Origin of the sequence: Terriglobus albidus (genome assembly GCF_008000815.1) — a bacterium.
GTDB lineage: Bacteria > Acidobacteriota > Terriglobia > Terriglobales > Acidobacteriaceae > Terriglobus > Terriglobus albidus_A.
In genome coordinates, this window is record NZ_CP042806.1 from 5,815,502 (window position 1) to 5,930,844 (window position 115,343).

Genomic DNA, 115,343 nt, shown 5'->3' on the forward strand with positions numbered 1-115,343 from the left:
GTAGGCCCGCAGGTGCGGTTTGCCCATAACAAAAGGACTCGCACTAAACCTTTCGTCTGCCGTGAGATCGGGCACAACCAGAGGAACGGTCTGCCGGATGGTATAGGTGCACATGGATCCGTCGCGCACCGTCTGCCGGCATGCCAGTCCCTGCACCGATTTGAACCATTGGCGATCGGTATCTACCAGAGAAACAAGAGCGATGGGCACTTCGCAGAACCGGGTCACCAGCGCGGTAATGTCATCAAATGACTCTTCCGGATCGCTATCCAGCAGTCCACTGGCATGCAGGGCCGCCAACCGCGCTGATTCCAACAACTGAGCCGCCAATGTTCCATCGAGATCGAGAATCTTCGGCATTTTTCAACTCTGAAAGAGCTTTTCGGCAAAACCAGGTGAATCTTTAGCGGTATCGCAAAAAAAATTGGAAAAATGACTTCTCTTCCCGCTGGCAAAGCAATCTGTAGCGGCCCGTGGATGAAATCACCTAGGGTACTGAATCTAAAATTCGCGACATAACTCCTGAAGAGCTCTGGTGTTTCCGCGAGAGCTCTTCGCACCGCAGTTGCGAAGAACTTGCTTAAGGGAACGGCTTTTACAGGCCGCGGAAAAGTGGCGGAGAGGTGCTTTTTCCGCAGCCTGTTTTAGCCCGCGGTTTGTTTTGCTTAAGGGCACGGCTTTTAGCTGTCTAGTCTCCAGAGATGGTTTACAGTTTGTCTCCACACATCCTTTACAGATTGAGTGAGTTTGCGGGGCAGGGTTCCACGATCGTGGAACCCTGCCCCGTGAGGTCGAGTTCCCGGATGGGCGTGTCACCGTAGAAGATCAGGATGCGTTGATCGATGCGAGCGAGACGGACAGGCTGATGAGCCAGGGCTCCGGCTACCTGCCAGCTGCGTCCGTCCAGCCAGAGCGCTCCGTTGCTGTTGAGCTCGCGCACTTCGGCATCCGGGGCATACGCGGGGTTACGTGGTTCGGTGTACTCTCGCTGGCTGGGGTGCCAGTGGTCTGCTGGCGTTTCCATGTCCAGCGCTTCATGGGGACGAACATGGTTGTACTCTTCCCGGAAGCGGTCCAGCCATGACTGGCCAGGCGGCGTATCCATCGGCCCGCACCTTCTCCGTGCCCGCTCCAGGGCACCGTGGAAGCGTTCCACCTTACCCTGGGTCTGCGGGTGGCGGACTCCGGAGAAGTACAGCCGGATGCCCAGCCGCATCAGCCACACGGATAGCTGCGTCCATCCTCCTGGTGACTGCGCGTTCCACCAGGGCTGGCCGTGATCCATCAGCATGGCCTCGGGCAACCCACAGTCAGAGAACGCCTTATCCAGCCTCTGTTGGACGACGAGACCTTCACCCGAGGACAGTTGCTCCAACACCAAGGCATAGCGGCTGTGGTCATCCAACACGGATAAGGGGCCAAGATGCGCGTTCCATCCCTTAGGGCTTTTGAAATCCATCTGCCAGAGCTGATTAGGCGCCTCGCGACAGAAGCTGCCAGTGGCCTGTGGATGGCTGTCCAGCCGGTGGATCAGACCGTGCCGACGCAACACTCGATGTACGGTCGACGATGGCACCTTCACCCCAGATCGGCCGAGCAGAACGCGAAGCTTACGTGCACCCCAGTCAGGATGCTGGCGCCGTAAAGACACGATCTGCTCTTCCAACTCGGCAGGGCTCTGACGGGGACTCAGCAGAGGCCTGCGGCTGGCTTCCTGCATGCCGGCCGCTCCATGCTCACGGTATCGCTTCAGCCACAGATAACCCGTCGGACGGCTAATCTCGTACTCCACACACAGAGACGAAAACGATCGCTCTCCAATCATCGCCGCCTCCACAAACCGCAATCGCTGCGCTTCCACTTCCACCTTCCTCCATGCCATCCAAAAACACCCCTAAACAGGCATAAACCTGTAAAGGATGTCTGGAGACAAGGTGTAAAGGATGTCATGGAACTGAACAGCTTCAGCCGTGCCCTTAAGCAAGACATTCGCACCTGCCGTGCGAAATGGTTGCGCTATGCGCAACGGCCTGTAAAGTCATGCCCTTAAGCAAAACAAAGCGCCTTTGGCGCTCATCGTCCATCCAGCTAAGCTTCCAAATTCATAGACAGTCGCCCCGGAGGCGAGGAAAATACTATGTTTTGTTCAATTTTGAGGCTAACGTGCAACGGCGTTATACGGCGAGCGGATGCAGGAACGCCCCTCCCGATGCAGGCCTTATAGTTGGCCTTATAGTTTGTCAGCTATCATGGCTCTTCCGGGCCAGCTTCGATGAGTTACGGTACAAGCCTGTTGCGAGGTGAATCTCATGCCATTCCAGCTCACTATCAATCGGAAGCCCAGATCGGTCGACGCACCGGCCGATATGCCGTTGCTCTGGGTTCTGCGCGACGTCCTTGACCTGAAGGGCGCCAAATATGGCTGCGGGATCGGGGCGTGCGGCGCCTGCACGGTCCTGATGAACGGAGAGGCGGTGCGTTCCTGCCAGATCCCGGTCTCCGCAGTGAAAGGCAATATCACCACCATTGAGGGCCTGGCGGAGGACGGCAAGCTGCATCCGCTGCAAAAGGCGTGGATCGACCTGGATGTAGCCCAGTGCGGCTACTGCCAGGGCGGACAGATTCTGAGCGCGGCGTCCCTGCTGGCGAAGAACCCGCACCCCAGCGACGCCGACATCAGCTCGGCGATGACCGGCAATATCTGCCGCTGCGCCACTTACAACCGTATCCGTGCGGCGATTCATCAGGCCGCCGGAGACTCCGCCACCAAGGAAGGAGGCAGCCATGCCGGTGCTTGAGAAGTTCGCGCAATACGACGCTGAGATGCAGGCTCTGATCACTGAGGTCGAGACCATCTCGCCCTCCGTAGTTACCACGATAGGCCGGCGTTCTTTCCTGAAGCTGGCCGGACTGGCCGGCGGCGGTCTGGTGCTCGCCTTCAACCTCGATACTCGCTCCGCCAAAGCCGAGATGGCAGCAACGCCAGACGCGGCCACCACGGAGATGAATGCGTTTGTCCGCATCGCTCCGGACAACACCGTAACCGTCTACTCCAAGGGACCGGAGATCGGCCAGGGGATTAAGACAGCCTTCGGCCTGATTATCGCCGAAGAGCTCGACGCCGACTGGAAGACGGTGAAGGTCGACCAGGCTGCGATCAATCCCAAGGTCTACGGCTATCAGGGTGCGGGTGGGTCCACCTCGATTCCGCGCGGATGGGACCAGTTGCGCCAGGCCGGAGCGACGGCGCGCGCCATGCTGATTGCCGCTGCCGCGAAACAGTGGAACGTTCCGGTAAGCGAGTGCACCGCCTCAGAGAGCACGGTCATCCATGCTCCTTCAAAACGCAAGCTGACCTATGGTGAGCTGGCAAAGGCCGCAGCGGCACAGCCGGTTCCCGATGTTGCGAAGGTTCCGCTGAAGACCCGCGCCGACTACAAGCTGCTGGGCAAGCGCTACACCGGAGTCGACAACCTTAAAGTAGTGACCGGCCAGCCGCTCTTCGGCATCGATGTCACTATGCCGGGCATGGTGTATGCCAACTACACCAAGTGCCCCGCAGTCGGCGGCAAGGTAAAGTCCGCCAACCTGGATGAGATCAAGAAGCTGCCGGGTGTGCTCGACGCCTTCGTGCTGGAGGGTACCGGAAGCCCCGCCGAGGTGATGCCCGGCGTCGCCATCATCGCCAAGACCACCTGGGAGGCTTTCAAAGCCAAGGCTGCCCTCAAGGTCGAGTGGGATGAGAGCTCGGCCTCGAAGGATTCTTTGACGCAGGCTGCGGCCAAGGCCAAAGAGCTTGGGCCGAACTTGCCAACACCTGCGACGAATGTCGGCGACGTCGATGCTGCCTTTGCCGCAGGCAAGGTGGTGGAGGCTGCCTACGACTACGCCATGGTCTCGCACCAGCAGCTTGAGCCGGAGGTCACCACCGGCTGGTGGCATGACGGAACCATGGAGCTGTGGACACCCAGCCAGCAATCCGACCGCGGTCTCAGCCAGGTCATCAAGATGTTGAACCTGCCGGAAGACAAGGTAGTCGTGCACCAGACCCGCGCCGGTGGCGGCTTTGGCCGCAGGCTGGCCAATGACTACATGTGCGAGGCTGCGGCCATCGCCATGAAGGTCAACGCTCCGGTCAAGCTGCAGTGGAAGCGCGAAGATGACTTTGCTCACGACATGTTCCGCGTGGGCGGCTACCACTTCCTGAAGGGAGCGGTGAAGGACGGCAAGCTTACTGCCTTCCAGCAGCATCTCGTTACCTTCTCTGCTGATGGCAGCCGTCCGGTCTCCGGCGGTGCGCGCAGCAATAACAGCTTCCCCACCGATATCGCTCCGAATGTTCGTTATGCCGTCAGCCTGATGCCGCTGCAGATTCCCTGCGGCCCGTGGCGCGCGCCTACGGACAACACGCAGATGTTCGTAATCGGCAGCTTCCTGCATGAGCTTTCAGTCGCTGCCAATTGCGACCACGTCACCTTCCTTCTCGACTGGCTGGCGCGTCCGCTGGCTGCTCCGCCGAGCAGTGGTCCGCCGCCGGATCTGAGCCGCACCTTCAATCCCACGCGTGCCGCGGGTGTGGTGAAGCTCGCCGCGGAGAAATCCGGTTGGGGCAAGCCGCTGCCTGCCGGTCATGGTCTGGGCCTGGCGTTTGGCTTCTCCTACGGCGGACACATCGCCGAAGCGGTGGAGCTGAGCGTCGATGCCAAGAAACACATCACCGTACACAAGATCACGGTGGCCGCGGATATCGGTCCGGTCATCAACTTGAGCAGCGCCGAGAACCAGGCACAAGGTGGCGCTATCGATGGTCTGTCGACCGCGATGGGCCTGGAGATCGGTGTAGAACAGGGCCGTATTCAACAGACAAACTTCGGCGATTACCCGATCCTGCGTATGCGCAGTGCTCCACCGGTGGAAGCTCACTTTATCCAGTCGGACTTCCGTCCTTCTGGTCTGGGTGAGCCGTGCCTGCCGCCGCTTGCGGCCGCGCTCGGCAATGCGCTGTTTGCTGCGACAGGCGAACGTGTGCGGACGATGCCTTTCAAACGGGCTGGGTATACGATCTGATGTCTTATCTGGATTGACAGAAAAGCCGCCCGTGAGGCGGCTTTTCTGTTTGTGTACCTCAGCGGCTAAAGCCGCGCTTCCTTTCAGCTTTGTACGGCACGGCTGAAGCTGTTAAGTCTCCAGACATCCTTTACAGTCGATTTGCTCGCAATTCCCTATAAAGAGCGGTCGTAGTGGCTAGGGAAAGTGGGAAAAGGCCTTTCTTTTTCCAAGGTTGCGCAGCAACCGCCTTTTCCTGGCCTCTGTTGACCTCACAGGACTTCCGGCACAAAAGTGTAAAGGATGTCATGGAACTGAACAGCTGAAGCCGTGCCCTTAAGCAAGGCATTCGCGCTGCGCGCGAAACGAGAGACAAACTACGGGTAGAGCCTGTATCTGGAACCCTATATCCCGATTTGCTCAAGCGCATCAGATACCGTGAAATTCATAAGGACGCTGGCGGATAGAGCGCTTTGCTGCGTTGCGCTTCGCGCAACATTTCGCACCGCAGGTGCGAATGCCTTGCTTAAGGGCATGGCTTTAGCCATGCCGTATGAAGCTTCAAAAGGACGAGCGGCTTTAGCCGCTGAGGTACCGTGTCGACTACCCGACTCGAATGTCCCACTCATCGCGAACGCGATGAGTGGAACACCCAAGCGATTGCATCTATTACTCACTTGCCAGTGTCCAACGCATACCGAATGAAACCGTTGGACGATAGTACTCGCGCTGTACCGGATAGATGGTGCTTCCGTTGTAGAAGCCGAAGACCTCATTGCTGAGATTCAATCCCGAGGCGACTATCTGCCATCCTTTGTGAACGCGATAACTTCCCTGCACATCGAACTGTGTGTGTGCGTAGAAGTAGTTGTCTCCGGTGGGTCCTTTCAATCCGAGGATCGGATCGTTGGCCGCTCCTGTGCCCGCGTTCCACTGATAGGCTGCGATGCTCGCATCGTTATGACTGATCGCAAAGCGGCCTGAAAAGCGGCTCTTATCGTAGGTGAGATTGAAGTTGTAGTTGTTGGGTGAGGTGCGGTCCAGCGCAGGATGATCGCCGCGGTCGCCGTCGAAGCCCGTCGGGAAGGTTACCTGCGAGGTTGCATAGCTATAGTTCGCATTGACACCGAGGCCATTCAACATGCCGGGGAGGAAGGAGAAGCGCTGCTGCCATTGCAGCTCGACTCCCTGCAGATGCGCATTCGGGCCGTTGATCGAGAGCGTTTCCTGATAGGTTCTGCCGGTGCCGTTGTAGTTGTTGATCAGATTGGCGACTGGATAGATAGGGTTATGCAGCTCCTTGAAGAAGTAACCGGCCTGCACGATACCCAAGGGCTGGAAGTAGTGCTCGGCAAGGATGTCGAAGTTGTCCGACAAGGTAGGCACCAGGTTTGGGTTGCCGGTTGATACGGTTGGATATGGCGTCTGATTGGGATCGACGACCGTCGCCGGCACAAGATCGCCGATGTTTGGCCGCGCCAATCCGCGGCTATAGACGAAGCGCAGGTTGCTGTCTTTCTGGAACTGCCACTGCAGTGCCGCACTGGGAAGCGGATTGAAGTAACTGGCATCCTGCCGGGTTGGTGTTACACCGGGGCACACCTGCGTCGGATCCTTGAAGCATGGGCCTGTGGTCGCATTGTTGATGGTGTTGGCAAGGAAGTGCGTGCTGCCCGCATCGAAGCGAAGGCCGCCTTCCAGGCGCAGATTGCCGATGAAGATTACATCCTGCAGATACCCCGCAGTAATACGCTCATCGGCATTGAAGAAGGCCTGCGCGTATGTGACAGAATCGCCCACAACATCTTCGGTAAAGCCACCGGCATTGGCTGCCACCGCGCGCAGAATGCCGCCATAGGAGGACGCAGGGCCATACGCCTGTCCGTTGATCGCGAAGCTGTTGTTGTAATACGTCGGATTGGTGTAGCTGCCCACGACGCTGGCAAGCGTAAACGGCGTGGCGCCAGTGTATGCAAGGTGATTGTCGTTCTCCCGCTGGGTCGAGTACGAGTTGCGTATCTTGACACCGAAGGAGAAGGTACTGGGATGACCGCCCGCGTTGTAGTTGTGCGCATAGGATGCGGCGCCCTGAATATTGAGCTGCGTCGCGTGATAGCTGCCTCCGTCGGACTCGTTGACGGTGTACTGCGTCGCATCAAAGCCGTTGGTACCATCAGTCGCAGAAAACTTCGGCCGGTTCGGATTGCTCAGATCCTCAGTAAAAGCGACATTGCTGGGGCCGCTGAAATAGGTGCTGGGAAAGACCTGTCCGCCGATGTTATGGCCACGCGAAGCAGCGAAGTCATACGTCAGCACATCTTTGGAGATACCATGACTTGCACCCACCAGCATACTGAAGACCTGCTGGTCAGGGCGGCGGATGTAGTGGCGATACTGCCATGAGCCCGTATTGTCGAAGACGACCTGGGAGCCGCTTCCACCAACGATGTTTCCCGCATTGGGGGTATAGACACGCGTCTCGCCGAAGTCATGGAAGTCGGCGTAGAGTCCCTTGAAGTATACGGAGGTGTTGGGGTTGACCTTGTAGTCGATGCCGGTCACAAAGCCGTAGCGAGTGCGGTAGTACTCGTAGGAACGCATGTCTTCGCTGTTGACATAAGCGATGTTGGTCCCGTTGGGAAGCACTCCAACTCCCTGGCTGGGTTCAAGGTCGTCGATGCCACGATTGGTGCGGTCCCAGTTTCCCCCCAGCAGAAACCCGAACTTCTTTCCCGGGCCAAAGCGCTTGCCGAAGGTCCCATCAAATCCCCCGCGCCAGAAGCCATTCTGCAGAGGGTTGTAGCCCGCGGTTCCGTTAAGCGAATAGGTTGGCTTATCCTGCGCCGTGGGTGTTACCAGATTCACAGTTCCGCCTACGCCATCAGCATCCTGATCGGCAGCGAGAGTTTTGTAGACCTCGATGCGGTCGATCCCGTTGGATGGAATCGCATCCATCTTGACGTTGCGTACCGTCACTTCCACCGATGGAACATTGACACCGTTGATGGTCAGGTTGGAAAGCCGCGGCTCCGTTCCACGGATCTGCACGTACTTCCCTTCGCCCTCATCTCGTTCCAGCGACACACTGGGCAAACGGCCGATAGCATCGGCGATATTCGTATTAGGGAGACTGGTGATCACACCCGCCGGAGCAACCTGAACGATCTCGGCCGACATACGCTCAATGTTGATGGCTTCGGCATCGCCGCGCAGGCGAGGCGCTGTAACGATCACCGTATCGCTATCGGACGCGACCTCCAGCATTGCCGCAACATTCTGTGTCTGATTCGAGACGACATTGACGGTCGTGACGAACTGTTTAAAACCTACATACGACGCGGTAAGTGTGTATGTCCCCGGAGCGAGGTTGGGGAAACGAAACTCTCCATGGTTGTCGGTCGCTACCTGACGTTGCGATGGCTCAAGAACCACCTTTGCACTGACGAGAACAGCTCCTGCGGCATCGCGCACGTTTCCTGCGATTCCACCGGAGACTGTTTGTGCAACGAGAGATCTATCCGCCCATAGACAGACAAATAGAAGAACAAAACTTTGCCAGAAAAGCTTGCGCATACGCTCTTATCCCTTTGAAAGACCCGGGTTGGAGTGAATGGATTCCCAACATCGCCGGCCTCTTTACATGCAAGGGGGAGAGGTCTCTACGATGTGGTGAGTCGTTGGGGGCACTAACTTAGTTTCAGCGTAGGCGGGCGCTACTTAACTCAAACTTAAGAGGAGATGGGAGCTCCCGTGATTTCACGTGAAATTCACTGAAGGATGCGTCTATGCAGTGCGCATAAGACGAGACCACGCAAGCAGCTTTGATGCATCGAGGGCTGAAAGAGCCCATGCACCGGGTGCCCCTTGCTTACGGTACTATCTGACGCCGCGATACCGCTGTAAACCACAACGCGCGTCCGCAGTCGCTTCCGTAGACGATGTGTCTGGAGTCCTGTTCCCACGAGGGCTGGATCTGGTTACATGGAAGCTCTGTGATTCGCTGCGTTGCACCGCTCGACAGGTCGCGCAGCCACAGGTTCCAGAATCCGTCTTCAAAGCGGCTATAGGCAAGCCACTTCCCATCGGGCGAGATTGCAGGATAACGAGCTTCTCCAACGGGCAGCATCTTAAGCGCGCTATCAGCAGATCGTAGATAGAGTGCAGGCGCTCCTCCATTGAGAGACGCGGAAACGGCATACAGATCGCGTGAGTGAAATGCGGCCTCGTAGATGTTGAGCGAATCCGGGGTAAGAGGTTGCGATGAACCTGCAAGCCATAGTTGTCCACAACCAAGATGATCGCGCAGGTAGACCGCTCCGGAGGTCGTGGAGAAAGCCGGATCGTGTGCGCCGGTAACCAGCGGGCGCACATCGGACTGCCTCACAATCACAGACTGCCGCGCCTGCGCCCGTTCCACCCAGACATCGTTTCCATTCACCGCGAACGAGAGGTCATCGATCCCTGCTTCATCCCGAGTGCGCGTAGTGCCATCTTCGGTCACCAGACGATAGCCCATCGGCATCATCGCGATGTATCGAAGTTTGCCATCTGAACTCTGCGGTGAAGAACGCAGATAGCTCATCGCATGATCGGCCGGTAGACGGTATGCCATCTCCGTGCGGGTGAGCGTCTCCAGCTTGAGAGTACGCATCATGGTCAATCCGGCGCTGAGCAGGAAGAGCCCTGCGAAGGCGCGGTTCTCCAGTGTCCAGCGGCGGCTGGAGGGTTCTCTTTCCCGCCATAACAGAAATGCAATCGCCATAGTGGCCGCCATCATCATGGGAAGGCGCGGCATGAAGAACAGGATCGAGAGCCCACGCCCCGGCCCGGCTGACGGAAAGGGCGCTCCGATCACAGCAAAGGCCAGCAGCAAGACGAACAGCCATCTGCACCGTTGCTGTACCAGGGTGCGTGCAGCCAAGACGCAGAGCGGCAACACGATCAGGACGAAGTTGTACGAAGCCGGAATAGTTGAGACGGTCAGTGCGGCCGTCAGCAGAGCGCACCACTCCAGAACGACGGCCTCTCTGCTCTCTCTGCGGGATGCCAGCAGCAGAACGACAGGAGCCATGATTAACATCTGCAGCAGCGGCAGCAGGACAGCGTATGCCGTGACTGATGCGTGCCACGGATGTGGGTTCCACTCCGGCTCGGCGAGAAAGAGATAGTGCAGCAGTGACGTGATCGATCCGCTTGCCGTGGCATACGGCGGCAGTGCGTCACCGCGAAGCGTTGCCGGCAGCACCTCACGCAGATAGACGTGGTGAATCTGTGTGCCGAAGACCGCGACAGCAAAGGCGACACAGACGGCAGAAGTAAGCAAGCCGGAAGCGAGCGCCTTCCAGGCACGCCGTTTCCAGAAGAAGATGAACAGGACAGCTGGAAAGATCTTGCATGCTGCCGCCAGGCCAACCAGGGCTCCTGCTGCGGCGTCGTTGCCTTCCACATACGACCAGAGCGCAGCCACGATCAGCAGGAGAAGCAGGATATAGAACTGGCCATCGAGCAGATTGCGATGCAGCGGCAGTGACAGTGCGAACGCCAGCGCTATGCGTCTGTACGAAAGCTGAGTCAGACGTCGCAGAAACCAGGCGATGGGGATGAGCAGCAGCAGATTACAGACGATCCAGACATGCTTCGCCGCAAGCGGCTCGAGGCCGGTGAACGGATACAGAATGAGCGTGGAGAAGGGCGTGATGGGCACAAGCGCAATCAGCGCGTTGGGGATGGCGTGAAGATCCTTCTGCCGCTGCAGCCATACCCATTCCTGCGCGCGCGCCATGTCGGTATGCTCGCCGACTAGTTTTGCCGTGAGGTAGTAGTTTGGAAAGTCGGTATTGAGCTGCTTCCAGGCGTGCGGCAGTGTGTGGAGTGAGAAGTACAGCAAGGCGAGCAGGAGGATGCTGCGTTCTATCCAGACAGAGTACGGCGCTGTTCTCGCTATGCGCACGTCCCATGATGGATGACGAAGGCGTGATGAGTTGTCACGGGTTTGTCAGGGGTGTCTTTTTCGTCATTTCGCAGCAAGGCGGAGGAAGCTGCTTCTCCGAAACATTGACCTCAGCGGCTAAAGCCGCCTCCTCGCGGGCTCTGTACGGCACGGCTGAAGCTGTTCAGTTCCATGACATCCTTTACACCTTGTCTCCAGACATCCTTTACAGGTTTATGCCTGTTTAGGGGTGTTTTTGGATGGCATGGAGGAAGGTGGAAGTGGAAGCGCAGCGATTGCGGTTTGTGGAGGCGGCGATGATTGGAGAGCGATCGTTTTCGTCTCTGTGTATGGAGTACGAGATTAGCCGTCCGACGGGTTATCTGTGGCTGAAGCGATACCGTGAGCATGGAGCGGCCGGCATGCAGGAAGCCAGCCGCAGGCCTCTGCTGAGTCCCCGTCAGAGCCCTGCCGAGTTGGAAGAGCAGATCGTGTCTTTACGGCGCCAGCATCCTGACTGGGGTGCACGTAAGCTTCGCGTTCTGCTCGGCCGATCTGGGGTGAAGGTGCCATCGTCGACCGTACATCGAGTGTTGCGTCGGCACGGTCTGATCCACCGGCTGGACAGCCATCCACAGGCCACTGGCAGCTTCTGTCGCGAGGCGCCTAATCAGCTCTGGCAGATGGATTTCAAAAGCCCTAAGGGATGGAACGCGCATCTTGGCCCCTTATCCGTGTTGGATGACCACAGCCGCTATGCCTTGGTGTTGGAGCAACTGTCCTCGGGTGAAGGTCTCGTCGTCCAACAGAGGCTGGATAAGGCGTTCTCTGACTGTGGGTTGCCCGAGGCCATGCTGATGGATCACGGCCAGCCCTGGTGGAACGCGCAGTCACCAGGAGGATGGACGCAGCTATCCGTGTGGCTGATGCGGCTGGGCATCCGGCTGTACTTCTCCGGAGTCCGCCACCCGCAGACCCAGGGTAAGGTGGAACGCTTCCACGGTGCCCTGGAGCGGGCACGGAGAAGGTGCGGGCCGATGGATACGCCGCCTGGCCAGTCATGGCTGGACCGCTTCCGGGAAGAGTACAACCATGTTCGTCCCCATGAAGCGCTGGACATGGAAACGCCAGCAGACCACTGGCACCCCAGCCAGCGAGAGTACACCGAACCACGTAACCCCGCGTATGCCCCGGATGCCGAAGTGCGCGAGCTCAACAGCAACGGAGCGCTCTGGCTGGACGGACGCAGCTGGCAGGTAGCCGGAGCCCTGGCTCATCAGCCTGTCCGTCTCGCTCGCATCGATCAACGCATCCTGATCTTCTACGGTGACACGCCCATCCGGGAACTCGACCTCACGGGGCAGGGTTCCACGATCGTGGAACCCTGCCCCGCAAACTCACTCAATCTGTAAAGGATGTGTGGAGACAAACTGTAAACCATCTCTGGAGACTAGACAGCTTCAGCCGTGCCGTACAGAGCCCGAGAAGGACTCGGCTTTAGCCGCTGAGGGCCATGTTTCGGGTCGTTCGATAAAATTTCTCCCGACCTGTACTATCGATACGCTCTGCACGCCTCGAATTACGGAGTAGGCAATGAATATCTATTGGGTTGAATCCGCCGTACCGAAATCGATGGCCATCGTTGCGCGTCCCCGGGGAAATGGCTCGTTGGAAGACGAGTTGCTCGCCATGCGCCGCGAGGGGATCGATGTCCTGGTCTCTCTGCTGACAACGACGGAGCAGCAGGATCTCGGTCTCTCGCTCGAGGGCGAAACGTGTGAGAAGGTCGGTATCGAATATATGAACTTCCCGATCACGGATCATGGGCTTCCAGCATCGCACCAGGAATTTGCTCTCCTTGTCGAACAGCTTCAGAAGAAGCTCGATGACGGCAAGCATATTGGAGCTCACTGTTTTGCCTGCATCGGCAGATCGTCTGTTCTCATGGCTTCCCTCATGTGTGCGCAGGGTACTACCCCACATGACGCATTCCTGCGTCTGGGAACGGCTCGCGGATTTCCTGTACCCGAGACGCTGCAACAGATGAAGTGGGTGGAGCAGTTCGCTAGATCGCTCGGGATATAGAAGCGATACTCAGTATGTCGATATGTTCAGGTTTCCTTCATTGTCTTGCTTAAGGGCACGGCTTTAGCCGTGCCGCACAAAGCCCGCGAGGAGGCGGCTTTAGCCGCTGAGGGCAATGTGTCTGAGAAACAGGTTTCTCCGCTGTTACGGCGTGACAGGTTGAACTCTTGACCTCAGCGGCTAAAGCCGCCGTCTGTGTAGCATTTGTACGGGACGGCTAAAAGCCGTCCCCTTAAGCAAGGCATTCGCACCTGCAGTGCGAAACAGTTGCGCCAGGCGCAACGAAATCTCTAAAAGATACAAAATCGAATTTGTCGATCTGTACTCGTTTCCGTTTCTGAAATTTCCCGGAACTTTTACCCAACAACCCTCGTAGTTGCTCTTCAGACGGACGCTGCCGGTCACGCTGCGAGCGTGGCCGTAAGTCTGCACCGACGCGCCCATACAACCCGCAACCATCGAGGTGTCCTATGAAGTTTCTGGCTGCCGCAGCCTTTGCTGCGCTTGCGCTCCCGCATGTTTTGGCACAGACCGCATGCACGGGAACGCCGCTCACCGGCGTGGTCCATGACAGCACACAGGCCATCATTCCCGGAGCATTGCTGACGCTCGACAGCGGACCTGCCGCCACCAGCAGCTCCGATGGACACTTCCGCTTTGCCTGCGTTCCCGAAGGCTCCCATCGTCTCGTTGTCGCCGCACCGGGCTTCGCCACGCAGACCGTAACGCTGCGGTCCCCGCACCCCGCCTCACTCGATCTGTTGCTGAAGGTAGAAGAGGTGGAGACCAATGTGGACGTCAGTGGAGACGACGACACTCCCGCCACCAGTACAACCTCGAGCGGGCCTACGCAGACCATCTCCGGCGACCGGCTGCATGCGCTCGCCGACGATCCCGATGACCTCACGCGCCAGCTTCAGCAACTCGCCGCCGCAGCGGGTGGAAGCCCCGCAAACACCGTAATCGCTGTCGATGGCTTTCAGGATGGCAGCAAGCTTCCGCCTAAAAGCACCATCGCCTATATCAAGGTGAACCCCGATCTCTTCTCGGCGGAGTATCGCGAGCCTCCCTTCGGCGGCGGCCGCGTCGAGGTCTACACCAAACCCGGTCAGAGCGCCTATCACGGAGCGCTGTTCGCGACCAACGGCAGCCCGTGGATGAACGCGCGCGATCCCTTCTCGACGAGCAAGGCTTCTCTCGGAAAGCAGCGCTACGGCTTTGAGCTGACAGGGCCGATCCGCCAGAAGGGCAGCGACTTTGTACTCGCGCTGGAGCATCGCAGCATTGACAACTTCGCCGTCGTGAACGCCGTGACGCTCGACAGTACAGGCAGCCCGGTCAGGACGGTAGGCAACGTCGCCACACCGCAACGTCTGTGGATTGGTAGCGCCAAGGTCGACTGGCAGCTCGGACCGAAGAACACCTTCATCGCCAGCTACAACGCCAACGTCAATCATCTGCAGAACCTGGGCGCCGGCGGAACCTCACTGGCCGAGGTTGGCTACGACAGCCAGCAGTCTGAACACATGCTGCGCTTCAGCAATATCACCACTGCTTCGGTTCATCTGATGCACGAGGCCCGTGTGAGCCTGCGTTGGAACGGCGAGAACGACACGCCCGCCTCCAATGCAGTTGCCGTGCAGGTAGCAGGCGCATTTACCGGTGGAGGCAACACGCTGGGCCCGCAGCATCGGCGCGAGCTCAATATGGAGATCCTCGACGATGCCATCCTCACGACGAAGAATCACACCCTGAAGATGGGCACGCAGTTGATGATCTATCGCGAGCGTCAGCGGCTGACAACCAACTTCAACGGTACCTACACCTTCGGCGGCGGCAGCGCTCCGGTGCTGAGTGCCGGCGGCAGTGCCGTACCGGGACAGACCACGACCATCACCGGTTTGGAGCAGTACCGGCGCGCGCTACTTGGCCTGCCGGGAGGAACGCCCACCGCATACAGCAATGTTGCCGGTTCGCCCGTGGTGAACTTCACGCTCGTGCAGGACGCGCTATTTATTCAGGATGACTGGAACGTCGGCCACGGAGTTCACATCGCATCCGGCGTGCGCTACTATCTGCAGAACAATCCCGATACCTTCAGCTCCATCACACCGCGAATCGGCATCCTGTGGTCTCCGAATGCGAAGGGCACCTGGACGCTGCATGGGCACTTCGGTATGTTCGCGGGCCGCTTCAACAAGGGCGATCAGTCCGAGGTGCAGCGCATGAACGGCATCGACCGTATCACCAGCACCATCTATAGCCCGGTCTACGGCAATCCGTTCAGTGGCGCAACGCCGATCCACAGCATCCGCAGCTATAACCCGCATCTCTCTAACCTGACCTGGGCGGCGGAGAACATCGGCGGAACCCGCACGCTGCCGCATGGATGGAATCTCTCCATCGACTACTTCCTCGCGCGCATCTGGAACTACACACGCTCGCTCAACATCAACTCGCCGCTCAACAACCAGCCCACTGGACCGCGTCCCGGTCCTGCCAACCTGAACATCTTCGAGATGCAGGCCAGCGGACAGGGCAGAGCCAATGTTGTCTTCATCGGCGTCGACCAGCACTCGTATAAAAAGGTGCAGTTCTCCTTCGGCGGTGTGCGCGTCAATCTCGTCGACGATACTGACGATAACGAGTTCTCCAGCCCGCAGAGCTCGCGCACCAATGCGGGTGAGCTGGCGCGGCGCACTGGCCAGCCGCTATGGAACGTCTTCGCCAACGGCACACTCAAGCTGCCCGAGAAGCTTGAGCTGAGCAGCACCTTCAACGGCCACGGCGGCAGCCACTACAACGTCACCACCGGCTTCGATAACAACGGCGACGGCAACTTCAACGACCGCCCGCAGTACGCCACTGCAGGTACGCCGGGCGCAGTCTCCACGCAATGGGGCTGGCTCGTTGCCTCGGGAGGAACCGGTGCCTTCCAGCGCAACGCAGGCACCTTGCCCTGGACGCTGTATCTCGACACCAACCTGCAGCGCGCCTTCAAACTGACACACAACGCCAAGGCAGAGCACCCGCAGACGCTGACACTCAACGTGCGTTCGGCCAACATGATCAACCACAGGAACGTCACCTCGGTCGGCGGCGTGCTGGGCTCGCCGCTGTTTGGGGTGCCTTACGCCGCGGATAACGGCCGTCGTGTGGAGGCGGGGCTGAGGTATGCGTTCTAAATATGTACAGCTTTGGGTGGGAGATTCAGGGTGAGCGATTCGATCGACACCGTACCTCAGCGGCTAAAGCCGCGTGTCCTCTCTGCTTCGATGCGGCATGGCTAAAGCTGTCTAGTCTCCAGAGATGGTTTACAGTTTGTCTCCACACATCCTTTACAGATTGAGTGAGTTTGCGGGGCAGGGTTCCACGATCGTGGAACCCTGCCCCGTGAGGTCGAGTTCCCGGATGGGCGTGTCACCGTAGAAGATCAGGATGCGTTGATCGATGCGAGCGAGACGGACAGGCTGATGAGCCAGGGCTCCGGCTACCTGCCAGCTGCGTCCGTCCAGCCAGAGCGCTCCGTTGCTGTTGAGCTCGCGCACTTCGGCATCCGGGGCATACGCGGGGTTACGTGGTTCGGTGTACTCTCGCTGGCTGGGGTGCCAGTGGTCTGCTGGCGTTTCCATGTCCAGCGCTTCATGGGGACGAACATGGTTGTACTCTTCCCGGAAGCGGTCCAGCCATGACTGGCCAGGCGGCGTATCCATCGGCCCGCACCTTCTCCGTGCCCGCTCCAGGGCACCGTGGAAGCGTTCCACCTTACCCTGGGTCTGCGGGTGGCGGACTCCGGAGAAGTACAGCCGGATGCCCAGCCGCATCAGCCACACGGATAGCTGCGTCCATCCTCCTGGTGACTGCGCGTTCCACCAGGGCTGGCCGTGATCCATCAGCATGGCCTCGGGCAACCCACAGTCAGAGAACGCCTTATCCAGCCTCTGTTGGACGACGAGACCTTCACCCGAGGACAGTTGCTCCAACACCAAGGCATAGCGGCTGTGGTCATCCAACACGGATAAGGGGCCAAGATGCGCGTTCCATCCCTTAGGGCTTTTGAAATCCATCTGCCAGAGCTGATTAGGCGCCTCGCGACAGAAGCTGCCAGTGGCCTGTGGATGGCTGTCCAGCCGGTGGATCAGACCGTGCCGACGCAACACTCGATGTACGGTCGACGATGGCACCTTCACCCCAGATCGGCCGAGCAGAACGCGAAGCTTACGTGCACCCCAGTCAGGATGCTGGCGCCGTAAAGACACGATCTGCTCTTCCAACTCGGCAGGGCTCTGACGGGGACTCAGCAGAGGCCTGCGGCTGGCTTCCTGCATGCCGGCCGCTCCATGCTCACGGTATCGCTTCAGCCACAGATAACCCGTCGGACGGCTAATCTCGTACTCCACACACAGAGACGAAAACGATCGCTCTCCAATCATCGCCGCCTCCACAAACCGCAATCGCTGCGCTTCCACTTCCACCTTCCTCCATGCCATCCAAAAACACCCCTAAACAGGCATAAACCTGTAAAGGATGTCTGGAGACAAGGTGTAAAGGATGTCATGGAACTGAACAGCTGAAGCCGTGCCCTTAAGCAAAACGAAGCGCCTTCGGCGCTTGCCAGAACATCGCGACACTTAGCCTCACGCGTCGATCTCTACGGCACAACCTGACCGAGATAAAGGATACCGCCGAAGAGTCAACCCGCCGTTGCGCGTAGCGCAACCAGTTCGCACCGCAAGGTGCGAATGCCTTGCTTAAGGGCATGGCTTTAGCCATGCCGCACAGAAACTGAACGGCACGCGGCTTTAGCCGCTGAGGTCGAAATCCCAGAGCCCTCTGATACATCGCCCTCATCACCTTAAGCTCCGCTTAAGCAAAACCATCCGTTTATCGTCTCATTGCACGCGGGTGCTATATTGCGCCACAGAATTGGTGTCCGAAGAGTTCGCTGCGGGCACACCCAATCAACCGTACAACTGAACGATCGGGGAATCAGATGCCTACCAGATTTAAGTCTTCGCCATTTGCCGTATGCGCATGTCTGTTTGCGTTGTCCACAAGCGGCACCGCCTCCAGCCAGACGCCGTCCGTACACGATCATCCTCTGGGGGAACAGACGAAACGGCTGCCGACCAACTTCTCCGATGGTTCCGATCTTCCCAACGGGTGGCGCATTACCCCTGCGGGCAAGGCGATCGGCGAGATGGGCGATCTGGTGATGAACCTCACCTCCGCGCCGGACGGCAAGGCGGTGATCTCCATCAACTCGGGCTTTCTGCCGCACGGCCTCGATGTCTTCGACACCAAGGCACAGAAGAAGGTTCAGCATATCGAGCTGCCATCGGCGTGACTGGGGATGACCTGGTCCTCCGACGGTCATACGCTCTACGTCGCAGGCGGCAACGCATCGGGACCGAAGAACAAGGAGAACCCCATCGCTCCGGTCTATGAGTTCACCTATAAGGATGGCCGGTTGAGCGAGCAGCCCACGGGCAAGTTGATAGAAAGCATCGATCCCAAGCTGGTGTGGTGGTCTGGCGTTGCCTATCTGCCGAGCAAGCATCAGCTCTATGCGGTGAATCGCGGTACCGGCTCCGGCCCCGGCGACGTCGTCGTCTTCGACGCGAAGACACGCGGGATCGTCACCCGTATTGCGGTTGAAACCACTCCCTACCAGGCTGCACTGACCTCGGACGGCAAGCTGCTTTTCGTCTCCAACTGGTCGAGTGAGTCGGTCAGCGTGATCGACACCGCGAGCAACAAGGTCGTTCGCACTGTGCGTGTCGGCATGAACCCGAACGACATGAAGCTCTCCGCCGACGGACGGCTCTTCGTCGCCTGCTCGAATGACAACACCGTCTACGTGATCGATACGCGCTCGTTGCAGGTGCTGGAACGGCTTTCGACGACACAGACTCCGCTTGCTCCGGAGGGCTCGACGCCCGATGCCCTGGCTATCGACGATGAGCGCAAGCTGCTCTACATCGCCAACGCCGACAACAACTCCATTGCGGTCGCACATATTGAGAACCGCGAACACAGCACGGTCGTCGGCTTTGTTCCTACCGGCTGGTACCCCTCGGCTCTGCTGCTCACCGACAAGAATCAGACCCTCTATATCGGCAACGCCAAGGGCGAGGGTGGCCATCCTGATCCGGACGGCCCGCACTTCGGCAAGGAGAGTGACAAGACACTCCAGAAGAGCAGCCTTGAGGTTCTGCCGGTCACGAACCTGAAGGACAATCTCGTGAAGTGGACGCGCCAGGTCTCAGAGAACACGCCCTATCGCGACTCCATGCTTTCGGAGGCGCGCACGCCGCAGGAGCCGAGCGTGATTCCGCAGCACGTGGGCGAAGCCAGCCCCATCAAGCACGTGATCTACATCATCAAAGAGAACCGTACCTACGATCAGGAGTTTGGCGATATTCCGAATGCCAACGGTGATCCCAAGCTGGTGCTCTTCGGCGCCCAGGTCACACCCAACCAGCACGCGCTGGCGAAGCAGTATGTAGTTCTCGATAACCTGTACTGCGATGGCGAGGTCAGCGTCGATGGGCACTCGTGGTCGAACTCCTCCTACGCAACGGACTTCAATGAGAAGCAGTGGCCGGCTGAGTACGGTTCACATAGCGCCGCCGCATATAGCGTGCGCGCCATGGTTCCTTCCGCAGGACATCTCTGGGATCTCGCCCGGCGCAAGGGCCTGACCTATCGCTCGTATGGTGAGAACGCCGCGCGCGCCAGCACCGGTACCAGTATGGAAGCGGCTCCCGGAGCTGACGGCCTGGTCGGCCATGTATCCAAGGAGTACGGTCTTGGGCTCAACGTCCGCGATACGGATAAGGTCGCGGTCTTCCTGAAGGACTTCAAAGAGTTCGAAGCCAACTACGACAGCAACGATCCTGAAAAGCGCATGCCCAACTACATCGTGATGAGCATGCCGGAAGACCACACCCGCGGCACCACGCCGGGAGCGTTCACACCGCAGGCCATGGTCGCCAACAACGACTACGCCATCGGCCAGCTTGTCGATGCCGTCAGCCACAGCAGCTACTGGTCCAGCACCGCCATCTTCATCATCGAAGACGATGCCCAGGACGGCGCCGACCACGTCGATGGCCGCCGCACGGTGGGCCTGGTGATTAGCCCGTACGTAAAGCGTGGCATCGTTGACAGCACGCTCTACACGACCAGTTCTATGGTGCGGTCGATGGAGCTGCTGCTGGGCCTGCCGCCGATGAGCCAGTACGATGCCGCGGCGATGCCAATGTATGCCGCGTTCGGTGCGACGGCGGAGGATACGCCCTTCGATGTCATCCAACCGATGATCGATGTCAACGTAAAGAACACGAAGGACTCCTACGGCGCGAAGCAGAGCAGCAGGATGAACTTCAAAGATGTCGATCTCGCTCCGATGTATGCGCTGAATGAAATTCTGTGGAAGAGCATTCGCGGAGCTGATTCGGCGATGCCGGCTCCGGTCCATCGCTTCCGTCCGCTGGCCGATGCGAGTGAGTCGCCGAAGCATGGGAAGGATGCTGATGACTAGCGTGTTGGCTAAGTACGCGTTGGATAGAGGATCGAGCTATGCTCGATCCTTCTTTTTGTTTGTCATTTCGTTGCGCTGCGAAGAAAATCTGCTTCTCATACATCGCCCTCAGCGGCTAAAGCCGCGTTCCTTGCGGGGCTTTGTGCAGCACGGCTGAAGCCGTGCCCTTAAGCAAGGCATTCGCGCTATGCGCGAAACAAAAGACAGGCTAAAGACATAGTCCCGTATCTGGAACGCTATTTCCCCTCTTGCCTGACTATCCCATCCCACGAAGTCGATGACGAATACTGGCGGTAGAGCCGCTAGATCGCTCAGTTGCGCGTCGCGCAACCAGTTCGCACCGAAGGTGCGAATGTTGTGCTTAAGGGGACGGCTTCACAGGCTGCGGAAAAACTCGATTTTCGAGAAGCGCAAAAAAACGATCGCGTCAGAATGACCTATAAGCGATCCGGGGACATTGGGTGATGATTTTCTATCCCCAAATTTGACCCGATTATCCCCTCATATAGAGTTTTTCCGCAGCCTGTGAAGCCCATGGCTCCCACCGGTCTTACCCCTTCTCTGGCTCTACCTGAAACCTGAAACGGAGTGAGTTCGAACGCGCTAACTGGCTTTCCGCCAGATCATCTCGCCTTCCTGCTCGAACTCGTCGTAGGCCTTTCGCAGACCGAGAAGGATTTCAGCGGTTGTTTTCAATAGCGCGCGAGCCCTGGGATCGTTGACCTTGCCGACGTCATGCCAGGCATAGTCGGCAACACCAGACAACATTGCTTTCAGCTTCGCAGTGTGGCGGCGCGGATCATCTTCGCCGTAGGTGACGCGGTGGCTCATGAAAACCTCCGTGAAGTTATCAGATGATGGACTCGCCCCAAAACGATGCCCGGTGTGTGCGATTTCATACGCATTGCCTAAGCTTGCGCTACGCTGGGTGAGTGCCGAAGACATATCGCGATATCTACTCAGGTCTGGTCCGGCTGCATGTGCTTCATCATGCAAGCCGTGAACCGATCTATGGTCTGGAGATGATGCGCGAGCTTCGTCATCACGGCTACGGTCTCGGCCCAGGTACGCTCTATCCTCTGCTGCACGGCATGGAAGCGAGTGGGCTTCTGCGATCGAAGATGACGAATGGTTCCGGCCGGCTGCGGCGTGTCTACACTGCTACTGCTGCAGGTAGAAGGGCTTTGCAAGAGGGACACGAGAAGGTCCGGGAGTTACTGCGGGAGATGGATGAGGATTAGGAGCTCAGTTGCGGAGCCTTTGTCAGAAGCAGATTTCTCCGCTTGCGCTACGAAATGACAAACAAAGTGCAATTGAGCTTTCGTATCCAGCGAACGCGTTCGCTGGTAATTCGAGCAAAGCTCGAATTTGTCGTGCTTAAGGGGACGGCTTCAGCCGTCCCGTACAGAACCCGAAGGATATGCGGCTTTAGCCGCTGAGGTCATAGCTCTTGGTACCTCAGCGGCTAAAGCCGCATATTTGCAGGGCTTTTACGGCACGGCTGAAGCCATGCCCTTAAGCAAAACAAGTCCGTGGTCTTTCAACCACGGACTCCAACCACACAGATATAGTGTCCACTGCGTCTCTGATCCTCCGCACACCACCAACACATTAAGCCCCCATTAAGATCATCAGAACTGTGCGATGAAATGCGGCCGATAGTTGCCTAAGTATCGAAATTCGATATAGCGTCTTCATAGGAAAAGACAAGGACGTCTTATCGATGAACCTGATTCGGATCTCCTGCTTCGCGTCCCTGGGAATGCTTGTCTCTGTTGCGTCCTCTGGTGTGCGCGCCCAGGAGGCCGCCTCTCCGCTCACCCTGGCTGCCGTCGTTGACGATGCCGCGAAGAACTATCCCGCCATCCGCATCTCGCAGGAAGAGCTGAACGCCTCCGTCGCCCGCATTCAGCTGGCCCGCACCGCCTATCTTCCTCGTCTCGACGCCACCGCCCAGTTCAATCGCGGAACCCGCAATAACGTCTTCGGAAGTCTGCTGCCGCAGAGCATCATCCCTCCCATGTCGGGACCGGTGATCGGCACCAACAACGGGGGTTCGGTGTGGGGCAGTGCGGCTGGAGTGCTCATCAACTGGCAGCCCTTCGACTTCGGTACACGCAGCGCCAATGTTCACGCCGCAGAAGCCGCGCGCGATCGTGCCGCAGCCGCCAATCTTCGCACTCAGCTCGAGGTGGAAACAGCATCCGCCGACGCCTATCTCTCCGTGCTCGCCTCCACGCAGGCGATGAAAGCGGCGCAAACAGCAGTCGACAACTGGGAGACGCTACGGCAGAGCATCCATGCCCTGGCCTCCGCTGAGCTTCGGCCCGGGGCCGACGAGTCGCGCGTCAACGCCGAGAAGGCCGCCGCCGCCAATCAGCTTGCGCTGGCGCAGCAAGCGGCCGACATGTCGGTCGCAACGCTTCACAAGTTCCAGAGCGCGCCTGTTGCCGGCGTGACACCGCAGACAAAGCTGCTGAGCAGCGTGCCCACGGCTAACGGGGCGGAGAATCCGCTCGCCGTCTCAGAAAACCCCATCATGGCCGAGCGTAAGGCAACGACTGCCGAGAACGCGGCGCAGCTCCATGCCATCGAACGAAGCTGGGCGCCGCAGTTCAACCTCGAAGGCGCCGCCTATGGCCGTGGCACCGGAGCGGAGACCGACGGTCGCCGTTTGACCGGAACCAACGGTCTGGCGCCGAACATCGGCAACTACGTCGCCGGTGTCAACATCACGTTCCCAGTGCTGGACTTTGCCAGCATGCATGCGAAGGCCGCCGCGCAATCGGCTACGCTGCGAGCCGCCCGCGCGAATGAAGATCTAACCGCACGCAACCTGCAGGAACAGTTTGCCCAGGCGCAGGCCGAGCTTCGCGCCTCCGAGACCATCGCACAGAACACACCCACTCAGCTTGAGGCCGCGCAGACAGCATTGAATCAAGCCACTGCCCGTTATAAGGCCGGCCTTGTTCCGGTGGATGATGTCGCCCAGGCGCAGCGGCTGCAGGTGCAGGCAGAGATCGACAACGCCATCGCCCGGCTGAACGTCTGGCGCGCCTTTCTGAAATTGCAGTATCTCCGGGGCGATCTGCAGCCCTTTCTGCAGGAAGCGAACCGCTAAAGGAACCGACTCGTCATGCGCCTTGTCCTCGCAGCACTCAGCCGTCCGCTCACCGTGATCGTCGCGCTGCTCGCGATCGTCGCCGGCTTCTTTATGGCCGTCGGACGCATGCGGATGGATATCTTCCCGCAGGTCGGTAATCCGGTCATCTACGTTGCCCAGCCCTACGGCGGTATGAACCCCGCGCAGATGGAGGGCTACCTCACCTACTACTACGAGTACCACTTCCTCTATATCACTGGCATTCAATCGGTCGACAGTAAGAGCGTCCAGGGTGCAGCCCTGATGAAGCTGACCTTCCGCGAAGGCACCGATATGCAGCAGGCGATGGCGGAGACCGTCGGCTATGTCAATCGTGCCCGCGCCTTCATGCCGCCGGGAACGGTGCCACCCTTCATCACGCGTTTCGACCCAGGCAGCGTCGCCGTCGGCCTGCTGCTCTTCTCCAGCAATACCCACTCGCAGGGCGAGTTGCAGAACTTCGCGCTCAATCAGGTGCGTCCGCTCTTCGCTACGCTTCCCGGCGTCTCCGCGCCGCCGCCGTTCGGCGGCAACCAGCGCACCATCGTGGTCACGCTCGATCCGGACAAACTGAAGCAGTACGGAGTCTCGCCGGAACAGGCTATCTCCGCCGTCAGTAACGGATCGGTTGTTGCCCCCACCGGCAATCTCTACGACGGCACGCTCAACCGCATCGTCCGCACCAACTCCGCCCTGGGGCCCGATCTTGCGGAGCTGATGAGCGCGCCCATCCATCCGCGCTCCGGAGCCAACATCTATCTGCGCGATATCGGCACCGTCGAGAATGGGACCGATATCGTCACGGCGTATGCCCACGTCGACGGCAAGCGCACGGTCTATATTCCGGTCACCAAACGTTCCGACGCCTCGACGCTGGCTGTGATCGCCGCCGTCAAAGCCGCCATCCCCAGCTTCAAGAAGGCCATTCCCGACGACGTCGATGTGAAGCTCGCCTTCGACCAGTCCGGTTATGTCTCCAACGCCATCAGCGGGCTGGTCCGCGAGGCCCTGCTGGGTGCGGTGCTGACCGGCCTTGTCGTCTTGCTCTTCCTGCGCGACTGGCGTGGAGCGCTGATTGTCGTCGCCAATATTCCCTTTGCGCTCTTTACTGCGGTCGTCGCGCTGTGGGCCACGGGACAGACCATCAACATCATGACGCTGGGCGGCCTGGCCTTGGCCGTCGGTGTGCTGGTCGATGAAGCCACGGTCGAGATCGAGAACATCCACACGCAACTGATGCCTGGGGTCTCGCGCGCGAAGGCAGTGCTGGAGGCCTGCCGCCGCACCATCATCGCGCGGTTGCTCTCGATGCTCTGTGTGCTCGCCGTCTTTGTTCCCTCGTTCTTCATGCAGGGTGTCGGCCGCCAGCTCTTTACGCCGCTCTCGCTGGCTGTGGGCTTTGCGATGATTGCGTCGTACCTGCTCTCCAGCACGCTGGTGCCGGTCTTCGCCGTATGGATCATGTCGGAGACGCATCGCGGCGAAGAACATGAAGGACGCTTCGGCCGGCTGCGCACCTGGTACGAAGGCTACCTGCAGCGCATCCTCAAGCGCGGACGGCTGATCTATCTTGGCTACTTCGGTGTCTGCGCACTGCTGCTCTTCCTGCTGGCGCCAACGCTGGGCACAGAGATCTTTCCTGACGCCAACGGCCCGGTGCTGCGCCTGCGCATCAAGGCGCCTGTCGGGACACGGATTGAAGAGACCGAGCCCCAGGTTCTGCAGGCGCTTGATCTCATCCGCAAGACCGCGGGCGAGCACAACGTTGCCATCACCTCGGACTACGTCGGCGTGCAGCCCTCCAGCTATCCGGTCAACCTGATCCACCTGTTCACCGCCGGGCCGGAAGAGGCGATCGTGCAGGTGCAGCTCGCGCCCGGCCATCCGCAGGATGAGAAGCTGCGCGAAGAGCTCCGTGCAGCCTTCCAGAAGCAGATGCCCAACCTGAACGTTGCGTTCGAAGGCGGAGACATCGTCTCGCAGGTGATGAGCTTCGGCTCGCCCACGCCGATCCAGATCGATGTGCAAGGTGTCGACCTCGATCAGGACTACGCCTACCTGGCAAAGATCGAAGCCGAGATGAAGAAGCTGAGCTTCCTGCGGGATATCTCCATTCCGCAGGAACAGCAGTATCCCACGGCTGAGATCAAGATCGACCGCGACTACGCCGGGCAGTTCGGCCTGACCATGGCCGACGTCACCACCTCGCTGATACCGGCGACCGGATCGTCGCGCTTTATCGCACCGAACTACTGGCGCGATCCGCGGACCGGCAATGCCTTCCAGATCCAGGTGCAGCTCCCTTCCAACCGCGTGCAGGGACTGGGAGCGCTGTCGACCCTTCCCCTGATGCGCGAAGGCCAGGCGCAGCCGCAGCTCGATCAGGTGGCAAGCCTGAAGTACGGCACCATGCCGGAGATGATTGAGCGCTTCAGCGGACAGCGGATCGTCAGCGTCACTGCCAATCTTCACGGCATTGCGCTCGGCGACGCGCGCGGAAAGATCAACAACGTCTTACAGCATCTCGCTGCGCCTCCCAAAGGAGTGACCGTCGTCGTGCGCGGCCAGGTTCCGGCGCTCGAAGAAACCATCTCCGGTTTGCGCATCGGTCTGCTAATTGCCATCGCAGCCATCTTCCTGCTGTTGATGGCTAACTTCCAGTCGCTTCGTCTGCCGCTGGCGGTGCTCTCGACCATCCCCGGTGTGCTGGTGGGTGTGGTGTTGATGCTGCTGATCACGCGCACTACGCTGAACATTCAGTCCTTCATGGGAGCCATCATGGCGGTCGGCATCTCGGTAGCGAACTCCATCCTGCTGATCAGCTTTGCAGAGCACGCCAGACGCGAGAACAAGGATGTCGAAGCCGCGGCCTTTGAAGGCGCTACCGGCCGGATGCGGGCCATCCTGATGACAGCCACGGCGATGATCTGCGGCATGATTCCTATGGCCATCGGTCTGGGCGAGAGTGGCGCGCAGACTGCTCCGCTGGGACGCGCCGTGGTCGGCGGCCTGATCTTCTCCACGCTGACGACTCTGACCGTTCTGCCCACCATCTATGCCGCGTTGCAGCGCAAAGCCAAACACGAGTCCAACTCACTTAATCCGGAAGATCCTACGAGCCGCTACTATGAACACGTTTAGACACGCCGCCGTCCTTCTGCCGTTCGTCAGCATCTCTCTTGCCGTGGCGCAGAGCGCGCCGAAGACCGCATTGGTGAAGGTGGAAAGCCGTAGCCTCTCCCGCACCGTGCCGCTGACAGCGGAGCTGACACCCTATCTGCAGACCGACATCGAAGCCCGCGTTCCCGGCTATGTGGAGAAGGTTCTCGTCGATCGCGGAAGCAAGGTACGTCGCGGCCAGTTGCTCGTCGTTCTCTCTGCTCCGGAGATGGGCTCGCAGACTTCGGCCTCCGAGGGCGGCCTGCATCAGGCCGAAGCTGAAGCGGCGCAGGCTAAAGCATCCGCAGCAGCGGCAGCCAGTACCTATGAACGCCTGCTGGAGGCAGCGAAGACTCCCGGCGCTGTTGCCGGCAATGAACTGATCCAGGCACAGAAGCAGAAAGAGGCCGCCGAGGCCATCGTGCAGGCCCGCGAAGCTTCGGTGAAGTCGGCAGGGAGCCAGCTGACCTCCACGAAGGAGATGGAGGGATATCTTCGTGTGACCGCTCCCTTCGACGGCATCGTCACCGAGAGACTTGTCCACCCCGGCATGATGGTCGCAGCAGGGAGTCATCAGGCGCTGTTGCGACTGCAGCAGGTCTCCCACCTTCGCCTGGTAGTGCCTGTGCCTGAGAACTACTCCGGCAACATCGCCCAGGGTAAACAGGTCATCTTTCACGTGCCGGCGCATCCAGGCAAGAACTATACCGGCAAGGTCGCGCGCATTCCCAACTCGCTCGACCCGCAGAGCCGCGCCATGATGGTGGAGCTTGATGTCGCCAATGCCGACGCATCGCTCTCGCCCGGCATGTATCCCACGGTGGATTGGCCGGTGGCTTCCAGTGACAACCTGTTGTTCGTTCCTGCGACCAGCGTCGTGACCACGACGCAGCGGACATTTGTCATCGCGGCACGCGGCGGACATGCCCACTGGGTAGATGTTCGCAAAGGCCCTGCCTCAGGCGATCAGGTCTCCATCCGGGGGGAGCTGAAACCGGGGGATGTCGTCGTAAAGCAAGCTACGGACGAGATCCGGGAAGGCGCACCGTTGCCTTAGGGCATTTTCCCTGAGGGTGTAACGTAGGGCTTTCGCATCTATGGGCGGCGTTTTCCGCACTGAAAACGCCGCTGCACACTATTTCCGGGATACCAGCAACAGGGAAAACGCTCTAAGCACGTACCTCAGCGGCTAAAGCCGCATTCGTTCTTGCTCTGATACGGCACGGCTAAAAGCCGTGCCCTTAACCACCCCAGCCAGCGAAGCTGGCCGGGGACCCCGGAGCAAGGCATTCGCACTTTCGGTGCGAAATGGTTGCGCTACGCGCAACGGAAGAATGGAGCTGAGCACGATCCGTCGTGTATCCGGTCGCGCGAAGCGCGATGTCCTGCTTAAGGGCACGGCTTTTAGCCGTGCCGTATTTAGGAGCAAGCAGTTTTGCTAAGACCGGAGATCTGATCACGGCAAAACCTCGCGTTCCTTTGCGTCTTCATCACCCGCACAAATAAGTCTGGCGTTTTTTGCCCCCTGACTCTACGATTACGTCGGCTGCATTACTTTCGTTACCTTCTTTTTTGCGGTACTTTCCCTGCCGGAGGAATCATGCGCGTTCGTCGATACGAGCGTGGGCATTCCCACGTGTTTTACACACTCTTTCTGAGCACGATCGCCCTCACCTCAACCGCGTTTCTTCCCGCCTTCCGTACCGCCGTCGCACAAAGCACGCCCGGCAACCGCGTCTCTCCTGAATTTCGCGAACCGGTCACCCTCGCCACCAAAGACGGTGTGCTGGAGGTCCGCCTGACCGCGCGCCAGGGTGCGGCAACGCTCGATACCTCGGCCAAACCGGTAGAGAACTTTCTTCTCTTTGACTACGAGCTCCTCCGCGGTACCGCCTCTAACGGCAAGACGACCGGACGCGGCCTGTATCCCGCGCCGACGCTGCAGGTCTATCCCGGTGAGAAGCTAATCGTCCATCTCGACAACGCTCTGACCGGCCTCGCGATCGATGACTACTTCAGCCCCCAGTACACAAAGACCGGCGGAGAAATCCCTCTCTATCCCATTCAGATGAAGTCGTCGCCCCTGAACCTGCACGTACATGGCGTACATGTCAGCCCAAAGGGCAATGCAGACAACGTCATGGTCCATATCCCCGCCGGCATGTCGAACACCTATACCTACGAGATTCCCAGGAATATGCCACAGGGAGCGTACTGGTATCACTCGCATCTGCACACGCTGACCGGGCCGCAGACCTATGCCGGACTCGCCGGACTGCTTTCCATCGGCCGAACCGATGGAGGCCTGCAACTTGTGACCGAAAAGAAGATCCCCGTTCGCAACATGCTGCTGCAGTACAACGGCGTCTTCGACCGCTCCAATGGAGCTGCCGTTCTGAACAATGTGAACTGGGCGCAGTATGTCAATACGGCTACACCGCCGAAAGGCGACGAGCTCGCCAAAGGCACCTATCGTCCCTTGCTCACACCGACCAACTTCACCAGATCGAAACCGGGAACTACCTATTTCACCGTCTGGTATGCAGGCCCGCTCTCTGTCCGCAACGATCGTGGCCTGTTGCAAACCATCCCAAGTAGCCTGCAGACATTCATCCCAGCCGATCCGAAAACCGGCAAAACGATACCGGCCGACCCATCGCTGCCCGATGACAAGCGCGATGTGCAGTTCACCGTAAACGGCCAGTTCGAACCCACGCTCAAGAGCAAGGCAGGACAGACAGAGATCTGGGTCCTGGCTAATATCAGTGACTTCGCCTACATCAATCTTCAGCTCACAGAGACCGCGACCGGCCGCCACCCGAAGATCGCCATCATCGGTGAAGATGGGAATCCTTTTCCCGCCGTTCATTATCCGGTCACCGACGAGGGCACACGCCTGTTGATTCCACCTGCCAGCCGCGCCGCCATCGCTGTCACCATGCCGGAGAAGGGCGACCTCATCCTCGAGATGCCTCCCCGCGGCAGCGGCACAAAGACCATCAATGTCCCCGGTGTTCTGTATACCAGCAACGGCACCGAGAATCCGCCTGCTGTCCTTGGCAGCCTCAGTGTAGGGCCTTCGGCCGTAAGCTACGTCGATGGTTTCTTTGCCTTTCCCACCCAGGTGCTGCTGAAGGCCGTTCCCTCGGAAGGCAAGGGAGAGACCACGGCCTTTGTCGAAGGACAGAAGCTCGGCGGCTATAACTCCTTCGTCGATCTCACCGATGCCAGGCCTGATTTCAAACGTGAGATTGTCATCTCCGGCGGCTTCCTGGATACTCTTGCGAGCAACGCCGATCCCAAAGCCTTCACCTACGTCTTCGATGGCGCGGCATTTCCCAACATGCCGCTGATTCAACCCCGTCTGAACTCAGTGGAAGAGTGGAAGTTCATCAATAACAACAACGACGAACATCCCATTCACATCCACGTCAACGACTTCCAGGTGATGGAGTACTACGATCCGACAACCGGCCTGCGCACCGGCCCACAGCCCTGGGGCCTGGATAACGTCAACGTCCCAGCGCCGACCATGCAGGTTGACGAGACCGTCATTCAACCCGGCATTCTCTCTTTCCGCACGCGCTTTGACGACTACGCCGGCCTCTTCGTCATGCACTGTCACCGCCTCAATCACGAAGATAACGGCCTGATGGCCCTCGTGAATGTCATTCCCGCAGTCTCCACCTACGCGGTCGCCATTCCCGGAACAGGAGGCGCGCCGACCGAAGTACGCATCTTCGACGCCAAAGACGACAAGCAGATCTCCACCGTCATTCCCTTCCCCGGCTACCAGGAGAGCGTCAGTGTAGCGATGGGTGACGTCGATGGAGACGGTGTTCTCGACCTGATCGTAGGCTCCGGCAGAAATCACGTACCCGAAGTCGTCGCCTACGCGGGCGGCAACCTGGCCAGGGGACCGTTCGGCACAGAGCTGGCGCGATTTCAGCCCTTCGCCTCCAATGCGGGCAATGGTGTCACCGTCGCCGCGGCGCAGATCGACGGAACCACCGCCGACAACATCATCGTCGGCTCCGGCCCCGGCATGCCGAGCGAGGTCAAAGTCTTCAGCACCAGGCTTCCCTCTTCACACGGTACGGCCCCCACACTCTTCTCCAGCTTCAAACCCTATGGAGACGACACCTCCGGCGTCACGCTCGCAGCGGGCATCGTCGACTTCACGACCGGCCGCAACAGCATCGTCACCGCTCCCGGAGCCGGCAAGACAGCCGAGGTCAAGGTCTTCGTCTTCTCGCTGCTGTCGCCGATCGCCGGCGGAAGCCACGCGGGGATGAAGATGCCTGCCATGGATCAGCCCGCGCAGACCGCAGCCTTTTTCCCCTTCGGCAAGAACTACACGGGAGGCGTCTCCCTTGGCGCCGGATGGCTCGCCGGTTCACTCGGCGGAGCCCAGCGCATCATCGTCAGTCAGCTTACAGACAAGGGCACCGTCAAAGTCTTCTCCAATGGATCGGCGCTGGACGGCGGTCCCGAGATGTATCTCCACAACCCGGAAGAGCATATTCACGGCGCCACCTTCCGTGAGATTGCGAGCTTCAATCCATTTCCCGGTTCCGGAGCTCAGGTAGCAACCACCAGCACCACCACAGGCGCTAACCTTCTGGTCAGCGGCGCCACATCACAGGGAACACGCGTTCTGAAGTTTGACTTTGAACGTGCGGACGCAAAAGCAAATACGCTGAAGCCGCTTCCGCTTGGCGAAATTGCTCCCACAGCAGGAACACGACCGATTGTTCTGGCCGGCGACTGACGCGCATCAAGAGACACATCAAAAACAGAGACCTCAGTTCGACCAACACACTGAGAAGGACGAAACGAATGAAGGCAACTCGACGGGAATTCGTGGAGTGGGCCGTGGCAAGCGGCATCACGCTCGGCGTTTCGCGCATCGGAGCAGGCCAGACAGCGGTAACTCCGCCCGGCTTCACGGCGCACGAGACCTTACCGGGACGCGGCAAGTGGACGCCGGAGTTCGGGCGCATCGACGGCGTGGCCAAGGCTACCGGTGCAAAGCTCTACGCCTCAGACTTTCGCGCAGCCGACCTTCCCGGCTGGCCCTCTGAGACATCGCATGCCCTGCTGGTCCGTTGTGCCGATGCAACGCATATCTATGAAGGTTTCGATCTCGCCCGCCTGAGCAAGATCGCCAGGCCGACCGTCGTGGTTACCGCTGACGACGTGAAACGCGCCAAAATCCGCGTGCCTGCCTTCTACGAAGGCGATCTCTTCTGCCCTGCCGGCAAGACACCCACCTATCTGGGCCAGCCGGTCGCGCTGCTCATCTTCGAGAAGTTCGACGCCTTCGACCAGGCGCGCCTCGCCCTGCGCGATGGTCAATTCCTCAGGTTCGGCAAGGAGACCGGCCCTGTCGAGGGTTCCAACTATGGAGCCTTCCGCTTTACCCGGGTTGCCGGTCCCACACCCGACGATCCGGACGTCTACTCCCCCATGCAGGCAGGCTGGATCAGTCCAGGCTTCCTCGAAAGCTCCGGCCGTCCCATCTGGAAACCTCTGCCCGTCGCCAAAGGCGGTGAATACGTCAAAGGCGCGACCTTCGGCGAAGAGATCCGCAAAGGGCTTGCCAACAAAGACGCCGGCTTGCTCGTGCTGGACCGTGAGTTCGAGACACAGTCCGTCGATCCCGTGTTCCTTGAGCCGGAGTGCGGCCTTGCCTGGTACGACAGCTCCACTCAAAAGCTGGAAACAGTGCTTGGCGTGCAGTCTCCCTTTGAGACCACCGAATCGCTCGCGTTTCTTCTCGGTGAAGCGAGCCCCGCGTTCAAGCCCAGGGTCATCGATGCCCAGTTCGCCTACGTCGGCGGAGGCTTCGGTGGCCGCGATCACACGCCGTTCCCGCTCTACGTCACACTCGCCGGCATGTTCTATCCCGGCCACGCTGTACGTCTCGCCCATGACCGCTTCCAGCAGTTTCAGGGAGGCATCAAACGCCACGCGTTCAAGATGCGCTCGCAGATCGGCATCGATCGCGCTACCGGGAAGATCACGGCCTTCGCCGCCGATCATGTCCTCGACGGCGGCGGCATGATGAACTACTCCCCCAGCGTCGCCACCGTCGGCGCAACCGGAGCCCTGGGCATCTATGACGTGCCGAAGGTCGACGTTACCACCGTCGCCATGCACACCCGCGGCGTCACCGCCGGCTCCATGCGCGGCTATGGAACGCTGCAGACGATGACGGCGCTCGAAACTCTGATCGATGAGGTTGCCTGCGCTCTTCCCATGGATCCTATCGAGTTCCGCCGCCGCAATGCTCTTCCGCCCGGCGGACGCATCATGACCGGTCATGCCTTCTCTGTTTCCACACGCACCAAAGAGATCCTCAGCAAGCTGGAAAAGCACCCCATCTGGCGCAGGCGCGCCGCTGAGAAAGGACAGGCGAAGCCAGGTTTCCTGGTCGGTACAGGAGTCGCCATTGCCACCAAAGACTACGGATCGGGTGCTGACTGTTCTCTCGGACGCGTGGAGATCAGCCCCGAGGGCCGCATCTCCATCCACTGCGATGCCGTCGAGATGGGCAATGGCATCGGAACAGCGCTGGCGAATCGCGTCGCCCTGCATCTCGGCGGGCGCGCCGACGAGGTCACGGTCGCACAGGTCGATGCCTTTGACGCTCTGGAGCTGGTAAAGACCGGTGACCCCTTCACCATGGCCCAGGCCGCCCAGGACGAAGGCGAGAAGAACCCGCGATGGGTTCCGGAGATCAGCTCCCCGACCAGCGCCTCGATCGGAGCACACGTGGGCACACAGGCAGCCGCTGAAGCCGCACGTATCCTCTTCCGCTTCGGCCTGTGGCCCGCGGCCATCGCGCTGTGGGGTATCGCTCCCCATGATCCGCGGGCAAAGCAGTCCGACGAGGCCTACTGGCAGGACGACATCCTCATCATGACCGGTCTTGATCCTCTGCCACTCAAGAAGATTGCGGCCAAAGCGCATGCAATGAAGCTCGTCACCGGCGTTATGGCGCACGCTTTCTCTCGCTGGGCGTGGGCTCAGGCCACCTTTGCAATCCACGGTGAAAGCTGGACGGCCGATATCGACGCCCTTGCCGTTCGTTATGGCGATGACGGCTTCACCCGTCTCAGCCGCAGCTCCGTTGCCTTTCCGCCGACCGACTACAACCGCATTGGCGTTGCCTTCTCCTCACGCTGTGGAACTCTTGTTCGCGTCGAGATCGAACGCGCCACGGGCAAGCTGCGCATCGCCAAAGCTTATAGCGCTCTTGAGTGCGGTCAGGCCCTGGTCCCCGAGGTCGTCGTCGGACAATCGCAGGGAGGCTTCGCCATGGGCGTCGGATACGCCCTTCTGGAGACGCTGCCTCCGTTTGAAGATGGACCGGGCAACGGGCAGTGGAACCTTGGTCAATACCGCATCGCTCGCGGATCGGATCTTCCCCTGCACGATCTCGAGATCGAAGTTCTTCCGCCGCTTCCCAAAGAGCCGCCGAAAGGAATGGCCGAGGTCGTCATGATTCCGGTCGTTGCCGCGCTCCTGAACGCAATCTTCGATGCAACCGGCCATCGCTTCCGCTCGCTGCCGGTCACCCAAACCATGATCAAGGATGCCCTCGCATGACAACTCTCGCCCTTACGATCAATGGCCGCGCTTATGGTCCCATCGAGGTACGCGACGACCTGACCATGAACGACTTCCTGCGCGAATACCTTGGCATGACCGGCACGAAGTACGGCTGCGGCGCTGCACAGTGCCTGAGCTGCGCCGTCATCGTCGACAGGCCCGACGGCACCAGCCACACCAATCCCACCTGCATCGTTCCCGCCTCCAGCTTCAATGGCAAAACGATACGCACGATTGAAGGTCACGCGAAGAACGGCGAGCTCACCATCCTGCAGAAGACCTTCATTGAGCACTTCGCCTTTCAGTGCGGCTACTGTACGCCAGGATTTCTCAACGAGGGCCAGGTGCTTCTCGAACGGCTCGAAAAGACTCCTGTAGCCCACGCCGATCTCGATACCACGATCGGCGAAGCCCTCGACGGGCATCTTTGCCGGTGTACCGGCTATGTGAAGTATCACGAGGCCGTCCGCGCCGCGGTTCTGGCGGAGCCTACCCGCTTCCTGAAAGACGGTGCTCAATGAAGATCGACTGGCGCCTTCTCGCAATCGTTATCACATTGACACTCATCGGTATCGTGAGATCCTCCGCCGCGGCAGCCGACAAACCCGCGGCTGCAAGCGATCCCAATACACTTGCCTCTCCGAAGAGCTTCGCCTCTATTGCCGATCCGCAGAAGCGTTCAGCCGCATACTTCACCGAACTGAGCAAGGTGCTCACACACCAGCGTTGCGTCAACTGCCATCCCTCGGGCGAGAGCCCACGCCAGGGAGATAGCCGCCGCCTGCATCAACCTCTGGTCGTTCGCGGCGTTGACGGCTACGGCCGCGAGAATATGCGCTGCGGCACCTGCCACACCAATGCCAACTTCGACCAGGGCCGCATCCCCGGCAATCCCCACTGGCACCTTGCGCCGGCCGAGATGGCTTGGGAGGGCAAAACGCCCGCAGAGATATGCCGGCAGATCAAAGACCCAAAGCGTAACGGCAACCGCTCACTGAACGACCTCATCGATCACATCGGCAAAGACGCCCTTGTCGGTTGGGCATGGAACCCCGGCTACGGCCGCAAACCCGCCCCAGGAACACAGCAGCAGGCCGGCGAGCTGGTGGAGGCCTGGGCAAAATCCGGCGCCGCCTGCCCGCAATAGCGAAGGCGCCATATGACGATCAGGTCTTTCATGGAGAGTTGAAGATGGCGACGCAGTGGTGAAGCCGACAACCGATGAGGATTCACGAAGGCGCACCGTTGCGGTAAGGATATAAAAGCGCTGAAGGCGTTGCACAAGGCGCGGCCGGTTCGCGCCGCAGGCGCGAATGCCTTGCTTAAGGGGACGGCTTCAGCCGTCCCGTACTGAGTCCCGAAGATATGCGGCTTTAGCCGCTGAGGTACCAAGCTATGACCTCAGCGGCTAAAGCCGCGTTTCCTTCCGACCTGCTACGGCACGGCTAAAAGCCGTGCCCTTAAGCAAAACAGGAGCGGACTTCAATGCCATGCGCATCGTTTTGATGGGTATGCAACGGTTCACGAACCGTTTCGTTTAGAGATCGTTGCATTGCGGTGATTGAAGATGGCGACGCAGTGGTGAAGCCGACAACCGATGAGATTCACGAAGGCGGACCGTTGCAGTAACGATATAAAAGCGCTGAAGGCGTTGCACAAGGCGCGGCCGGTTCGCGCCGCAGGCGCGAAAGCCTTGCTTAAGGGGACGGCTTTACAGTTTGCGGAAAAACTCTTTTCGTTTTTCGGGGATTGTCGTAAGAGAGAGGTATGCGGGGAGAAGAAGCGAAGCAGAGCGGGATGTTCAGTTACGTAACGATGGAGCAGCGGATCGCATCGGATCATCCGGTGCGGAGGATCCGGACTATGGTGGATGCGGCACTGAAGCGGATGGATGGTGAGTTGTCGCAGCTTTACGCGGCGACAGGGCGACCATCGATCGCGCCGGAACGTCTGCTGCGTGCGCAGTTGCTGATGGTGCTGTACTCGATTCGCTCGGAACGGCAGTTGATGGAGCAGCTGAACTATAACCTGTTGTTCCGCTGGTTCGTGGGCATGGAGATTGACGATCCGGTGTGGGACGTGACGGTATTTACCAAGAACCGGGAGCGTCTGATCGCCGGCGAAGCCAGCCAGAAGCTTCTGCTGGCGGTGCTGGAGGAAGCTAGCCAGCACAAGCTGCTCAGCGAAGAACACTTCACGGTGGACGGCACGCTGATCCAGGCATGGGCCAACCGGCGCAGCTTCCATGAGAAGGCCGATCCTCCGGACCGTGGGACGGGAGCGGGTGGTAAGAAGCTACTGCGTGATACTCATGAGTCCTCTACCGATCCGGAAGCGCGGCTGTATCGCAAGAGCTCCAGCGGAGCATCGGTTCCCAGCTATCTGGGCCATGTGATCACCGAGAACCGCAACGGTCTGGTGGTGGCGGCCATGGCCACACAGGCCGGGACGACAGAGGAACGTGCAGCGGCTCTGAAGATGTTGAAGCGGATCAAGCGTAAAAAGCGGATCACGCTGGGAGCCGACAAGGGCTATCAGTACGAGAAGTTCATCAAGGCCCTGCGCCGTCGCAAGGTCAGGCCGCACGTGGCCGAGTATGAGCCGAACCCCAAATGGCCCAACTGGCTCAACAGCAAGGAACGCAGCGAGCCGGGATATGCGATCAGTCAGAGGAAACGCAAACTGGTTGAGAAGGTCTTCGGTTGGATGAAGCTGGACCGTTCGATGCGACAGACCAAGCTGCGTGGGCTACGCAAGGTGGACTGGATGGTACAGCTCATGGCCGCAGCCCATAATCTCCTGCGGCTGGTGAAGCTGATACCTCCCATCCCAGCACAGTCATGACACGGCCGTAGTGTGTCTAAACACCCTCTAAACCCACCCAAACCGCATAACAACGTGCCATAGAGAACCAAAACAACTCACCGATCCCTCACAACAGACTGACCCGCAGGCGAAAAGACGCGTTTTTCCGCAAACTGTTTAGCCGTCCCGTACTGAGTCCCGAAGATATGCGGCTTTACAGTTTGCGGAAAAACTCTTTTCGTTTTTCGGGGATTGTCGTAAGAGAGAGGTATGCGGGGAGAAGAAGCGAAGCAGAGCGGGATGTTCAGTTACGTAACGATGGAGCAGCGGATCGCATCGGATCATCCGGTGCGGAGGATCCGGACTATGGTGGATGCGGCACTGAAGCGGATGGATGGTGAGTTGTCGCAGCTTTACGCGGCGACAGGGCGACCATCGATCGCGCCGGAACGTCTGCTGCGTGCGCAGTTGCTGATGGTGCTGTACTCGATTCGCTCGGAACGGCAGTTGATGGAGCAGCTGAACTATAACCTGTTGTTCCGCTGGTTCGTGGGCATGGAGATTGACGATCCGGTGTGGGACGTGACGGTATTTACCAAGAACCGGGAGCGTCTGATCGCCGGCGAAGCCAGCCAGAAGCTTCTGCTGGCGGTGCTGGAGGAAGCTAGCCAGCACAAGCTGCTCAGCGAAGAACACTTCACGGTGGACGGCACGCTGATCCAGGCATGGGCCAACCGGCGCAGCTTCCATGAGAAGGCCGATCCTCCGGACCGTGGGACGGGAGCGGGTGGTAAGAAGCTACTGCGTGATACTCATGAGTCCTCTACCGATCCGGAAGCGCGGCTGTATCGCAAGAGCTCCAGCGGAGCATCGGTTCCCAGCTATCTGGGCCATGTGATCACCGAGAACCGCAACGGTCTGGTGGTGGCGGCCATGGCCACACAGGCCGGGACGACAGAGGAACGTGCAGCGGCTCTGAAGATGTTGAAGCGGATCAAGCGTAAAAAGCGGATCACGCTGGGAGCCGACAAGGGCTATCAGTACGAGAAGTTCATCAAGGCCCTGCGCCGTCGCAAGGTCAGGCCGCACGTGGCCGAGTATGAGCCGAACCCCAAATGGCCCAACTGGCTCAACAGCAAGGAACGCAGCGAGCCGGGATATGCGATCAGTCAGAGGAAACGCAAACTGGTTGAGAAGGTCTTCGGTTGGATGAAGCTGGACCGTTCGATGCGACAGACCAAGCTGCGTGGGCTACGCAAGGTGGACTGGATGGTACAGCTCATGGCCGCAGCCCATAATCTGCTGCGGCTGGTGAAGCTGATACCTCCCATCCCAGCACAGTCATGACACGGCCGTAGTGTGTCTAAACACCCTCTAAACCCACCCAAACCGCATAACAACGTGCCATAGAGAACCAAAACAACTCACCGATCCCTCACAACAGACTGACCCGCAGGCGAAAAGACGCGTTTTTCCGCAAACTGTTTAGCCGCTGAGGTACCAAGCTATGACCTCAGCGGCTAAAGCCGCGTTTCCTTCCGACCTGCTACGGCACGGCTAAAAAGCCGTGCCCTTAAGCAAAACAGGAACGGCCTTCAATGCCATGCGCATCGTTTTGATGGGTATGCAACGGTTCACGAACCGTTTCGTTTAGAGATCGTTGCATTGCGGTGATTGAAGGTGGCGACGCAGTGGTGAAGCCGACAACCGATGAGATTCACGAAGGCGGACCGTTGCAGTAAGGATATAAAAGCGCTGAAGGCGTTGCACAAGGCGCAGCCGGTTCGCGCCGCAGGCGCGAATGCCTTGCTTAAGGGGACGGCTTCAGCCGTCCCGTACTGAGTCCCGAAGATATGCGGCTTTAGCCGCTGAGGTACCAAGCTATGACCTCAGCGGCTAAAGCCGCGTTTCCTTCCGACCTGCTACGGCACGGCTAAACAGGCTGCGGAAAAACTCGATTTTCGAGAAGCGCAAAAAAAACGATCGCGTCAGAATGACCTATAAGCGATCCGGGGACATTGGGTGATGATTTTCTATCCCCAAATTTGACCCGATTATCCCCTCATATAGAGTTTTTCCGCAGCCTGTAAAGCCGTGCCCTTAAGCAAAACAGGAACGGCCTTGAATCGCCACCTTGAAACGCCAACCTAAAACATCAACCGCCGATACACCAGGATCCGCGCTAATTCGCTAACCCGATTCTCTGGTCCTCTGCCTCGCGTAGCTTTTCTGCGGATGCTTCACGAAGCTCCGCTGCTTTCGCTTTCGCGGTGCGTGCCTGGTCGATCTGGCCGATCGAATAGTAGAACTCAGACAATGCGTTATAGGGAGCATCCGATTCGGGGTACTTCGCGATGGCGCTCTTGATCAGTTCCTCGCCTCTCTGAGGAGCGCCGCAGGAGAACTCCCATCTTGCTTCCAGCTCCATCACATCATCAGCCGACCGTCCGGCGGAGCTGCGTGACGAATGACCTGCCAACTGCTTCGACCGGCCTTTCCAGCGATCGCAAAGAACCTTAGCCTCAGCCGGGCGGGCGAGATGTGTAAGCGATCGCGCAAGCCCAAGATCAATCAGATACGCGGAGAATTCGGAAGCAGCCTGATTCTGCCGGACGATCGACGTAGCCAACTGATACGTTACCGCCGCATCCTGAAACTTCCCGGCTGCCTCTTCCAGCAAGGCGTGGTCAATGGCTTCGGTATAACGAAACAGAACCTGTCGCGGGTAAACAGCCAGTAGGCGCGTCAACGCGGTATTCCAACGTTCCGTGGCCTCAACGGCCTGATCAAGGTGACGCGCATGTTCCAGCGTGAATACTTCTGAGTTCAGCAGCGACTCACGCGTAGCCAGAGGCAGTTGGAGCTTCAGCATCTCTTCGTATGCGGCAACGTGGGCCATCTCACCGTCAGACCAAGAGCGAAGAGAGGCCAGGCCTACTCGGGCTTCTAAAAAGTCCGGATCGCTGTTTACCAGGCTCTCCAGATACCATTCAGCGCAAAGGTCTTCCCGATCCAGACATTGCCGTGCAACGCCATAGCGTGCAGCCAGGGATGATGGGTTCTTATCCAGAATGTACTTGTAGCAGTGCGAAGCGGCATTGTCGTCGCTGCCTATCCTGAGTTCGGCCACGCGATACATGACTGACAGCGCCGTTCTCGGTGTGCAGGTCTGCCCGGAATAGGTCTCCCACGCTGCAAGAGACTTCTGCTGCGGATCCTCTTTGAGCCTGAGCACGAAGACGCGCCCGGTCTGCTTCGGATCGAAGGTTGCCTGCTTGATCTGAGGAGTCAATCTGCTGAGATAGAGGCTGAAGCCTCCGATCGGTTGTACTTCGCTCACCCTGCCATCGGCCTCAAGTGTGACCAGGAAGGTCACACCCTTGTTGCCGGGTCCGAGGTGGTTCACAAAGACAAGGTCGTCTGGAAGAGGATTCGTTGGAGTCCAATCGATCACGCGGGGAAGAGGCTCGGCTCCTCGTGCTCCGTTTTGAGTGCTGGGACTTATTGCGTACCCTGCCGTACCAAAGATCCAAAGGATCATCACGACCGCGATTCCGATGCCGTGCAATCCAGATCTACGCGTGTTCTTTTGCAAACCGAACGCCCTCCCTACTTGTTCAGTTTGGCTTGGGCTCGGTTACAACTTGAAAGACTTCGTAGGACATTCTTCCGTTCTTGACCCACTATGGGAAAGTTAGAGTTTCTTAATCTTCCGATAGAGCATTTCTCCTGTAGGTGTAGAGCAGGGCTTGTGCATCTATGGGCGTTTTCCTCAATGAAAACGCCTCGGCACACTCCTCACGGGACACCCAGCAACAGGAGAAATGCTCTAGCATGAAACGATGCAGGAACCTCAAAGCAGAGCGGCGAAGACCGCCCCCTCCCCCATCGATAACCTCGGCATCTGGACCTCGGGTCTGTGCGTCATCCACTGCCTTTTGACACCGGTGCTTCTCTCGGCCTCTGCGGTCTTCGCTCACGTTCTTCCCTCTGATGAGTGGGTGCACCGTTCGCTAGCCGTCTTTATCGCCTTTCTCGGCGCGATTGCCCTGGTGCGGGGCTTCCGCCTTCATCGCAAGCGGCGCGTCATTGGCCTGATGACCGGGGGCCTGGGATGCGTCTTCTTTGCGGCATTTCAGGGTGACAGACTTCCGGGCCACGTTGCCGAAGTGGGTGTCACGATCCTTGGCAGCGTATTGATGATCTCCGCCCACAGGTTGAATCACACCTTCTGTAATGATTGTGAGTGTGTTGATGCGTGTGAGGAGTAGCCCCCAGATCACGCGAGGGTCAGGCACGCATTAACGAGCCGCCGGAAAAGAGGAGCGCTGAAGGCGCGCTCCATACCAGCCTGGGGCAACGCCCCAGGTTTAGGTGGCAAGAGTGGTTAAAGGGCTGAAGGCCCGCTCTATAGTCGCGCCTTCAATCCCATACGTATCGTTCATCGAATGTAGTTCGCACTTCGCGTGAAGGCGGGAAATAACAACGATCGAGATTGTGACATTGCGGGAATATAGGTCGGGCCTTCAGCCCTCTTACCGTTTGCTATCCGTAAACCTGGGGCGTTGCCCCAGGCTGGTATAGGGCGCGCCTTCAGCGCTTGAAACAACACCTCGGCTCCCACCCAGACCACAGACGGAATAAATTTGTTGCTGCTATCCCAACAAACTTTTCACCAGGTCGCGAGGATTTAGCCCTGGAATGGCTTGTCCGGTAAGGGCCGTACTGAAGCTGCGGAAAAACGAAGCCGACATCAGGATCGATGCGATCACCTCAGCGTTCCGGTCTTCTGGAATCCGACCGAGTTTCTGTTCTTCCTCGATATAACGTGCGATTCGCGAGATACCTCCACGCGGCCCTTTGGCGCGGCTGTCGAGCATCTTACGGAAACTCTCCAGAAGGAGAGGCTCGGCAAACAGAGACGACAGCATGGGGCCGATCCGTTCGTGGAAACGTTGTAAGCCTTGCAGTGCCGTCAGCAGGTTCCGTTCCGGTGTCTGCTTCCCAATGTTTTCTTCCAGGGCATGCAGCGGTATCAGCATCTGCGGCAGGCTCTGCTCCAGTACGGCGAGCAGAAGCTCGACTCGCCCGGAGAAATGCACGTAGATTGCGCCCTCCGAGCATGGCACCGCTTCGGCAATCGCCCGCGTCGTCACCCCGCTGAGGCCACGCTCGCGGAGCAGTCGATCGGCGGCCTCCACGATCTCGGCCTTGCGGTTTCTCTTTGGTTCTCGTTCCGTCTTACGCTGCATGCACCATCTATCGCGGGAGAAAAGAAACATTTCCCCTTGCTCTGGAGTATAGTACAACTCTCATAGTGAGCGCTCACTCACTATGTAGGGAGCCAATCATGAACAGCACGCTTTTCAGCAAAGTGCTTCTCACCTTTCTGCTGGTCTTCGGCAGCGCCATGTCCTTTGCCTTGGACTGGAGCAAAAACCACCTTCTTAATCCGCTGTGGCATCCACACGCAAAATTCCACGGTGCGGTTCTGCTCTTCTTCTTCGCTGGGGTCGCCGTTACCGGGGTATGGCTACTCTGGCGCGAGTCCGCCGAACCAAAGGTTGCTATTACGGCGGCAGCCGCACTCTCCGCCTCCTACTGGACGCCCTTTTTCTTTATTCCCTATCTATTGCCTGGCTCGTCCTATTGGGCGGGAATCCCGGGGCATGAGCCGCACTTCCATGGAATGGTCTTCTATCCCAACCTTCTGGTGATCGGTGTCTTTCTCGCATTGACCGTTATTGCGTGGAGGATTGGAGTTGGTCGATTGGAAGGCTCAATGGGTGGGTAAGTAGAGACAGGCACGCAAAGCATGTCCCGGGAAGGGCGATGGAAAGGCTATGCAGACCAGACCACCGAAGAAAAGCGCTGAAGGCGCGCCCTATACCAGCCTGGGGCAACGCCCCAGGTTTATGGATAGCAAACGGTAAGAGGGCTGAAGGCCCGACCTATAATCACGCATTTAATCCCATACGTATCGTTCATCAAACGCGATTCCATATCTTGTGAGAAAGGCGCGGAATTCATCCTGGAACGATATCTTGCGGTGATGCTCCGCCTGGGAATCGATATACGTCAACAATGCATCGCGGTCATCTGGCCCAACGGAGAAAACGGCGTATCCGCGTTGCCATGCAAATTTCTTAATTGACTGCTCCTTGAGCCATTTGGATGAAGATGTCTTCAATAACTCAATCAACTCAGATACGCTTGTTGTCCTGGACAGACGAATGGCCAGATGAACATGATCCGCGACGCCACCGATCCGATAACACTCACATCCGGCATTGCGGACGGCAGCAGCCATATAGGCATACAACGGTTCACGAACATTTTCATTCAGGAATGGGTATCGTTCTTTCGTGCTGAACACCACATGAACCAACAGCAGCGATAGAGATTGTGGCATTGCCGGATTATAGAGCGGGCCTTCAGCCCTTTAACATCTTGTGGGCACTGAAACCTGGGGCGTTGCCCCAGGCTGGTATCGGGCGCGCCTTCAGCGCTTTTCGCGATGCCCGGAACGCCTCCCGCACACCAGGATCAGCAGCCTTCAGATCCAATCTCACGAACCACAGCAGCGTCCCTGCAACTGGACAGGCGGACACTTCACGGAGCCGAAAGAACAGAAGACACAGCAATCTCCTGCTTTCGGGCGGAGCACCGTGTGGCACTGGACACACTCATGGAAGAACTGGCAGGAGTCCGTAGGCATTGTCTCCACCGTTGTGTGCCCACACTGCGGACACGTGAGCCGTGATTCGAGAATGGCGTTCGCCGGTGTCACTTTTGCGGTCCTCCGCGATGCAGCTTGAATGGTAATGTTCCACGTTGCGCGGGTGCGGGCCGGGATCCCAACATCGGGGCGAGAATGAATGCGAAGACTGCTCTGGACCACATCGTTTTCATATCACCGGCTCGTCACCTCGACCCGCGCCACTGCTCTAGACACTGTCGCATCCATCTTTGTTCCCGCAAGGTGTCGAATCAACTCCGCCTCGGGTGTCATATGTATAAGGGATTAAGAGCATTATTCCTGTTGCTGGGTATCCCGGAAGAGGAGTGCAGCGGCGTTTTCATTGCGGAAAACGCCCATAGATGCGGAAGCTCTACACGACACCTGCAGGAAAAATGCTCGAGCCTTTCACTGAGGAGAGACAGCGATGCAATTCGCACTGATGATCTACGAAACGCCGGAGCAGTTTTCCAAACGCAGGAACGGCCCAGATGATCCGTACATCGCCGCCTGGAGATCGTACTTCACCGCCATGGTCGAGGCCGGCATCCACGTCGGCGGCGATCCTCTTGAAGTTCCGGAGACTGCAACCACCGTGCGTCTGCAGGACGGTCATCGCCGGTTACAGGACGGCCCCTTCGCCGATACGAAAGAACAGCTCGCCGGCTTCATCATCCTGGAGCTTCCCTCCATCGATACTGCATTGGACTGGGCTGCGCGGTGCCCCGCAGCAGAAGGAGGAGCCGTAGAGGCGCGGCCGCTCTCGCCTGAGTCCAAACAGCGGATCACTGCATGAGTTCAGGCGGCCGCAACGAGATCGATCGCACCATCGAACGCGTGGCGCGCGAGTCGTATGGCCGGCTGATCGCCTATCTCTCTGCGCATACACGCGACCTGGCCAGCGCGGAAGATGCGTTGAGCGAGGCTCTGGTTGCTGCGCTGAACACATGGCAGCGCGATGGTGTGCCGCACAGTCCCGAGGCCTGGCTGCTCACTGCCGCACGGCGTTCGCTGTTCAACGTCATCCGCCATCAGAAGGTCATCGCGGCTAACGAATCTACCATTCTCGCTTTAGAGGAAAGCCGCTTCGATCCAGCCGCGTCGACTCCGTTTCCTGACGAGCGGCTGAAGCTGCTCTTCGTCTGTGCGCACCCCGCTATCGATCCAGCGATGCACACGCCGCTGATGCTGCAGACGGTGCTTGGTCTTGATGCCGCACGCATCGCACCGGCCTTTCTGGTCTCGCCATCCACCATGAGCCAGCGGCTGGTGCGCGCAAAGACCAAGATCAACTATGGCGGCATCCCCTTCCGGGTACCCGAGGAGCGCGAGCTGCCGGAGCGTTTGAATGCCGTGCTGGAAGGCATCTACGCAGCCTATGGAATCGGCTGGGACGACATGATGGGCATCGACCATCGCGGCAAAGATCTTGCGGAAGAGGCGTTGTGGCTTGCGCGCGTGCTGCTTGCGCTGATGCCCGAAGAACCGGAGGCCCGCGGCCTGCTCGCGCTGATGCTCCACTGCGAAGCCCGCCGCCGGGCACGCAGAGATTCCGCCGGCCGCTATGTTCCGCTCTCCGAACAGGATCCTCGGCTGTGGTCGCAAGCTCATCTTGAAGAGGCAGAACAACACCTGGCTATCGCGGCTAAGGTGCTACGCCCGGGCCGGTTTCAGCTTGAGGCGGCCATCCAATCCGTCCACGCGGAACGCGCGCACAGCGGGCGCACCGAGTGGCCCGCCATCGTCTTCTTCTACGAACAACTCATGCGCATCGCGCCCACGCTCGGCACCAGGACCAGCCATGCCGCAGCTGTTGCCGAAGCGTCCGGCCCTGCGGCAGCGTTGCAGTTGCTCGACGCCATCGATCTCAAGAGCGTCTCGGCCTATCAACCCTACTGGGCGGTGCGGGCGCATCTGCTGCAGCGGCTCGGGAAGGCCGAAGAAGCCCATCACGCCTTCGAACGCGCCATCGGTCTCTCGGAAGATCCGGCTGTGCGGAACTTCCTCCTCGAAAAACTCCGCTGATTTTTCCTTCGCCTGTCGAAAACTCTCTCCTCCGCGTGTCACCTCTCTAGAAAGCCCACGGAGAACACCTATGTGCCCCTTCTGCTTTTCCACCCTGGGAATGATCGTCGTCAGCACCGCCGCCGGTGGCGGGGTTGCGGCGCTCATCGCAAAAGCATCCCGCAGGCAGAACCCGCAACCACCCGGGCCCGGCGCGGACCAGAGGAGATAGCACCATGCCGTTGCCTACCATTGAGAATCCGAATGTCGTCTCGCGCGAAGCCTGGATCGAGGCTCGCAGAAACCTTCTCGTCAAAGAGAAGGCCCTCACCCGCCAGCGCGACGCCCTTAGCGAAGAGCGGCGTGGACTGCCCTGGGTCAAGATCGAAAAGGAGTATGTCTTCGACGGCCCCAAAGGCAAGGTCACGCTAAGCCAGCTTTTCGACGGCCGCAGCCAGCTCTTCATCAAGCACTTCATGATGGGCCCGGGCGCGACCACGCAATGCGTCGGCTGCTCCCTCGAGGTCGATCACGTCGCCGGCATCCTGGAACACCTGCGCAACCACGACATCACCTACGCCGCCGTTGCGCGTGCGCCGATCGAGGAGATTGAGGCGGTGCGCGAGCGCATGGACTGGCACTTTCCCTGGGTCTCGTCCTTCGGCTCCGATTTCAATTACGACTTCAACGTCTCCTTCACGCCCGAACAGGTAGCCTCAGGCGAGGCTCTGTACAACTTCCAGGCGGCGCCCGGCTGGGCTGCCGGGATCGAAGATCTCTCCGGCGACAGTGTCTTCTTCAAAGACGACAAGGGGGATATCTATCTGACCTATGCCACCTTCGGCCGCGGTGGCGAAGAGTTCCTCGGCGCCTACCGGATCATCGAGGTCACTCCCAAGGGACGCGAAGAGAACGGCCCCTTCCGCAGCCTTACGGACTGGGTGCGGCCACACAATATGTACGGCAAAGGCGGTACGGTCGAAGCCAACGGGCGCTACCATCAGCCGGCCTGCGGCTGTGCAGTCCATCAGCAATAAAATGTGGCGCCGCGCTCCATTGGTTAGTGGGGCGCGGCATCGCGACAGGGAGAACGTGCATGAAGAACTTGTTTGAGGCCGCCACCATTGCGGAGGTGAAGCAGCGCATGGCGGAGCTGACGCCGGAGAGCAGGCCGCAATGGGGCAGGATGAATGCCGCTCAAGCGCTGGCGCACTGCGGAATCGCCCTGAGTATGGCTGCCGGTGAGCTGACCCCACCGCGATCTCTCCTGGGCCGCGTCTTCGGCCGGGCCGCGATCAACTCCTTATTTCAGGGAAAACCGATGGGCCGTAATGCTGCCGGTCACCCCACCGCGCAGGTGACAGACGAGCGCGATCTGGAAACCGAGCGCCAGAACCTCCTCCATCGGCTCGATAGCTTCCAGGCAGACGGTCCCGCCGGCTGCACCCGCCATCCTCACTTTTTCTTTGGCAAGCTTACGCCGGAGGAATGGGCCGCTTTTCAGTACATTCATCTCGATCACCACCTGCGGCAGTTCGGCGTGTGACCCTTTCCGCGCTGGGTGTATCGACAAATTCGATTTGTGTTTAGGAAATTTAGGGTATTCCCAACCCACCCTGGCGTTGCGAGCGTTCACCCCAACGAACATAGTTCGTTGGGGTGAACGAGGGTGCGCCCAGGTTCATCTATCTATAAATAGACAAATACTTTAATATGGTTATTTATAAATAGACGTATATCAAAAATTTGTCTATCTTTGAATAGTCATAATTCTGAATTTTGTTGATCTATGGATAGTCAAGGAGAGTCATCATGAAGGAGAACTTTCGGCGGCTTCGTGCTCAGCAGATCGACAGAATGGTGCAGCCTCTTCGGTCGGTGTCGTTGCCTCGCCCCCCAAGAGGGTGGATCCGCGCTCTTCGGGAGGCAATGGGAGTGTCCTCCAGCGAGTTGGCGCGTCGCCTCAAAGCGAACCGCTCTCTGGCTTCGCAACAGGAGAAAGCGGAGGTTGGCGATCGAATCACGCTTCGAAGTCTGCGCGCATGTGCGAATGCGCTCGACTGCGATCTTGTCTATGCCTTCGTTCCCCGTGGCGCCACGATCGAGGAGACGTTAGCGGCACGTGCGCACGCCGCGGCCTCTCTCACCGTTCGTCGCGTAGAACACTCCATGGCGCTGGAAGACCAGGCAAGCGGCAATGTGGAGCTAGCGATCGAAGCTCAGACGCGGCGTGTGAAACACAGTGGACCGAGCCGATGACGCTGTTCACGACTGGAGAAGGAAACACACCTCTCTCGCCCGACGAACAGGCCGACCTCATTCCCAATCTCGCAACCAAAGAGGAGTTGAACCAATGGGAGCGAGAGAACATCGTCGTAGCATACTCATGGGCGCTCGATCGGAAGACGCTCGCAAAACAGGATGCGTTGTCGGAGCCTTATCTTCGTGAACTCCATCGCCGCATGTTCAATGAGACATGGAGATGGGCCGGCATGTATCGCACGACCGAAAAGAACATCGGCATTCCTCATCACCAGATTCGAGAGCAGCTGGCGGTTCTTATCGGAAACACGCGTTATTGGATCGAACACAAGACATTCCCACCCGATCGGATAGCAATACGCTTCCATCATCGGCTCGTCTTCATCCATCCCTTCGCCAATGGGAATGGAAGACACGCGCGGCTGATGGCTGATGTTTTGGCCAAACTATCAGGCCGCCCCGACTTTACCTGGGGTGGCGCTGACATCGTAGCCCAAGGGAATATCCGGCGAGGCTATATCGATGCTTTGCGAGCTGCTGACAAGAACGACATCGAACCGCTGCTGGCGTTCGCACGGTCATAGCGATAGCGAAGCCGCGGCAGGTCTAGACTTTTAAGAGGAGTTGTATCGAGATGTACCGATCTGTGAAATCGAGCCGGCCGCGGTGGGGATCGAGCTGGCTGCGGTGGTTTGGCATTTTTGTGGCGTTCACGGCCACGGCGAAGACACAGACTGCATCGCCGCAAGCTCCGGCGGCCACGACATCAGAACATCGCACGCCCAAGTCCTCCCGCGAAGCTCTGCAGGAGCGCGGTGTCGGCGTCGATCCTGACTCCTTGATGAAGGCGCTCTCGCACTCCGATCCAGAGGTGCGGCGTCTGGCCGCCATGCGGCTGGGGACGGACAACGTACGCAGTGCGACACCGGCGCTGAAATCGGCACTGCAGAAAGAGACCGACTCGGGCGTCACCCTCAGCATGATGGGCTCCCTGTTTCGGCTGGCGCCGCGGTCGGGAGAGTCCTATGTCGCCGGGCTCTGCCAGGACCCTGCGCTGGGTATCCAGGTCAATCTCGCCGTCGCCAACGCACTCACCACACTGGATGTAGCTCAGGCCGCCCGTGCATGCGCTCCAACCTTAGAAGCGTGGGTAACGAAGAATTCCCCTAACCCGGACGATGCCGCCAACGCGCTCACCGCACTGGCCTCGCTGCAATCGAAGCTCGACGAAGAGACCGTGGTGCGCCTGCGCAAGCTGTCCATCGGCTTCCTGGCCGGGCAGGAGTTCGGCCGGCGTATTGCCGCGATCGAGTGGCTCAGCCGCGACCGCTCCGCCGAGGCGCAGAAGGCCCTGGAGCAGGCCATGGATACGGAAAAAGACCCGGCCCTGCGCGATCTGATGAAACATATCGTGAATTCCCGGCCGGCGAAGTAGAGCCCAATCCGGCTTCCCGTACCACGGCACGTAAAATAAAAGAAAAACGTCCAGCACTCTTGCTAGGACCTTGAGGTTTGAATGTCGGTCATCCTGGAACACCTACCTACCGGCCAGAAGGTCGGAATCGCCTTCTCCGGCGGCCTGGACACCTCCGCCGCCCTGCACTGGATGAAACAGAAGGGTGCGATTCCGTACGCCTATACGGCCAATCTCGGCCAGCCCGATGAGGCCGACTACGACGCCATTCCGCGCAAGGCACTGGAGTACGGCGCGGAGAAGGCTGTTCTGATCGACTGCCGCGCGCAGCTTGTCCGCGAGGGCATCGCCGCCCTGCAGGCCGGCGCCTTCCACATCACTACCGCCGGCGTGACCTACTTCAACACCACCCCCATCGGCCGTGCCGTAACCGGCACCATGCTGGTGACCGCGATGAAGGAAGACGGCGTCAACATCTGGGGCGACGGCTCGACCTTCAAGGGCAATGACATCGAGCGCTTCTATCGCTACGGCCTGCTGGTCAACCCCGACCTGAAGGTCTATAAGCCGTGGCTCGACTCCACCTTTATCGACGAGCTGGGCGGACGCGCCGAGATGTCGGAGTTCATGCAGCGCTCGGGCTTCGCCTACAAGATGTCGGCGGAGAAGGCCTACTCGACCGACTCCAACATTCTGGGCGCAACCCACGAGGCCAAGGACCTGGAGCTGCTGAGCTCGTCCTTCCGCATCGTGCAGCCGATCATGGGCGTCGCCTTCTGGCGCGACGATGTTCCGGTCAAAGCCGAAGAGATCACCATCCGCTTTGAAGAGGGTTTCCCGGTCGCGCTGAATGGTACTGAGTACACCGATCCGGTCGAGCTGATGCTCGAGGCTAATCGCATCGGCGGCCGTCATGGCCTGGGCATGAGCGACCAGATCGAGAACCGCATCATCGAGGCCAAGAGCCGCGGCATCTACGAGGCTCCGGGCATGGCGCTGATCTTCGCCGCCTACGAGCGTCTGATCACCGGCATCCACAACGAAGACACCATCGAGCAGTACCGCGACAACGGCCGCAAGCTGGGCCGCCTGCTCTACCAGGGCCGCTGGTTCGACTCGCAGGCCATCATGCTGCGCGAAGCTGCAACCCGCTGGGTTGCCAAGCCGATCACCGGCGAGGTTACGCTGGAGCTGCGCCGCGGCAATGACTACTCGATCCTGAACACCGACTCGCCCAACCTGACCTTCAAGCCCGAGCGCCTGACCATGGAGAAGGGCGAGAGCACCTTCTCACCCCGCGACCGTATCGGCCAGCTCACCATGCGCAACCTCGACATCATCGACACGCGCGAGAAGCTGCTGACCTACGCCAAGTCGGGCCTGATCAAGCTGAGCCAGGGCACCGAGATGCCGCAGCTCAATTCGGGTGAGAAAGAGTAGTTGGTTTTTCTAATGGGTGGGAGCCGTGGGCTTCAGCCCACGGTTTAGCAGCAACATAAGGATTGGGCTTTAGCCCTGGGCTTTTCTTCTGCCCGACAGAAGAGGCCCAGGGCTAAAGCCCAATTTATTTAAGAGCTTCTATCAGCGGGCTGAAGCCCGCTGCTCCCACCCATTCGTGCCCGTAGGAAGACTTTCCCCTATCAACTCGCCTGCAGCCGCCACTCCGTCGGGGTACATCCGACACGCTCGCGGAAGGCGCGGGTGAAGTTCACCGGCGAGTTGAAGCCGCAACGAACTGCGATCTCTCCAACAGACGCCGCAGAATGCCTCAGCAACGCCTTCGCCTCATCCATCCTCCGGTCCAACAGATACTGATGCGGAGTCTGCCCGGTGCTGCTACGGAAGGCGCGCGCGAAGTGGAAGGGGCTGATCTCCAGCTCCTCGGCGATCTCGTCCAGGCGCAGGTCCGTGGTGAGGTGTTCGTTCATGAACTCCATCGCCCGGCGCAGCTGGGGCCGTGGCAGCCCGCCCTTGATCACCGGGGACTTATAAGCTCCGCCCGCATACTTCCGAAGCAGATGATGCTGCAGGTCAAGCGACAGCAGGTTGGCATACAGGCTTCCCAGTGGCCAGCCGTCGTGTACCTGTCTGCCCATCTCCATCAACAGATTGCGCAGGCCGCTGTCGGTCGCCGACCATTGCGGGGAGAAGTTCACCTCCGGCGAGCCTGTCGTCTCCTCCGCCAATCTGGCGATCTCGTTCGACTTCAGCGAGAGCAGCAGGCGATCCGAGGGCCCAGTCCAGCGCAGCCGGTCGCGGGTGCCCGCCGGCAGCACGATCATCGATCCCGGCGCAGTGGTCTCGACCCGGTTCTTCCCTTCTGTCCACCACTCGAAGTCCGAATCGCCGCTGAGCTGCAGGTGGAGACACAGATCTCCGTGCTCATGTTCGGGGATCTCCATGGGCTTGACGGAGTGGCGCTCCAGCACCACACCCGACCATGGCTGCTCCGCCGCCTGGACCGGCTCCGGCAACAGAGGGACAAGGTCCCGGTTGCGGATCACCAGAATGCGGTCGGCCGAGCTCATGTTTTAAGAGTACGCTCCTCATTCCAGCAAGATTTGCATACTCCGGGACCCGGGCAGCGACATCCTAAGTACGGATCGAAAGTTGGATCGGGGAGGCTACCATGGGCAAGTTTACGGAGTGGGTCAGCGAATCATTCATCTGGGGCGTAGGCGTCACCCGCCCGAAGCCAGGCAGCGAGCGCTTTGCCGCACGTTACATCACCGGACTTCTGCTGGGAGCCATTGCGCTTCTCGCAGCCGTTTTCCTGGCTGTTGTCACGCACATCTAAAGCCGGCTGACTGCCTTCGCAAGCCGGTCAGTGGCTACAGAAGTTGAGCGACATTTATTGGCAGATCTGGCATCGAATGAGCGAGATCTTTAAGGAGTCGCTCAGTTATGCCAGGTCGTCCTACGTGGTCGGGATCGCTTCAGATTTCGCTCGTTTCCATCGCAGTTAAGATCTTTCCGGCGACCAATCCTGCACGCCAGGTCGAGTTCCATCAGATCGACCGGTAGCTTCGCGACTCCAAATCGGCGCTGACTGGGGCGAAAGATGTAGCGGTGGATGCGGATGAGCTGTCTCTGGCAAAGCAGCTCATCAACGGAAGCACCTCAAAGTTCGATCTCAGCGCTTATAAAGATGACTACGATGCCGCCGTCAAGAAACTGGTGGAGGCAAAGCGCAAAGGCAAACCTCTTCCTGAAGAAGAGCCGCAGCCGGCGAAACCCAAAGTCGTCAACATCATGGATGCGCTGCGCAACAGCCTTGCGGAGACGAAGAAGCCAAAGCGGACGAAGGCGAAAAAGAGCAGCAGGCGAAAGAAGGCAGCTTAAGGGCGTATCGATAAGTTCGTTCTGTTCAAGCGCTGCCCCTAGGAGCCCCCGATCGGCCTGCCCTTCGTCCAACCGGAAAAAGTGTCAATCCGATAGAGCATTTTTCCTGTAGGTGTCGTGCAGAGCTTGTGCATCTATGGGCGTTTTCCGCGATGAAAACGCCGCTGCAAGCTCCTCCCGGGATACCCAGCAACAGGAAAAATACTCTAGAATTTCAATATTGCTTACCAAGCTTACATTTGCCAATCTTGCGCACCGTCCTGTTCGAACGCTGCTTAGCATCCTGGCCATCGCGGTTGAAGTAACCATGATCCTCACCCTCGTTGGAGTGAGCAATGGCACTTTGCATGAATCAGCTCGCCGTGCGCGTGGAAGTGGAGCAGACATTCTGGTACGCGCACCCGGCGCCTCGTCGGCACTGACGCTGAGTTCCTCCCCGATGAGCGACAAGTTCGTCAACATTCTTCGGCAGGAACCGCATATTGTGTTGGCGACTGGAACGATGGTGCAGCCGCTCGAACTCTTCGATACGATCACCGGCATCGATCTGTATCAGTTCACCCGTATGAGCGGAGGCTTCCGCTTCACGCAGGGTGGGCCTCCGGTTAACGACATGGACATGATCGTGGACGAACCCTATGCCCGTGAAAAGCATCTGCACGTTGGCAGCACCGTCACGCTGCTGACACAGAAGTGGACTATCTCCGGAATCTACGAGCCCGGGAAGCTGGCTCGTATCTGCGTCAAATTACCCGTGCTGCAGCGCGTTACGGGAAATCCTGGCCGCTTGAGCCAGGTGTATCTCAAGGTCGACGATTCCGGTAAGGCACAGAGCATTGTCGATGCCCTGCGGAAGACCTACCCGGAATATCCGATCTACACCATGGAGTACTACACCTCGCTGCTTCAGGTAAGCAGTGTAGGGCTCCTGCGCAATTTCACCTATGTCGTGATTGGCGTTGCCATGATCGTCGGATTCATTGTCGTCTTCATGGCCATGTATACGGCCGTTCTTGAACGAACAAGGGAGATCGGCATTCTTAAGGCAGTCGGCAGTTCCTCAGGCATGATCCTCAACATGCTCTTACGCGAGACTTTGCTGCTGGCAGTCATAGGGACCATCGTCGGCATTCTACTGACGTATGTCACTCAATGGCTGATCGTTCACTTTGCTCCAGGTGGAATGACGCAGGAGACAGTGTACGCATGGTGGCCCATTACCGGGGCAATCGCCATTGTTGGATCTCTGGCCGGCGCAATTGTTCCGGGCCTGAAAGCGGTCCGTCAGGACGCGACGGAGGCTCTCTCTTATGAGTAAAATGCCCTTCATTCAGGTTCGCAAGCTGACCAAGACATACCGGGTAGGCGATGTGGATGTGCATGCCCTACGCGGGATGGATCTCGACGTTGCCAAAGGCGAGTTCATCGCGGTCGTTGGGTCGTCTGGATCAGGCAAGTCCACTCTCTTCAATATCCTGGGAGGGCTAACTCCTCCTTCGACCGGAAGCATCCATATTGGAGGCAAGGATTTGTCTCACATGACGAATGCCGAACGGACGAACATGCGTAAGAACACGGTGGGTTTTGTATTTCAGAAGTACAACTTGCTGCCAACTCTTTCAGCAGAAGACAACATCAAGATTGTGAAATACATCGGCGGAAATGGGACAGATCTTGATTCCCCCTTCCAGGACGTTCTTCATCTACTTGGAATCGCGGAGAGGCTCAAACACAAGCCCCGGGCGCTGTCGGGTGGGCAGCAGCAGCGAGTTGCGATTGCCCGCGCCATCGTGAACCGACCCGCCATTTTGCTCGCAGATGAGCCGACGGGAAACCTCGACAGCCAGAACTCGATAGCAGTGCTCAAGCTACTCAAGGACCTGAACGAGCGTCTCGGTCAGACTATCTTGATGATCACGCATGATGAAGAGGCAGCCTCATATGCGCACCGCAGGGTTCACATGAAGGACGGGCAATTGGTCCGGACTGCCTAGAGCCCAGCAACCCACATTTCCAGTTCACCGGGAGATTATTTTCTGTAACTCCTGGGACGCCATAGCGTCCTACTGCCGGGAGAACAGCGATGAGCCAGGCCCTGCCGTTGTGGCATCGTGCACAAGAGACGTTGAAACCGTACGCCACCATTCCCCTGCGGCTGATCGTGGGATATGGTTTTCTTGCCCATGGAATCGCCAAATGGAGCAAGGGACCGGAGACATTCGCGGCCATTCTCACGATGGCGCATGTCCCTGCGCCTCACCTGATGGCCTGGCTCACCATATTCATCGAAGTCTTCGGTGGAATCGCGGTACTGTGCGGCGCTTTCGTGAACCTGGTGGCTCTTCCGGCGATTGGCCTGTTAGTCGTCGCGATTCTGACCGTTCATCTGCCGTATGGCTTCACCTCCATCAAACTGATAAAGATCGTCGATGGCCGCGCTCAGTTCGGCCCTCCGGGGTACGAGTGCAATCTGATCTATATCGCTTGTATCGTGGCTCTTGTGATGGCTGGTTCCGGTCCGTGGTCGATCGATGCCTGGCGCCTTCGCAGGAGGGCGGACCAGTCCGTCTAGTATGGTGCCTCAGAAGTTCTTGTCATAAGTGTTGTCATCCTGAGCGAAGTGAAGGACCTGCTTTTTCAACGCTTCGGACGGTGCTCTTCATGATGTGATACGAGTGCTCGGGATACTGAAGCCGAGCCCATGTCCCCGAGGGACACCACCCCAACGAACAAGTTCGTTGGGGACCCCGGACATTGATGGGATAAGGAAGAAGGCTTCAGCGAAGATCGAGATAGGTAAGGGTTAGAGGACTGACCTATCGGGAAGATCAGGAGAAGCCTTCTTATGCAGATTGTAGGTTGTGATTTCCATCCGCAGTGGCAGCAGGTTTCATTTTTAGATCAGGAGACTGGCGAGTACCGGGAAGCGAAGCTGGTCAACGGGGACGGGGAGGCGGAGCGGTTCTACCGGTCGTTGTCTCCAGGAGCGCTTGTAGGGATCGAGTCGTGCGGCAACGCGCAGTGGTTTATTGATCTGCTAGGCAGTCTGGGTCACACGGTGTGGGTCGGAGATGCGGCGAAGATCCGAGCCAGCTATGTACGGAAGCAGAAGACGGACCGCCGGGATGCGGACCATATCCTGAAGCTGCTGGTGGAGGACCGGTTTCCGCGGTTGTGGACGCCTTCAGCCAAGCAGCGGGATCTTCGTCAGCTGCTGATCCACCGACACAAGCTGGTGGAGATCCGGACCCGGGTGAAGAACGGGCTGCAGCACCTGGCGATGAACCGTGGCGTACAGAAGCAGTCGCGGCTGTGGAGCGTTCGGGGGAGGGCTGAGTTGGAAAAGCTTCCTCTGGAGGGCTGGAGTGCCCGGCGACGGGAGGATCTGCTGGAGCTGATGAAGGGTCTGGATCAGCAGATCAAGGAGCTGGATGAGGCAGTCGTGCAGGCGGCCAGGGAGGATGCGAAGGCGGAGCTGTTGATGAGCCAGCCGGGAGTCGGTCCGATCACGGCGATGGCCTTCGTACTGACGATCGGCGATGTGAGCCGGTTCGAGTACAGCGGGAAGGTCGCCAGCTATCTGGGCCTGATCCCCAGCGAATACACCTCGGGCGGCAAGCGCAAACTGGGAGCCATCAGCAAGCAGGGCAACCGGTTCATGCGCCAGTTGCTGGTCGAAGCAGCTCAGACGGCCTGCCGGCTGGATGAAGGATTTCGAAAGCAGTATCAGGCTCGCTGCCACCACAAGCCGAAAGCAGTGGCCAAGGTGGCGGCAGCAAGGAGGTTAGCAGTGCGGCTCTACTGGATGCTCAGGCTGAACAAACGCTATCCAGAGATCGCCCATATCGAGAGCAGCTCGGGGGTGCCCCTGGCCATCCATGGTCGTGACGTTGAGTGAGCGCTTTCGCATCCAGCACAGGCTGGATGTCCGCATAGAAGCATCATGGCCTGTTGTATATGGTCGAATCGATGGTTGGTGGGGCTAGGCCCCACAGAGATGTGATGCAGCGTTGAGTTACCCCAGAAGACACCGGTCCTCTAACCCCTTGCCTCTGGACTCTCAAACGGTGCTCCCGCATCGAATAATGACGTACGCTCTTTTTACCCCTTGACACAGTCTTCTTCCTTATCGAGGGGCACCCTGTACATGGGCTATCTCAAATATGTCGATGCGCTCTAACTGCTCTCTTTCAAACGCGGAAAGGACGTAATGCGGAGCTTGGCTGCCGCATACGGAACCAGTGCAATCGTCTCTTCCTTCTCCGCACTCTCGACCGGGCTCTCCGGCACAACTGCGGCTGTCCCTTCATTCGCCATCCACGAAGGCAACAGCTTTGCCTTAACCTGCAATTGCGTTGGAGTTCCTTCGGCTGCGAATGGCCGGTCTCCCAATGCACGTTCCGTGACCGTAATCTTCTGCGATGAGCCTGCAGGATCGACCGCAAGCGCATAGTTCCAGCGCGAGCTGGGATAGACCTGCCAGTCCGCAGTCATTCCACGGTCGCGCAGCTTCAGCCAGTCCTGCCCGATGTTGTAGGAGAAGACCAGCGGGCCGCGCTCTACCGAGACCGAGTTGTTGAAGCCCGTGATCACGCGAGGCTGCATGGGGAAGCTGATGGTGATGACGTCTCCCTGCTTCCATTCTCGATCCACACGCGCGAAGGTGCCGGCGCTCGGTGCGTTTTCCTTGCGGCCATTCACCGCGATCTCCGCACCATCTGCCCAGCCGGGAATCCGCAACAGGAATGGAAACTTCACTGGCTTCGATGGATTGACGGCCATGCGGATACTGCCGCGAAAGGGGTACTCCGTCTCCTGGGCGATGTGGACGTTAGTTCCCTGCAGCTTGAGCTGCGCTTCGCACGGACTGTACGCAGCAGCCACAACTGCGCCTTGCGCTGAGGTCATGAATAGATTGGCTGCGAACTTCGGCCATCCCTGGCTGAAGTTCGCGGTGCAGCAACCGAAGTGAGGTTCTAATCCATATAAATTCGATTCCGGACCATTGGTCGACCATGGCTCCTTGTGCAGGCTGCATTCGACCTGGTTGGGCTGCTGATCATACTGATGTGCCCACATGTCGTCCGTCATGGTTCCGGGTAATGCATTGAAGGCCAGCTTCTCGAGCCGGTCTGCAAGCGAGGCATCGCCCAAGACAGCCAGCGACTGTTCCAGCGAGTACATGTACTCCACCACGGTGCAGAGCTCCGATCCCTGCGATGGGCTCCGACCTGCGAGATGTTCGTCGCAGGAAAACATACCGTTAGGCAGGCCATGGTAGCGATCGAGTTCCGCGATCATCTTCAATACAGCCTGCCGGTCAGAGTCCGCACCGGAGACGCGCGACCAGATGGCTCCTGTCTTCACGGCCTGCCCGTTGTTCACGCCGTGCGTCGCGAGCTTGATGTCTTTGAAGCCCGGCATCTTCTCCATCTGATCGAGATGGGCAGACGACATCTTCTCTTTGTATTGAAAGTTCTCGTACTGCGCCATCCAGTCGTATCCCTGTGCGCGCAGAAGCTTTGCAAGATCGAGCAACGCCGGATCAGGCGCGCGATCGTAGAGCCACAGCACGGTCAGGACCTGGTCCTGCCAGCGAAATCTTCCCCATGATGTGAGCGGCCGATTCGGCAGCGCTGCGAGCTGGTACTTGAAGTAACGCTGCATCATGGGAACGACGCGTGGATCGGCAGTAGCCTCCTGATACTGAGCAAGCGCCTTCAGCATGACCATGCGTGGCCACCAGTCGTTATTCGAGGCCGGTCCGAACATGCCATCCGCAGTCTGACTCTTGAGTGTCCAATCCACGAACCGCTGCGCCTTCGCCTTGAGGCGTTCATCACCGAGCAGATACGCCAGCGGGATTAGGCCATCCAGAAAATACGGTCCGCGCTCCCATGATTCTCCGGTGCCGCCGAGCCAGCCGCTCTTGGGGCCAACGTCAGGCCAGGTCTCATCCAGATGCCCGCTAAGCCCGTTCGCCTGAATCTCCAGTTGGCGTCTGAGCCATCCCTTCGGCTGAACGCTTCCCAGCGGAAGCAACTGGAATTCGCCGGTGCGTACGGACTTCGCTGGATCGCCTAGCCAGTCAAATGACGAATCAAAAACTGGTGATGCCGACGCGAGTCCCGCATACTTCATGAACTGACGGCGGCTTAGGTTTGGACGGAAACGAGAGAACAAATCTGCCTCCACAACACAGCGCAAGAATGCTGCCGCAACAGTCTAGTCGCAGCGCCGTGGAGCGAGCCACTGCGCGTTGGACGATGTCGACAAACTCTAAGCCATACTTCGGAAGTGGATTTGCCCTCAGCGGCTAAAGCCGCCGTATTTTGTGGCTTGTTATCGCACGGCTGAAGCCGTGCGCTTAACCACCCCAGCCAGCAGAGCTGGCCGGGGACCCCGGAGCAAGGCATTCGCACCTTGGGTGCGAAATGGTTGCGCGAGGGCGCAACGATCCGGGCGGACAAAAATATAGAAGAGACACCAAGCAAACAAGCTGTCTTCCGTTCGCGCATCGCGCGAATGTTTTGCTTAAGGGCACGGCTTCAGCTGTTAAGTCTCCAGACATCCTTTACAGTCGATTTGCTCGCAATTCCCTATAAAGAGCGGTCGTAGTGGCTAGGGAAAGTGGGAAAAGGCCTTTCTTTTTCCAAGGTTGCGCAGCAACCGCCTTTTCCTGGCCTCTGTTGACCTCACAGGACTTCCGGCACAAAAGTGTAAAGGATGTCATGGAACTGAACAGCTTCAGCCGTGCCGTAAAAGATGCGGCAAGTAAGCGGCTTCAGCCGCTGAGGGCGATCTGTCGGGAACCGATTTTTCCCATACTCTTCATCACAGCCAACAATACAAAACGCCTCCTTTCGGAGGCGTTTTGGTCAACTGCTTGTTCTAGATCGATTGATTCAACACCCGGTTCAACCGCTGCACAAAGGTAGCCGGATCTTTCAGCGGCACACCTTCCAACAACAGTGCCTGGTCGAAGAGCAGCCAGGCGGCGTCTTCTACCTTGCCGTTGCTGGTATCGGACAGCAGCTTGCGGATGATCTCGTGATCGGGATTGATCTCGAGCGTTGGCTGCAGCTCCGGCAGGTTTGTCTGTCCCATCGCCTGCATCATCTGGCGCATGCGGGCTGAGGGCTCGTCCTCGTCGGAGACGATGACCGAGGGACTGTCGGCGAGCCGTGAGGAAGCACGTACCTCTTTCACCGCATCGCCGAGCGTGGCCTTGATCTTCTCCAACAGCGGCTTCAGCTCTTCGGCCTTCTCCGGTGCGGCCTCGTCTTTGAGATCTCCCGAGGTAGACGACTTGTTGACGGCCTTGAGATCGATGTCGCCATACTTCGCGACCGTCGAGAAGACGATCTCGTCAACGTCGTCGTCAAGGATCAGAACCTCAATGCCCTTCTTCTTGTAGATCTCGAGCAGCGGTGAGTTGCGCAGCATCGACTCGGTGCCGCCGGTGATGTAGTAGAGGGCTTTCTGCTCCGGCTGCATACGATCCTTCGCCTCAGCAAACGAGGTGAGTCCTGCAACCTTCGACGACTTGAAGCGGATCAGCTCCAGCAGCGTCTCGCGATTGGCGAAGTCACCGTAGAGGCCTTCCTTGAGAGGACGGTTGTACTCGGCGATGAACTTCGCGTACTTTTCAGGATCGTTGGTCGCAATCGTCTTGAGCTCAGAGAGGATCTTCTTGACGCTGGCGGTCTTGATGCTGGTCAGCACCTTGTTCTGCTGCAGGATCTCGCGCGAGACATTCAGCGGCAGATCTTCGGAGTCGATGATGCCACGGACGAAGCGCAGATACTGCGGCAGCAGATCCCGGGAGTCGTCCATGATGAAGACGCGCTTGACGTACAGCTTGACGCCGCCCTTGTAGTCCGCCTGGTAAAGATCAAGCGGAGCCTTGGCCGGGATGTAGAACAATGTGGTGTACTCGAGCGTGCCCTCGGCGCGGGTGTGGAACCAGAAGAGCGGGTCCTCCCAGTCGCCGGCGATCGACTTGTAGAGCTCTTTGTAATCGTCATCCGTGAGCTCAGACTTCGACCGGCGCCACATGGCGCTGGCAGCGTTGACCTGCTCGGTAGTGCGGGTCTTGATCGACTCCTTCTTCTCTTCATCCCACTCACTCTTCTCATAGGTCAGGAAGATGGGGAAGGCGATGTGGTTGGAGTACTTCTTGACGATCTCCTGCAGGCGCCAGCCGTTGGCGTACTGCGCGCCCTCGTCGTTGAAGTGGATCAGGATCGTGGTTCCGGCAGCCTTGCGTGCGGCATCGCCGGTCACCTCTTCAATCTCGAAGCCGGTCTTGCCGTCGCTGATCCAGCGATAGGTCTTCTCTTCCCTGGCCTTGCGCGAGACGACCTCAACCTTGTCGGCGACCATGAAGACGGAGTAGAAGCCGACGCCGAACTGGCCGATAAGGTTGGAGTCCTTACGGTCATCGCCGGAGAGCTGCGACAGGAAGTTCTTCGTGCCGGAGCGGGCGATGGTGCCGAGGTGCGAGATCAGGTCTTCCTCGCTCATACCGATGCCGGTGTCGGAGAGAGACAGGGTCTTGCTGGCCTCGTCGAGGTCGAGGTCGATGCGCGGTGAGTCGATGCCGTTGCCGACGAGGGCCTTGTAGGTCTCGTCGGTCAAGCTGAGGTGACGCAGCTTGTCGAGCGCATCGGAGGAGTTGGAGATGAGCTCGCGGAGAAAGATCTCCGGGTGTGAGTAAAGCGAGTGAACGATCAGGTGCAGGAGCTGAGAGACTTCAGTCTGAAATTGCTGCTTTGACATATCGTTCTTAATTTTGCCAAAAAACGGGCCGGAATGAAGTTGGGTTTCCGTGGAACGCCACCGCCGCCCGCCTCATCTAACCGGCTATGTCCCTCCAAACCGTAACGCGCGCCGCCGAGTCCGACCTTGAGCCCATCGAGATCTACAAGGTTCTCGCTGACGTCAGCAATCTCCCCAGATGGGCGCCCGCCTTTGCCGATTCGATTGAGTCCACCGATAAAACTCACTTCCGTGTCACCAAAAACGGCGACAGTTTCGACATGGAGCTCTTCCTGCATCCGGCAGCTCTCGCCGTCGACTACATCCGGGAGATGGCTGACCACAGGCGGGGCGGCGCTTACATCCGTGTAACACCTCGCCCGCTGGGTGGCAGCGCCGTCATCATTACGGTTCCCATCGCCCCTACGACGAACGAGTCCGATGTCGCGAAGGTCCTGGAGCAGGAGTTGGCGGAGATTATCCGGCTTACCCGGCCGTAACTGCGGCATAATTCACGAGCACGTCATGTGGCGGGAGGTACTCTACCCGGGATGGCGCACGCGGGGCTGCTGTTTGAGTTGATGGTTCTATTTATCGGAGTACCGGCGGCATACCGGCTTTCGCCGGTACGTATTCCGGCCTTGCCGGTACTTTGGCTGGCGGCCGGGTATGCATGGTGGCAACTGGCTCGCGATCCTGGCTTCGATCGCAGGCAGCTATGGAACCCGGCTCCGCTGGGAAGTAACCTGGTCAGCATTCTGACGATCTTCCTTGTCGTAGCGGCACTGCAGTGGGCAGGCGTGCACTGGCTGGCGCCCAATCTGGAGTGGAGCTTCGCGCGCCGGCACACACGCTTCTGGGCGATGGTGATGCTGCTGTATCCGGTTCTCTCTGTCTATCCACAGGCGTTTCTCTATCGAGCTTTCTTCATGCATCGCTATGCCGGGCTATTTCCGGCGACACCTGCGGGCGGACTGATGCTGGTCTTTGCAAGCGCGGCTGTCTTCGGCGGGATGCATATTGTCTTCCGCAACAATCTGGCGGTCGCGCTGACGTTCCTCGGAGGCCTGCTGTTTGCCTGGCGATATCAGCACACGGGCTCTCTGTTTGTCTCCAGCATTGAACATGCCCTGTATGGCTGCTGGCTGTTCACCGTGGGTTTGGGACAGTACTTTTATCACGGGGTCTGGCCAAAGCCCGATTGAAGCGAATTGCTTCGGCGCTTGATCCTGCTCGTAGGGCATGAGGCCTATTGATTCATGCCTGCTGATCTATACCCTCAGAGCTAGAGCATTTTCCCTGTAGGTGTAGAGTAGGGCTTCCGCATCTATGGGCGTTTTCCGCAATGAAAACGCCGCGGCACTCCCTTTTCGGAATACCCAGCAACAGGGAAAATGCTAGACACACATACTCTGGCGCAGATGAAGGGATTTGATACGGAATGACATCTTCCAGGTTAGGTACGGGTCTGCTTGCGCTGGCGGCGGTGGCCGCCGCCGCACAGACGAGCAATAAGCAGGACAAGCTTCTTCATCTGAACCAGATCCAGGTGGTGGGCTCACACAACAGCTACAACACCGGCTTCGCGCCCAGCGAAGAGAAGTACTTCTCCGGGCATTTTCCTGACGCCTTTCACGGCGTGGACTATCATCACCAGCCGCTGCCGAAACAGCTTGATGCCGGAGTCCGTCAACTGGAGCTGGATATTGTTACCGATCCCGCGGGCGGCCGCTTCTCGCATCCGAAGATCGTTGGACTGACGAAGGAAGCCGGCCTTCCCGCCGATCCTGACTTCGATCCGCAGCACGAGCTGGATAAGCCCGGCTTCAAGGTTATTCATCTGGGCGACGTCAACCAGCGCAGCAGTTGCCAGACCTTTGTGCACTGCCTGCAAGACATTCGCGGATGGTCGAAGGCACATCCCAAACATGTGCCGATTCTGTTGTTGATTGAAGACAAGCAGGGACGTTTAAGCCAGCTTCCAGGAGCCACCACCGCCGAGCCGTGGACGGCAGAGACATGGAACGCGCTGGATGCGGAGATCCGCTCTGTCTTTCCAGCCCGGGAGCTCATCACTCCGGACAAAGTGCGGGGCAAGTATCCAACGCTGGAAGCTGCCGTACTCGCCGGCGCGTGGCCGACACTGGCGGAGTCGCGCGGCAAGGTTCTCTTTCTTCTGTATAACCGGCCGTCTGCTCCCGCTTATTTAGAAGGTCATCCGCTGCTTCAGGGACGCGTGCTCTTTACCAACTCTGAGCCTGGCAAACCCGACGCTGCATTTGTAGAGCGCGACAAGGGTTCGCAGGATGAGATCCGCGCGCTGGTGAAGAGCGGCTATCTTGTACGCACACGTGCAGACTTCAATACTGACCAGGGCCGCACGAACGATACCACCCGACGTGACCTGACACTGGCAAGCGGAGCGCAGATGGTCAGCACAGATTTCCTAGTCTCAGAACCCGCTCCGTGGACGGGCTACACCGTCGGTCTTCCTGGTGGTGTGCCAGCGCGCTGCAATCCGGTAAACGCACCCACAGGATGCAAAGACGAACTGCTGGAGCCGGGGGTGAGGACGAAGGAGCCATCTCCTTCGCATCAGCCGTAACGCAGATGGAGGCTCCGTTGTCTCTGCAGTCTTCAGAGACAACGGAGCATTGGCTATCATCCGTTGAACTCGGCACAATTATTCGCACTGCAAGTGCGAACGTCTTGCTTAAGGGCATGGCTTTAGCCATGCCGTATCAGACCTGCAAAGTGGCGGCTTTAGCCGCTGAGGGCGATGTATCTGAGAACCTCAAAATGCTGCGTTTCGCATTTGGATCTGACCTCAGCGGCTAAAGCCGCGTGTGGTGCTAGGCCGATACGGGACGGCTGAAGCCGTCCCCTTAAGCAAGGCATTCGCACCTGCGGTGCGAAACGCGATGTATTGTTTTCGTTTTTCGAATTTCGTGGAATCGTTGCCGAACTAGAGGGCGCATCAGGATCGATGTGCGAATGCGGCAGATGGAGCAGAAGCCGCGTCCGCTTCATCTCCAATATCCATAGCTGCAATCAGGCCGGCCTTCACCGTGAACACATGGAGAACTTCGCTGTCCGATAGAACATCCCCTTGAAGGTTCTTGACGAGTTGGTGCACTCTGACGCGGATCCTACCTCCGTCTTCCTCGGTGATTTCCAGTGGCTCGACATGGGGATCGAACTCTCCCCATTGCCGGGTCCAGTAGGCGCGGACCTCTTCCTTGCCTACAGCTCTACCGCCCTCCGAAACCTTGGGCCAGTTCACGTCGTGCGTCATCAGGGCTAAGACACCGTTGATGTCACGCTTGTTGAATGCAGAGTACGCTTGCTCAATCAGGGTCTTCGTGTCTGCCATGCAACTCTCCTGTCACCTATTTTCCCCCTCCAACCCGCGGGTGCCGGAGCCAGCAAAAGATTTTTGTAACCAAACCGACTAGTTGGTAGTCTACCTTTGTATGCAAGGGGAAATGGCAGAACGCATTCTGAAGGCAGCGGAGGTCCTGATGATCGAGAGGGGATACTCGGCCTTCAGTTATGCCGACATCTCCGAAGCGGTGGAGATCAAAAAGCCGAGCATCCATCATCACTTCCCGACCAAGGCTGGTCTGGTCGCGGCTGTTCTCAAAGCGCATCGCGAAAAGACCATCGAAGGGACCGAACAGCTCGACAGGCAGATCGAAGATCCGTGGAAGCGCCTTCATGCCTATGTCCAGTACTGGGAGGGGTGTATCCGAGGACGGACGGTCCCCTTCTGCGTGGCTGCCCTGATGGGAGCGGAACTTCCATCCCTGCCAGAGGAAGTGCAAGCCGAGGTACGCCTGCACTTCAGTGCGCTGGGGGAGTGGCTGGAACGAACCCTGAAGGCCGGCGTGAAAGCAGGCGTCATTAAGTTGCAGGATTCAGCAGCAACGGAAGCTCAGACGCTGATGGCGGTGGTCCACGGGGCGATGCTCTCGGCGCGCGCCACCGGCAAGTGCGATGTCTTCAAGCAAGTTACAGGAGCGGCGCTCAAGCGGATCGCTGCCCCGAAACACTAAACCGCGCGGAACCTGCATCTGGTTTCGCCTCACTTAATTACCTACCAACTAGATGGTAGAAAGGCACTCAAATGCAAACCAACTCTCTTGAATCGGCTCGCTCGCTGCGCAACCTCTATCTCGTCCGGGCAGTGTTCCAGTTGCTATGGGCTGGAGCCGTGATTTCGGCGGCGCTTACGCAGCCAAGCTTCGCTTCCGTCCTGCTGATCGTCTACCCGCTGTGGGATGTTGCCTGCACGCTGTACGATCTCAGCGCTTCCCGGCCCACCGGTAGCGCATGCACATCGCAGGTCATCAATGCACTGCTGGGCACTGCGACTGCTGTCGGGATAGCCGTGACGGTGTTCAGCAAAGAGGCAACTTCCATCGCGATCTTCGGAGCATGGGCACTCGGAGCCGGACTGCTGCAGCTCATTGCCGGGCTGATCCGCCGCAAGCAACTCGGCGGACAATGGGCGATGATCCTGAGCGGAGCACAATCGACTGCCGCAGGCGTTGCATTTTTACTGGGCGGCCTTAGCGGAAAGCTACATGCGAAGGATCTTGGAGGGTATGCCATCTTCGGCGCGATTTACTTCCTTATCGGCGGAGTTCTGCTGAGCCGAAAGCTCTCGCAAGTCTCTGAAGTCCAGGCGCAGGGGTAACAGACACGTTGATAGGCGTGATAGGTCTTATCTGATGCGCGTAGCGCATCCATTTCGCGCTACAGACGCGAAGGTCTTGTTAAGGGCATGGCTTTAGCCATGCCATACAGACTCCGCAAAGTGGCGGCTTTAGCCGCTGAGGGCGATGTGCCGGAGAACCTTAGGATGTCGTCCTTCGCATTTGCCCTCAGCGGCTGAAGCCGCGTGCCGTCAGCGCTGATACGGGACGGCTATTAATAAAGCCGTCCCCTTAAGCAAAACGGAGCGCCTTCGGCGCTTTGCCCAGCCAGCGAAGCTGGCCGGGACCCCGCGCAAAACATTCGCACGTGCGTGCGAACGGGATGGCTGTATAGATTGCCTCCGTAATAGGGTCACTCAGCGGTCAACGCCGGTAGTACGATGACAGCACTGACCAAAGCTGGTTTGTACGCAATCGTATCGGACTATGAAAAAGAGACATCTTGAAATTGCAGCCACGGCGGCGGATACATCTTTTAACACTGGGCAAACTGGATCGAACTCTCTCCTCACGCGGCGTGAAGTACTGGGAATGGCCGGCATGGCGGGTTTAGCCGGTTTGACAGGTTTCGTGCCCGGCGCCGTTGCGCAAACCAGCGGAAGACGGCCTCGTATTGCCTGTCTCGTCAGCTATTGGGGTCTGCCGACATCCCATGCAGACTGGATCGTAAACAAGCTGTTGGACGGCTATTGGTGGCAGGGCGCCCACACTGCTTCACAGGTGGATGTGGTCTCCGTTTACATCCATCAGTTCGACACGAGCTTGCTGGGCCAAAAGGTGTGCAAGGCAAAGAATATCCCCATCTTTAAAACGCCAGGCGAAGCCGTCACCCTTGGCGGCAAAGACCTTGCGGTGGATGGGGTCGTTATCGTCGCAGAACACGGGAATTATCCAACCGATCTCAAGGGACATTGGCTATTGCCGCGCTGGTGGATCTATCAGCAGGTCATCAAGGTCTTCGAGCAGAGCAATCGGTCTGTGCCGGTGTTTAACGATAAGCATCTCTCCTACAGCTGGGATGACGCCAAGTGGATGTTCGATAAGTCGCGCGAACTCAACTTTCCCTTAACCGGCGGCTCTTCCATACCGACTTACTTCCGCAAGCCTGAGATCGATCTTGCCGCAGATACGCCGCTTAAGAACTCGATCGTGGTCGGTAGCGCACCAGATGAGGGAGCTATCTTCCATTGCATCGACGTGCTTCAGTCCTTTGTCGATCGCCGCAAAGGTGGCGAGACGGGCGTCAGGTCGGTGCAGTCCATTCGCGGACCTGAAACCTGGAAGTGGGTCGAACGCACTCCCTGGGCCGGCAACCTGCTGGAAGCAGTGCGAAAGAACTTCGACCTGAAGCCGGGACATTTTCAAGAGAGCAACCGGCCAGCCGTCTGCATTGTGGAGTACAACGATGGCACTCATGGGGCCGTAATTTCGGGCGAGGGTGTGGGCTGGACCTATGCCGGCGAGATCGAGGGACAGAAGGATCCAACAATCATCTCCATGCTTGGCTGGCCCGGACCCGTCTCGCAGTATCACGCTGCCAATGCTTTCGATCATTGGCTCATCGAGATGATGCTGACCCGCAAAGAACCCTTCAATGCGGAACGGCTGCTTCTATCGACCGGCATTGTGAACCACTACATGGAATCGAACTGGGAGAACGGACGCTACTCTGCCGTCGGACGCCGCGTCGAAACACCTTATATGAACATGAGATATCGCTCGACACACGGTCCGCTCTTTGAAACCGGGCCACGGCCGCCGAATACTCCCTACATCCGCGGCTTTGAATCATAGTCTGCGTAAACTGGCGCAGAGACACACATTTGCTGGCAATGCGATCCAAACTGAGTATCTTCGCGGCTTCTCTTGCATTTTGCCTTCAGGCTACATTCGGCCAAAGTGCTGAAGTTCCTCCCACCTTTGAGGTAGCGACTATAAAGCTCAATAATCCGGACATGAAGGTCCCGGGAATGACACAGGGAGTTGCTCCGTCTGAGCGACGTGTCTTTGCACGCGACTCACTCGTATCTCTGGTGCGCTGGGCTTATGGACTTCAGAAAAACGAACAAGTGCAGGCTCACGAACGATGGATGGCGGACGAGCGCTTTGAACTAGATGCAAGAGTTGGAGAGCCGACTGCTTCTTCGATGGCCTCGCTATCTCAAGAGGAACGGCTGGCAAAGTTGCGGCTAATGATGCGGACTTTGCTTCATGAGAGGTTTGGCCTGGAGGTGCGGCAGCAGGAGCAGGAACAACGAGTGATTGCTCTCATGGTGACCAAAGGCGGACTGAAGCTGAAGAGCCCGGGAGAGATGGGAGAACACACGCTGCGTGGCATCTGGTCGTCACCCGGCCGCGCAGATGCCACCAACGCAACGATGAAAGATTTGGCGGATTTACTGGTCAATCTCCCGGAGGCGGATGGACTGCCTGTAGTGGACCGAACGGGATTTCAGGGCGAGTTCGCGATGTCGCTGCGGTATGTGCCAGTGTCGGTGCAGAGTGAGGGGCCGACGTTGTTTACTGCTCTCGAAGAACAGTTGGGGGTGAAGTTGGTTCGTGCGAGGGATGTTGTTGGGACAGTTGTGATTGATGCGGCGCATCGGCCTTCTGAGAACTAACACCTCACATCGCGTGAGAACTCAACTGGCTTCGCGTTTTTAGTCCAGGTAAGGGGACACAACCAAATGCCGCAAAGGTGCGTCCGTTGTGCGCCCCACGGACACATTCGAACGAGGCACGAAAGATTTCTTCCATGCCTCGCCCGATTGGCTCTCGTTCTATCAACGCGATTCGAGACATTGCTATCTACGAACGTCAAGTTACGCGAACTGGGCTGCGAGTCTCTTCAGGAAAGGTACGTACACAGCAGGACAGGAATGGGCTCCCTGACAAGCCGGAGGCGAATCAGTATTCTGATCATTCTTATCCTGGAAGCTGATGACGTTTAGGTCGAGCAGGGAGGGCTTGACGATTCCAAAGAGTATCGCGTCCAGGTCGCCAAGGACGTGGGCGCAATAATTCAGCGGTGGAATTGGTGGAGTGACAGGGTAAGGAAGTTGCGGTATCGAATCCAACTGGTTAACGATGCGATAGCTGTCGGGGACATACTCCTGGTAATTCGAAACGAACGTTTCGGCGGCCGCCGGAATTACTACCAATGTGTCAGCCACACGTGGACTTGCCAGACTGTACATCGAGATCGCGTCAAATTTGGACTCTAAGTTGAGAGCGATATCCAGGGCGCACAGTGTAGCCAACGCTCCACCCAGGCTATGTCCCGTGACCTTCACCGACAGAGTTGGATCTTCGTTGTCATCGAAATACTGGGAGATCTGCTGCGCGAGTGAACCGTCGGCTCGATGGCTCAAATCGCCCTGTCCCGTGGAGCCGGTGGTGTACTGGTTATAAAAGCCTCCGTGCACCGATCCCAGATTCCCAAACACAGCAGGGACGATGTAATTGTCAACCGTGTTCACCTCGTAGCTGTTCTGAGTACCGTGGAAGGACACGACGATGATGCTGCTCTTGTCCGTGTCTGTCGGCTCAAGCCGCGCGATAAATCCCGCCGGGATCTTCACGGAGTTACCGTTTATATCTGTTTCATAGACTGACAAGTTGGTATGTGTTGGATTGGGTTTGTATCCCTGCGCGACGATCTGGGAAAAATCAGGGTCCCAGGGGGTGGGCGCAACGGATTGGATCTGCCAGCTCTTAGGGCCAAACCGGTTACTAGGATCCAAGGGCGTGTTGGTTACATATTTCGTGTATTGATCATTCGCCGCGTTGCAGCACAAGCCAAGAACATACGCGAGCTGAGCATCAAAGTTTGGTGGGACTAATTGAGGCAGTGCAGGTGGGTTCGTGCTTGCTTGACATTGTGCTGTTCCCTTAGAGGAAAGTGAAGCCGGTGCATAGGCAGTGGTCGACATGAGCGTATACCTCCTGGAGCGAATACGAATGTGGGGGGACCGAGTAGAGCATTTTCCCTGTTGCCGGGTATCCCGAAAGAGGAGTGCAGCGGCGTTTTCATTGCGGAAAACGCCCATAGATGCAGAAACCCGACTCTACACCTACAGGGAACATGCTCCATGGCCCGGATGCTACTTCACATGCGATCAGACAAATGATCGCGCTGCGCGCAGAATGGCAAACATTCCGCGGAATGGGGACGAGATAAGGTAGTCCTGGGTCGGCTAGGGCAGTGGGTGCGAATTTCTTGCCGCATTCATAGGTTCTCCTCGCGTGTCTTAACGACACAGCACACCCATGGGAAAACCTAGCCAAGACGGCAATGTACTGACTGCATTGATGTTCTTCTTCTTAGTACAACTCAGCGTGGAAGAAGATATCAGGCTTGAAGAGTAGCGATAGGGGTGGTGATTGTCAATGGATACTGAGTCAAAGCTGAGTTAATTGAAAACACGGATACGGAAGCCTTCAAACGTCGTCCCTCATACTCCCACTCCACACTCCATCGTTGCGCTTAGAACAACCATTTCGCACTGCAGGTGCGAACGTCTTGTTAAGGGCATGGCTTTAGCCATGCCGTACGACGCTCGCAAAAAGTGGCGGCTTTAGCCGCTGAGGGCGATGTATCAGGAGAACCTCAGAATGCTGTACTTCACACTTGAAACGAACCTCAGCGGCTCACTTGAAACGAACCTCAGCGGCTAAAGCCGCGCGCCGCTCGACACTGATACGGGACGGCTAAAGCCGTCCCCTTAAGCAAAACATTCGCACCTGCGGTGCGAAGCGGAGGTCCTTGCGTAAACAAGGATCTCTTGCCATTCAACAACATCGCCAATCCAAAGCTATACAAAGAGCATTCGATAAACTCACCGCGTGAACTCACCGGCGATGATCCTCTCCCACAACCGCGCGCTCGCATCATCCGCGGGAAATGAGGACTCGATGCGCAGTTCATCAAGCGTTACGTCGTGCGGTGCGGCGAAGCTGGTCCAGGTTGAAAAGAAGCTGAGCTCCACACCATTCTTGCGGATGACGAAGTTTAATGTCGGCGACATCGGAACTTCCATCGGCCGCACCTTCGACTTCTCCGGCACATGGGGATTCGCCAGAGCGAACTCCAGCAGCGCACGCAGCTTTTCGTCCGTCGGCGCCCAATCGATCTCGTGATGCAGGCGACGGATAAGGTCAGACGCCACCTCATCCCAGTTGGCGATGAAGGGCCGCAGCAGGTGATCGCTAAAGATCTGCCGGATCATGTTGGGGTCATCGGGCGGTGTGTCGAAGACGAAGTTCATGAATGCGGCTGCACCTTCATTCGCCCGCGTAATGTCCCAGTGGCGGTTGAGGACCAGGGCCGGATAGGGCTCCTGCTGTTTGAGGATGAACTCGATCGCTCGATTGATCAACGCCATCTCCGGCTGCGCCAGGCCGGTCTCGCGATGTGTGGGAGCAAATCCCGCGGCGAGGAACAGAGCGTTGCGCTCCCTGAGTGGAATGGCAAGCGCCTCGGCAAGCTGCGTCACCATCTCCCGGCTGGGCAGAGCCTTGCCGCTTTCGATGAAGCTGAGGTGGCGGGCAGAGATGCCAGCTTCGAGCGCAAGCTCAAGCTGGGTGAGGTGGCGAAGGGTACGCCATTGGCGAACGAGCTCGCCGATTCTACTCACAGTGTCGAAGGAATTTGTGGACGGCTGGCGGCGCTGCTCAGATAGCATTGTGCCATCTTATGCCAGCGCTGACGTAACTACTTTACCTCTGAGGTAATTGCCATCATTACCTCCGCTCCGGTACTTCTCTCATGAGGAGCATTTCCTATGATCATTAACCGCCGGCGATTTCTGCAGATCAGCTCAAGCTCGGCAGCTATCAGCCTGGTTCCTTCTGCCCTGGGAAAGATCACGCAGCCACAACAACCCATCATCGACGTGCACCTGCACGCCTATCCGGACGACCAGCCTATCCCTGCCGCGGTTAACCCTGCTACCGGCAAGGCCGTACAGCTCAAGGATGGAGCGGCTCACCGTGCTGCCTGTCTGGCTGAGATGAAACGCCTGAACATCGTTAAGGCAGTTGTTAGCGGAGGAGACGGCGATCGCCTTGCCGCTGCTTATTCCTGGTGCAACGCGGAGCCGAGCAAGATCATTGCCGGCGCCGGCGTACGTGGCTCCGCGGATACTCCCCTGCCGGAGCTGAATGTACTCCGCAGTGCGTTCAAGGACGGTCGCCTGCGCGTGCTGGGCGAAGTCACTACACAGTACGCGGGAATTACGCTCGACGATCCCAAGTACGCTGCCTATCTGGCACTGGCTGAAGAGCTGGATATCCCGGTGGCGCTGCATACCGGAACGATGCCCCCGGGAATGTCCTTCGATCCGTGCTGCCGCACCGCTCGTGCACGCCTCGGCGATCCCATTCTGGTGGAAGAGGCGCTAAACCGCTATCCCAAGCTTCGGCTGAACCTGATGCATGCGGGCTGGCCGTATCTCGATGACACCATCTCCACCTTATTTCACTATCCGCAGGTCAACGCTGATCTAGGCGCGATCGACTGGCTGCTGCCGCGGGCGGAGTTCTACCACTACCTGCAGGCGCTGATGCGAGCCGGTTTCGGCAAGCGGCTGATGTTCGGCACGGATCAGATGTATTGGCCAGAGGGTATTGCCATGGCGGTAGATGCGGTAGAGTCTGCTCCGTTTCTCAGTGCAATCGAGAAACGGGATATCTTCTATAACAATGCTGCCAAGTTCTATCGGTTGGGTTGATGGGTAGGTATCGACAAATTCGGGATAGCCCATGCACCGAGGTTCCCAACGAACTCGTTTGTTGGAGGTAGTGTCCCTCGCGGACGTGGGTTGTTCGAGCGAAGCTCGAATTGGGTGGGAGCGGTGGGCTTCAGCCCGCCGTTATTGGGGTCAATAAAAAATGGGCTTTAGCCCTGGGCCTTGCGTCTCGAATAGTAAGGCCCAGGGCTAAAGCCCGACGTATTATCAGGCCTAAGTCAGCGGGCTAAAGCCCGCTGCTCCCACCCAAAAGAAAATCGCGCTTAGCGCGATACCCCACGCTAAGCTCCAACGAACAAGATATCAGCGCATATTCACCGTCAGCGATTGCCCGCGAGACACTCGCACCAGCACATAGCGAATTGCTTCGCCGCCCTCCGTCGTTGTCGTCCTGGACGCTTGTGCCTTCCCATCGACTGCCAGATTTGTTTTCGGTCCGGAGAAGGCCGCGCGCCACACGATGGCATGCTCCGTATGGTTGGTCAGTGTTGTAGACCGATGTCCCACATGTTTGACGTCAATCGTTCCTCCCAGCAGATGCACGCCGTAGATGGCATCCTCCTCTTCGCCCTTGCTGCGTGAGAGTGTTGTTACAGCCGCAGAAGAGACATCGATGCCCATGAGCCCATGGACGAATGAATCGATCACTCCATAAGAGACTTCGGGATACTCCCGGCGTTCCCTGGTCTCGCGTGTCAGATCGGCAATGCGATCATATGCCGCATCGATGCGACCATAGCGAAAAAACACGTCCGGGAGATAAGACTCCTCTTCGATGCCGATGCTGTTGAGATACTCCTGCGAGCCGAGATACCGGAGCGCTCCACTCTTCGCTTCACTATCTTTCAGCACGCCGAAGTAAAGCAGAAACATATCGCCGGAGCCCTTCGGCTTGCTCTCCGGTGACAGGAACCCGGCGTAGTGCCGGCTATCCTGCAGCCAGGTGTGCTCGTCGATCAGATGCCGCGTCTCCTCCGCGATCTTCCGGTAGGATTCGCCCTGCTGCTTCTGCCCATAGTGCGCGGCTAACAGGCTCAGATCCAGAAACGCGCGATACTTCGCGGCGAGCAGGTCCACGCCCAGGTTGAAGTCTTTCCGTCCCTCGGTATAGCTGGGAATGCCGCGCGCGTCGACGAACTTACCCTGAGCCTTTCGCCGATGCATGATGCGGTCACGCTGCAGCAGCTTGTCTGTTTGCAGGTCCCAGGCAGCGACATACTCGTTAGCAGTCTTCTGAAAGAAGCGCTTCATCTCCGGCTGATCGACGTATCGGTTGTCCCCGGTCCAGTCCCACATGCGGACGATCGCGTCCAGCATGTCGAAGTTCGCCGGCAGGTTGTACCAAAAGTCCTCATCGCTCACATAGTCAGCGGTCGATGGCTTGCCATCTTTATCGATCTCCCAATAGCCAGCCCAGTCGCGCTCCGGTGCAATCGCCGCGGCAAAACGAGACAGCATATTCAAGTTAGCCTTATCCAGACCGAGCGCTGCCGCTCCACGTGCCTGATGCGAGACATCTCGCATGCAGAACGCATCCCGGCCCGGAAGAGCCGCCTCATACCATGGTTCCGCTGCGTCCGAGGTCATGTTGTGGCTGTAAGCAAGCGCCTGCGGCACCGCCCATGCAAACGACTTTTCCAAAGATGGATTGGAGGAGGTAAACCGCAGCGTCGTGGAAGACGCTGCGGTTTGCTGTGCCTGTGCTGTGGCGATACAGATCGCCAGCACAGAAAGTGGGACACCTAAACACGTAATCCAGGCCCGCCGCATCAATACTCCTTCAGCAGCATGACGCCATGGGATGGAATCGTAATGTTCTTCCCGTCGAACCGTGCCTCAGCGTGCGTCCACACATTACGGAAGCGCAGAGCCTTGAACTGTGAGAGTGTCTGCTGTGCGGACTCAAACGAGAGTGCCGATTCGCCACGGTTGAAGAGCGCGATGGCGTGCTTGCCTCCGCTCAGGTCTTTGCTCCAGATCTCGAGCGGACCCTCCGCCCAGATGCGGCTTCCCTGTTTGCCGAGCTTGTCCTGATCGATGGCGATTGCGTCCTTATTCATCAGGATCTCCCTGGTCTCATCCGACATCTTGCTCAGGTCGTTGCCTGCCAGCAGAGGCGCGGCGAGCATGGCCCACAGGCTCATGTGCACCTCGTACTCTGACTTCTTCATGCCGCCGTTACCGACCTCCAGCATGTCGGGGTCGTTCCAATGACCCGGCCCTGCATACTTCTCCAGACCTGCCTGCGAGAAGCCGATCAACGTCATGCGGTCCCAGTTGTCACTGATGTCTCCAGTCGTCCGCCAGAGATTGCCTCCTGCCTCCGGAGCCCACTTCCAAACCGCATACAGACCATACTGGCAGTAGCTGTAGACCATTGGCCTGCCTGTCGATTGGATCGCCTTGTGCATTTTCTCGTAGGCTTCGCGCTGCATGGCTGCTGCTTTCGACAGATCGTCGCCTGCTTCCTGCTTAATGACGTCGCCGAAGCTGCACTGGTCATACTTCAGATAGTCGATGCCCCACTCGGCATAGGTCTTCGCATCCTGCGCCTCGTGGCCCAGGCTGCCTTCATATCCGGCACAGGTCTTTGGCCCAGGCGAGGAATAGATGCCCAGCTTCAATCCCTTGGAATGGACATAGTCCGCGAGCGCTTTCATGTCGGGGAACTTCTCATTGGTATGGATCACGCCATCGGCGTCGCGCTTGCCTTCCCAGGTGTCATCGATATTTACGTAGATATAGCCGGCATCGCGCATGCCGGATGCAACCAGAGCGTCTGCCGCGGCACGCACATCCGCATCGGTCACACGCTCCGCAAAATGGTTCCAGCTATTCCAGCCCATTGGCGAGGTTGCTGCAACGGAGGCCTGCTGCGCCATGCAAACGCATGACGCAGCCAGCAGAAGTCCAACAGAATATTTCAACGTTTGAAACACGTACTCTCTCCTTCGGGTTGGGTTGATCTCGTACGAGCGTTAGAACGTAAGATGAGCACCCAGTTGCAGTTGCCGCGGGTTGCCATTGGTTCCGGTAATTCTTCCGAAGCCACCATCGCTCAAGCTGGTCCTCGGGTTGGAGTAGTGAGGAGTGTTCGTCAGGTTGAAGGCATCCATCTGGACCTGCACCTTTGCCTTCTCCGCGAGATCGAAGCTCTTTGACAGCGACAGATCGGAGTTTACATAGGCCGGTCCACGTACCCGTCCATAACCTGAGTTGCCATAGACATAGGGCGCCGGTGTTGTGAAACAGCTCTTATCGAACCACGCATTGAGAGAGCGGTTCGGCTGCAGACTGCTGCAGGTGATCGATGCCCGGTTGGTGAATCCGGCATTCAAGTTATCGAAGCCCGCGTTGAAAGTGAGCGGCGTACCCGACTGCACCATCGTCGTAGTGGCAAACTGCCATCCGCCGACAATAGCATTCCCAATTCCGTTCACGCCACCCAGCAGATAGTGTTTGCGGCCGAATGGCAACTGGTAGATCGCCGTCGCAATGAAGTTATTAGGAACATCCGGCGCCTGGTTGGTGCCACGACCGTAGTTGAGTGAGTCGACCAGCGGATTCCAGATGCTGGTGTTATCGATCTCCTTCGACCACGTGTACGAGACGCGTCCTTCGATGCCAAACGAGGTCGTCTTCTTCGCTTCGACCTGAAGCGCATGATAGAGCGACTTGCCGTCGGAGGCGCGATACTCGATATCGCTCAACTGTGGAGCGATACCGGCGTAGATACGCCGCGACGTCAGACTTCCGGCGCCGGGCTGCGCCACATCGATATTGCGGCCGCGATAAAGATGCGTTCCCTTGGTGCCGACATACGTCAAAGAGATCGCCGATGTCGACGTCAGCTGCTGCTGCACGCCGAAGTTCCATGCCGTCGCCACGTCCACCTGGAAGTTGCGCGGCATGTTCGTCACCGATGTATTCGCAGGTGGCGCAACCGTATTGTTGCTGATGACCGGATTGGTTAGAGCCGGCAGGCCTGTACCCGAAATAGTCAGCGACGGCGTGTACTGCACCGCCGGATTGACGACGAACTGCTGGAAGAACGGATAGTTTCTCTCCAGGGCTCCACCCATGCCGCCAAAGTTACCGGGGAAGTGCGTGATGCCATACGCTCCGTGAACGACGGTGCTGCCGTGGTTCGGCGTATAGGCAAAGCCGACCCGCGGCGAGAAACCACCATAGTAGGTATCGACATTCGGCGCGCGATTGCCGTCGCGGGCAACGTCGAGCAGTCCATTGCCCAGGTTGAAGTTTGCCTGGCGGTTCGCCTTATCGATCGGCGGCGTGATCAGGTCCCACCGTAGCGCAAGGTTCAGCGTCAGGCTCTGCGATAGATGCCAGTCATCCTGGCCATACAGGGCCAACAGGTTAGCGCGCGTCGCCGGGGATGCATTCACAAATCCACGCGAGATCTGCGAGGGATTGCCCAGCAGGAAGGAGGCGAACTTGTCTCCGCCCGTCGGGCTGGAGCAGCCGGGCTGGTTGGTGCAACTGCTGGTGTAGTCGGGGCTGAAGTCGAACTCGCCGGACTGGTTACGGTCTGCGTTGGTAAGCGATGCCTGCAAGCGGCGATAGTCTCCGCCAACCACCACCGTATGCGCCCCGAAGACCTGGGTAAAGTTGTCGGTCAACTGGTAGACGTTGGTGATGCGGTGCGCATTGGTCCATCCCTGCGATCCGGTGGTTGCAACATTCGTATTGCCACCGCCGAAGTTGAAGTTGGCAATGCCGGTCGTTGCCGGATAGTTGGCATAGACACTGTTCGGAATCCCCAGCGTCTGGTTCGTGTTGCTGTTGATGTCATTGCCGGAATCGACGGTATAGAAGCGGTTAAACCCAAGTCTGAGGCTGTTGATTCTGCGAGCGCTGAAGGTGTGGTCATAGCCGATGGCTGCGTTATGGTCGCGCGGATTGGAGTTCACATCATTGATCTGGATAAACCGTGTTCCCGGCGAAGGAGCCGTAAGGTCGCGATGCTGATACGATTCGCGGGCGAAGATGCGATCGCCGTTCTGCAACTGGTAGTCGACCTTGATATCCGCCGTGTGCAGACGATCTGTCTCAGTCACGTTGGCATTGAAGTTGTTGATGTTGGCGTTGGCGATGTTGGCTCCAGGCCAGATGCTGTTATCCGCCACCATCTTCGCGGCAACACTATCGAAACGGTTGGTTGGAATTTGATACGCCGGTCCGCCAGGCGAGTTCACAATCGGAAACGGAGCCTTCGTCTGCGGATCGTAGATCGGCCCGAACTGGCTGGTGAGGAAGTAGCCCTGCTTCATCAGCGAGGTCGGCACCGTAAGGTTATAGCTCACTCCGTTATTAAGGAAGATGCCCTGGTAGTCCGCGAAGAAGAAGAGACGGTCCTTAAGAATCGGTCCGCCAAAGGATCCCCCGAACTGATTTGCCTTATACGGAGCCTTCGTCTTTGCCTCCCAGCGGGTGGCATTCAACGCATCGCCGCGGTAGAACTCGAACGCCGAGCCGTGCCATGCATTCGTGCCCGACTTAATAATGGCGTTCACCTGGGCTCCGCCGTAGGTGCCTACGGTCGCTGCGGCGTTACTGGTGGAGATCTTCACCTCCTGGATAGCATCGAGCGGCGGCACCACGTTCATAAATGCATTCAACAGCTCCATATTCGAGACGCCGTCCAGGGTGTAGGTCGTGCCACCCCATGGCATGCCGTTGACGCTGGCCGTGATCGAGGTCTGGGCGCCGACGCCTGAAGCCGACTCCGGCGCAGCGCCAAAGCCTGCGGCCACCGAACCCGGAACGGTCTGCACCAGCTGCGAGAAGATGCGGCCGTTCAGCGGCAGCGCTTGAATCTGCTTCGGCGCCAGTTGCTCCCCCATCGACGAGGTCGAAGTATCCACCAGGGGAGGCGCCGTCGTCACCTCGACGCGCTGCATCGACGACCCGACCACCAGCTTTGCGTCTTGCCGCAGAATGCTGTCGGCAGAGATGGTTAGACCGACAAGGTGTGCCGTCTGAAATCCATCGGCCTGGATATCCAGCGTGTAGGACCCGATGGGCAGAGCGTCCAGAACGAACTGACCACCCTCCGACGTCTGCGCTCTGCGCGCGAAGCCGGTCTCGGTATTCGTCGCCGTGACGGCGGCATTGGCAACCACTGCCCCAGTCGGATCTGTCACCATCCCGGAGAGACGTCCCGAACTGGACTGTCCCTGGGAGAGTGGAGCAAAGGTGAGGAGAATCGCAAGGATGAGGAAAAGCGGAAGTATTCGTTGCACCCGTGGGGCTTGTACCCGTCGGGCTACACCTTCTATATGGGATTGCATGTTGGCCTCCAAATCGATCTCAAGTACAGAACCTCAGCGTCATCTGTATTTCGAACGAAGAGAAAGCTATTGAGTTCGAATATCGGTCGTAGAGCTAAATGGGGCTATGTCACAGCGCTACAGGCGCAAAGAGTAGACAAATCTGCTGGAAATGCTGCATGATTGGCAACGTTACACCTGACGTTACATGGCAAACCGAGAGGACGAGACCGGCGTTTCTGGTACAGCGGAGCCTTTCGAAGGGTACCCACGGCAGACTGTTTCGCCCAAAGATGCCCTAGAGTGCCTGAACCATGTTTTGCAGTCTGAGACGTTCAAAAGTGCCGCCATGCTTCGGCGGCTGCTCGAGTACATCGGCACCCGCAGTGCCGATGGCCGTGCCGAGGATCTGAAGGAATACACCATCGGCGTGGAAGCATTGGACCGCGCCGCGGACTTCGATCCCAAGACCGACACACTTGTCCGTGTCCATATCCACCGCCTCCGCGAGAAGCTCTCCCGTTACTACCTGGATGAGGGACGGGAGGATGATGTGCTGATCACGATTCCCCGAGGCCACTATGGCGCCGTCTTCCTTAAGGCCCCGAGCGGAGCGGCGCAAGAAGGCGCCACCGTCGAGGAGACCATCCCGCCGATGGATGATCCCACTCCACCGGAGCTCACGGTATCGCAGCCTGGATTCCTGCGCCGTTCTGGATTCCTGCGGCGCTCCTGGCTGGCTATCACGCTCGCGATCGCAGGGCTGGCCGCCGGCGTCTTCATCGGTCTCCGCGCTGCTCCGAAAAATACGGGCGAGAATGACCTCACACCCGCGGTCGCATCGCTTTGGAGCTCTTTCCTCAACGGAGACAAGCAGCCCATCATCGGCTATCCGGATGCGGTTTTTTTGATCGATGAGACAAACGATTTACTCCGCTATCCCTCGGGGGCAGCCGGACAGCGCGGCTCGAAGGTGGAGAGCCATCTTGCCGAATCGTTTGCTTCCAACCCAGAGCTGGTACGGCGCGCCGGTCCTCTTTATTACGAAGATGGCTATACCGGAACTGGAGAGATTGAGAGCGCAGCAACGCTTACTTCCCTCTTCCGCCAATTAGGCGCACATGCCGAGATCAAGCGTAGCCGCGATATCACCATCGAAGATCTGCAGAACCACAACGTCGTCCTGCTCGGTTCCAGCTTTCAGAACAAAGCTGTCGACGAATTGCCGCGTCAGGGCGACTTCCGCTTTGTGAAGGCAGGACCTCGTCATGAGCTATGGGATGGCGAGCTGGAGAATAGCAAACCTGCGCAGGGCGAAGGCCGCATCTATCGCACGGAGCGTGATCCGGTTAGCGGAGTTCTCCGCGTTGACTACGGCCTGGTCTCCTTTCAGCCTGGCCTCAGCGCCGGCCGTCACATCGTGATCCTTGGCGGTTTGGACACCACTGGTACGGCCGGCGCGACCAAGTTCGCCACCTCGGAAGAAGGCGCGGCGCTGTTACAGCAGGCTGGGAAGACCACTAAGAACGGGAAGCAGACGGCCCCGGTGATTCAAGCCATCGTGCGCTGCATGCTGAAAGACGGCAACAGCATCTACGGTGTGCGCGCCATCGCCAGCCACGCCTCTGAGTGGCACGAGACGAATCAGTAGAGCATTCTCCCCTGCGGGTGTAGTCCGGAACTTCCGCATTATCCCTCGTCACCCCTGAAGGCGCAGTTCCTTCAGATGCCGTCGCACAACCTCCAGAAACAAGCTGACGTTTACCGATGGACGAGTCCGCTCCGGATAGAGGCCGAACAGCGGCACCTCCGGCGGAGACCAATCCGGGAGCAGCGCGACGAGCTTTCCTCTCCCGGTAAGCTCGTTCGCCAGAAAAGCAGGTGCGATCACCACACCAAGGCCCGCGGATGCGAACGCCAGATGCAGGACTGGGTCAGGCACTATCAAACGGGCCAGCACCTTGACCCACACTCTCTCTTTGTTCCGAGTCAGCTCCCATACCGTAGGGCCCGGCTTACCGGATATCCCTGCGCTGACCAGCCCCTCTAACTCTTCCGGCCGTTCGAAGCGGCCGTGCCTGGCGCGGAACTCTTTTGACGCAAAGATTCCTTGCGGCACCGATCCAAGCTTCGCAAATCCCGCGGAGGAGTCGGCGAGCGGCCCCGTCTGGATCAGCAGATCTGCATCCACCTGCACGGGATCGTACTGACCCGAGATCGGAATCAGTTGTAGTTGGACATCTGGATACGTCGACAGGAACTGTGGAATCACGGCATGAAGAAATGCGCGTGTAAACGTAACCGGCGCGGCGACTCGAAGCAGCCCGCCCGCCTTTCGTGATCGTCCACTCACGTCCAGCTCCGCAAGCTCCAGTTTCTGAATAGCCTCGGATACGTTCTCATACAAAGCCCGGCCGGCCGCCGTGGGCGTCACACGGCGGGTCGTACGCTGCAACAGGCGCGTCCCCAGATGCGTCTCCAACTCGGCGATACCTTTGCTGACCGCGCTCTTGGTCAAACCCAGCCGGGAAGCGGCACGGGTGAAACTTCCCTCCTCCACGATCACGGTGAACCAGCGCATGTAGTTCAGATCGGCCATGCCCTGATCATGTGTCCGGATCCAGTGATTGTCAACTATTGGAAACAATCGGTTCCTCCACAACGATCGATCCCACTCTGACGCTGCACATCCAATACCCGGAAAGGAAAAATCACCATGCAGCCCTTCACTTCGCAAAATACCGTTCTCCTCCTGATCGACCACCAGGTGGGGACCATGCAGCTCATCAAGAACATCGACCAGGAGCTCGCAAAGAAGCAAACCGTCGCCCTTGCCAAGATGGCAAAGATTCTCAACATTCCAACGGTCGTAACCTCAAGCCAGGAAGATCATGCGCAGGGCCCTATCCTTCCGGAGATTGCCCGTATCCTGCCGGAGGCTTATGAGGCACGCATCAAGCGGCCCGGTGTCGTGAATGCCTGGGCGTATCCCGCCTTCAAGGCGGCCGTGGAAGCTACCGGCAGAAAGAACCTCATCATGGCAGGCGTCACCACAGACATCTGCCTGATATTCCCGGCGATCGATGCCGCGACGGATGGCTATGGCGTGCAGGCAGTGATCGATGCCTCCGGCTCGCCAAGCGACTTGTCCGAAGAGTTCGCAAGGCAGCGGATGCACGACGCCGGCGTCGTCCTGACCGCCACAAATACGTTGATTGCCGAGCTGGCGCAGGACTGGTCCACGCCGCATGGCCAGCAACTGATCGGCCTGCTCTTCAGCGATGTCTTTCCCGCCATCGGGGCTGGGATGAAGTAAATCCGCCATCAGATACACGGGGCGTTGGAAGACAGGCAAGCAACACGATGTTTTCCGCGCCCTGTGCCGATCTGCATTTTTGCGATATCACCAAGGAGAAAAGGAACATCATGGCTGTACTAACAAAACTCGACCGCTCGATGAAGCGTCGCCATGGATCGAGCGCTTTCGGAATCGACATTCTGTATCCCGGGCTTGTTCTCGAAGAAGACGATAGCGGCATTGGAGCCATTGGCCGGATCGACCAGGCATGGCTCCAGCCCGGTGCCTTCATTGCCATGCATCCGCATCGGAACGACGAGATTCTGACCTATCTACGGAGCGGACGGCTGCAACATCGTGACAGTGTCGGCCACGTGGAAGAACTCTCAAACACGCGCCTGATGCTGATGAACGCCGGCCACACCTTTCAACACGAAGAACGGGTGCCGGCAGATGGCGGTGCGTTAGAGGCGCTCCAGATCTTCATTCGTCCCAGCGAGAAGGACCTGGAGCCTGTCGTGCAGTTTCACGATTTCGCAGCGGCGTTCAGTGAAAATGACTGGCGGCTCGTCGCCGGACCGAATGAGGATGCGCCGCTCAAATTCCGGGCACAGGTCTGGGTCCATGACATTCGACTGACCACAGGACACACTGCAACACTTCCACCTTTCCCTACAGGCGAAGTCTCAAGAATCCTGTATGTTTTCGCGGGGCGAATTGCCGTTGCCGGAACTATCCTTGCAGCCGGTGAGAGCATCCTGCTCAACGACGAGGACCTCCAGATTGCGGCACAGGAAGACAGCGACCTGGTGCTCTTCACAACAGACCCGTCAGCACCTGTATTCAAGCAAGGTATGTTCAGCGGAAATATCGTTGGATTCGATGCCTGATCTGGATTGAATCGGTTCACAGTGCAACCATCCCATCAACGACACGCCATACGAGTGAGGAAACATGATCTACGCAACCGCTACTGTACCCGTGAACCCCGCGGGAGAAGAACCACTCACCAGAGAGCAGGTATGGAAGGGACTCGTGTTGAAGGCGCGGAATGCGACCCAATTTCTGCCGCCCGGCTTCTGCGATAAGTGCGAGGTCGTTCAGGAAGGCAAAGATTTCATCGTGCGCGAAGCCATCATCTTTAAGGAGAGCCTGACCGAGATTGTCACCTTTGAGCCAATGACCAAGGTCTCATTCCATCAGTTCAAAGGGCCCCGGGAGGGCGTCATCGTCAACGAGCTGATCGACGATGCCGGTGGAGCGCTCCATCTGCGCTTCTATTGCCTGCTCGGCTTGAGAGGCATTACACCGGACGGCCCGGAGGAGCAGCAGGAGAAAGCTCGCATGAGCAGCGAGGACAAAGGTTATAAGAGCGCCCTGCTGTCGACGCTGGCGCGTACACGAACGCTGGTGAGAGAGGGAAAGATTTAGGGCGCCTCGAGCGACGGCTTACCGAAGATCCCGGCGTCATAAAAGACGTCCACGCGATATCCTTCTAAGGTTTGCGCACGTCAAATCGCCGGGGCCTTCGGAGTAACGAATGAATCGCTGCTATCTCGCTGCTGTCCTTCTGCTTGCCACAACAGCGTTCTCACAGATACGCGAGAACGCTGCCCGCTTCGTCACCTGGCAGCCGATGGATGTTTCCGCCTTTGAAGACGGCTATAAGCGCCACCTCGCATGGCATCGTTCCGCGTCTGATCCGTGGACCTGGTATGGCTGGACCATTATCTCCGGCGACCGCTATGGAACCTTCATCGATGCCACCATGTTTCACCAGTGGCCCGACTTCGACAACCCGGTCAAGCCGGCGGAAGACGCCGCCGACAACGCCATGAACGTGTTTCCGCATGCGCAGATCCGCTCCGTTGTCAGTTATGAGGTCATGTCGCCACTCACCGTCTTCCGGCCGCAGGACATCGAATCCTATCCGCTGATGAGCTTCTTCACGCTACGCCTGCGTCCCGGCGCTGAAAGCGCCTTCGAACACGCGGCTATCGGCGTGATGCGCAGCATCGGTGGGCCGCACGCTATCCTGCGTCCGGTTACCGGGGCAACGGACTATCTTCTGTTGCTGCCGGCACGCAACAGCATTGACCTGCCGGAGAACGCAGAGATCTTCCGCCGGCTGGTTGCAGCCATGCCGCAAGATGCCGTCATCGACACACGACTGGAACTCGCCCGCTTTCGCAGAGACATGAGCTACTGGCCGCAGTCGTAGGTTGTTCGCGCGTAGCGCGAATGTATTGCTTAAGGGGACGGCTTCAGCCGTCCCGTATTACGCCCTGGAGAAAAGCGGCTTTAGCCTCTGAGGTCAAGTACGTAGAGGGTAGGAAAGAAGATCCCTGCGGGATGACAAACAAAAAAGCGGTTCCGCACAGCTCGAATTTATCGACATACCTAACCGTGTTCGACGCGCGCCTTGATATCCGCATACGCCGCCTCGATCAGCCTGTTCAATGCACTGGTGTTCGCTTCCATCCCTGGCTTCAGCTTCACATGCCGCATGAACCTACCCGTGCCTTGCAATAGTCGCGCTGGATCTGGCAGGGCTGCGCCGTGAAAGAACCCAACGTTGACGTGGGCGGTGAAGACATTGACGTAGCCGAAGGGAGCGTCGCCCAGACACACAACCGGACAGCCGTCATGCAGAAGCTCCCGCACTTCGTCCCCGCATCGCCGCATCACTTCAAACCACGCCTGTGCGATGGAACCTAACTCTCCGCGATGTTCGTCCATCCATGCATCGATGGCAGGATCGCGTTCCACGGCGCCATCGAATCGTAGTATCTCCGCCTTCATTGCTGCTCCATTCGCCTTCGCCTCAATATTACCGGCCATTCCATATAGCATCAGTGAAGCGCGACACGCGATGAGCGACATGCCTTTGACCGAAACGACATTGAAGGGACTTCCCTTTCTCGGCTCTGCGATCCCGCTAAGCCGCGATGCCTTGTCTCTCTTCACCACGTCTTTGCAGGACGCGGACCGCGTTCGCATGCGCGTCTTCGGTCGCACCGTTCTGCTGCTGAGCCATCCGCAGGACATCGAAGAGGTGCTTGTACGCCGCCGGGACGAGTACGGGCGATCGGCGGAGATCCTGAAACTGCAACCAATCTTCGGCAAAGGACTGCTCGCCAGCGATGGAGATCTGTGGCGTAAGCAAAGGTCTCTGCTACAGCCGAACTTCGGGCACGCCGCCCTGAAGGAATATGCCGCGCAGATGCACAAGACTATCGCGAGGCTGATGGGCACGTGGAACGATGATGCCGTGCTCGATGTGCATCCCGCCATGATGCAGTACACCCGCGAGGTGATCTGCGCGGTACTCTTCGGCGATCCGGTTGCCGGAGAACAGCAGCAGCTTGGCGAGGCTGTCACCACCGTCTTCGGCGACCTGCGAAGCGAGATTCTCTATCTCCCGTTATGGAGAAGACTGCCATTCAAACGCAGCCGTTCCTGGAATCAGGCCGTCGCTGTTCTCGACCGCTCTATTCGAACCGCGATCGGCCAGCGGCGAAATCTGCCGCCATCGGGAAGCGACCTGCTTGACCTGCTGATGCATGCCAGCACGGCGGATGGCTACACCATGTCAGATGAGCAGTTGCGCGATGAGATTCTGACCTTCTTTCTTGCAGGCCACGAGACCGCCGCTCTCGGTCTGACCTGGGCACTGCATCTGCTGGCACAACATCCGGCGGTACAGCAGAAGGTGACTGAAGAAGTAACCGCACTTCTGAACGACGGCGGCTCTCTCGCTGAGTCCTTCACGAAGCTGCCATGGACAACGGCCGTGGTGAAAGAAGCACTACGTCTCTATCCGCCGGTATGGAGCATGGGACGAAGAGCGGTCGCGAATACCGAGCTCGAGAGTGCTCCGGTAGAGAACGGAACTGACATCTGGATCTGCGTCTATCGGCTTCATCGGGACCCGCGCTGGTATCCCGATCCGCATACCTTCGAACCGGAAAGATGGATCGACGCGCCGCCTCCCCGCAGCTTCACTTATCTTCCCTTCGGTATCGGACCACGGGTCTGTATCGGACAACACTTCGCGATGATGGAGTCCATCATCGGACTCGCCGCAATCCTCAGCAGGTTCCGGGTAGAAGCAACCGCCAAAGCAGCTCCGGAGTTCAGTGCATGGATTACACTTCGTCCGAAGACCCCGATCCGCCTTCGGCTGCGGGAGTTTCGGGATAATACTCGAGGATAATCGGTACTCCCATCACAGACCTCAGCGGCTAAAAGCCGCCTTCCCTATGGAACTCTGTATGGGACGGCTGAAGCCGTCCCCTTAAGCGAGGCATTCGCGCCAACGGCGCGAAATGGTTGCGCTAACGCGCAACGGTTCGCTTAACCAGGGTGTCTTTATCGCCGAAGAGCTGTGAGAAATGCACCTGGCCGTTCGGCCCCTGGAAGGTATAGTCTTCCGGAATCCTGCCTCCGAGGGGCAGAGCGCGGCGGAGCTCAGCAACCCGTTCGATGTTGCGCCGAAGGTCAATCTCCTCAGCGAGGAGTGCATTACGGGCCCGGCGATATTCCTGGCTTTCGTTGGGAAAGTGCATTTGGTTCTTTGCCGCAAGCTCTGTTGCGGGAGTGAGGCGAGGATCGTGGACCATTCGCTTCTCCTTAGGGGGAGGTCACGTGCCAGCACACATTCTAATCATCCTGTGCGGCGATCTGTGCCGGCCCCATCAGTCCTTGCGAACGTGACTACAATGGAGGGAACTGTTTATGGCAAACGAAGACATCCGGAACACCACTCCCGACCCCACCAACACACCCGAAACCGCTGACGACTCCACGGAGTCCTTCGGCGCGCTTCTCTCACAGTTTGAGAAGGAACATTCCGATCGATCGAAGTCAGAGCCCTCCCAGAAGGAAGGCATCGTGGTATCGATCTCGCCGGAGTCTGTGTTTCTGGATATAGGCTTCAAGGTTGAAGGCGTGCTGCCTCGTTCGGCCTTTGAGAACAACGCCGATGGCGTCGCTGTGGGAGACCGCTTTCCTGTCTCGGTCAAGGGACGCAACGAAGAGGGCTACTACGCGCTCTCGCGTTTGAAGATTGCACAACCGACAGACTGGGCTTCGCTGGAAGCAGCCTTTGCGCAGAAGACGCCTGTGGTTGGTATCGTGACCGGCGTTGTGAAGGGCGGCCTGACGGTCGATGTCGGTGTTCGTGCCTTTCTGCCTGCCTCGCGGAGCGGCACCCGCGATGCCGCCGAGTTGGAGAAGCTTGTCGGCCAGGAGATCACCTGCCGCCTCACTAAAGTGGACGCGGCCGACGAAGACGTCGTCGTGGACCGCCGCGTCATCCTTGAAGATCAGGCCCGTCAGCTTCAGCAGCAGCGATACTCCGAAGTACGTGAAGGAGACATCGTCACCGGCCAGGTTCGCAGCCTTGCCAGCTACGGCGCATTTGTCGACCTGGGTGGCGTGGATGGCCTGCTGCACGTCAGCGATATCACCTGGCAGCGCATCAGCAGCCCCGAAGAAGTTCTTCAGGTCGGCCAGCAGGTGCAGGTCAAGGTTCTGAAGGTCGATGCCGACAGCAAGCGCATCTCGCTTGGCATGAAGCAATTGCAGCCCGAGCCCTGGGACACGGCGGGAGAACGCTATCCCCTTGGCCAGCGCGTCAGCGGTACCGTGAAGCGCATTGCCGACTTTGGCGCCTTTGTCGAGGTAGAGCCCGGCATCGAAGGCCTGATCCATATCTCTGAGATGTCGTGGGTCAACAAGGTACGCAAGGTCAGCGATCTGCTCAAGCTGCATGACACGGTGGAAGCGGTTGTCCTCGGCATTAGCCCGGCGGAGCGCCGTCTCTCCCTTGGATTGAAGCAGGCGCTCGGCGATCCGTGGGCCGCCGTTCCGCAGAAGTATCCTGCAGGTTCCGTGATTGAAGGACCGGTCATGCGGCTGACGAAGTTCGGCGCTTTTGTGCAACTGGCTGAAGGCGTGGAAGGTCTGGTGCATATCAGCGAGATCGATGCGGAGAAGCGCATCAACCATCCGCAGGATGTGCTGAAGGTAGGGGAGGTGGTCAAAGCCCAGGTGCTCGCCGTCGATATGGAGAAGCGGCAGATCAAGCTGAGCATCAAGCAGCTTGTTCCGACACACCTGGACGAGTTCCTTGCCGAGCATTCCACCGGTGACACCGTATCGGGCCGCGTGATCCAGCAGAGCGGAGATCATGCCGTCGTGGAGCTTGGCGAAGGCATTCTTGCTGACTGCACCATCTCTGGGAAAGCTGAAACCGCCACATCGAGCGCGGCTGCTCCCGCACTCGATCTTTCAGCCTTGAGCTCCATGCTGAATGCACGCTGGAAGGGCGATGCGAAAGCATCTACCTCACAGGCACAACCGCTTCAAGTAGGACAGGTGCGCAAGTTCACCATCGCTACGATGGACGCCTCCACGAAGAAGATCGCGCTGGAGCTGGTGAACTAGCGATCATAGGAAACACGGAGGAAAATTATGGCTCCAGATCGTCGCGCGAAGGTAGAGAAGTTCCGCAACCTGCACGTACGGCCTGGAGCCTTCATCATTCCGAACCCATGGGATGTTGGCACCACACGTCTGCTGACGCATCTCGGCTTCGAAGCGCTGGCGACCACCAGCATGGGTTACGCCTTTTCGGTCGGACAGAAAGACAACACGCTGAGCCGCGAACAGGCGATCTCTCATATCGCCGCCATTGCCGCGGCTACCGATCTGCCGGTCAATGCCGATCTGGAGAACTGCTTCGGTGACGCACCGGAGGTGGCGGCAGAGACCATACGCCTGGCTGCCGAAGCCGGTGTCTCCGGCGGTTCAATTGAAGATGCGACCGGAGATGCAGCGAATCCCATCTATGCACGCGAGTTCGCGACAGAACGCGTGCGAGCGGCTGTAGAAGCAGCACGCAATGTTCCCGGCGGATTCGTCCTCACGGCACGCGCAGAGAACTATCTGCACGGGCGGCCGGACCTGGCCGATACCATCGCGCGACTGCAGGCGTATCAGGAAGCCGGCGCGGATGTGCTGTATGCACCGGGCCTTCGCACCAAGGACGACATCGCTGCGGTGGTATCGTCTGTCGATCGGCCGGTGAATGTCGTGATGGGATTGCAAGGGGTGCAACTCAGCCGCGAGGAGTTAGCCAAACTCGGCGTGAAACGCATCAGCGTGGGGAGTTCGCTTTATCGCACAGCGCTCGGCGCGTTTCTGCGCGCAGCGCATGAGATGGCTGGGGCGGGAACTTTTACGTTTGCGGGCGATGCAGCGAATCCGAAAGAAGTAGCTGCGTTGTTGACTGGTGAAGAGCTCGGGTAAGCCACGCACTGGGTTTTGAAAGATCGGTACCTCAGCGGCTAAAGCCGCCTCTTTCTGAGCTTCTATACGGGACGGCTAAAGCCGTCCCCTTAAGCAAGGCATTCGCACCTTTGGCGCGAAACAGTTGCGCCAAGCGCAACGATGATCGAGCAATATAGTGAAGATCTATTCTGCCGTCACACGCTCTATCAACTTCACCGTGTCCTGAGGACAGAACACAAGAGAGACGCTCGACAAACAAAGCTTGCCTCTCCTTCGCGCACCGCGCGAATGTCTTGCTTAAGGACACGGCTTTAGCCGTGTCGTACAGACTAGAAAGAGTTGGCGGCTTTAGCCGCTGAGGGCAATACTCTCAGAATCCCCGCCTTGTCATTTCGAAGTCGCCTCGGCAAAGAAAACCTTCTCGACATGGTCCCGTTGTGTATGGAGCTCCCAGTACAACGGAACAATCGCTTCGGGCTCGGCGCCTGGCTGCTGGCCGATCCACGCCCCGATGGCGACGTGTCCGCTACCCAAACACAGGAACAATTTGTCGATATACTCCGAGATCCTTACCGCGCCGTCCCCCAAATCGACTTCAACCGCCAACTTCTCCCTGACACCGCAATCGCCTTCGTCCCTCCCTCACGAAAGACAACAGCTTTCACATTGCTGGTTGGCGGAAGCACAAGATTGGTCATCGCAATCGTCCCATCCTGCGCGAAGACCTCCACCGAGGAACGATCCACCACAATCTTCAGATTCCACGGCCGTGTCGCAACCGTGCGAGCATCGGTCCTGACAAGAAAGTTCTCCCCGGGAGATACACCCGCGTGGATGCGGTCGGCATAGACGACATGACCTGCCGTATCAAAGCCGATCTCAGTCCAATGGCTGTCGTCGGAGTAAAGGCGGACACCAAAACTCTCCGCATCTGTCGGAGCAAACGTAAGCTGCATCTCCATCGGGGACTCCAACGAAAGAAGCTCGGCTATTTCCTGCTTTGCAGCAAGCTGCTTGCGGATCGGTCGCGCCGCACCGTCATGCAAGGGAGCGGTGACTGGGTCTTCGCTGAGCACAAACGAGTCGCCATCCTTCACAGCGACGACACGCCTGGGCAAGGTCATCTGACCACGCCAGGGCTGGGTTGGAAGCTTATCGGCGTACTGCCAGTTACTCATCCATCCCAGCAGCGTGGGCTTTTCTCCCGGCGGCAGGTGGTTAAAGCTGATCGCGCAGTAGCTGTCCTTACCGTAATCGGTCCAGCGCACCGGGGTTCCTGGGAGCGAATGAAATTCCCGCCCATCGAAGTTGCCGAGGAAATACTGTTCCCCTGAGCCTCCCTGCAACGCCCCGGGATTGATGCCGACCTTCAGCGCCCAGATTTTCCTGCCACCATCAGCGGGTACTTGAAGCAGATCAGGGCACTCCCACTGCCCACCTGTCGCGCCTTCCGGACCAAACGTTGAGACCTTCGCCCACTGCTTCAGATCGGTGGAGGTATAGAACGCAACCTTATGTTCGTTGGGCAGTGCCACCGCCATCACCCAGCGATGGATCTGGTCGTTCCAGCTCACGTTCGGATCGCGAAAGTCAGCCATATCTAGATCGAGCACTGGATTGCCCGCGTAGAACTGCCAGGTGCGTCCGCGATCCTGGCTGGAGGCGATGCTCTGGCTCTCCCGCTGTTCACGTCCATTGCCAGGGCGATGACTTGTGTAGATGGCGACCATGCAAGGCTTGCCATCCTTGCACAGGCCGCTGGTGTTGTGTTCGTCCACCACAACGCTGCCGGTGAAGATCATCTCTCCATCGTGCTCGGGCAATGCCACCGGAAGCTCTTTCCAGTGGAGCAGATCGCTGCTTACCGCGTGGCCCCAGCTCATGTGTCCCCATTTGTCGCCGAAGGGGTTGTATTGAAAGAACAGGTGATACTCGCCGTCGAAGTGAACAAGGCCATTCGGATCGTTGGTCCAGTTCTGCCGCGGAGAAAAGTGAACCTGCGGACGGTACGGTTCTGCATACGGCTTCCTGTCCTGGCATGAACCCGAAATGCTTCCTAATGCCACCAGCGCGAGCATTGCAATCACGTTGCATTTCAACATGAAGAGGTCACTTCCCTTTCGAGCCTTCGTGCATGGAAGCCTACAGATCGCTCTGCACAGACGCAACCCATCTGCCCGCCCTTCCGAGTTGCACAAAACCGCCCATTCGAGCTATGTTGTCAGTGACAACACATGTTTGCGGAGGTGCGGATGTCTCTTGTTGGAGAAGTGCGAAGCTTCAACCGGTTCTATACCCGTGAGATTGGCCTGCTGGCCGAACACCTTCCGGCGAGCGAGTTCTCCCTCGCCGAAGCACGCGTGCTCTACGAGCTGGCACAGGCGGGCGAGCAGACTGCGGCGGACATTATCCGCACGCTCGGAATGGACAAGGCCCACGTCAGCCGCATCACCGCCCGCTTTCGGGCAGCCGGTCTGGTGAAAAGCCGCATCAGCCCGGAGCACGGCAAGCACAAACTGCTCTCGCTGACCGCCGCCGGGAAACGAACCTTCAAGCGGATGAACGACGGCACCGAAGCGCAGATCGAGACGCTGCTCGCGCCGCTCACGTCCGAGAATCGCCGGCGCCTGGCAAAGGGTATGCAGGAGATCCAATCTTCTCTTCTTCAACCAAAGCCACCATCGGCAGCGGACGTGCGGCTTCGCCCGCTGAAGGTGGGCGACCTGGGCTGGATCACGCATCGTCAGGGGGTTCTCTATACGCAGGAGTATGGCTGGGACTGGACCTACGAAGGCCTGGTGGCCCAGATCCTCGGCATCTTCGCCGCCAACTTCGACGCAACGCGCGAGGATGCATGGATCGCGGAACTGGACGATCAGGTTGTTGGCTCCGTGTTCCTGATGAAGACCGACGATCCTCAGGTCGCGAAGCTGCGGTTGCTTTATGTCGACCCGGCAGCCAGGGGTCTGGGTGTCGGCTCGCGACTGGTGAATGCCTGCATCGAGCGCGCGCGCGAGCTGGGATACCGCAAACTCACACTTTGGACCAACGACATCCTGGTCTCCGCCCGCAAGATCTATCAGGCAGCGGGCTTCACCCTGCAGGAAGAAAACCGTCACCACTCCTTCGGCAAAGACCTGGTCGGCCAGACCTGGACGCTCGATCTGAAGCAGTAGTCAGAGAACTTCCGGCTCCGGAAGGTCAAAGACAGTGCATTCCCCGCTTGACACCCCTAAACATCTAGGCTTAACGTACTTCCCATACCTAGTTGCTTAGGGGAGGCGGCGTGGCGAAGAACGACTTGCAAGGGACGCTGGATCTGCTGGTCCTCAAGACTCTCTCACAGGTGAGAGAGATGCATGGCTACGGAATTGTGGCTCACATTCAACAGGCATCGGACGATCTGCTTCGCGTTGAGGAAGGGTCGTTGTACCCGGCGCTGCATCGGATGGAGCAACAGGGATGGATCGCCGCGGACTGGGCCATGACCGAAACAAACCGCAAGGCGAAGTATTACAAACTGACCGCTGCGGGACGAAAGCGCCTACAGGAAGAAGAGAAAAACTTTGAGCATCTGGTAAAAGGCGTACGCGCCATTCTGCGCTACGCGTGAGGTGAAGCCATGTCGCTGCTTCGACGTATTGCGAATCTCTTCTCTCGATCGAAGGTGGATCGGGAGATTGACGCCGAGCTTCGTTTCCACATCGAGATGCGGATCGACGAGAACATGGCGAACGGCATGCCGGAAGAAGAGGCACGGCGCGACGCACTGCTGCGCTTCGGCAATCTGTCGAGCACGAAGGAGCATGTCACTGGAGCCGATGCGGCGTTGACGCTCTATAGCGTCTGGTCGGATATACGGCATGCGTGCCGGCAGTTGCGGAAGAATCCCGGATTCTCCTCGACAGCCATTCTGGTATTGGCGCTGGGAATGTGCGCCAGTATCGCGATCTTTGCGTTTGTCGATGCCGTCCTGATCCGGCCGTTACCGTATCAGAGTCCCTCGCGGCTGGTTGCGTTGTTCGAGAGCACATCACTGGGACCTCGTTTTCATCTCTCGTATCTCGACTACCTGGACTGGAAGCGACAGAACAAGGTCTTCGATTCGCTGGAAGCGTACGACAATCTGTTTTTTGCGCAGAGCACAAGGACGGGGACACAGCGGGTACCAGGCGCCACCGTAAGTGCCGGTTTCTTTCGTACGCTTGGCATTGCCCCCATCCTTGGACGTGACTTTCACGAAGGCGAGGACACTCCGAGTGCTCCGCGTACTGTGATTCTGAGCTATGCCGCGTGGCAGAACCGCTACGGCAAGCGTGAGGATGTGCTGGGTCAGACGGTCACGCTGGAGGGCGTTCCGTATGTCATCATCGGAGTTCTGCCGCGGGAGTTTCACTTCGCACCCGCGGGGCCGTCGGAGTTCTGGACATCGCTTCATGAGTCCTCTGATCCCAACAATCGCGGATCCCACGGACTGTGGGCGATTGCACGCCTGAAAGACGGAATGACGCTGGACACGGCCTCGGCCGACATGAGTTCGATCGCAGAGCAACTGGCGAGACAGTATCCGGATTCCGATGGTGGGCGAGGTGCAACTGTCTTTCCGTTATCTGAGGTGATCGTCGGCAACCTCCGTCCGATTCTGTTGCTGCTGTTGAGCGGAGCGGTGTTGCTACTGTTGATTGCCTGTGTGAATGTCTCCGGCCTGATGCTGGTTCGCTCCGAGAATCGCCGACACGAGATCGCAGTCCGCGGCGCGTTGGGCGCCTCGCGCATGAGGCTCTTCCGGCAGTTCGTGACGGAAGGAGTTTTGCTCGCCGCGGCGGGAAGTGCCATGGGCGCCGGCGCAGCTTATGGAGTCATCCATCTCCTGTTGAAACTTGTACCGGCGAAGATGCTGGAAGACATGCCTTATCTGCGTGGACTCGGGCTGAACCTGCACGTTACAGGCTTTGCCGTAGCGACTGGCCTGGTGATGGCAATTCTTTTTTCTCTCACGCCCTCCCTTCGCCTGTCGTTGAGTGACCTGCGTTCCGGCTTGGTGGAGGGGGGCCGTGGTGGCGCCAAAGCGACGTGGAAGCATCTGGGGGCGAACCTTGTGGTACTGGAACTATGCACCGCGATGGTATTGCTGGTAGGTGCAGGCTTGCTGGGCAAGAGCTTCTATCAGCTGCTGCACGTCGATATCGGCCTTCAGCCGGATCACCTGGCGATGATCGGACTGCGATCACCACACCTCCGCTATGCAAAACCCGAGCAGATGGTTGCCTTGACGCAGCGTGTGATGGAGCAGGCGAACAGACTGCCTGGAGTGCGATCAGTGGCAGTGGCGCAACAGGCGCCCGTGGCAAATGTAGCTGGAGGAAATACGGCCTTCGAGATCATCGGCAGGCCGCAACATGGGACGGCCTATGAAGCGGTCAATCGCCAGGTGGGTGGGAGTTACTTCACCACAATACGGGCGAGGCTGGCGCAAGGACGCTACTTCACCGAAACAGACGACGCTTCGAAGCCCCGTGTGATGATCGTCAACCAGACCTTTGCGCGAAAGTACTTTCCCGGAGAAGATGCGATTGGAAAGCATATCCGGTACGACGCATCGTCCCCTGTGATCGAGATCGTCGGCATCGTCGAAGACATCAAGGAAGGACCTCTCGATGCGGAATTGCAGCCGGTGCTGTATACGCCGTTCAACCAGGAGCCGGCCAACTCCTTCTGTATCGTCGTCAGGACGGTTCATGCGCCGCAGGAGCTGTTGAAGTCGCTGGAAGGAACGGTGCACGGGATCGATCCTGACATTTTGGCCTTCAACGCCGAGACGGCAGAGGACCGCATCCATAACCTGCAGTCGACCTATCTTCATCGCTCCTCTGCATGGCTTGTAAGTGGATTCGCGGCGATGGCGCTGTTGCTGGGCGTTGTCGGTCTGTACGGTGTAATCGCCTACTCGGTAAGTCAGCGGACCAGGGAGATTGGAGTGCGCATGGCTTTGGGCGCACAACGCAGCTCCGTCTACCAGTTGATTATGAAAGACGCGGGCAGGGTGATAGCCTTCGGCGTTCTAAGTGGAGCAATCTGCTCGGTGATCACAGCCAGCATGATGCGAAAACTGCTCTTCGGTACAGCGCCGTGGGACGCAGGCACGCTCGCCACTGTGACAGCGGTGCTTGCGGCTTCGGCACTGCTCGCCAGCTATATTCCTGCTCGGCGAGCCGCTTCGGTCGATCCGGTTCAGGCACTGCGCTCCGAATGAGTGCATCGGCGAAACGTCCAGCCCCGACAGAGTTGTAGAATTCCCTCCGATGAGGCAGATCTTCGCTATTGTCGGCTCAGCAATCTTCCTGGTCATTGCGCCGGGAACGATTGCGGGGTACATCCCCTGGCGAATCTGCCGGTGGCAAGTGCAAGCGCCACTGGCCGGAATCTTCGCGTTTCGCATTCTCGGATTATTGCTGATGGTCGCAGGTCTGCCTGTCCTGCTGGATTCCTTCGCACGCTTCGCGATTCAGGGTTTCGGTACTCCCGCGCCAGTCTTTCCAACGCGCCAGCTCGTCGTCAGCGGCCTCTATCGCTACGTCCGAAACCCCATGTATGTGGCGGTCGTGTCGTTGATTCTGGGACAGGGGTTGTTCTTTGGCGATCTCCGCGTTCTTGAATACGGCATTGCAATCTGGGTGGCCTTCCATTTGTTTGTGCTGCTCTACGAGGAGCCCACCCTGAGAAATACCTACGGCGCTGAGTACGACGTCTTTTGCGTCAATGTCCACCGATGGATTCCGTGCTTACGCCCCTGGAAGCAGAGCGGGCACGATAGTTAACTTCACTCTCTCGTCGCCGATTCAAATTGACTCCATCACTCATGGCGAAGAGCCACCATGGGATCGATGGCTGCAGCTCGAATACTCGGAACGAGGCAGGCGACGAGTGTCGCGATCAACAGCAGGACAGGCACCAGCACGAACGTGAGCGGATCGAGGGCAGGTACCTGGTAGAGAAAACTACGCAGAAGGTGCGCGAAGGCAATGCCACCGACAATGCCAATACCCAGTCCAGCAAGCAGCAGCGAGAGACCCTCGTTCAGAATGAGCCTGGCAATGTGGGCGCGGGAAGAACCGAGCGCCATGCGCAGGCCGATCTCGCCGGTGCGCTGACGTACGGTATAGGCAAGCAGACCATAGACACCGACGATCGCGAGGAAGAGGGCTATGCCGGAAAAGACGGAGAGCAGCGTCGTCTGAAAGCGCCGGGGCGCGGTAGCATGTGCGGTAAGCTCGCTCATAAGCCGGATGTGAGAGAGGGGAAGGTTTGGATCGATGGAGCGGACGGCCGAGCGTAGTGCGGCGATAGTCGCGCTCTGAGGCAACGAAGAACGCACTGCCACCGTGACGCCGATCGGAGGCGCAAACGAAGAAAAGAAGGGAGTATAGATCTGCGGGACGGCTGCGGTCTCAATACTTTCGTTCCGGATATCCTGAACAACTCCGACGATCGTGGCCCAGGGATCATCCGAGTTAGTCCGAAGCCGATGACCAATGGGGTCTTTGCCTGCGAGGTACGTATTGGCGAAGGTCTGGTTGATGATGACGACAAAGCGCGGTGCAGATGTGTCTTCTTCCGCGGTGAAGTAACGCCCTCTCAGCAGGGGAATCTGCATCGCAGTGAAGTAGCCGGAAGAGACGTCGCGAGACTCCACCCATTGGTTCTTTTGATTCGGATAACCATCGACCCACAGTGTGGTTATGCTTTCCGAGTCTGAGAGAGGAAGATAGTTAACCAGGCCCGCAGCACTCAAACCCGGCTGCGAGGAAACTCCTTCGAGGACCGATGCATAGAAGGCGCGGCGCTTGTCCTCAGTGTCAGCCGATGTGCTCACGGGAAGGCCGGCCGTCAACGTGGAGGGGGAGAAGCCCGCCTGGACGGAGAGCACCTTCCGATAGCTGCGAAGGAAGAGCCCTGCACCAGTCAACAACACAACGACGAGCGCGACCTGCGCGACGACCAGACCGCGACGAAGGCGCCGACGATCGACGATGAGGCGTGTGCCCGCACTGGACAAAAAGTCCGCGACATTGATCCGTGTCCCTGAGAGTGCCGGAAGCGTGCCGAAAAGGATGCTGGTGACAAAGCTGATAAGGATGAGAAAGACCATCGTGCGGAGATCGAGCGAGGTGGTCTCCATATGCGGGATGTTGCCAGGATTGAGTTTTATGAGGGCTCGAATGAAGAACAGGGCAAGCCCCACGCCGATGATGCCGGCGGCGCTGGCGAGCAAAAGCGATTCTGTAAGCATCTGGCGCACAAGGCGGCCGCGACTGGCGCCGAGGGTAGTGCGTACTCCCAATTCGTGGCGACGGCCAGCTGCGCGCGCCAGCAGGAGATTCGCGGCGTTTGCGCAGGCAATCAACAGAACAGAGCCAACCGCCCCAAGCAGAAGCAGCATCAGCGGACGCGCACCGCCGAGAACCGTCTGGGTAAGCGGTTTGACCAATGCGATCATACCGCCGCTGAAGATGAGATCGTGATGCAACGGCTGGAGGCGAGCGACGAGTGGACTCATCTCGGCCTGAGCATCTTTTACTGACACACCTGGAGCGAGGCGAGCGAGAGCATTTATGCTGCTTGGGTCACGGCTTGCGCGTTCTTGCGCCGTAAGCGCAATGGGAACCCACAATTGGGTGTCCGCGATGTTTCCATTGCCGAAGGCGAGATCCGTTTTGTGTGGATAGCCGAAGCCGGAAGGCATGACGCCGACAACGTGATAGGTTTCACCGTCGAGCGTGATATTGCGACTCAAAACATCATCGGAGCCGGCGAAGAGTGACTGCCAGAGCGAGTAGCTGAGGACAACGGAGCGGCTGTTTCCGGGTTCCTGGTCTGCATCTCGGAATTCACGGCCGATGAGCGGCGCAGCTTCAAGTGTGTGGAAGAAACTCGAATCGACCCGTGCGACGCCAACACGCTCAGGCTGATCGCCGGTATTGAGGTTCATGCTCTTCTGATCGAACATGGTCATCGATGCAAAGGAGCGGACCTGTGCGCGAATTTCAAAAAAGTCGGCGTTGCTGGGACCCGTCGCCTCCTGTGGAATCTCCTTCAGATGCGGATTTGGCGTGTAGAGATAGACCAGGCGGCTTGCATCGCCGTAGGGCAGCGAGCGCAACAGAACGGCGTTGACCAGAGAGAAGATCGCCGTACACGCGCCGATGCCAATCGCAAGGGTAAGCACCGTGACCGCGGTAAATCCGGGCTGCCGCCGCAGAGAGCGCACGCCGTAGCGGACATCTTGCGCGAGGTCCTCGAGCAGTGCGGTTCCCCGAGATTCGTAAGTGGACTGTGTCGCTTCGGCAAAACTGCCGAACTCCTTCTGTGCAGCCGTACGTGCCTGCCGCGGCGACATGCCTCTCGCGATATTGCGCTCGATCAGGGTGTCGAGGTGAAAGCGAAGCTCGTCGTTCAGCTCCGCGTTGGCGGCATCGCGATGGAACAGTGAATGAAGACGGTGGCGAAGACTATCGATGAATCGCATAGGACACCTCGGTTTATACAGAGCGAAGTACGCCGTAGACAGCAGAAGAGAGACGATCCCAGGAGGCCTCTTCAGACTTCAGTCGGGCTCGACCTGCTTTGGTCAGCGAGTAAAACTTGGCGCGCCGGTTATTTTCTGACTCACCCCACTCGGCCGTAATCCAGGCCTGATGTTCAAGGCGGTGAAGTGCGGGATAGAGTGCGCTTTGGTTAACACGCAGAACATCGTTGGAGAGCTGACGAACGCGGTCGGCAATGGCGAGGCCGTGCATTGGCCCAGGCGTGAGCACTTTGAGAATCAGAAGATCAAGTGTGCCCTGCAGTAGTTCGTTGGACTTCGTCATCCTCTCACCTCAATGATTGAGGTGTAGAATATATGAAAGGGAAAGTGATTGGCAACTTAACCAGGTGCGATAAGCGTGCTTCTCCTCGCCGCAGCCGGTTTCACGCTGTAACAATTCTCCTTCCCTGCCGAAACCACAGACCCGAACAAACTGCGTAGAATAAGGTCGATTCTGCATCGAAGGGATTCCATCGATGATTCGTCTCTACCTTCCCCTGTTCCTCGGTTGTGTCTTCTGTGGCCTCGTCGCGGGTTCGTACGCCCAACGTCCCCTTCCATCGAATAAAGAGCTGGCCAGTCCCCAGATCGAACGGAGAGTGGATGCCTTGCTCCGTCAGATGACGCTGACGGAGAAGATCGGGCAGCTTGTCCAGTACAACGCCACACAATCGCACCCTGCAGGGACTGAGAAGAAATCGACGGCTGCGCTGAACGTCAACCCGCCCGGTCCGGGTGGGGTTGACAGCTATGAGCTGGCGCAGAAAGGCGAACTGGGTTCCATGCTGAACGCCGTCGGCCAGGATCTGACGAATCACTTTCAGCATGCGGCGGTGGATCAGACGCGGCTGCACATCCCGCTTCTGTTCGGGGCGGATGTTGTGCACGGCTTTCGTACGATCTTCCCGGTGCCGCTGGCAACCGCTTCGAGCTGGGATCCTGATCTCATCACCGAGATGGGCCGAACGGCAGCAATTGAAGCCCGTACCGCAGGCGTGAACTGGTTCTACTCTCCCATGGTCGATATCGCACGCGATCCGCGATGGGGTCGATGCACCGAAGGAGCGGGAGAGGATCCGTATCTGGGCTCCGTCATCGCTCGTGCCTACATCCGTGGCTATCAGGGCAAGAGTCTGGGTGATCGCAACTCCGTCGCCGCCTCAGTCAAACACTACGCAGCCTATGGAGCGGCGGAGGCCGGGCGCGACTACAACACGACAGACATGAGCGACCTGTTGCTGCGCCAGGTGTACCTTGCGCCCTATCGCGCGGCGGCACAGGAAGGTGCAGCGACATTCATGTCGGCCTTCAACTCGCTCAATGGTGTGCCAGCCAGCGCCAACCCTTACCTGATGCAGACGATCCTGCGCGAGGAGTGGGGCTTCAACGGCTTCATCGTCTCCGACTACACCGCAGTGATGGAGCTGATCCGGCATGGCATCGCGCTGGATGCCGCCAGCGCCACGGAAAAGGCTCTCAAGGCCGGTGTGGACATCGACATGAACGCGCACTTCTATGACAAGGAACTTCCCGCGCTGGTGAACTCAGGCAAGGTTCCGATGGCCGTTGTCGATGAGGCAGTGCGCCGCATTCTGCGGGTGAAGTTCGCTCTCGGACTCTTCGAACATCCCTTCACCGAAGGGCCTGAGGTTACAAGAGCCGTGCCAGAGCACAGACCGCTGGCTCGCCGCGCGGCGGAAGAGTCTTTCGTCCTGCTGCAGAATAAGCCCGTCAATGGAAAGCCGCTTCTACCGCTGACGGGAAATGGGCGCAATATCGCCCTTATTGGACCGCTGGCAGATGATGCCCCTGACATGGTGGGTGCGTGGTCCGGTGCGAATAACTTCGAGGACGTCCACACGCTGCGCCAAAGCTTTACCGAAGCAGCACAGCAGGAAGGGTTCGCCCTGGCCTATGCGAAAGGCACCGATATCTCGGGCAACTCCAACGCAGGTTTTGAGGCGGCAGTTGCGGCAGCCGAGGAGGCAGATGTCGTGGTCATGGCGCTGGGAGAATCCAGTGACATGAGCGGCGAGGCGGCTTCGCGTACTCACCTTGATCTTCCTGGCAACCAGCAGGCATTACTGGAAGCCGTACAGGCGACCGGTAAGCCGATCGTGCTTCTGATCTTCTCCGGCCGGCCGCTTGTGCTGAAGTGGGCCAGCGAACATGTTCCCGCCGTAATGGAGGTCTGGTTCCCTGGCATGGAGACCGGCCCGGCCATCACCAACGTGCTCTTCGGCAAGACCGCACCTTCAGGGAAGCTCACCATGAGCTTCCCGCAATCAGTAGGACAAGTACCGATCTATTACAACCGCCTGCCGACGGGCCGTCCGATTCAATACCCGGATCCGGCGCACCCAGATGCCTACGTTGAGAAGAAGTATGTCTCCCGCTACCTGGATGAGTCGAACGATCCTCTCTTCCCCTTCGGTCATGGCCTGACCTACACCGCCTTTGCTTATAAGGACGTTTCTGTTTCTGCCCAACGCGTGAACGCTTCCGCATTGATGAAGGACAGAAAAGCCAACCCGTTGATTGCGTCAGCCATCATCACGAACACGGGCGAGCGTGAAGGCTCTGAAGTCGTTCAGTGCTACATCAACATTCGTGGAGCAAGCACGGAACAACCGGTACGCAGCCTGCAAGGGTTCGCCCGTGTAACGCTCAAGCCGGGAGAGTCCAGAAAGGTCGAATTTCCCCTCGGCTTTGACGAGCTTTCGTTTTACAACGCGAAGAGCCAGCAGGTGATCGAACCCGCGGAGTATACGGTCTTCATCGGCGGCAGTTCCCTTGCCGATCAGGCGGCGCGGTTCGTTACGTTGCCTTAGACCGTATGGACGATAGAGCCCATGCATTGGGTGGGAGATTCGAGCGAAGCTCTCTTTCGCGCATAGCGTGAATGCCTTGCTTAAGGACACGGCTTCAGCCGTGTCGTACACAAGGTGCAAAAGTAGTGCGGCTTTAGCCGCTGAGGGCAAGGCAAGGAAGTATCGACAAATTCACCTTCAGAATTATGGAGCGGGCCTTCAGCTCTTTAACTTCAAATCTGCCGGGTACCTGGGGCGTTGCTCAGGCTGGTATAGAGCGCGCGTTTCCACCCCAATGAACAAGTTCATCGGGGACCCCGGCCTTCAGCGCTCAATACTCAAGTCGAATTTGTCGATACGCCCCAGTAACCCTTAAACGCTGAGATCTCGCCCATGCGGGCGAGATCTCGGTGGTTCTGCCTTGCCTTCCCTCAGCTAAGGCGTAGTGATGGACACATTGTCGAAGGTTGCGGTGCACAACTGGGCGTTATTCCTGCTGCTGACTACCAATCCGATGTATGCACTACTCGCCATCGAAATGGTGACCGTGCCCTGCTGGGTCCAGGTCACACCGTCCGAGGAGTAGTAGCCGGTAAAGGTGCTGCCGTTGCGAACGACGCGAACCCAGTAGGGAGCCACGAGGCCGGCGGTTCTGCTGCCGCTCGTAGCGCTGCCTGTCGTCGTACGAGTGACCCAGGTGACACCGTTCGCAGGTGTGACGTTGATGTTCGCCATCGTCGAGCCGGTGGCGAGCGTCTCGCGGATCATCACGCCTGCCTGCGCTCCGCTGTTGGTGTTGGTCATGCTGACCACCCTGGCCGTGATGGTGTAGCTGGTGCCCGCGGTCTGGTATGCATAGTTGAACTGATCGGCGGTGCCGGTGATGCTGCTGCCCGAACCGGTCACCGTATACGTGCCACCGCTGTAGCTGGCGCTACCGGCAAGGCTCACGCTGCCGATGTCCTGATCGGTCCAACCCGTCGGAAGACCTGTAGCCGTATTCACCACCAGGGTGACTGTCGCCGAGTGTGACAGACTGCCGTCAACGCCCGTGATCGTCAGTGTGTAGGTACCCGCAGGAGTTGCTGTCGTTGTCGAAACGGTTAGCGTCGAGCTTCCCGAACCAGTGACCGACGTTGGGCTGAAGCTGCCCGTGGCTCCGGTGGGCAGCCCGCTCACGCTCAGGCTCACCGTATCGGCGAAGCCGTTCAGCGCGCCGATCGTTGTTGTGTAGGTGGTGCCGTTGCCCTGCGTCACCGTCTGCGAACTCGGTGTGGCCGAGATACTGAAGTCCGCCGGTCCTTGTACAGCCAGCGTCACTGTCGCCGAGTGCGTCAGGGTACCGCTGGCGCCCGTGATCGTCAGGGTGTAGGTACCCACTGGAGTTGTCGTTGCGGTCGAGACTGTCAGCGTCGAGCTACCTGAACCCGCGACTGACGTTGGGCTGAAGCTCGCGGAGGCACCGGTAGGCAAGCCGCTCACGCTCAGACTCGTCGTACCGGTGAAGCCATTCACAGCGCTGATCGATGTCGTGTAGGTGGCGTTGCTGCCTTGCGTAACCGTCCGCGAGCTAGGACTTGCCGAGATGCTGAAGTCCGCCGGTCCCTGCACGATCAGCGTCACTGTCCCGGTGTGCGTCACGGTGCCGTTGGTGCCTGTGATCGTCAGCGTATACGTGCCTGCTGGAGTTGTCGTTGCCGTCGTAACTGACAGCGTTGAGCTTCCCGAGCCGGAGACCGACGTCGGACTGAGGCTGGCGGTAGCTCCGGTTGGCAATCCACTCACACTCAGATTCACCGTGTCGGTGAAGCCATTCAGTGCGCTGACCGTCGTTGTATAGGTGGTGCTGTTGCCCTGCGTCACCGTCTGCGAACTCGGTGTATCCGAGATGCTGAAGTCAGGCGTCGGAGTACCGACAGTCATCCTGTGGATGACGATCGAGTTGTTGTTGTAATTGTCTTTGCTGACCAGGTAGTCGCCATTGCTCGCCTGGTAAGCCCGAATGCCATACATCGAATCCACATCGTTGCCCACCGCCACGTTGGAGTTGGCAGTGGTCATCGTCAGGTCATTGGCGCCGGTCGTCAGGTTGTAAGCATCAATATCGGGCACGGTATGGACATACGAGATGAACAGATAGTTGCCCGCCGCGGCGCGTCCTTTGGGGTTCTGCGTGGTCTTCAGGTTGATGACCTGGTTGGGAGTGGTGGTGTTGCCCGCCATCCAGCCGTGGTACACCTCAACGCGGCCGCCCAGCGAGGTCCAATCGGTGCCGTTCCCGTTCATCAGGACCATCGTGTCGGTAGATGGAATGTACTCGATGCCTGCCAGCGGCGCGATGGTCGACGGAGTCGGTGTGGTTGTTGGTGTTCCGTAGATCGGTTTGCCATTGGCATCGAAGCCCGTCAGCGGGTAATGCGTGATCGCATTGGTCTTATCCAGCCCAACCCAGATATCACCATTCGTGTCGAGGCAGAACCCGTTTCGGACACGGGCCAGGGTATTGAAGTAGTTGGTATAGCCCGCCGGACTGGTCTGGCCCGGCAAAGTGCCGAAAGGAACCGAAGCGTACTGGCCGGTGGGGAAATAAGAAAAGATGAAGAGGTCAGGGTTCTGACCGGTGGCCGCGAGGATGCGATGGCCGTTGACGCTGGTCATGATGCCGAAGTCGAAGCCGCGGCTGTTGTTGGTCACATCCACGCGCGGATCTGTCGGATAGTCGAGCGCATCGACGCTGTTGCCAACGTATCCTCCGCCGCCCGTACCCGAGAAAACGTCCTGTCCACCGTATAAGTAGGCGCCGTCGGTGCCGGGGTCAAAGGCGGCGTTGCCTTCAAAGTTCAGTGCCTGCAGCGTGTATTGAAGTACGCCGGAACTGTTGTACGCGTGAAGATCGGTCTTTCCGTTGCGTCCAAGATCCCAGGTTCCTCCCCAGGGATTGTTGAGAACGTACAGGTTTCCGGCGCTGTCTTTCCCGATACCAACGATGCGGGTGAAGCGCTGGCTACCGGTCTGTCCCTTGACTCCCGCAGTGGTGTCGAGATATCCGCCCTGCACACCAAAGGTTCCAACCAGAGTCGGCGTGCTCGACAAGTTTCCGTAGATCTGGATGTTCATGTTCGGCCCCTGGTCGCCGACCATCAACTGGTTATTCACGCTGTCAAAGTACATCGCCGAAGGCCTCGCGCTGGAACCCAGGCTGATGGTGTTCAACACGGTCCCCGACGAGGAGAACTCCTGGATCGTTCCCTCGTTCATCTGGGCGACCCATACGTTCCCCGATCCATCAACCGCGATCGCGCCGGGATCGGTGAGGGTCCAATCCGATTGCCACACGCCAGCGGTCGTGTAGCAACGCACCAGGTTGTCAGGATGATCGCTGACATACACCAGCGTTCCAGTGTCTGCGATACCCGTGATCACATCCGCGCGCCGCTCAGTCTTATCCGTACTCGCCGACCATGTCAGATCCCGCACGTGGGTGCTGCGGTTGTAACGGCCAATATAGCCGCTGCCTCCGAGGGTGGTGTTGTATTGCAGCGCGGCGAAGAGATACGTGCCATCGCCACTGATCGACCCGCCCATGGTTTCGCCGTGCGCGCCGATGGTGCCTGTTTTTTGGCCATTCTGGTAGATGTTGATGCTTCCCTGACTTTCGTCCCACATGGAAGCGGTATAGATAACGCCCTCAGGCGCTACCCACATGGACCGCATGGCATTGCCTACATACGTGGGGGTAGTCGAATACGTGTTGCCTACCCAGGTCGTTGTGTAGCTCGCTTGAGCATGGCTGATCGTCGCGCTTATCAGCAGCAGGAAGAGACAGGTGATCGCAAAGAATGCTGACCAACCTCGTTTTGCAGGCATAGGGGATCTCCTAAGCCTTCTGCCTTTTCTTCATGGCCGGAAGGCTTTAGCACGGTGGTGTTGTAAATTCCACGAGCCTTCTAATGTGCGGTGTAAAGGCGAGTCAATACGGATGCCTCACCTAATCTCTTCAACGAAATGCGTTTCATTTTCTACGTTTGCCCGCATGGCAGGGCCTGCTTCCTTGATCGAAGCAATTCCCAACAGCAATGCGGATCTTCTTGAACCGTGCTCTCTTCCTCGACAAGCGTCATCAGCACTGCTGCAAGAGCATGAGTTTGTTTCACACAGTAAAACTCTCAGAGCGAGCGCTGCAGGCGCTGGTGGGAGCAGCGGGGTCCCCGGCCAGCTTGCTGGCTGCGGTGATCAGCGGGCTTCAGCCCGCTGATAAAGGCGTAAAAGACATTCCTCATTGCACCAACAAACGCGGGCTGAAGCTCGCGTCTCCCACCCGGATCGGGGTTGCGCTCGATGCATCACCCCAACGAACCGGTTCGCCGGAACCCCGAGACTCCCACATAAGCTTCGCGTATGTGAGTAGGTACCGGGGACATGGTTTACACGCAGTACCGGAGACAAGGTTTACAGATACGGGAAGAGTGGCTCTTCAACGAGGACCGAGACGCAAGAAGATGCGTTTATGTCCTGGAAAGAGAGTCGCGTTGTGGATCAACGCTTACAGTTCTTATCGAGTTATCAGAAGGAAGAGATGTCTCTAACGGACTTGTGCCATGAGTATGGCATCTCACGTCCAACCGCATACAAATGGATCAAGCGTTACAACGAAGTCGGGCCGGAGGGCCTGCTGGACATGTCACGCAGGCCGCACAGTTGTTCTCATGCGACGCCAGAACAACTTGTGAACGAGGTGCTGGCCTTGCGCAAGCGGTTCCCATCCTGGGGAGCGCGCAAACTGAAAGCACGCTTGGAGCGCATGAACCCTAACGTTGTCTGGCCTGCTTCGAGCACTATCGGAGAGATCCTCCGGCGCTCCGGGCTGACTAATCCCGTGCGCAAGAGACGCAGAACCACACCGTACTCGCAACCGTTCTCTGAGGTAACTGCCCCGAACCAGCTGTGGTGCATGGACTTTAAGGGGTGGTTCCGTACTGGCGATGGCCAACGCTGCGATCCCTTTACGATCACGGATGCCCACAGCCGTTACTTGATTCGCTGTCAAGCCATTACTCGCATGGATACTGCGCATGTTCGTGCGATCTGCGAGTCTGCTATGCGCGAGTTCGGAGTTCCTGAGCGAATTCGAACTGACAACGGCGCACCCTTCTCAGGGACCGGAATTCTCGGTCTTTCGCGTCTCTCGCTGGAATGGCAACGTCTTGGTATCGTCCATGAGCGCATTCAGCCGGGTAAACCTCAGCAAAATGGCAGGCATGAACGGATGCACCGGACGTTGAAGCAGGACACGACCAACCCTGCTGCCAAGACAATCCGTGCACAGCAGAAACGGTTTGATTAGTTTCGTCACGTCTACAACAACGAACGGCCACACGAAGCACTCGATCACGAAACTCCGGGAAGTTTGTACGCTCCAAGCACAAGGCTCTTGCCACGCTACACAAAGGCCTACGTTTATCCTGCTCATTTCCAGACGCGACGGGTGAACGATGCAGGCGATATTAGCTGGCACAAGAGCCGCGTCTTCATCAGTGAGGTCTTCCGTGGGGAAGACATCGGTCTGGAAAAGGTTGAAGACCACTTCTACAAAATCTACTTTTGCAATCTCGAAGTAGGCGAGTTCGATGTCAACGATCTTCGGTTCCGTCCAGGGCTTCGTCCGTGACCTCGGAGCGGGATGGGCCAGACTGTGGGCTCCATCCCGCTCAGATTTCAGAGGCGATGGATTGCTTGCCATATGCCGACTTGTAAAGCTGAACGAAGGCTCTACTTTGCAAGATATTGCGGGGACGCAGGAGGAACGCCTTCAGGCAAAGGGGAGCCCGTTAGGATCATGCTTCTACGATTGATCTCACGCCGAAAACTTTCATCGAGGTAGAGGTCAGGTGTCCGAGGGGACTCTGTCAAAATCGACACCGGTCCAAGGTAAAGTAAGGCGTTGGCTCCATTAGGAGCCACTTGTCGCATTAGCAATAAGGCGTCATTTCCCTGCGTGATGCTCCGTTCAAGAGCCGCTGCATCAGACACTTGTGCGCGGTCGTGATAGGGCTCTACGACAAAGAACGACTGTGGATAAGCTTCTTCGACCAACGCCCGCATCTTGTCTGCTGCTCGGAAGTGGATGCCTCCGTAGATCACTAAAGCCTTCTTGTGTTTGGCGAGTATCTCCGATTTGATCAATTCCGCAGGGTGCAGGTCGCGTTGTGCGAACTGGGGCAAATCCTTTGAAGTCCTAATCTGTTTCCAGTCGATGGAAGGTTCCCCAAGCCATACGTGAATCTGTTCAGCAGGCGGCTGTCCCTTGTTCACTCTTCGGATCTCTGCGAAGACGTTCAGATATCCAATATTTGTGACGGTAGGCAGCCAGCCGAGTGTGTCTGTCCAAACCGCTCGCAGCTGTTCGTAGGGGACATCCTCTCCGGCAACATATCGGTCAATCGTGGTCTGTTGTGCCGCGCCGCCAAACTCTACCACCACATTCCCGACCTCTTTGGAAAAACGGGGGTACTTCAACAGCTTGACGTAGAAGTCCTCTTCCTGAGCGAGCCCATGCCAGTCCTCTATGCCGACAAGAGGGAACTGTTGAAACGCATTCAACACTCCCTCTTCGGCAGAAATCGGAGACGTTGAATTCGAGCCCTCAATACGGGTTGCTTGCGCAAGCAGAACTCCCAGCATGAGGTTAAGAACTAGAGCGGACAACACTCGGAACATGCCATTCGGTTTTCTCACGTGGTTTCACCTCGTACGACCACTGGGATTTGAAGTCCTCCAGAATGGACGGCTACAAGGGCTAATGGTCACGAGAAACGCCGTTCTCGTTAGTTGGCAATACGCGACTTCGACATCGTTGCAAAGACGGAAAGCGTTGGAAATGACTAGGAGAGGAAAGCATGGAAAGCCATGAAACCGGCTTTCCACCCTTCCCTCTCCTCTTGGAAATCCCTGCGGGATTCCCACATTCCCAACGCTTCGACGGCTGGAGATATTCTTAATTCAGACCGGGCTTGGCCAGCCTTTATTCAGAACCAGAGCCGCTTTCTTCGCGAGGGGCTTGTAAGCTCTCTCCCCGGTATGAAACGTAAATCATCTCCCGGTGCTCTCATGTGGGGCACCCCTTGCATGGGCTCTATCAAATTTGTCGATACGTGATAGTCTCCGTATCACGAGCCGGGAAGGCTCATAAAACTCAATTGCCATGGACTACGACGCAATCATCGTTGGAGGCAGCTTTGCGGGCTTATCTGCAGCGATGCAACTGGCGCGGGCGCGCAGGCGAGTTCTACTCCTGGATTCCGGAAAGCCGAGAAACCGGTTTGCGCCGTTCTCTCATGGCCTTTTCGGCCACGATGGGCAACCGCCGCAGGCTATTCTGGCGAACGGGCGATTGCAACTGCTCTCGTACGACACCGTGTCGCTCAGCGAAAGCCTGGCAACCAGCGCAGCCAGGACGGGAGGAAAATTCGGCGTTACCGTGGCCGATGGCACGATTCACACGGCTTCGCGCCTGATTCTTGCCACGGGAGTGAGCGATGACCTCACCGGCTTTCCCGGGTTGCAGGAGCGTTGGGGCATCAGCATTTTTCACTGTTTCTACTGCCATGGATATGAAGTAGCCGGAAAACGCCTGGGCGTACTCGCGACCAGCGACCGGGCTTTGCAGACAGCACTGCTGCTGCCGGACTGGAGCGAGCACGTGGCTCTCTTTACGAACGGCGTGCTCACACTGAACGATGAGCAACTGGATGCGCTTGGCGCGCGTGGAGTGTCTGTTGAAACAACGCCCGTGGTTGCCTTAGTCGGAGCGGCCCCTGGTCTCTCCGGGTTGCGCCTGGCGGACGGGCGCGTTGCCTCTGTCGATGCGATCTTCACGAATCCTCGCACTCGCATGTCAAGCGCGCTTGCGGAGCAGCTTGGCTGCGAATTTGACGAAGGCCCGTCCGGTCCGTTCATCCGCACCGGCGCCGACAAACAGACCACGGTACACGGAGTCTACGCAGCGGGCGATGCAGCACGTCCGGGACACAATGCCTCGTGGGCCGTTGCCGATGGAGTGACGGCGGGAATCTCCTGCCACCAATCTCTTACTCTGCCTCAGCCCTCGTGCCGCTGACCGCTGCGGCGGCTCAGGATTCCATATGCAACGTTCGACGGCCTTCGAGCGACTCGAACGCGGCCTCCGCTGCCTGGCTTCTATCCTTCACCACATCCAGCAGCCCCGAAAATTGCGGACATGCGCGAATCGAGTCCAGCCAGGGATCGGACACCATCGCCGGGTAGCAGGAGAAACCGCTCGCAACAACGCGCTCGAGCAGCTTGAGGGAGGCGTCTGTCTGACTCAGGTGAGCCAGGTGCCGGGTGAGGTAATAGAGTCCTTCCGGATCGCTGAACCCCGAGGAGACGATGGCCTCTACAGCAGCGATACTTCCCGCCTCGTCGCCTTCGATCAACCTGCGGGAGGCTCTCGCGAAGTGGCCCATCCTGCCCGCGACCTTCTCCTCAAGCAGGCGCAACCCGTGGATCGCCTCCTCCCTTCGCCCCGCTTCCGCCGACGACAGGCCTACGATGTACGGATCATTTTCGATCTTCGCATTCGCAGCGCGCTGATAGTCCCTTTGCAGAAACCACGTGTGCTGGACGCTGGTCCGGATCTTCGGATCAAGAGCGATCGCGCGACGATGTGCCGCCACGGAGGCGTCGAGTAAGCCGCAGTAGCGCAAAGGGCTCACCAGGCCGGCAAACAGTTCCGGATCTGCCGCATCCCGGGCGCGGGAGAGAAGACGTTTCATGGCGTCGGCTGCACGACCCAGATCAACTTCCAGTTGCGCATACCCCTTATGCGCGATACCGAGATCGGGATTGAGATCGAGAGCCTGCCGGAAGGCCGCTTCCGCTCGGCGTTGCTCCGCAGGGGTCTCGGAAGAGATGAACTTGGCCATGACGTGGTGCATTCTTCCCAGCCGCGCCCACGCCGGTGCATAGCAAGGATCGGCCTCCACGCAGCGCAGATACAGGTCTCGAGCCGTTTCCCATTGCTTTGAATCGTTACTGAATTGATTGGCGCGCAGGTAATATTCGTAGGCCTTTGCATCGGATGGCACATCCTGCCGCAGAATTCGCTGCTCCGTGGCCGAGAGCCGCAGCTCCAGCGCGTTCACAACGCACTCCGTGATCTCGTCCTGCAGACGGAAGATGTTGCCAATCGAGGTCTGCATCGACTGCGAGCACAATAACGTACCGCTTGCGGCGTCCGTCAGCTGGGCGACAATGCGGATCTCATCGCCTGCGGCGAGCAGCGTACCGGTCACGATCAGATCGACATCCGCCTCGGCTGCGATCTTCCTGAAATCGGGATCGGCCGCTGAAAATCGCGATGCCGCCAGGCTGGAGCGCACCACCAGCGACTTGAGGGTGGAAAGCGACGTCGCCAACGCGTCCGGAAGACTGAAGGCCAGAAAATCTGTCGCCGGATCAGACCGGAGGATACGGAATGGCAAAACGATCAGCCGCGTAAGCCTTTTCGGTACCGTGGAAGCCGCTGTCTCGACAGGCATAAGAAACCGGTAACCTCGGCGCGGCAGCGTTTCAATAAAACGAGGCGTGCCGGCGGTGTCACCCACTGCCTCGCGGATCTGCCGGATACAGAAGTTCAGGCCCTGCTCAAAGTCGACAAAGGTATCGTCACGCCAGACGCGTTCCCGGATCTCCGCGCGCGTCAGCACCTCGCCACTGCGGCTGACCAACAGCGCCAGCACCCGGAATGGCTGCGGCGGCAGCTTGATCCGGTCCCCGTTGCGGCGCAGCTCCCCGGAAGTCATATCAAGTTCAAAGACATCGAAGCGAAGGGTCTTAGCGAAGTCACTCATCGAAATCTCAGTTCTTGCTCATCTCGAATGCATGGATAAGTCGTTGCTACAGCAGTACAAGTGATTCATCGAGCTTCCGCGGAGCGGCGAAACTCCAACACCTAAAACTGACTGGGAGGCCGTAAGACCATGAGAATCAATGATATCGCGCCCGATTTTGAAGCCGCAACCACACATGGAACCATCCATTTCCACGACTGGCTCGGCGACGCCTGGGGTGTGCTCTTCTCTCACCCGAAGGACTTTACGCCGGTGTGCACCACCGAACTCGGCTACCTGGCAGGACTGAAGCCGGAGTTCGAAAGGCGGAACTGCAAGATTATCGGACTCAGCATTGATCCGGTCAACAATCACGAAAAGTGGGCCGAGGACATCGAGAAATCGCAGGGACACGCGGTGAATTACCCCATGATCGGCGACTTTGACCTGAAAGTCGCAAAGCTCTACGAGATGCTTCCCGCCGAAGCCGGAGACGCCTGTGACGGCCGCACAGCAGCCACCAACGCCACGGTTCGTACCGTCTTCGTGATCGGCCCGGACAAGAAGATCAAGCTAATGCTCGCCTATCCGATGACCACCGGACGCAACTTCGATGAGGTACTGCGGGTGATCGATTCGATGCAGCTCACGACGGCACACGCGGTTGCTACGCCGGTGAACTGGAAGCAGGGCGAAGATGTCATCATCGTGCCCGCCGTCTCGGATGAAGCGGCCAGGGAGAAGTATCCCGCGGGCTGGAACACAGTGTTGCCTTATCTGCGTCTCGTAGCGCAACCGTCCTAACCACACCATTCAGGAGACAGCGTCATGCAAACAGTACAGATCGAGCGCTTCTACCTTGGTTGTCTCGCCCACGCCTCCTACATGGTCGCATCCGAAGGCGTGGCCGCGGTGATCGATCCCCAGCGGGACGTGGATATCTATCTTGAAGCCGCAGCCCAGAACGGATGGAAGATCGAGTACATCATCGAGACGCATGTTCACGCCGACTTTGTCTCAGGACATCTCGAACTTGCCCAGCACACCGGGGCGCAGATCTATCTTGGCGCCGGGTCCGGAGCTGAGTTTCCTCACATTGCCGTCAAAGACGGAGACAGTATTGAGTTCGGCCAATGCTATCTCCGGTTTCTGCAGACGCCTGGGCACACGCTCGAAAGCATCTGCATTTTGATGCAGGATCGCGGTCAGCCGGAAAGGCCGGCCGCCGTCTTCACTGGAGATACCTTATTTGTCGGTGACGTGGGGAGGCCAGACCTTTCACCAACCCACACACCACAGCAACTCGCCGCCGCTCTGTATGAGAGTCTGCACAAAAAGCTGCTGACGCTTCCCGACGATACCGAGATCTATCCTGCCCACGGAGCGGGTTCCCTGTGCGGGCGCAACATGAGCCTGGAGAGCTCTTCGACGATCGGAAAGCAGCGGCATTCCAACTACGCGTTACAGGCGCGCAGCAGTGAGGAGTTCATCCACCTGCTCACGGATAATCTCGCTGCGGCGCCTGAGTATTTCGCCCGTGAAGTCACCCTCAACCGCAAAGGCGCGAGCCAGCTTTCTCAATTGCCGCGGCTTGCACCGCTGCCCGCCGCAGAGGTTCATCACCTGCAAAACGAGGGCGCCGTTGTATTGGACACGCGGCCATCGGCCCAGTTTGCCGCGGCGCACGTGCCCGGATCGATCCATATCGCGCTCACCGGCCAATATGCCTCGTGGGCGGCTCGCATTCTCGGCCTGGACACGCCGCTCATTATCGTGAGCGAAGACCCCGGGAGCGTGCGTGAATCGCAGATGCGACTTGCTCGCGTCGGTATGGAATCCGTCGCAGGATACCTGGAAGACGGCATCGCCGGCTGGGCAAAAGGCGGCTTCGACTTCGACTCGATTCCGCAGGTCGCTGTGGTGGATCTTGCTGATCTGCTCAACAACGAGCCGGATCAGGTTAGGGTGCTCGATGTGCGAGAGATGGCGGAAGTGGAAGCCGGCGCAATCCCGGACAGTCAGAATATTCCGTTAGGCAAGCTGAAGGCGCGTCTTGGAGAGTTGCCTTCAGAAAAGCTGATCGTCGTGCACTGCAAAAGCGGTTATCGCAGCTCAATTGCCGCCAGCATTCTGCGTCACGCGGGGATCAGGAATGTGGTCAACCTTATGGGCGGCTTCGAAGCCTGGAAGGCGGCCGGGCTTCCGTGCACACTCCCCCATCCTGCCGTGGCATAGAGATCTGAATAACGGGAATACAGCCAGTCCTTATCTCTGCAATATGTCTTGAAAGGAAGAAGTATGAAGATCGAACATCAGGCTTCCCATAGCGTACGATTCAGCATCCAGCGCCGCGAAGATACGGCGTCTGGCGTGGTGATCTTCCAACTGTCAGGACCATTTACCGTACGGCACATGTACGGTTCTATCTCTCCTGTTGCTTTGGACCATATCCTGGAATCAACACCGAGTAACACGGAATGTGGGGTTCACATCTTCGACCTCAGGCAAGTTCCCTACATGGACTTCGCCGGCCTCAGCCTGATTGTCCATCATTGCCGTGAGTGTCGATGTAGAGGAATCCACACCATCGCCACCGGAGTAGATCAACGCGTCCTTAATCGGTTTAAATCATCCAGGATGGAGAACGTGCTTCCGATGACGTTGGCACATTAGGAGTGTTCTACCGCGTTCTCGTCAACTCGGAGAACTAAGCGTTTAACTAAAGGTGAAATGCGAAAGATTATGGTTGCAGAGGAGGCCACCATTGTGGCCTCCTTTCCTTTGCATGAACAAGATCATGTTTCGCTGGTGCGCAGTTTGGATTGCGGCGTTGAGCGTCTCTGCGGCGGCGCAGACGTGGGACCCGCCGGTTGGCCATCGTGTCACCTACAAGAACGT

The 115,343-nt window shown here is 58.4% G+C and carries 90 protein-coding genes (2 of these 90 running past the window's edge); 62 read left to right on the top strand and 28 right to left on the bottom strand.

What is annotated here, in order from left to right:
* A protein-coding gene (locus FTW19_RS23320; RefSeq protein WP_147649966.1) for a GGDEF domain-containing protein crosses the window boundary here: on the bottom strand, positions 1 to 360 show its start. It extends 1,173 nt beyond the left edge of the window; 360 of the gene's 1,533 nt are visible here — the first part of the coding sequence; the start codon lies at positions 358 to 360; the stop codon falls past the left edge of the window.
* A gap of 370 nt (positions 361 to 730) precedes the next feature.
* Positions 731 to 1,882 (bottom strand): IS481 family transposase, encoded by a 1,152-nt coding sequence (locus FTW19_RS23325; protein ID WP_147645759.1) that lies wholly within the window; start codon positions 1,880 to 1,882, stop codon positions 731 to 733.
* Positions 1,883 to 2,309: 427 nt separating this feature from the next.
* Between FTW19_RS23325 and FTW19_RS23330 the strand changes: the two genes are divergently transcribed.
* Positions 2,310 to 2,798 carry a (2Fe-2S)-binding protein gene (locus FTW19_RS23330; protein ID WP_147649967.1) on the top strand — a complete coding sequence of 163 codons (489 nt, stop codon included), beginning with the start codon at positions 2,310 to 2,312 and terminating at the stop codon, positions 2,796 to 2,798.
* Positions 2,785 to 5,067 carry a xanthine dehydrogenase family protein molybdopterin-binding subunit gene (locus tag FTW19_RS23335; protein ID WP_147649968.1) on the top strand — a complete coding sequence of 761 codons (2,283 nt, stop codon included), beginning with the start codon at positions 2,785 to 2,787 and terminating at the stop codon, positions 5,065 to 5,067. Before FTW19_RS23330 ends, FTW19_RS23335 begins: the two co-directional genes overlap by 14 nt.
* Before the next feature lie 648 nt (positions 5,068 to 5,715).
* Here FTW19_RS23335 and FTW19_RS23340 read toward each other — a convergent pair.
* Together FTW19_RS23340 and FTW19_RS23345 are read right to left on the bottom strand one after the other, a co-directional pair.
* Positions 5,716 to 8,619 carry a TonB-dependent receptor gene (locus FTW19_RS23340; RefSeq protein WP_147649969.1) on the bottom strand — a complete coding sequence of 968 codons (2,904 nt, stop codon included), beginning with the start codon at positions 8,617 to 8,619 and terminating at the stop codon, positions 5,716 to 5,718.
* A 295-nt stretch (positions 8,620 to 8,914) separates the two neighbouring features.
* Entirely contained in the window at positions 8,915 to 10,996 is a 2,082-nt protein-coding gene (locus tag FTW19_RS23345) for a glycosyltransferase 87 family protein (RefSeq protein ID WP_147649970.1), read from the bottom strand.
* Positions 10,997 to 11,235: 239 nt separating this feature from the next.
* On the opposite strand from FTW19_RS23345, the gene FTW19_RS23350 reads away from it, so the two are divergent.
* From FTW19_RS23350 to FTW19_RS23360, 3 genes are all read left to right on the top strand, one after another.
* Positions 11,236 to 12,387, top strand: a complete 1,152-nt coding sequence (locus FTW19_RS23350) for an IS481 family transposase (RefSeq protein ID WP_147649897.1) — start codon at positions 11,236 to 11,238, stop codon at positions 12,385 to 12,387.
* Between the two features lie 181 nt (positions 12,388 to 12,568).
* Positions 12,569 to 13,060 (top strand): protein-tyrosine phosphatase family protein, encoded by a 492-nt coding sequence (locus FTW19_RS23355; RefSeq protein ID WP_147649971.1) that lies wholly within the window; start codon positions 12,569 to 12,571, stop codon positions 13,058 to 13,060.
* A gap of 470 nt (positions 13,061 to 13,530) precedes the next feature.
* On the top strand, positions 13,531 to 16,245 hold the full coding sequence (locus FTW19_RS23360) for a TonB-dependent receptor (RefSeq protein ID WP_147649972.1): 2,715 nt from the start codon (positions 13,531 to 13,533) through the stop codon (positions 16,243 to 16,245).
* Between the two features lie 153 nt (positions 16,246 to 16,398).
* On the opposite strand, the gene FTW19_RS23365 is transcribed toward FTW19_RS23360, so the two are convergent.
* Positions 16,399 to 17,550, bottom strand: coding sequence for an IS481 family transposase (locus FTW19_RS23365; RefSeq protein WP_147645759.1), 1,152 nt, complete (start codon positions 17,548 to 17,550; stop codon positions 16,399 to 16,401).
* A gap of 503 nt (positions 17,551 to 18,053) precedes the next feature.
* Here FTW19_RS23365 and FTW19_RS26220 point away from each other — a divergent pair.
* Both FTW19_RS26220 and FTW19_RS23370 read left to right on the top strand, forming a co-directional pair.
* Positions 18,054 to 18,407 (top strand): hypothetical protein, encoded by a 354-nt coding sequence (locus FTW19_RS26220; RefSeq protein ID WP_246153462.1) that lies wholly within the window; start codon positions 18,054 to 18,056, stop codon positions 18,405 to 18,407.
* A 6-nt stretch (positions 18,408 to 18,413) separates the two neighbouring features.
* On the top strand, positions 18,414 to 20,606 hold the full coding sequence (locus FTW19_RS23370) for a bifunctional YncE family protein/alkaline phosphatase family protein (protein WP_246153463.1): 2,193 nt from the start codon (positions 18,414 to 18,416) through the stop codon (positions 20,604 to 20,606).
* A 603-nt stretch (positions 20,607 to 21,209) separates the two neighbouring features.
* On the opposite strand, the gene FTW19_RS23375 is transcribed toward FTW19_RS23370, so the two are convergent.
* Entirely contained in the window at positions 21,210 to 21,437 is a 228-nt protein-coding gene (locus FTW19_RS23375) for a hypothetical protein (RefSeq protein WP_147649973.1), read from the bottom strand.
* A 101-nt stretch (positions 21,438 to 21,538) separates the two neighbouring features.
* On the opposite strand from FTW19_RS23375, the gene FTW19_RS23380 reads away from it, so the two are divergent.
* The 11 genes from FTW19_RS23380 (at position 21,539) to FTW19_RS26330 (ending at position 39,171) form a co-directional block, all read left to right on the top strand.
* Positions 21,539 to 21,847 carry a PadR family transcriptional regulator gene (locus tag FTW19_RS23380; RefSeq protein WP_147649974.1) on the top strand — a complete coding sequence of 103 codons (309 nt, stop codon included), beginning with the start codon at positions 21,539 to 21,541 and terminating at the stop codon, positions 21,845 to 21,847.
* A 482-nt stretch (positions 21,848 to 22,329) separates the two neighbouring features.
* On the top strand, positions 22,330 to 23,727 hold the full coding sequence (locus tag FTW19_RS23385) for a TolC family protein (protein ID WP_147649975.1): 1,398 nt from the start codon (positions 22,330 to 22,332) through the stop codon (positions 23,725 to 23,727).
* A gap of 15 nt (positions 23,728 to 23,742) precedes the next feature.
* Positions 23,743 to 26,889, top strand: a complete 3,147-nt coding sequence (locus tag FTW19_RS23390; protein WP_147649976.1) for an efflux RND transporter permease subunit — start codon at positions 23,743 to 23,745, stop codon at positions 26,887 to 26,889.
* Entirely contained in the window at positions 26,876 to 27,964 is a 1,089-nt protein-coding gene (locus FTW19_RS23395) for an efflux RND transporter periplasmic adaptor subunit (protein ID WP_187143144.1), read from the top strand. The genes FTW19_RS23390 and FTW19_RS23395 overlap by 14 nt, the downstream gene beginning before the upstream one ends.
* A gap of 543 nt (positions 27,965 to 28,507) precedes the next feature.
* Positions 28,508 to 31,678, top strand: a complete 3,171-nt coding sequence (locus FTW19_RS23400) for a multicopper oxidase domain-containing protein (RefSeq protein WP_147649978.1) — start codon at positions 28,508 to 28,510, stop codon at positions 31,676 to 31,678.
* A gap of 68 nt (positions 31,679 to 31,746) precedes the next feature.
* Positions 31,747 to 34,521, top strand: coding sequence for a xanthine dehydrogenase family protein molybdopterin-binding subunit (locus FTW19_RS23405; RefSeq protein WP_147649979.1), 2,775 nt, complete (start codon positions 31,747 to 31,749; stop codon positions 34,519 to 34,521).
* Positions 34,518 to 35,045: a (2Fe-2S)-binding protein gene (locus FTW19_RS23410; RefSeq protein ID WP_147649980.1), complete on the top strand. Its 528-nt coding sequence runs from the start codon at positions 34,518 to 34,520 to the stop codon at positions 35,043 to 35,045. The genes FTW19_RS23405 and FTW19_RS23410 overlap by 4 nt, the downstream gene beginning before the upstream one ends.
* Positions 35,042 to 35,671 (top strand): Isoquinoline 1-oxidoreductase subunit, encoded by a 630-nt coding sequence (locus FTW19_RS23415; protein ID WP_147649981.1) that lies wholly within the window; start codon positions 35,042 to 35,044, stop codon positions 35,669 to 35,671. Before FTW19_RS23410 ends, FTW19_RS23415 begins: the two co-directional genes overlap by 4 nt.
* A gap of 620 nt (positions 35,672 to 36,291) precedes the next feature.
* The gene (locus FTW19_RS23420) at positions 36,292 to 37,368 is read left to right on the top strand and encodes an IS5 family transposase (protein ID WP_147645881.1); all 1,077 of its coding nucleotides are present in this window, start codon (positions 36,292 to 36,294) and stop codon (positions 37,366 to 37,368) included.
* Positions 37,369 to 37,599: 231 nt separating this feature from the next.
* The gene (locus FTW19_RS23425; RefSeq protein ID WP_147645881.1) at positions 37,600 to 38,676 is read left to right on the top strand and encodes an IS5 family transposase; all 1,077 of its coding nucleotides are present in this window, start codon (positions 37,600 to 37,602) and stop codon (positions 38,674 to 38,676) included.
* 363 nt (positions 38,677 to 39,039) lie between these two features.
* Positions 39,040 to 39,171, top strand: a complete 132-nt coding sequence (locus FTW19_RS26330) for a hypothetical protein (protein WP_281292406.1) — start codon at positions 39,040 to 39,042, stop codon at positions 39,169 to 39,171.
* 340 nt (positions 39,172 to 39,511) lie between these two features.
* On the opposite strand, the gene FTW19_RS23430 is transcribed toward FTW19_RS26330, so the two are convergent.
* Complete coding sequence (locus FTW19_RS23430; protein WP_147649982.1) at positions 39,512 to 40,924, bottom strand: hypothetical protein; 1,413 nt, start codon at positions 40,922 to 40,924, stop codon at positions 39,512 to 39,514.
* Between the two features lie 247 nt (positions 40,925 to 41,171).
* On the opposite strand from FTW19_RS23430, the gene FTW19_RS23435 reads away from it, so the two are divergent.
* Positions 41,172 to 41,600, top strand: a complete 429-nt coding sequence (locus FTW19_RS23435) for a MerC domain-containing protein (protein WP_147649983.1) — start codon at positions 41,172 to 41,174, stop codon at positions 41,598 to 41,600.
* Between the two features lie 384 nt (positions 41,601 to 41,984).
* Here the strand turns inward: FTW19_RS23435 and FTW19_RS23440 are convergent, their stop codons facing one another.
* Positions 41,985 to 42,581, bottom strand: a complete 597-nt coding sequence (locus tag FTW19_RS23440) for a TetR/AcrR family transcriptional regulator (RefSeq protein ID WP_187143145.1) — start codon at positions 42,579 to 42,581, stop codon at positions 41,985 to 41,987.
* A gap of 98 nt (positions 42,582 to 42,679) precedes the next feature.
* Here FTW19_RS23440 and FTW19_RS23445 point away from each other — a divergent pair, with 98 nt between their 5' ends.
* Positions 42,680 to 43,123 carry a DUF6640 family protein gene (locus FTW19_RS23445; protein WP_147649985.1) on the top strand — a complete coding sequence of 148 codons (444 nt, stop codon included), beginning with the start codon at positions 42,680 to 42,682 and terminating at the stop codon, positions 43,121 to 43,123.
* 171 nt (positions 43,124 to 43,294) lie between these two features.
* Here the strand turns inward: FTW19_RS23445 and tnpA are convergent, their stop codons facing one another.
* On the bottom strand, positions 43,295 to 43,741 hold the full coding sequence (gene tnpA, locus FTW19_RS23450) for an IS200/IS605 family transposase (protein WP_147649986.1): 447 nt from the start codon (positions 43,739 to 43,741) through the stop codon (positions 43,295 to 43,297).
* Positions 43,742 to 43,897: 156 nt separating this feature from the next.
* Positions 43,898 to 44,101, bottom strand: coding sequence for a GDCCVxC domain-containing (seleno)protein (locus tag FTW19_RS26335; protein WP_281292461.1), 204 nt, complete (start codon positions 44,099 to 44,101; stop codon positions 43,898 to 43,900).
* Positions 44,102 to 44,495: 394 nt separating this feature from the next.
* Here FTW19_RS26335 and FTW19_RS23460 point away from each other — a divergent pair, with 394 nt between their 5' ends.
* From FTW19_RS23460 to argG, 8 genes are all read left to right on the top strand, one after another.
* Complete coding sequence (locus FTW19_RS23460; protein WP_147649988.1) at positions 44,496 to 44,864, top strand: YciI family protein; 369 nt, start codon at positions 44,496 to 44,498, stop codon at positions 44,862 to 44,864.
* The gene (locus FTW19_RS23465; RefSeq protein ID WP_147649989.1) at positions 44,861 to 46,093 is read left to right on the top strand and encodes an RNA polymerase sigma factor; all 1,233 of its coding nucleotides are present in this window, start codon (positions 44,861 to 44,863) and stop codon (positions 46,091 to 46,093) included. Before FTW19_RS23460 ends, FTW19_RS23465 begins: the two co-directional genes overlap by 4 nt.
* A 215-nt stretch (positions 46,094 to 46,308) precedes the next feature.
* Complete coding sequence (locus tag FTW19_RS23470; RefSeq protein WP_147649990.1) at positions 46,309 to 47,109, top strand: DUF899 domain-containing protein; 801 nt, start codon at positions 46,309 to 46,311, stop codon at positions 47,107 to 47,109.
* A gap of 59 nt (positions 47,110 to 47,168) precedes the next feature.
* Entirely contained in the window at positions 47,169 to 47,618 is a 450-nt protein-coding gene (locus tag FTW19_RS23475) for a DUF1569 domain-containing protein (RefSeq protein ID WP_147649991.1), read from the top strand.
* A gap of 266 nt (positions 47,619 to 47,884) precedes the next feature.
* Positions 47,885 to 48,331 carry a transcriptional regulator gene (locus tag FTW19_RS23480; RefSeq protein WP_147649992.1) on the top strand — a complete coding sequence of 149 codons (447 nt, stop codon included), beginning with the start codon at positions 47,885 to 47,887 and terminating at the stop codon, positions 48,329 to 48,331.
* Positions 48,328 to 48,918 carry a mobile mystery protein B gene (locus FTW19_RS23485; protein WP_147649993.1) on the top strand — a complete coding sequence of 197 codons (591 nt, stop codon included), beginning with the start codon at positions 48,328 to 48,330 and terminating at the stop codon, positions 48,916 to 48,918. The genes FTW19_RS23480 and FTW19_RS23485 overlap by 4 nt, the downstream gene beginning before the upstream one ends.
* 50 nt (positions 48,919 to 48,968) lie before the next feature.
* On the top strand, positions 48,969 to 49,769 hold the full coding sequence (locus FTW19_RS23490; protein WP_147649994.1) for a HEAT repeat domain-containing protein: 801 nt from the start codon (positions 48,969 to 48,971) through the stop codon (positions 49,767 to 49,769).
* A gap of 81 nt (positions 49,770 to 49,850) precedes the next feature.
* Positions 49,851 to 51,188: an argininosuccinate synthase gene (argG, locus tag FTW19_RS23495; RefSeq protein ID WP_147649995.1), complete on the top strand. Its 1,338-nt coding sequence runs from the start codon at positions 49,851 to 49,853 to the stop codon at positions 51,186 to 51,188.
* A 200-nt stretch (positions 51,189 to 51,388) separates the two neighbouring features.
* Here argG and FTW19_RS23500 read toward each other — a convergent pair whose 3' ends face one another.
* Complete coding sequence (locus tag FTW19_RS23500; RefSeq protein ID WP_147649996.1) at positions 51,389 to 52,276, bottom strand: helix-turn-helix domain-containing protein; 888 nt, start codon at positions 52,274 to 52,276, stop codon at positions 51,389 to 51,391.
* 101 nt (positions 52,277 to 52,377) lie between these two features.
* On the opposite strand from FTW19_RS23500, the gene FTW19_RS25955 reads away from it, so the two are divergent.
* From FTW19_RS25955 to FTW19_RS23525, 6 genes are all read left to right on the top strand, one after another.
* A complete protein-coding gene (locus tag FTW19_RS25955; RefSeq protein WP_187143146.1) occupies positions 52,378 to 52,545 on the top strand; it encodes a hypothetical protein in 168 nt (55 codons plus the stop codon).
* 272 nt (positions 52,546 to 52,817) lie between these two features.
* Complete coding sequence (locus tag FTW19_RS23505) at positions 52,818 to 53,090, top strand: hypothetical protein (protein WP_147649997.1); 273 nt, start codon at positions 52,818 to 52,820, stop codon at positions 53,088 to 53,090.
* Between the two features lie 220 nt (positions 53,091 to 53,310).
* A complete protein-coding gene (locus tag FTW19_RS23510; protein ID WP_246153464.1) occupies positions 53,311 to 54,408 on the top strand; it encodes an ABC transporter permease in 1,098 nt (365 codons plus the stop codon).
* A gap of 1 nt (position 54,409) precedes the next feature.
* Entirely contained in the window at positions 54,410 to 55,084 is a 675-nt protein-coding gene (locus FTW19_RS23515) for an ABC transporter ATP-binding protein (RefSeq protein ID WP_432445179.1), read from the top strand.
* Between the two features lie 89 nt (positions 55,085 to 55,173).
* A complete protein-coding gene (locus FTW19_RS23520) occupies positions 55,174 to 55,662 on the top strand; it encodes a DoxX family protein (RefSeq protein WP_147650000.1) in 489 nt (162 codons plus the stop codon).
* Between the two features lie 273 nt (positions 55,663 to 55,935).
* Positions 55,936 to 56,988 (top strand): IS110 family transposase, encoded by a 1,053-nt coding sequence (locus FTW19_RS23525; RefSeq protein ID WP_147645765.1) that lies wholly within the window; start codon positions 55,936 to 55,938, stop codon positions 56,986 to 56,988.
* A gap of 278 nt (positions 56,989 to 57,266) precedes the next feature.
* Here the strand turns inward: FTW19_RS23525 and FTW19_RS23530 are convergent, their stop codons facing one another.
* Together FTW19_RS23530 and htpG are read right to left on the bottom strand one after the other, a co-directional pair.
* Positions 57,267 to 59,273 (bottom strand): beta-L-arabinofuranosidase domain-containing protein, encoded by a 2,007-nt coding sequence (locus FTW19_RS23530; RefSeq protein WP_222705505.1) that lies wholly within the window; start codon positions 59,271 to 59,273, stop codon positions 57,267 to 57,269.
* A 708-nt stretch (positions 59,274 to 59,981) separates the two neighbouring features.
* Entirely contained in the window at positions 59,982 to 61,871 is a 1,890-nt protein-coding gene (gene htpG / locus FTW19_RS23535) for a molecular chaperone HtpG (RefSeq protein ID WP_147650001.1), read from the bottom strand.
* Positions 61,872 to 61,957: 86 nt separating this feature from the next.
* Here htpG and FTW19_RS23540 point away from each other — a divergent pair, with 86 nt between their 5' ends.
* The 3 genes from FTW19_RS23540 (at position 61,958) to FTW19_RS23550 (ending at position 64,455) form a co-directional block, all read left to right on the top strand.
* Entirely contained in the window at positions 61,958 to 62,350 is a 393-nt protein-coding gene (locus FTW19_RS23540) for an SRPBCC family protein (RefSeq protein WP_147650002.1), read from the top strand.
* A 51-nt stretch (positions 62,351 to 62,401) separates the two neighbouring features.
* The gene (locus FTW19_RS23545; RefSeq protein WP_147650003.1) at positions 62,402 to 63,055 is read left to right on the top strand and encodes a CPBP family intramembrane glutamic endopeptidase; all 654 of its coding nucleotides are present in this window, start codon (positions 62,402 to 62,404) and stop codon (positions 63,053 to 63,055) included.
* A gap of 236 nt (positions 63,056 to 63,291) precedes the next feature.
* Positions 63,292 to 64,455 (top strand): phosphatidylinositol-specific phospholipase C1-like protein, encoded by a 1,164-nt coding sequence (locus FTW19_RS23550; RefSeq protein WP_147650004.1) that lies wholly within the window; start codon positions 63,292 to 63,294, stop codon positions 64,453 to 64,455.
* Between the two features lie 372 nt (positions 64,456 to 64,827).
* On the opposite strand, the gene FTW19_RS23555 is transcribed toward FTW19_RS23550, so the two are convergent.
* Positions 64,828 to 65,223, bottom strand: coding sequence for a nuclear transport factor 2 family protein (locus FTW19_RS23555; protein ID WP_147650005.1), 396 nt, complete (start codon positions 65,221 to 65,223; stop codon positions 64,828 to 64,830).
* 112 nt (positions 65,224 to 65,335) lie between these two features.
* Between FTW19_RS23555 and FTW19_RS23560 the strand changes: the two genes are divergently transcribed.
* The 4 genes from FTW19_RS23560 (at position 65,336) to FTW19_RS23575 (ending at position 69,189) form a co-directional block, all read left to right on the top strand.
* The gene (locus FTW19_RS23560; protein ID WP_246153465.1) at positions 65,336 to 65,905 is read left to right on the top strand and encodes a TetR/AcrR family transcriptional regulator; all 570 of its coding nucleotides are present in this window, start codon (positions 65,336 to 65,338) and stop codon (positions 65,903 to 65,905) included.
* Positions 65,906 to 65,976: 71 nt separating this feature from the next.
* Positions 65,977 to 66,549 (top strand): hypothetical protein, encoded by a 573-nt coding sequence (locus tag FTW19_RS23565; protein ID WP_147650007.1) that lies wholly within the window; start codon positions 65,977 to 65,979, stop codon positions 66,547 to 66,549.
* Positions 66,550 to 66,994: 445 nt separating this feature from the next.
* Positions 66,995 to 68,362: a hypothetical protein gene (locus tag FTW19_RS23570; protein WP_147650008.1), complete on the top strand. Its 1,368-nt coding sequence runs from the start codon at positions 66,995 to 66,997 to the stop codon at positions 68,360 to 68,362.
* A gap of 38 nt (positions 68,363 to 68,400) precedes the next feature.
* Positions 68,401 to 69,189 (top strand): TIGR03435 family protein, encoded by a 789-nt coding sequence (locus tag FTW19_RS23575; RefSeq protein ID WP_147650009.1) that lies wholly within the window; start codon positions 68,401 to 68,403, stop codon positions 69,187 to 69,189.
* A gap of 201 nt (positions 69,190 to 69,390) precedes the next feature.
* Here the strand turns inward: FTW19_RS23575 and FTW19_RS23580 are convergent, their stop codons facing one another.
* The gene (locus FTW19_RS23580) at positions 69,391 to 70,500 is read right to left on the bottom strand and encodes a lipase family protein (RefSeq protein WP_187143147.1); all 1,110 of its coding nucleotides are present in this window, start codon (positions 70,498 to 70,500) and stop codon (positions 69,391 to 69,393) included.
* A 906-nt stretch (positions 70,501 to 71,406) separates the two neighbouring features.
* Positions 71,407 to 72,252: a helix-turn-helix domain-containing protein gene (locus FTW19_RS23585; protein ID WP_147650011.1), complete on the bottom strand. Its 846-nt coding sequence runs from the start codon at positions 72,250 to 72,252 to the stop codon at positions 71,407 to 71,409.
* Positions 72,253 to 72,351: 99 nt separating this feature from the next.
* Between FTW19_RS23585 and FTW19_RS23590 the strand changes: the two genes are divergently transcribed.
* Positions 72,352 to 73,299 (top strand): amidohydrolase family protein, encoded by a 948-nt coding sequence (locus FTW19_RS23590; protein WP_147650012.1) that lies wholly within the window; start codon positions 72,352 to 72,354, stop codon positions 73,297 to 73,299.
* 321 nt (positions 73,300 to 73,620) lie between these two features.
* Here the strand turns inward: FTW19_RS23590 and FTW19_RS23595 are convergent, their stop codons facing one another.
* From FTW19_RS23595 to FTW19_RS23605, 3 genes are all read right to left on the bottom strand, one after another.
* Positions 73,621 to 75,087, bottom strand: a complete 1,467-nt coding sequence (locus tag FTW19_RS23595) for a hypothetical protein (protein WP_147650013.1) — start codon at positions 75,085 to 75,087, stop codon at positions 73,621 to 73,623.
* A complete protein-coding gene (locus FTW19_RS23600; RefSeq protein ID WP_147650807.1) occupies positions 75,087 to 76,199 on the bottom strand; it encodes a glycoside hydrolase family 27 protein in 1,113 nt (370 codons plus the stop codon). The genes FTW19_RS23595 and FTW19_RS23600 overlap by 1 nt, the downstream gene beginning before the upstream one ends.
* Positions 76,200 to 76,295: 96 nt before the next feature.
* A complete protein-coding gene (locus FTW19_RS23605; RefSeq protein ID WP_147650014.1) occupies positions 76,296 to 79,628 on the bottom strand; it encodes a carboxypeptidase regulatory-like domain-containing protein in 3,333 nt (1,110 codons plus the stop codon).
* A gap of 328 nt (positions 79,629 to 79,956) precedes the next feature.
* Between FTW19_RS23605 and FTW19_RS23610 the strand changes: the two genes are divergently transcribed.
* On the top strand, positions 79,957 to 81,258 hold the full coding sequence (locus FTW19_RS23610) for a hypothetical protein (RefSeq protein WP_147650015.1): 1,302 nt from the start codon (positions 79,957 to 79,959) through the stop codon (positions 81,256 to 81,258).
* A gap of 48 nt (positions 81,259 to 81,306) precedes the next feature.
* On the opposite strand, the gene FTW19_RS23615 is transcribed toward FTW19_RS23610, so the two are convergent.
* Positions 81,307 to 82,254 carry a LysR family transcriptional regulator gene (locus FTW19_RS23615; RefSeq protein WP_147650016.1) on the bottom strand — a complete coding sequence of 316 codons (948 nt, stop codon included), beginning with the start codon at positions 82,252 to 82,254 and terminating at the stop codon, positions 81,307 to 81,309.
* 69 nt (positions 82,255 to 82,323) lie between these two features.
* Between FTW19_RS23615 and FTW19_RS23620 the strand changes: the two genes are divergently transcribed.
* From FTW19_RS23620 to FTW19_RS23635, 4 genes are all read left to right on the top strand, one after another.
* A complete protein-coding gene (locus FTW19_RS23620; RefSeq protein ID WP_147650017.1) occupies positions 82,324 to 82,923 on the top strand; it encodes an isochorismatase family protein in 600 nt (199 codons plus the stop codon).
* A 110-nt stretch (positions 82,924 to 83,033) separates the two neighbouring features.
* Entirely contained in the window at positions 83,034 to 83,795 is a 762-nt protein-coding gene (locus FTW19_RS23625) for a pirin family protein (protein WP_147650018.1), read from the top strand.
* Positions 83,796 to 83,859: 64 nt separating this feature from the next.
* A complete protein-coding gene (locus tag FTW19_RS23630; protein WP_147650019.1) occupies positions 83,860 to 84,336 on the top strand; it encodes an AtaL-like protein in 477 nt (158 codons plus the stop codon).
* Between the two features lie 109 nt (positions 84,337 to 84,445).
* Complete coding sequence (locus tag FTW19_RS23635; protein ID WP_147650020.1) at positions 84,446 to 85,126, top strand: hypothetical protein; 681 nt, start codon at positions 84,446 to 84,448, stop codon at positions 85,124 to 85,126.
* A gap of 179 nt (positions 85,127 to 85,305) precedes the next feature.
* Here FTW19_RS23635 and FTW19_RS23640 read toward each other — a convergent pair whose 3' ends face one another.
* A complete protein-coding gene (locus FTW19_RS23640) occupies positions 85,306 to 85,746 on the bottom strand; it encodes a DUF1801 domain-containing protein (RefSeq protein ID WP_246153467.1) in 441 nt (146 codons plus the stop codon).
* 40 nt (positions 85,747 to 85,786) lie between these two features.
* On the opposite strand from FTW19_RS23640, the gene FTW19_RS23645 reads away from it, so the two are divergent.
* Positions 85,787 to 87,121 carry a cytochrome P450 gene (locus tag FTW19_RS23645; RefSeq protein WP_187143148.1) on the top strand — a complete coding sequence of 445 codons (1,335 nt, stop codon included), beginning with the start codon at positions 85,787 to 85,789 and terminating at the stop codon, positions 87,119 to 87,121.
* Between the two features lie 121 nt (positions 87,122 to 87,242).
* Here the strand turns inward: FTW19_RS23645 and FTW19_RS23650 are convergent, their stop codons facing one another.
* Positions 87,243 to 87,527 carry a DUF899 family protein gene (locus FTW19_RS23650; RefSeq protein WP_147650023.1) on the bottom strand — a complete coding sequence of 95 codons (285 nt, stop codon included), beginning with the start codon at positions 87,525 to 87,527 and terminating at the stop codon, positions 87,243 to 87,245.
* A 115-nt stretch (positions 87,528 to 87,642) separates the two neighbouring features.
* Between FTW19_RS23650 and FTW19_RS23655 the strand changes: the two genes are divergently transcribed.
* Positions 87,643 to 89,355 carry a 30S ribosomal protein S1 gene (locus FTW19_RS23655; RefSeq protein WP_147650024.1) on the top strand — a complete coding sequence of 571 codons (1,713 nt, stop codon included), beginning with the start codon at positions 87,643 to 87,645 and terminating at the stop codon, positions 89,353 to 89,355.
* 27 nt (positions 89,356 to 89,382) lie between these two features.
* Positions 89,383 to 90,219, top strand: a complete 837-nt coding sequence (locus FTW19_RS23660; protein WP_147650025.1) for an isocitrate lyase/PEP mutase family protein — start codon at positions 89,383 to 89,385, stop codon at positions 90,217 to 90,219.
* A gap of 551 nt (positions 90,220 to 90,770) precedes the next feature.
* Here FTW19_RS23660 and FTW19_RS23665 read toward each other — a convergent pair.
* Positions 90,771 to 92,303 carry a glycoside hydrolase family 32 protein gene (locus FTW19_RS23665; RefSeq protein ID WP_147650026.1) on the bottom strand — a complete coding sequence of 511 codons (1,533 nt, stop codon included), beginning with the start codon at positions 92,301 to 92,303 and terminating at the stop codon, positions 90,771 to 90,773.
* Between the two features lie 150 nt (positions 92,304 to 92,453).
* Between FTW19_RS23665 and FTW19_RS23670 the strand changes: the two genes are divergently transcribed.
* The 4 genes from FTW19_RS23670 (at position 92,454) to FTW19_RS23685 (ending at position 97,019) form a co-directional block, all read left to right on the top strand.
* A complete protein-coding gene (locus tag FTW19_RS23670; protein WP_147650027.1) occupies positions 92,454 to 93,377 on the top strand; it encodes a bifunctional helix-turn-helix transcriptional regulator/GNAT family N-acetyltransferase in 924 nt (307 codons plus the stop codon).
* Positions 93,378 to 93,487: 110 nt separating this feature from the next.
* Positions 93,488 to 93,814: a PadR family transcriptional regulator gene (locus FTW19_RS23675; RefSeq protein WP_147650028.1), complete on the top strand. Its 327-nt coding sequence runs from the start codon at positions 93,488 to 93,490 to the stop codon at positions 93,812 to 93,814.
* Positions 93,815 to 93,823: 9 nt separating this feature from the next.
* Positions 93,824 to 96,454: an ABC transporter permease gene (locus FTW19_RS23680; protein ID WP_147650029.1), complete on the top strand. Its 2,631-nt coding sequence runs from the start codon at positions 93,824 to 93,826 to the stop codon at positions 96,452 to 96,454.
* A gap of 49 nt (positions 96,455 to 96,503) precedes the next feature.
* Complete coding sequence (locus tag FTW19_RS23685) at positions 96,504 to 97,019, top strand: methyltransferase family protein (RefSeq protein WP_147650030.1); 516 nt, start codon at positions 96,504 to 96,506, stop codon at positions 97,017 to 97,019.
* Positions 97,020 to 97,054: 35 nt separating this feature from the next.
* On the opposite strand, the gene FTW19_RS23690 is transcribed toward FTW19_RS23685, so the two are convergent.
* Both FTW19_RS23690 and FTW19_RS23695 read right to left on the bottom strand, forming a co-directional pair.
* The gene (locus tag FTW19_RS23690) at positions 97,055 to 99,727 is read right to left on the bottom strand and encodes an ABC transporter permease (protein ID WP_147650031.1); all 2,673 of its coding nucleotides are present in this window, start codon (positions 99,725 to 99,727) and stop codon (positions 97,055 to 97,057) included.
* Positions 99,728 to 99,740: 13 nt separating this feature from the next.
* Positions 99,741 to 100,070 carry a PadR family transcriptional regulator gene (locus FTW19_RS23695; protein WP_147650032.1) on the bottom strand — a complete coding sequence of 110 codons (330 nt, stop codon included), beginning with the start codon at positions 100,068 to 100,070 and terminating at the stop codon, positions 99,741 to 99,743.
* Positions 100,071 to 100,263: 193 nt separating this feature from the next.
* On the opposite strand from FTW19_RS23695, the gene FTW19_RS23700 reads away from it, so the two are divergent.
* The gene (locus FTW19_RS23700; protein ID WP_147650033.1) at positions 100,264 to 102,618 is read left to right on the top strand and encodes a glycoside hydrolase family 3 N-terminal domain-containing protein; all 2,355 of its coding nucleotides are present in this window, start codon (positions 100,264 to 100,266) and stop codon (positions 102,616 to 102,618) included.
* A gap of 414 nt (positions 102,619 to 103,032) precedes the next feature.
* Here the strand turns inward: FTW19_RS23700 and FTW19_RS23705 are convergent, their stop codons facing one another.
* Positions 103,033 to 106,464: an SMP-30/gluconolactonase/LRE family protein gene (locus FTW19_RS23705; protein WP_147650034.1), complete on the bottom strand. Its 3,432-nt coding sequence runs from the start codon at positions 106,462 to 106,464 to the stop codon at positions 103,033 to 103,035.
* A gap of 640 nt (positions 106,465 to 107,104) precedes the next feature.
* On the opposite strand from FTW19_RS23705, the gene FTW19_RS23710 reads away from it, so the two are divergent.
* Complete coding sequence (locus FTW19_RS23710) at positions 107,105 to 107,941, top strand: DDE-type integrase/transposase/recombinase (RefSeq protein ID WP_246153468.1); 837 nt, start codon at positions 107,105 to 107,107, stop codon at positions 107,939 to 107,941.
* An 87-nt stretch (positions 107,942 to 108,028) separates the two neighbouring features.
* Positions 108,029 to 108,265 (top strand): hypothetical protein, encoded by a 237-nt coding sequence (locus FTW19_RS26225; RefSeq protein ID WP_246153469.1) that lies wholly within the window; start codon positions 108,029 to 108,031, stop codon positions 108,263 to 108,265.
* A gap of 101 nt (positions 108,266 to 108,366) precedes the next feature.
* Here FTW19_RS26225 and FTW19_RS23715 read toward each other — a convergent pair whose 3' ends face one another.
* Complete coding sequence (locus tag FTW19_RS23715; protein WP_147650035.1) at positions 108,367 to 109,314, bottom strand: hypothetical protein; 948 nt, start codon at positions 109,312 to 109,314, stop codon at positions 108,367 to 108,369.
* A 484-nt stretch (positions 109,315 to 109,798) separates the two neighbouring features.
* Here FTW19_RS23715 and FTW19_RS23720 point away from each other — a divergent pair, with 484 nt between their 5' ends.
* On the top strand, positions 109,799 to 110,713 hold the full coding sequence (locus tag FTW19_RS23720; protein ID WP_147650036.1) for an NAD(P)/FAD-dependent oxidoreductase: 915 nt from the start codon (positions 109,799 to 109,801) through the stop codon (positions 110,711 to 110,713).
* A gap of 13 nt (positions 110,714 to 110,726) precedes the next feature.
* On the opposite strand, the gene FTW19_RS23725 is transcribed toward FTW19_RS23720, so the two are convergent.
* A complete protein-coding gene (locus tag FTW19_RS23725; RefSeq protein WP_147650037.1) occupies positions 110,727 to 112,466 on the bottom strand; it encodes a winged helix-turn-helix domain-containing protein in 1,740 nt (579 codons plus the stop codon).
* A gap of 129 nt (positions 112,467 to 112,595) precedes the next feature.
* Between FTW19_RS23725 and FTW19_RS23730 the strand changes: the two genes are divergently transcribed.
* The 4 genes from FTW19_RS23730 to FTW19_RS23745 form a co-directional block, all read left to right on the top strand.
* Positions 112,596 to 113,249: a peroxiredoxin gene (locus tag FTW19_RS23730; protein WP_147650038.1), complete on the top strand. Its 654-nt coding sequence runs from the start codon at positions 112,596 to 112,598 to the stop codon at positions 113,247 to 113,249.
* A 24-nt stretch (positions 113,250 to 113,273) separates the two neighbouring features.
* Positions 113,274 to 114,680, top strand: coding sequence for an MBL fold metallo-hydrolase (locus tag FTW19_RS23735; RefSeq protein ID WP_147650039.1), 1,407 nt, complete (start codon positions 113,274 to 113,276; stop codon positions 114,678 to 114,680).
* Between the two features lie 63 nt (positions 114,681 to 114,743).
* Positions 114,744 to 115,118 (top strand): STAS domain-containing protein, encoded by a 375-nt coding sequence (locus FTW19_RS26520; protein WP_147650040.1) that lies wholly within the window; start codon positions 114,744 to 114,746, stop codon positions 115,116 to 115,118.
* A 124-nt stretch (positions 115,119 to 115,242) separates the two neighbouring features.
* A protein-coding gene (locus tag FTW19_RS23745) for an alpha/beta hydrolase (protein WP_187143149.1) crosses the window boundary here: on the top strand, positions 115,243 to 115,343 show its 5' end (the start). 727 nt of this gene lie beyond the right edge of the window; 101 of the gene's 828 nt are visible here — the first part of the coding sequence; the start codon lies at positions 115,243 to 115,245; its stop codon lies beyond the right edge, outside the window.

Coding starts and splice junctions, on each gene's coding strand:
- FTW19_RS23325 (WP_147645759.1), bottom strand. CDS start 1,882: ATGGCATGGAGGAAGGTGGAAGTGGAAGCGCAGCGATTGCGGTTTGTG.
- FTW19_RS23330 (WP_147649967.1), top strand. CDS start 2,310: ATGCCATTCCAGCTCACTATCAATCGGAAGCCCAGATCGGTCGACGCA.
- FTW19_RS23335 (WP_147649968.1), top strand. CDS start 2,785: ATGCCGGTGCTTGAGAAGTTCGCGCAATACGACGCTGAGATGCAGGCT.
- FTW19_RS23340 (WP_147649969.1), bottom strand. CDS start 8,619: ATGCGCAAGCTTTTCTGGCAAAGTTTTGTTCTTCTATTTGTCTGTCTA.
- FTW19_RS23350 (WP_147649897.1), top strand. CDS start 11,236: ATGGCATGGAGGAAGGTGGAAGTGGAAGCGCAGCGATTGCGGTTTGTG.
- FTW19_RS23355 (WP_147649971.1), top strand. CDS start 12,569: ATGAATATCTATTGGGTTGAATCCGCCGTACCGAAATCGATGGCCATC.
- FTW19_RS23360 (WP_147649972.1), top strand. CDS start 13,531: ATGAAGTTTCTGGCTGCCGCAGCCTTTGCTGCGCTTGCGCTCCCGCAT.
- FTW19_RS23365 (WP_147645759.1), bottom strand. CDS start 17,550: ATGGCATGGAGGAAGGTGGAAGTGGAAGCGCAGCGATTGCGGTTTGTG.
- FTW19_RS26220 (WP_246153462.1), top strand. CDS start 18,054: ATGCCTACCAGATTTAAGTCTTCGCCATTTGCCGTATGCGCATGTCTG.
- FTW19_RS23370 (WP_246153463.1), top strand. CDS start 18,414: ATGACCTGGTCCTCCGACGGTCATACGCTCTACGTCGCAGGCGGCAAC.
- FTW19_RS23375 (WP_147649973.1), bottom strand. CDS start 21,437: ATGAGCCACCGCGTCACCTACGGCGAAGATGATCCGCGCCGCCACACT.
- FTW19_RS23385 (WP_147649975.1), top strand. CDS start 22,330: ATGAACCTGATTCGGATCTCCTGCTTCGCGTCCCTGGGAATGCTTGTC.
- FTW19_RS23390 (WP_147649976.1), top strand. CDS start 23,743: ATGCGCCTTGTCCTCGCAGCACTCAGCCGTCCGCTCACCGTGATCGTC.
- FTW19_RS23395 (WP_187143144.1), top strand. CDS start 26,876: ATGAACACGTTTAGACACGCCGCCGTCCTTCTGCCGTTCGTCAGCATC.
- FTW19_RS23400 (WP_147649978.1), top strand. CDS start 28,508: ATGCGCGTTCGTCGATACGAGCGTGGGCATTCCCACGTGTTTTACACA.
- FTW19_RS23405 (WP_147649979.1), top strand. CDS start 31,747: ATGAAGGCAACTCGACGGGAATTCGTGGAGTGGGCCGTGGCAAGCGGC.
- FTW19_RS23410 (WP_147649980.1), top strand. CDS start 34,518: ATGACAACTCTCGCCCTTACGATCAATGGCCGCGCTTATGGTCCCATC.
- FTW19_RS23415 (WP_147649981.1), top strand. CDS start 35,042: ATGAAGATCGACTGGCGCCTTCTCGCAATCGTTATCACATTGACACTC.
- FTW19_RS23420 (WP_147645881.1), top strand. CDS start 36,292: ATGCGGGGAGAAGAAGCGAAGCAGAGCGGGATGTTCAGTTACGTAACG.
- FTW19_RS23425 (WP_147645881.1), top strand. CDS start 37,600: ATGCGGGGAGAAGAAGCGAAGCAGAGCGGGATGTTCAGTTACGTAACG.
- FTW19_RS26330 (WP_281292406.1), top strand. CDS start 39,040: ATGAGATTCACGAAGGCGGACCGTTGCAGTAAGGATATAAAAGCGCTG.
- FTW19_RS23435 (WP_147649983.1), top strand. CDS start 41,172: ATGCAGGAACCTCAAAGCAGAGCGGCGAAGACCGCCCCCTCCCCCATC.
- FTW19_RS23440 (WP_187143145.1), bottom strand. CDS start 42,581: ATGCAGCGTAAGACGGAACGAGAACCAAAGAGAAACCGCAAGGCCGAG.
- FTW19_RS23445 (WP_147649985.1), top strand. CDS start 42,680: ATGAACAGCACGCTTTTCAGCAAAGTGCTTCTCACCTTTCTGCTGGTC.
- tnpA (WP_147649986.1), bottom strand. CDS start 43,741: ATGCCACAATCTCTATCGCTGCTGTTGGTTCATGTGGTGTTCAGCACG.
- FTW19_RS23460 (WP_147649988.1), top strand. CDS start 44,496: ATGCAATTCGCACTGATGATCTACGAAACGCCGGAGCAGTTTTCCAAA.
- FTW19_RS23465 (WP_147649989.1), top strand. CDS start 44,861: ATGAGTTCAGGCGGCCGCAACGAGATCGATCGCACCATCGAACGCGTG.
- FTW19_RS23470 (WP_147649990.1), top strand. CDS start 46,309: ATGCCGTTGCCTACCATTGAGAATCCGAATGTCGTCTCGCGCGAAGCC.
- FTW19_RS23475 (WP_147649991.1), top strand. CDS start 47,169: ATGAAGAACTTGTTTGAGGCCGCCACCATTGCGGAGGTGAAGCAGCGC.
- FTW19_RS23480 (WP_147649992.1), top strand. CDS start 47,885: ATGAAGGAGAACTTTCGGCGGCTTCGTGCTCAGCAGATCGACAGAATG.
- FTW19_RS23485 (WP_147649993.1), top strand. CDS start 48,328: ATGACGCTGTTCACGACTGGAGAAGGAAACACACCTCTCTCGCCCGAC.
- FTW19_RS23490 (WP_147649994.1), top strand. CDS start 48,969: ATGTACCGATCTGTGAAATCGAGCCGGCCGCGGTGGGGATCGAGCTGG.
- argG (WP_147649995.1), top strand. CDS start 49,851: ATGTCGGTCATCCTGGAACACCTACCTACCGGCCAGAAGGTCGGAATC.
- FTW19_RS23500 (WP_147649996.1), bottom strand. CDS start 52,276: ATGAGCTCGGCCGACCGCATTCTGGTGATCCGCAACCGGGACCTTGTC.
- FTW19_RS25955 (WP_187143146.1), top strand. CDS start 52,378: ATGGGCAAGTTTACGGAGTGGGTCAGCGAATCATTCATCTGGGGCGTA.
- FTW19_RS23515 (WP_432445179.1), top strand. CDS start 54,410: ATGCCCTTCATTCAGGTTCGCAAGCTGACCAAGACATACCGGGTAGGC.
- FTW19_RS23520 (WP_147650000.1), top strand. CDS start 55,174: ATGAGCCAGGCCCTGCCGTTGTGGCATCGTGCACAAGAGACGTTGAAA.
- FTW19_RS23525 (WP_147645765.1), top strand. CDS start 55,936: ATGCAGATTGTAGGTTGTGATTTCCATCCGCAGTGGCAGCAGGTTTCA.
- htpG (WP_147650001.1), bottom strand. CDS start 61,871: ATGTCAAAGCAGCAATTTCAGACTGAAGTCTCTCAGCTCCTGCACCTG.
- FTW19_RS23540 (WP_147650002.1), top strand. CDS start 61,958: ATGTCCCTCCAAACCGTAACGCGCGCCGCCGAGTCCGACCTTGAGCCC.
- FTW19_RS23545 (WP_147650003.1), top strand. CDS start 62,402: ATGGCGCACGCGGGGCTGCTGTTTGAGTTGATGGTTCTATTTATCGGA.
- FTW19_RS23550 (WP_147650004.1), top strand. CDS start 63,292: ATGACATCTTCCAGGTTAGGTACGGGTCTGCTTGCGCTGGCGGCGGTG.
- FTW19_RS23555 (WP_147650005.1), bottom strand. CDS start 65,223: ATGGCAGACACGAAGACCCTGATTGAGCAAGCGTACTCTGCATTCAAC.
- FTW19_RS23560 (WP_246153465.1), top strand. CDS start 65,336: ATGGCAGAACGCATTCTGAAGGCAGCGGAGGTCCTGATGATCGAGAGG.
- FTW19_RS23565 (WP_147650007.1), top strand. CDS start 65,977: ATGCAAACCAACTCTCTTGAATCGGCTCGCTCGCTGCGCAACCTCTAT.
- FTW19_RS23570 (WP_147650008.1), top strand. CDS start 66,995: ATGAAAAAGAGACATCTTGAAATTGCAGCCACGGCGGCGGATACATCT.
- FTW19_RS23575 (WP_147650009.1), top strand. CDS start 68,401: ATGCGATCCAAACTGAGTATCTTCGCGGCTTCTCTTGCATTTTGCCTT.
- FTW19_RS23580 (WP_187143147.1), bottom strand. CDS start 70,500: ATGTCGACCACTGCCTATGCACCGGCTTCACTTTCCTCTAAGGGAACA.
- FTW19_RS23585 (WP_147650011.1), bottom strand. CDS start 72,252: ATGCTATCTGAGCAGCGCCGCCAGCCGTCCACAAATTCCTTCGACACT.
- FTW19_RS23590 (WP_147650012.1), top strand. CDS start 72,352: ATGATCATTAACCGCCGGCGATTTCTGCAGATCAGCTCAAGCTCGGCA.
- FTW19_RS23595 (WP_147650013.1), bottom strand. CDS start 75,087: ATGCGGCGGGCCTGGATTACGTGTTTAGGTGTCCCACTTTCTGTGCTG.
- FTW19_RS23600 (WP_147650807.1), bottom strand. CDS start 76,199: ATGGCGCAGCAGGCCTCCGTTGCAGCAACCTCGCCAATGGGCTGGAAT.
- FTW19_RS23605 (WP_147650014.1), bottom strand. CDS start 79,628: ATGCAATCCCATATAGAAGGTGTAGCCCGACGGGTACAAGCCCCACGG.
- FTW19_RS23610 (WP_147650015.1), top strand. CDS start 79,957: ATGCTTCGGCGGCTGCTCGAGTACATCGGCACCCGCAGTGCCGATGGC.
- FTW19_RS23620 (WP_147650017.1), top strand. CDS start 82,324: ATGCAGCCCTTCACTTCGCAAAATACCGTTCTCCTCCTGATCGACCAC.
- FTW19_RS23625 (WP_147650018.1), top strand. CDS start 83,034: ATGGCTGTACTAACAAAACTCGACCGCTCGATGAAGCGTCGCCATGGA.
- FTW19_RS23630 (WP_147650019.1), top strand. CDS start 83,860: ATGATCTACGCAACCGCTACTGTACCCGTGAACCCCGCGGGAGAAGAA.
- FTW19_RS23635 (WP_147650020.1), top strand. CDS start 84,446: ATGAATCGCTGCTATCTCGCTGCTGTCCTTCTGCTTGCCACAACAGCG.
- FTW19_RS23640 (WP_246153467.1), bottom strand. CDS start 85,746: ATGGCCGGTAATATTGAGGCGAAGGCGAATGGAGCAGCAATGAAGGCG.
- FTW19_RS23645 (WP_187143148.1), top strand. CDS start 85,787: ATGCCTTTGACCGAAACGACATTGAAGGGACTTCCCTTTCTCGGCTCT.
- FTW19_RS23650 (WP_147650023.1), bottom strand. CDS start 87,527: ATGGTCCACGATCCTCGCCTCACTCCCGCAACAGAGCTTGCGGCAAAG.
- FTW19_RS23655 (WP_147650024.1), top strand. CDS start 87,643: ATGGCAAACGAAGACATCCGGAACACCACTCCCGACCCCACCAACACA.
- FTW19_RS23660 (WP_147650025.1), top strand. CDS start 89,383: ATGGCTCCAGATCGTCGCGCGAAGGTAGAGAAGTTCCGCAACCTGCAC.
- FTW19_RS23665 (WP_147650026.1), bottom strand. CDS start 92,303: ATGTTGAAATGCAACGTGATTGCAATGCTCGCGCTGGTGGCATTAGGA.
- FTW19_RS23670 (WP_147650027.1), top strand. CDS start 92,454: ATGTCTCTTGTTGGAGAAGTGCGAAGCTTCAACCGGTTCTATACCCGT.
- FTW19_RS23680 (WP_147650029.1), top strand. CDS start 93,824: ATGTCGCTGCTTCGACGTATTGCGAATCTCTTCTCTCGATCGAAGGTG.
- FTW19_RS23685 (WP_147650030.1), top strand. CDS start 96,504: ATGAGGCAGATCTTCGCTATTGTCGGCTCAGCAATCTTCCTGGTCATT.
- FTW19_RS23690 (WP_147650031.1), bottom strand. CDS start 99,727: ATGCGATTCATCGATAGTCTTCGCCACCGTCTTCATTCACTGTTCCAT.
- FTW19_RS23695 (WP_147650032.1), bottom strand. CDS start 100,070: ATGACGAAGTCCAACGAACTACTGCAGGGCACACTTGATCTTCTGATT.
- FTW19_RS23700 (WP_147650033.1), top strand. CDS start 100,264: ATGATTCGTCTCTACCTTCCCCTGTTCCTCGGTTGTGTCTTCTGTGGC.
- FTW19_RS23705 (WP_147650034.1), bottom strand. CDS start 106,464: ATGCCTGCAAAACGAGGTTGGTCAGCATTCTTTGCGATCACCTGTCTC.
- FTW19_RS23710 (WP_246153468.1), top strand. CDS start 107,105: ATGTCCTGGAAAGAGAGTCGCGTTGTGGATCAACGCTTACAGTTCTTA.
- FTW19_RS23715 (WP_147650035.1), bottom strand. CDS start 109,314: ATGTTCCGAGTGTTGTCCGCTCTAGTTCTTAACCTCATGCTGGGAGTT.
- FTW19_RS23720 (WP_147650036.1), top strand. CDS start 109,799: ATGGACTACGACGCAATCATCGTTGGAGGCAGCTTTGCGGGCTTATCT.
- FTW19_RS23725 (WP_147650037.1), bottom strand. CDS start 112,466: ATGAGTGACTTCGCTAAGACCCTTCGCTTCGATGTCTTTGAACTTGAT.
- FTW19_RS23730 (WP_147650038.1), top strand. CDS start 112,596: ATGAGAATCAATGATATCGCGCCCGATTTTGAAGCCGCAACCACACAT.
- FTW19_RS23735 (WP_147650039.1), top strand. CDS start 113,274: ATGCAAACAGTACAGATCGAGCGCTTCTACCTTGGTTGTCTCGCCCAC.
- FTW19_RS26520 (WP_147650040.1), top strand. CDS start 114,744: ATGAAGATCGAACATCAGGCTTCCCATAGCGTACGATTCAGCATCCAG.